This is a genomic window from Dysgonomonas sp. PF1-14, assembly GCF_029892965.1.
Classification (GTDB): Bacteria; Bacteroidota; Bacteroidia; order Bacteroidales; family Dysgonomonadaceae; genus Dysgonomonas.
In genome coordinates this window covers 1-115,343 of the sequence record NZ_JARXWN010000006.1, presented here as the reverse complement: position 1 = coordinate 115,343, position 115,343 = coordinate 1, and the positions used below count along the sequence as shown (strand labels likewise).

83 protein-coding genes and 2 pseudogenes (1 of these 85 running past the window's edge) are annotated in these 115,343 nt (G+C 40.9%); 18 read left to right on the top strand and 67 right to left on the bottom strand.

The window, feature by feature from the left end; translation table 11 throughout:
- A protein-coding gene (locus tag M2448_RS09210; RefSeq protein WP_280645867.1) for an FAD-binding and (Fe-S)-binding domain-containing protein crosses the window boundary here: on the bottom strand, positions 1 to 1,589 show its 5' portion. It extends 1,237 nt beyond the left edge of the window; only the first 1,589 of its 2,826 coding nucleotides appear in the window; it begins with the start codon at positions 1,587 to 1,589; its stop codon lies off the left edge, out of view.
- A 719-nt stretch (positions 1,590 to 2,308) separates the two neighbouring features.
- Between M2448_RS09210 and eno the strand changes: the two genes are divergently transcribed.
- The 3 genes from eno to pepE all read left to right on the top strand — a co-directional run bounded on the left by eno (position 2,309) and on the right by pepE (position 5,838).
- Positions 2,309 to 3,604, top strand: coding sequence for a phosphopyruvate hydratase (gene eno / locus M2448_RS09205; protein WP_280645866.1), 1,296 nt, complete (start codon positions 2,309 to 2,311; stop codon positions 3,602 to 3,604).
- Positions 3,605 to 3,746: 142 nt separating this feature from the next.
- Complete coding sequence (locus M2448_RS09200; protein WP_280645865.1) at positions 3,747 to 4,796, top strand: N-acetylmuramoyl-L-alanine amidase; 1,050 nt, start codon at positions 3,747 to 3,749, stop codon at positions 4,794 to 4,796.
- 331 nt (positions 4,797 to 5,127) lie between these two features.
- Positions 5,128 to 5,838 carry a dipeptidase PepE gene (pepE, locus tag M2448_RS09195; protein ID WP_280645864.1) on the top strand — a complete coding sequence of 237 codons (711 nt, stop codon included), beginning with the start codon at positions 5,128 to 5,130 and terminating at the stop codon, positions 5,836 to 5,838.
- 20 nt (positions 5,839 to 5,858) lie between these two features.
- Here pepE and M2448_RS09190 read toward each other — a convergent pair whose 3' ends face one another.
- The 12 genes from M2448_RS09190 to M2448_RS09135 form a co-directional block, all read right to left on the bottom strand.
- Complete coding sequence (locus M2448_RS09190; protein WP_280645863.1) at positions 5,859 to 6,485, bottom strand: 4'-phosphopantetheinyl transferase superfamily protein; 627 nt, start codon at positions 6,483 to 6,485, stop codon at positions 5,859 to 5,861.
- The gene (locus tag M2448_RS09185) at positions 6,485 to 7,255 is read right to left on the bottom strand and encodes a DUF5040 domain-containing protein (protein ID WP_280645862.1); all 771 of its coding nucleotides are present in this window, start codon (positions 7,253 to 7,255) and stop codon (positions 6,485 to 6,487) included. The genes M2448_RS09190 and M2448_RS09185 overlap by 1 nt, the downstream gene beginning before the upstream one ends.
- A gap of 92 nt (positions 7,256 to 7,347) precedes the next feature.
- A complete protein-coding gene (locus tag M2448_RS09180; RefSeq protein ID WP_280645861.1) occupies positions 7,348 to 9,129 on the bottom strand; it encodes a biotin/lipoyl-containing protein in 1,782 nt (593 codons plus the stop codon).
- 340 nt (positions 9,130 to 9,469) lie between these two features.
- Positions 9,470 to 10,972 carry a histidine ammonia-lyase gene (hutH, locus tag M2448_RS09175; RefSeq protein ID WP_280645860.1) on the bottom strand — a complete coding sequence of 501 codons (1,503 nt, stop codon included), beginning with the start codon at positions 10,970 to 10,972 and terminating at the stop codon, positions 9,470 to 9,472.
- 4 nt (positions 10,973 to 10,976) lie between these two features.
- On the bottom strand, positions 10,977 to 11,600 hold the full coding sequence (locus tag M2448_RS09170) for a cyclodeaminase/cyclohydrolase family protein (protein ID WP_280645859.1): 624 nt from the start codon (positions 11,598 to 11,600) through the stop codon (positions 10,977 to 10,979).
- Between the two features lie 78 nt (positions 11,601 to 11,678).
- The gene (locus M2448_RS09165) at positions 11,679 to 12,068 is read right to left on the bottom strand and encodes a four helix bundle protein (protein ID WP_280645858.1); all 390 of its coding nucleotides are present in this window, start codon (positions 12,066 to 12,068) and stop codon (positions 11,679 to 11,681) included.
- A 33-nt stretch (positions 12,069 to 12,101) separates the two neighbouring features.
- Positions 12,102 to 13,358, bottom strand: coding sequence for an imidazolonepropionase (gene hutI / locus M2448_RS09160; protein WP_280645976.1), 1,257 nt, complete (start codon positions 13,356 to 13,358; stop codon positions 12,102 to 12,104).
- Between the two features lie 81 nt (positions 13,359 to 13,439).
- Complete coding sequence (gene ftcD / locus M2448_RS09155) at positions 13,440 to 14,342, bottom strand: glutamate formimidoyltransferase (protein WP_280645857.1); 903 nt, start codon at positions 14,340 to 14,342, stop codon at positions 13,440 to 13,442.
- Positions 14,343 to 14,365: 23 nt separating this feature from the next.
- Positions 14,366 to 14,626, bottom strand: a complete 261-nt coding sequence (locus tag M2448_RS09150) for a hypothetical protein (protein WP_280645856.1) — start codon at positions 14,624 to 14,626, stop codon at positions 14,366 to 14,368.
- 3 nt (positions 14,627 to 14,629) lie between these two features.
- Positions 14,630 to 15,466 carry a hypothetical protein gene (locus M2448_RS09145; protein ID WP_280645855.1) on the bottom strand — a complete coding sequence of 279 codons (837 nt, stop codon included), beginning with the start codon at positions 15,464 to 15,466 and terminating at the stop codon, positions 14,630 to 14,632.
- 2 nt (positions 15,467 to 15,468) lie between these two features.
- Positions 15,469 to 17,454 (bottom strand): urocanate hydratase, encoded by a 1,986-nt coding sequence (locus M2448_RS09140; RefSeq protein ID WP_280645854.1) that lies wholly within the window; start codon positions 17,452 to 17,454, stop codon positions 15,469 to 15,471.
- A gap of 192 nt (positions 17,455 to 17,646) precedes the next feature.
- Positions 17,647 to 20,490 carry a triple tyrosine motif-containing protein gene (locus M2448_RS09135; RefSeq protein ID WP_280645853.1) on the bottom strand — a complete coding sequence of 948 codons (2,844 nt, stop codon included), beginning with the start codon at positions 20,488 to 20,490 and terminating at the stop codon, positions 17,647 to 17,649.
- Between the two features lie 313 nt (positions 20,491 to 20,803).
- Here M2448_RS09135 and M2448_RS09130 point away from each other — a divergent pair, with 313 nt between their 5' ends.
- The 5 genes from M2448_RS09130 to M2448_RS09110 all read left to right on the top strand — a co-directional run bounded on the left by M2448_RS09130 (position 20,804) and on the right by M2448_RS09110 (position 30,261).
- The gene (locus M2448_RS09130) at positions 20,804 to 23,983 is read left to right on the top strand and encodes a TonB-dependent receptor (protein WP_280645852.1); all 3,180 of its coding nucleotides are present in this window, start codon (positions 20,804 to 20,806) and stop codon (positions 23,981 to 23,983) included.
- A 22-nt stretch (positions 23,984 to 24,005) separates the two neighbouring features.
- Positions 24,006 to 25,553 carry a RagB/SusD family nutrient uptake outer membrane protein gene (locus tag M2448_RS09125; RefSeq protein ID WP_280645851.1) on the top strand — a complete coding sequence of 516 codons (1,548 nt, stop codon included), beginning with the start codon at positions 24,006 to 24,008 and terminating at the stop codon, positions 25,551 to 25,553.
- A 91-nt stretch (positions 25,554 to 25,644) separates the two neighbouring features.
- Positions 25,645 to 26,490 carry a glycoside hydrolase family 16 protein gene (locus M2448_RS09120; RefSeq protein WP_280645850.1) on the top strand — a complete coding sequence of 282 codons (846 nt, stop codon included), beginning with the start codon at positions 25,645 to 25,647 and terminating at the stop codon, positions 26,488 to 26,490.
- A 12-nt stretch (positions 26,491 to 26,502) separates the two neighbouring features.
- Positions 26,503 to 28,893 carry a beta-glucosidase BglX gene (gene bglX, locus M2448_RS09115; RefSeq protein WP_280645849.1) on the top strand — a complete coding sequence of 797 codons (2,391 nt, stop codon included), beginning with the start codon at positions 26,503 to 26,505 and terminating at the stop codon, positions 28,891 to 28,893.
- Positions 28,894 to 29,013: 120 nt separating this feature from the next.
- Positions 29,014 to 30,261, top strand: coding sequence for a glycoside hydrolase family 5 protein (locus tag M2448_RS09110; RefSeq protein WP_280645848.1), 1,248 nt, complete (start codon positions 29,014 to 29,016; stop codon positions 30,259 to 30,261).
- A 120-nt stretch (positions 30,262 to 30,381) separates the two neighbouring features.
- On the opposite strand, the gene M2448_RS09105 is transcribed toward M2448_RS09110, so the two are convergent.
- From M2448_RS09105 to M2448_RS09085, 5 genes are all read right to left on the bottom strand, one after another.
- Positions 30,382 to 30,774 (bottom strand): DUF4377 domain-containing protein, encoded by a 393-nt coding sequence (locus tag M2448_RS09105; RefSeq protein WP_280645847.1) that lies wholly within the window; start codon positions 30,772 to 30,774, stop codon positions 30,382 to 30,384.
- Positions 30,775 to 30,869: 95 nt separating this feature from the next.
- On the bottom strand, positions 30,870 to 31,466 hold the full coding sequence (locus M2448_RS09100) for a hypothetical protein (protein ID WP_280645846.1): 597 nt from the start codon (positions 31,464 to 31,466) through the stop codon (positions 30,870 to 30,872).
- A 4-nt stretch (positions 31,467 to 31,470) separates the two neighbouring features.
- The gene (locus M2448_RS09095) at positions 31,471 to 32,583 is read right to left on the bottom strand and encodes an AAA family ATPase (protein ID WP_280645845.1); all 1,113 of its coding nucleotides are present in this window, start codon (positions 32,581 to 32,583) and stop codon (positions 31,471 to 31,473) included.
- Entirely contained in the window at positions 32,558 to 33,367 is an 810-nt protein-coding gene (locus M2448_RS09090; protein ID WP_280645844.1) for a hypothetical protein, read from the bottom strand. The genes M2448_RS09095 and M2448_RS09090 overlap by 26 nt, the downstream gene beginning before the upstream one ends.
- 2 nt (positions 33,368 to 33,369) lie before the next feature.
- On the bottom strand, positions 33,370 to 34,065 hold the full coding sequence (locus M2448_RS09085; RefSeq protein ID WP_280645843.1) for an RNA ligase family protein: 696 nt from the start codon (positions 34,063 to 34,065) through the stop codon (positions 33,370 to 33,372).
- Between the two features lie 325 nt (positions 34,066 to 34,390).
- On the opposite strand from M2448_RS09085, the gene M2448_RS09080 reads away from it, so the two are divergent.
- Entirely contained in the window at positions 34,391 to 34,654 is a 264-nt protein-coding gene (locus M2448_RS09080) for a hypothetical protein (RefSeq protein ID WP_280645842.1), read from the top strand.
- 3 nt (positions 34,655 to 34,657) lie between these two features.
- On the top strand, positions 34,658 to 35,683 hold the full coding sequence (locus M2448_RS09075; protein WP_280645841.1) for a WYL domain-containing protein: 1,026 nt from the start codon (positions 34,658 to 34,660) through the stop codon (positions 35,681 to 35,683).
- A 4-nt stretch (positions 35,684 to 35,687) separates the two neighbouring features.
- On the opposite strand, the gene tatC is transcribed toward M2448_RS09075, so the two are convergent.
- The 9 genes from tatC to M2448_RS09030 all read right to left on the bottom strand — a co-directional run bounded on the left by tatC (position 35,688) and on the right by M2448_RS09030 (position 44,844).
- Entirely contained in the window at positions 35,688 to 36,530 is an 843-nt protein-coding gene (tatC, locus tag M2448_RS09070; protein ID WP_280645840.1) for a twin-arginine translocase subunit TatC, read from the bottom strand.
- 14 nt (positions 36,531 to 36,544) lie between these two features.
- Positions 36,545 to 36,745, bottom strand: a complete 201-nt coding sequence (tatA, locus tag M2448_RS09065) for a twin-arginine translocase TatA/TatE family subunit (RefSeq protein WP_280645839.1) — start codon at positions 36,743 to 36,745, stop codon at positions 36,545 to 36,547.
- Between the two features lie 152 nt (positions 36,746 to 36,897).
- Positions 36,898 to 37,860: an FAD:protein FMN transferase gene (locus M2448_RS09060; RefSeq protein WP_280645838.1), complete on the bottom strand. Its 963-nt coding sequence runs from the start codon at positions 37,858 to 37,860 to the stop codon at positions 36,898 to 36,900.
- A 64-nt stretch (positions 37,861 to 37,924) separates the two neighbouring features.
- On the bottom strand, positions 37,925 to 38,812 hold the full coding sequence (locus M2448_RS09055) for a sugar phosphate isomerase/epimerase (RefSeq protein WP_280645837.1): 888 nt from the start codon (positions 38,810 to 38,812) through the stop codon (positions 37,925 to 37,927).
- A 99-nt stretch (positions 38,813 to 38,911) separates the two neighbouring features.
- A complete protein-coding gene (locus tag M2448_RS09050; protein WP_280645836.1) occupies positions 38,912 to 39,784 on the bottom strand; it encodes a DUF1080 domain-containing protein in 873 nt (290 codons plus the stop codon).
- Between the two features lie 33 nt (positions 39,785 to 39,817).
- Positions 39,818 to 41,290, bottom strand: coding sequence for a Gfo/Idh/MocA family oxidoreductase (locus M2448_RS09045; RefSeq protein WP_280645835.1), 1,473 nt, complete (start codon positions 41,288 to 41,290; stop codon positions 39,818 to 39,820).
- Positions 41,291 to 41,342: 52 nt separating this feature from the next.
- Positions 41,343 to 43,049: a Gfo/Idh/MocA family oxidoreductase gene (locus M2448_RS09040; protein WP_280645834.1), complete on the bottom strand. Its 1,707-nt coding sequence runs from the start codon at positions 43,047 to 43,049 to the stop codon at positions 41,343 to 41,345.
- 14 nt (positions 43,050 to 43,063) lie between these two features.
- Positions 43,064 to 43,552, bottom strand: a complete 489-nt coding sequence (locus M2448_RS09035) for a DoxX family protein (RefSeq protein ID WP_280645833.1) — start codon at positions 43,550 to 43,552, stop codon at positions 43,064 to 43,066.
- 269 nt (positions 43,553 to 43,821) lie between these two features.
- Positions 43,822 to 44,844: a Gfo/Idh/MocA family oxidoreductase gene (locus M2448_RS09030; protein ID WP_280645832.1), complete on the bottom strand. Its 1,023-nt coding sequence runs from the start codon at positions 44,842 to 44,844 to the stop codon at positions 43,822 to 43,824.
- 445 nt (positions 44,845 to 45,289) lie between these two features.
- On the opposite strand from M2448_RS09030, the gene M2448_RS09025 reads away from it, so the two are divergent.
- The gene (locus tag M2448_RS09025) at positions 45,290 to 45,679 is read left to right on the top strand and encodes a hypothetical protein (protein WP_280645831.1); all 390 of its coding nucleotides are present in this window, start codon (positions 45,290 to 45,292) and stop codon (positions 45,677 to 45,679) included.
- A 15-nt stretch (positions 45,680 to 45,694) separates the two neighbouring features.
- On the opposite strand, the gene M2448_RS09020 is transcribed toward M2448_RS09025, so the two are convergent.
- The 3 genes from M2448_RS09020 to M2448_RS09010 form a co-directional block, all read right to left on the bottom strand.
- Positions 45,695 to 46,216, bottom strand: coding sequence for a GNAT family N-acetyltransferase (locus tag M2448_RS09020; RefSeq protein WP_280645830.1), 522 nt, complete (start codon positions 46,214 to 46,216; stop codon positions 45,695 to 45,697).
- Positions 46,217 to 46,231: 15 nt separating this feature from the next.
- Entirely contained in the window at positions 46,232 to 46,558 is a 327-nt protein-coding gene (locus M2448_RS09015) for a multidrug efflux SMR transporter (RefSeq protein WP_280645829.1), read from the bottom strand.
- A 65-nt stretch (positions 46,559 to 46,623) separates the two neighbouring features.
- A complete protein-coding gene (locus tag M2448_RS09010) occupies positions 46,624 to 47,187 on the bottom strand; it encodes a Crp/Fnr family transcriptional regulator (protein WP_280645828.1) in 564 nt (187 codons plus the stop codon).
- A 189-nt stretch (positions 47,188 to 47,376) separates the two neighbouring features.
- Between M2448_RS09010 and M2448_RS09005 the strand changes: the two genes are divergently transcribed.
- The 4 genes from M2448_RS09005 to M2448_RS08990 all read left to right on the top strand — a co-directional run bounded on the left by M2448_RS09005 (position 47,377) and on the right by M2448_RS08990 (position 52,609).
- Entirely contained in the window at positions 47,377 to 47,934 is a 558-nt protein-coding gene (locus tag M2448_RS09005) for a hypothetical protein (protein WP_280645827.1), read from the top strand.
- 202 nt (positions 47,935 to 48,136) lie between these two features.
- Positions 48,137 to 49,159, top strand: a complete 1,023-nt coding sequence (locus M2448_RS09000; protein ID WP_280645826.1) for an SPFH domain-containing protein — start codon at positions 48,137 to 48,139, stop codon at positions 49,157 to 49,159.
- On the top strand, positions 49,156 to 50,076 hold the full coding sequence (locus M2448_RS08995; RefSeq protein WP_280645825.1) for a hypothetical protein: 921 nt from the start codon (positions 49,156 to 49,158) through the stop codon (positions 50,074 to 50,076). Before M2448_RS09000 ends, M2448_RS08995 begins: the two co-directional genes overlap by 4 nt.
- Positions 50,077 to 50,119: 43 nt before the next feature.
- Complete coding sequence (locus tag M2448_RS08990) at positions 50,120 to 52,609, top strand: methyltransferase domain-containing protein (RefSeq protein WP_280645824.1); 2,490 nt, start codon at positions 50,120 to 50,122, stop codon at positions 52,607 to 52,609.
- Between the two features lie 6 nt (positions 52,610 to 52,615).
- Here M2448_RS08990 and M2448_RS08985 read toward each other — a convergent pair whose 3' ends face one another.
- The 33 genes from M2448_RS08985 to M2448_RS08825 all read right to left on the bottom strand — a co-directional run bounded on the left by M2448_RS08985 (position 52,616) and on the right by M2448_RS08825 (position 105,082).
- The gene (locus M2448_RS08985; RefSeq protein WP_280645823.1) at positions 52,616 to 53,023 is read right to left on the bottom strand and encodes a hypothetical protein; all 408 of its coding nucleotides are present in this window, start codon (positions 53,021 to 53,023) and stop codon (positions 52,616 to 52,618) included.
- 6 nt (positions 53,024 to 53,029) lie between these two features.
- On the bottom strand, positions 53,030 to 53,509 hold the full coding sequence (locus tag M2448_RS08980; RefSeq protein ID WP_280645822.1) for a macro domain-containing protein: 480 nt from the start codon (positions 53,507 to 53,509) through the stop codon (positions 53,030 to 53,032).
- A 116-nt stretch (positions 53,510 to 53,625) separates the two neighbouring features.
- Positions 53,626 to 54,576 carry an ADP-ribosylglycohydrolase family protein gene (locus M2448_RS08975; protein WP_280645821.1) on the bottom strand — a complete coding sequence of 317 codons (951 nt, stop codon included), beginning with the start codon at positions 54,574 to 54,576 and terminating at the stop codon, positions 53,626 to 53,628.
- A gap of 39 nt (positions 54,577 to 54,615) precedes the next feature.
- Complete coding sequence (locus M2448_RS08970; RefSeq protein ID WP_280645820.1) at positions 54,616 to 55,365, bottom strand: N-acetyltransferase; 750 nt, start codon at positions 55,363 to 55,365, stop codon at positions 54,616 to 54,618.
- A gap of 3 nt (positions 55,366 to 55,368) precedes the next feature.
- Positions 55,369 to 55,923, bottom strand: coding sequence for an NADAR family protein (locus tag M2448_RS08965; RefSeq protein WP_280645819.1), 555 nt, complete (start codon positions 55,921 to 55,923; stop codon positions 55,369 to 55,371).
- Positions 55,924 to 55,936: 13 nt separating this feature from the next.
- Positions 55,937 to 56,761, bottom strand: coding sequence for a Sir2 family NAD-dependent protein deacetylase (locus tag M2448_RS08960; RefSeq protein WP_280645818.1), 825 nt, complete (start codon positions 56,759 to 56,761; stop codon positions 55,937 to 55,939).
- On the bottom strand, positions 56,761 to 57,462 hold the full coding sequence (locus M2448_RS08955; RefSeq protein ID WP_280645817.1) for an NUDIX domain-containing protein: 702 nt from the start codon (positions 57,460 to 57,462) through the stop codon (positions 56,761 to 56,763). Before M2448_RS08955 ends, M2448_RS08960 begins: the two co-directional genes overlap by 1 nt.
- 256 nt (positions 57,463 to 57,718) lie before the next feature.
- Positions 57,719 to 58,960 (bottom strand): anaerobic sulfatase-maturation protein, encoded by a 1,242-nt coding sequence (locus tag M2448_RS08950; RefSeq protein WP_280645816.1) that lies wholly within the window; start codon positions 58,958 to 58,960, stop codon positions 57,719 to 57,721.
- A gap of 126 nt (positions 58,961 to 59,086) precedes the next feature.
- Positions 59,087 to 61,684, bottom strand: coding sequence for a DUF4962 domain-containing protein (locus tag M2448_RS08945; protein ID WP_280645815.1), 2,598 nt, complete (start codon positions 61,682 to 61,684; stop codon positions 59,087 to 59,089).
- A gap of 138 nt (positions 61,685 to 61,822) precedes the next feature.
- Positions 61,823 to 62,758 (bottom strand): ROK family protein, encoded by a 936-nt coding sequence (locus tag M2448_RS08940; RefSeq protein ID WP_280645814.1) that lies wholly within the window; start codon positions 62,756 to 62,758, stop codon positions 61,823 to 61,825.
- 13 nt (positions 62,759 to 62,771) lie between these two features.
- Positions 62,772 to 64,406, bottom strand: coding sequence for a Tat pathway signal sequence (locus M2448_RS08935; protein ID WP_280645813.1), 1,635 nt, complete (start codon positions 64,404 to 64,406; stop codon positions 62,772 to 62,774).
- Between the two features lie 98 nt (positions 64,407 to 64,504).
- The gene (locus M2448_RS08930; protein WP_280645812.1) at positions 64,505 to 66,082 is read right to left on the bottom strand and encodes a sulfatase; all 1,578 of its coding nucleotides are present in this window, start codon (positions 66,080 to 66,082) and stop codon (positions 64,505 to 64,507) included.
- Positions 66,083 to 66,121: 39 nt separating this feature from the next.
- Positions 66,122 to 67,516 carry a sulfatase-like hydrolase/transferase gene (locus M2448_RS08925; protein WP_280645811.1) on the bottom strand — a complete coding sequence of 465 codons (1,395 nt, stop codon included), beginning with the start codon at positions 67,514 to 67,516 and terminating at the stop codon, positions 66,122 to 66,124.
- Positions 67,513 to 69,495: a heparin-sulfate lyase HepC gene (hepC, locus tag M2448_RS08920; protein WP_280645810.1), complete on the bottom strand. Its 1,983-nt coding sequence runs from the start codon at positions 69,493 to 69,495 to the stop codon at positions 67,513 to 67,515. The genes M2448_RS08925 and hepC (M2448_RS08920) overlap by 4 nt, the downstream gene beginning before the upstream one ends.
- A 180-nt stretch (positions 69,496 to 69,675) precedes the next feature.
- Entirely contained in the window at positions 69,676 to 73,728 is a 4,053-nt protein-coding gene (locus M2448_RS08915) for a hybrid sensor histidine kinase/response regulator transcription factor (RefSeq protein ID WP_280645809.1), read from the bottom strand.
- Positions 73,729 to 73,792: 64 nt separating this feature from the next.
- The gene (locus M2448_RS08910; protein WP_280645808.1) at positions 73,793 to 74,944 is read right to left on the bottom strand and encodes a heparin lyase I family protein; all 1,152 of its coding nucleotides are present in this window, start codon (positions 74,942 to 74,944) and stop codon (positions 73,793 to 73,795) included.
- Between the two features lie 347 nt (positions 74,945 to 75,291).
- Entirely contained in the window at positions 75,292 to 76,551 is a 1,260-nt protein-coding gene (locus M2448_RS08905; RefSeq protein WP_280645975.1) for a DUF4995 domain-containing protein, read from the bottom strand.
- 54 nt (positions 76,552 to 76,605) lie between these two features.
- Positions 76,606 to 78,300: a RagB/SusD family nutrient uptake outer membrane protein gene (locus M2448_RS08900; RefSeq protein WP_280645807.1), complete on the bottom strand. Its 1,695-nt coding sequence runs from the start codon at positions 78,298 to 78,300 to the stop codon at positions 76,606 to 76,608.
- A 16-nt stretch (positions 78,301 to 78,316) separates the two neighbouring features.
- Complete coding sequence (locus M2448_RS08895; protein ID WP_280697106.1) at positions 78,317 to 81,463, bottom strand: TonB-dependent receptor; 3,147 nt, start codon at positions 81,461 to 81,463, stop codon at positions 78,317 to 78,319.
- Between the two features lie 12 nt (positions 81,464 to 81,475).
- Complete coding sequence (locus M2448_RS08890) at positions 81,476 to 83,602, bottom strand: surface glycan-binding family protein (protein WP_280645805.1); 2,127 nt, start codon at positions 83,600 to 83,602, stop codon at positions 81,476 to 81,478.
- Between the two features lie 24 nt (positions 83,603 to 83,626).
- Positions 83,627 to 85,717, bottom strand: a complete 2,091-nt coding sequence (hepC, locus tag M2448_RS08885; protein ID WP_280645804.1) for a heparin-sulfate lyase HepC — start codon at positions 85,715 to 85,717, stop codon at positions 83,627 to 83,629.
- A gap of 463 nt (positions 85,718 to 86,180) precedes the next feature.
- Complete coding sequence (locus tag M2448_RS08880) at positions 86,181 to 87,368, bottom strand: DUF5009 domain-containing protein (RefSeq protein WP_280645803.1); 1,188 nt, start codon at positions 87,366 to 87,368, stop codon at positions 86,181 to 86,183.
- 206 nt (positions 87,369 to 87,574) lie between these two features.
- On the bottom strand, positions 87,575 to 88,189 hold the full coding sequence (locus M2448_RS08875) for a polysaccharide deacetylase family protein (protein WP_280645974.1): 615 nt from the start codon (positions 88,187 to 88,189) through the stop codon (positions 87,575 to 87,577).
- A 65-nt stretch (positions 88,190 to 88,254) separates the two neighbouring features.
- On the bottom strand, positions 88,255 to 90,060 hold the full coding sequence (locus M2448_RS08870) for a glycoside hydrolase family 9 protein (protein ID WP_280645802.1): 1,806 nt from the start codon (positions 90,058 to 90,060) through the stop codon (positions 88,255 to 88,257).
- A 60-nt stretch (positions 90,061 to 90,120) separates the two neighbouring features.
- Positions 90,121 to 92,403: a glycoside hydrolase family 20 protein gene (locus tag M2448_RS08865; RefSeq protein ID WP_280645801.1), complete on the bottom strand. Its 2,283-nt coding sequence runs from the start codon at positions 92,401 to 92,403 to the stop codon at positions 90,121 to 90,123.
- Between the two features lie 26 nt (positions 92,404 to 92,429).
- The gene (locus M2448_RS08860; protein ID WP_280645800.1) at positions 92,430 to 93,203 is read right to left on the bottom strand and encodes a creatininase family protein; all 774 of its coding nucleotides are present in this window, start codon (positions 93,201 to 93,203) and stop codon (positions 92,430 to 92,432) included.
- Between the two features lie 9 nt (positions 93,204 to 93,212).
- Positions 93,213 to 93,974, bottom strand: a complete 762-nt coding sequence (locus M2448_RS08855) for a sugar isomerase domain-containing protein (RefSeq protein ID WP_280645799.1) — start codon at positions 93,972 to 93,974, stop codon at positions 93,213 to 93,215.
- Between the two features lie 111 nt (positions 93,975 to 94,085).
- Positions 94,086 to 95,237, bottom strand: a complete 1,152-nt coding sequence (locus M2448_RS08850; protein WP_280645798.1) for an MFS transporter — start codon at positions 95,235 to 95,237, stop codon at positions 94,086 to 94,088.
- A complete protein-coding gene (locus tag M2448_RS08845; RefSeq protein ID WP_280645797.1) occupies positions 95,234 to 96,205 on the bottom strand; it encodes an ROK family protein in 972 nt (323 codons plus the stop codon). The genes M2448_RS08850 and M2448_RS08845 overlap by 4 nt, the downstream gene beginning before the upstream one ends.
- A 259-nt stretch (positions 96,206 to 96,464) precedes the next feature.
- Positions 96,465 to 98,336 carry a RagB/SusD family nutrient uptake outer membrane protein gene (locus tag M2448_RS08840; RefSeq protein WP_280645796.1) on the bottom strand — a complete coding sequence of 624 codons (1,872 nt, stop codon included), beginning with the start codon at positions 98,334 to 98,336 and terminating at the stop codon, positions 96,465 to 96,467.
- A 19-nt stretch (positions 98,337 to 98,355) separates the two neighbouring features.
- Entirely contained in the window at positions 98,356 to 101,856 is a 3,501-nt protein-coding gene (locus tag M2448_RS08835; RefSeq protein WP_280645795.1) for a TonB-dependent receptor, read from the bottom strand.
- A gap of 68 nt (positions 101,857 to 101,924) precedes the next feature.
- Positions 101,925 to 103,388: a family 10 glycosylhydrolase gene (locus M2448_RS08830; protein WP_280645794.1), complete on the bottom strand. Its 1,464-nt coding sequence runs from the start codon at positions 103,386 to 103,388 to the stop codon at positions 101,925 to 101,927.
- A 23-nt stretch (positions 103,389 to 103,411) separates the two neighbouring features.
- Complete coding sequence (locus M2448_RS08825) at positions 103,412 to 105,082, bottom strand: DUF4623 domain-containing protein (RefSeq protein ID WP_280645793.1); 1,671 nt, start codon at positions 105,080 to 105,082, stop codon at positions 103,412 to 103,414.
- A gap of 691 nt (positions 105,083 to 105,773) precedes the next feature.
- Here M2448_RS08825 and M2448_RS08820 point away from each other — a divergent pair.
- Positions 105,774 to 106,679, top strand: coding sequence for an outer membrane beta-barrel protein (locus M2448_RS08820; protein WP_280645792.1), 906 nt, complete (start codon positions 105,774 to 105,776; stop codon positions 106,677 to 106,679).
- A 72-nt stretch (positions 106,680 to 106,751) separates the two neighbouring features.
- Here M2448_RS08820 and M2448_RS08815 read toward each other — a convergent pair whose 3' ends face one another.
- The 3 genes and pseudogenes from M2448_RS08815 to M2448_RS08805 form a co-directional block, all read right to left on the bottom strand.
- Entirely contained in the window at positions 106,752 to 109,799 is a 3,048-nt protein-coding gene (locus M2448_RS08815; protein ID WP_280645791.1) for a xanthan lyase, read from the bottom strand.
- A gap of 238 nt (positions 109,800 to 110,037) precedes the next feature.
- Positions 110,038 to 110,883, bottom strand: a complete 846-nt coding sequence (locus M2448_RS08810) for a hypothetical protein (protein ID WP_280645790.1) — start codon at positions 110,881 to 110,883, stop codon at positions 110,038 to 110,040.
- A gap of 644 nt (positions 110,884 to 111,527) precedes the next feature.
- Positions 111,528 to 112,163: pseudogene (locus M2448_RS08805) on the bottom strand (DUF5110 domain-containing protein); the annotation flags it as partial.
- Here M2448_RS08805 and M2448_RS08800 point away from each other — a divergent pair.
- Together M2448_RS08800 and M2448_RS08795 are read left to right on the top strand one after the other, a co-directional pair.
- Positions 112,164 to 112,256 (top strand): annotated as a pseudogene (locus M2448_RS08800) (alpha/beta hydrolase); the annotation flags it as partial. It abuts the pseudogene before it with no gap.
- A 21-nt stretch (positions 112,257 to 112,277) separates the two neighbouring features.
- On the top strand, positions 112,278 to 113,675 hold the full coding sequence (locus M2448_RS08795; protein ID WP_280645789.1) for a sialate O-acetylesterase: 1,398 nt from the start codon (positions 112,278 to 112,280) through the stop codon (positions 113,673 to 113,675).
- A 180-nt stretch (positions 113,676 to 113,855) separates the two neighbouring features.
- Here the strand turns inward: M2448_RS08795 and M2448_RS08790 are convergent, their stop codons facing one another.
- Entirely contained in the window at positions 113,856 to 115,343 is a 1,488-nt protein-coding gene (locus M2448_RS08790; RefSeq protein ID WP_280645788.1) for an altronate dehydratase family protein, read from the bottom strand.

Below are 115,343 nucleotides of genomic sequence, written 5' to 3'. Positions count from 1 at the left end.
AGATTTTCGAGGTGTATCTTCGGATTCTCATTTATTACTACTCCCGGATTTATCAGATGGTTCGGATCGAAAGCCTTCTTTATCCGCAGCATAATCTTATAAGCTGCCTCTCCCCACTCTTTTTCTACAAACGGAGCCATATTGCGTCCTGTGCCATGTTCAGCCTTTAGCGATCCGTCAAACTTGTTAACGACAATATCAGCCAGTTCGTCCATCATGTCAGCATAACGCTGTACTTCACTTGGCGTATTGAAATCCTGAGAGAATACGATATGAAAATTACCATCGAGAGCATGTCCGTATAGTACAGCATCGGAATAACCCGCCCTTTTAAACAGTTCTTTCAAGGCTACACATGCCTCCCCCAGACGGGCAACAGGAAATGCCACATCTTCTATCAGGCAGGTAGTACCCGTTTTACGCAGACCGCCGATAGAAGATAATAAGCCTTTACGCGCTTTCCAATTGAAATTGTATTCCTTCGGATCGGAGGTAAATCTATATGGCTGTATGGTCGGTATGGATACAATTGCCTCTCGTATCGCCTTCTCCTTTTGTTCCATTATTTCCGTATTATCCCCTTGTATTTCTACCAGCAGCAAACAGGCTGTTTCGGGTAGAGCACGGAAATAGGCAGGCGCTTCAGGATCATCCTCGATAGACCGTATCGAATCCCTGTCGAGAAGCTCTACCGCCGAAACAGGCGTTTGCTTGAGTAGAGGAACTACATCGCATGCGGTTTCTATCGTTTCATATATCATCAGCGTACAGGCCTTGTACTTCTCGTCTACTACAGTATTGTATGTAATATCGGAGATGAATGCCAGTGTACCCTCCGAACCTATCATCAGGTGCTTTATAATGTCTATCGGATCCTCATAGTCTACCAATGCGTTTATGCTGTATCCGGTTGTATTTTTAATCTTAAACTTGCGTTTTATACGTTCGTTCAATACATTATCCGCTTTTATTTCATCCCGCAATTGTTCTATCTCTTTTATGATTTCGGAGTGCTTTTCCCTGAACGCTTTTTTACTATTTTCGTCTGCCGTATCCAGTATAGTACCATCGTAGAGAACAATGCGAATATCAGCAATCGTTTTGTACGAATTCTGATCAGTACCGCAACACATACCACTGGCGTTGTTGGAAGCAATACCACCGATCATTGCTGCATTGATAGATGCCGGATCGGGACCGATCTTTCTCCCGAACGGTTTCAGATATACATTCGCCCGCGCACCTGTAATACCCGGTTGCAATTTTATAGCCAATGCCTCATCATCCAGAATAGTGTATTTGCGCCATTCGTGTGTTGCTACCATCAGTACCGAATCGCTGATAGCCTGCCCCGAAAGACTTGTTCCCGCAGCACGGTATGTCACAGGAATATTCAGCCGGGCTGTTTGTCTGATTACTTCCACAGCCTCTTCCTCGCTGTGCACCTGCACCACTATTTTAGGTATCAGGCGGTAAAAACTGGCATCAGTTCCGTAAGCAAGCAGTTGCAGCGGATTGGTAATTATACGTTTGGCAGGAATTGTCCTCGACAATTCATCTTTCAGTTGCTGATAATTGGCAGGTAACATAGTCGATCTTTAATGATTTTAGGACATGATTTTATCACTGGGATAAAAAACAGATGCAAGTTATAAAACATAATCGAAATCCGGATAAGCTTTTATTATAAAGGAAGTAAAAAAACAGAAAGTGATCGCAAAACAAGGCAAATATTAGAGAAGAATAATTTTAACTAAAAAGTAACGAATGTAACGGATTTGCATTGTTTTCAATTCTTATTACTTTCTACCCTAGTAGGGGTATCCCTTATGGGTGCCCGCCTATGCAATAAACAGGCAGGAACAAGCCACTGCCCCTCCATATTTGCAATTTTAACTAAAATGTAACGAAAGTAATGGATTTATACTGTTTTGATTCTTTGTTACTTTCTATATTACCTATTAATTAACTGATTTCAAAGATCGCTTTCCCCAATCAGGTGACCACAAGGGTACGCTCCTACATTGACTCCGTTGATTCTGCGAATTCATAATTCATAACTCATAATTTATAATTGTTCCTGACATATAGATAAACTTTTTCATTCTTCATTTTCACTTTTCATATATTTGTCCAAATAGCAAAGCCAAAAGTCCTATTACGTTTTCCGGATTTGTTAGAAATACAAAAAACCGATAATTTCCACCTATATAATTGGCTAAATACAAGAAAAAGAAGTAATTTTGTTGGTCAAATTTAACAAACGAGAAAACAATATACATTATTCATTTCTAAATTGATAAAAACAATGAGAATCGAAAAAATTTTCGCACGTGAGATCTTGGATTCAAGAGGAAATCCTACAATCGAAGTTGATGTAACACTAGAATGCGGTATTATGGGTCGCGCTGCTGTTCCATCGGGTGCTTCAACAGGTGAAAACGAAGCTCTTGAACTTCGCGACGGAGACAAAAAAAGATATCTTGGTAAAGGTGTAACTAAAGCCGTAGATAACGTAAACAAAATTATTGCTCCTGCACTGTTAGGTGAGTCTTCTCTCGATCAGAGAGGTATCGACCATCAAATGATCAAACTTGACGGTACAAAAACAAAATCGAAACTTGGTGCTAACGCTATATTAGGAGTTTCTCTTGCTGTTGCTAAAGCTGCTGCAAACTATCTTGAACTTCCATTGTATCGCTACATTGGTGGTACTAATACATATACACTGCCTGTGCCGATGATGAACATCATCAATGGTGGTTCTCACTCTGATGCTCCTATCGCATTCCAGGAATTTATGATCCGCCCTGTAGGTGCTAAATCTTTCAAAGAAGCTCTGAGAATGGGTGCTGAAATTTTCCACGCACTGAAAAAAGTTCTTCACGATCGTGGTCTTAGTACAGCAGTAGGTGACGAAGGAGGTTTTGCTCCTGCTCTTAACGGAACAGAAGACGCTCTTGAGTCTATCCTGAAAGCAATCAAAGATGCAGGTTACAAAGCAGGAAAAGAAGTGACTATCGCTCTTGACTGTGCTGCTTCTGAGTTCTATGACAAGACTGCTAAAGTTTACGACTATAGTAAATTTGAAGGTAAAAAAGCTGCTAAACGCAAAGCTGCCGATCAGGTTAAATTCCTTAAAGAACTTACTGAAAAATATCCTATCGACTCTATCGAAGACGGTATGGACGAAAACGACTGGGACGGATGGAAAAAACTTACCGATGCTATCGGTGACAAAGTTCAGCTTGTAGGTGACGACTTGTTCGTAACTAACGTTGACTTCCTTCAAAAAGGTATCGAAGGCGGATGTGCTAACTCTATCCTGATCAAAGTAAACCAAATCGGTACGCTTTCAGAAACACTGGATGCTATCGAAATGGCTCACCGCGCAGGTTACACCAGCGTTACTTCTCACCGTTCGGGTGAAACTGAAGATGCTACAATCGCTGACATCGCAGTTGCTACAAATTCTGGACAAATCAAAACAGGTTCGCTTAGCCGCACAGACCGTATGGCTAAATACAACCAGCTTCTTCGCATCGAAGAAGAGCTTGGTGCAAAAGCTGTTTACGGATGGAAACGCGTTCAACGCAAAAAATAAGAATAATAGCTTATTAACATATAAAACCGGTGTCCGACAGGGCATCGGTTTTGTTTTTTATATGATTCTGACTATTTTTGCAAAGAGCCGCAAACATAATAGCCCGGCTATCTGTTTTAACGGATAGTTGATTGAAGAGCCTATGAAGCGTATATTATATATTATTACTTTCTTTTTATTTACTACATGCACTGGTATTTTTGCGCAGACCGACAAAGGAACGCCCCGAAATGGTGAGGGGATTGATAACTTCCTGATACGGCATAAACGTACAGAAGTCGGCCACCGCAAACAATTTATAGAACTCAATAAAGGTAAATTCGGACGAAACAACAGCCTGCTCAAAGGTGTCACCTATGTGCTGCCTCCTCTATCGGGGAAAAAGGAAACTATCAAGACTTCCACATCCGCAAGCAATACTGCCAATACTGCAAGTACACAGAAAGGCACGAAGCGGCAAAATAAACTGTTCGGGACAAAATATCAGGATTATACTGTCAAATCGAGTAAACTGAAAGGTGCTACATTTTTCCTTTCCAGCGGACATGGAGGCCCCGATCCGGGCGCAATAGGAAAGGTAGACGGGCGCGAACTTCACGAAGACGAATATGCCTATGATATAACCCTGCGTCTTGCGCGCAACCTGCTCGAAGAGGGAGCAACCGTATATATGATCATACAGGATGCCAAAGACGGAATTCGTGATGACAGATATCTGGCAAACAGCAACAGGGAGACTTGTATGGGGAAAGCAATACCATTGAACCAACTGAAAAGGCTGAAACAACGGAGCGACAAGATAAACAGTCTGGCTGCTAAGTCAAAGGATAAATATAAAAGGGCAGTATTTGTGCATGTAGACAGCCGCAGTAAGAAACAGCAGCTAGATGTATTCTTCTACCACTCAAAAAATAGCAATAACGGCAAAAAGCTTGCAAACACTATGCGCAATACTTTTTCGAGCCACTACGACAAACATCAACCCAGACGTGGATTTACAGGGACGGTGAGTACACGCAGCCTGTATGTGCTGGACAATACTACTCCGGTAGGCATATACGCCGAACTGGGAAATATACAAAACAGCTTCGATCAACGCAGGTTCCTCGATCCTAACAACAGGCAGGCTCTTGCCAACTGGATGTGCAGGGGATTTATCACCGACTACGAAAACTCGAAGAAAGGAAAGTAAGGATTATCAGTTTTTATCCGTTATCTATTTTCGTTTATTTGGTGGCAGCTAACTGACGAAAATTGACAATTGCCTCCTGCTTTAGCTGGAGGAATATATAGTGAGATATGGAATGGCTTTAGCCAAAATATTTTGACTAAAGTCATTTTCAGTGAGACTTATAACCCACGACTTAAAAGTCGTGGCAAGTAAAAGACAGCTACGAACGTGTCATTTTTACATACATTTCGTTCCTGCGACCGCTGGTTGTCACCTCTATTGATAATCGTCTCGGAGCGCCAACTGAAAATAGTTTCGTATATTTGTAAAAACACATAAATAAGTTGAAACCATGAGATTATTACTTATCAGCAATTCAACCAATCCCGGAGAGCCTTATCTGGACTATCCGAAGTATAACATCAAAGAGTTTTTGGGTGACAAGCCTGTAAAAGCCCTGTTTATCCCTTATGCTGCAGTAACCTTTTCGTACGATGAATACGAAGCTAAAGTGAACAACCGCTTTAAAGAAATAGGACACAGCGTAGTGAGCATTCATCACTTCGATGATCCTAAAAAAGCAGTGGAAGAAGCCGAGGCCATTGTTGTAGGTGGAGGCAATACATGGAAACTGGTACGTACGATGCGCGACAACGGCATCATAAAACTAATAAATAAGCGAGTGAAAAAAGGTGTGCCATACATCGGATGGAGTGCAGGATCGAATGCAGCCTGCCCTACCCTGCGTACAACAAACGATATGCCGATTATCGACCCAAAAGGTTTTGACGTAACCGATCTGATACCTTTCCAGATCAATCCGCATTATCTAGATGCACATCCGAAAGGGCATGGAGGCGAAACGCGCGAAGACCGCATCAGGGAATTTATCACCGAAAATCCTGATATGTATGTAGTAGGGTTACGCGAAGGCACAATGCTGAATCTGGAAGGAAAGAACCTGAAACTAATAGGCAAAAAATCGGCTCGTATATTCAAGTTCGGAGAAGAACCAAAAGAACTGAAAACAAAGGACGATTTCAACTTCCTGTTAAAAAAGTAAAGATATAAAATGTTTGGAGGCTATTCTTCGGCCTCCAGACATACCATAACAAACTCCTTACCCACCTTATAATACGCACGAAATCTGTGCTTTGTTTCGGTACGCGTTTCGTTTGCTGTAAATGTTCCTGTAACCTCTGGGGTAAATGTATCCACAAACAGATGATACAGAAAGTCTACTCCGCTGGTATCTATAAATTTAAACATGGCTTCCTTTGCCGACCAGTGCAACAGGAGATGCACCAGTTCGTTATTTTTGTCTATATATTCACCCTCAGCTATCAGACGGCTCTGCACACGCCTTATCTTTTCCGATATCTGCTCTATGTCGAGTCCAATATGTTTTATCTTATTTATAGCTACCGCTACATAGCCCTTGGTATGTGACACGCTGATATGATATGACTTGTCGACAAGGAAAGGTTTACCGGACAGATTGTATCGTACTTCCTTTTCTTCGCCCAACAGCTCCTTTATCAGTATGCGGGCAGAAAGGATTTCGAGGACACGCGATTCGGATCTGACGGTATAGATATTCTGCACCCACTCGTGATGGGACAAAAGAGACAACAGATCACCTCTGGATTCTTCTATCTTCCAGATACCGATCATGGTCGATTCCGTTATATGTCCTTTATAATAAAGCATTATTGCTCCAAAGGTAAAACTTTTTTCATCAGGTCGGCAAATATTGCTCCCATTCGTTGCTGAATATATTGACTCTTACCCTCATACGGATGCCAACCAAATTCGACACCGCCAATTTTTTCATTATTGTGAGCATACACAATACTATATTGCTTTCCTGTAACCGGATGCAGGTGATCTTTAGAGAAGCCGATATATTTATCAAATTCTACTACAGGAAAACCCCACTTCGCACCTAGCTTGCGAATTGCAGGATTAAACACAGTACGGGCATCGTGCCAATGCGTACACAGAACGATGACAGCAGGCTTCCCGCCGGGAGTATTGTAATATTTCGATTTCTTATCAAACTTAAGATTATAACATTCTGTTATATACTGCTTTATTACATAATCATAAGCTGCGGCGTAATTAGAACGATCGAAAGGGACTGTATAATCTTCATAGTTTTCTTTTAATCCTGTTTCATCAGCTACATCTTTGTCGTGTACATGCATAATAACAAATACATCTATGTTCTCAAGCTCTTTGCGGGAATATAATTCCCCTTTAGACATTTTGTTTGCAGCATCGGCTATAGCTTCAGCCGGAACAGCCCGATTAATAGGTTTTGCACCCAGTTCTTTACACCCGAGTTCAAACCATCCGTTGTTAGATGAGGCAAATGAGGCTCCGGTAAGTAAGATAGTATATTTTTTGTCCTTTGTCGTCTGGGCATTAATTGTAGATAGACAGCAAGCTAACAATAGAAAATATAGAAGTGATCTCATCTTAAGTATTTATATTAATATTGGGCATAAGTATAGAAGAAAAAAGAGAGTTCCTTTTCAAAAACTCTCTTTCATATCTTATTGTAACTCCATTAGTTTATATAAGCAAGTACCTGATTCTTCTGAACCTTAGCTCCCTGCTTAGTTTCTATCTGTACGATCTTACCTGAAGCCAATGCTTTCACTTCTTCTATTCCGTAATAGGTTTGAATGAAGCATACAGTTTGTCCTTCTTTGACTTCTGTTCCGATAACAGGAGCGGTAGAAACGTCATCTACATCAATCTGCCAGATTACCTGTCCGCTTACAGTTGCCTGCAATGGTTTAGCATCAGGATATTTAGCGGCAATAGCCTCTGCATCGAATGCAGGAACCTCGATCACCTGACGGGTAACCACAATAGGAGCACCGGCCTTTTCCTTCATTTTTTCAAGGTCTTCATTGAAGCGTTGCTTAGCAAGACCAGATTTATAATCACGATACTGACGGTCGTGCATAGCAAGTTCGAATAACTCTTCATCATCCTCACCGTATTCCCAACCGTTTGCATCCATTTCCTTACGATATTCGTCAAGGGCATCAGGATATTCATCCTGCGGATTACCTGTATAGAATTCAAGACCTTTAGCTTTAGCAAGTTCAATGATTTCATCATCCAGTTTGCCCGGAAGAGTTCCTGTCTTACCAAGAATCATATTCCAGCTGTCCTTATCAATGTTAGAGAAGCGTGCTTGACCCTGTGCCATAGCGAAGATATTCATCAATGCGATGTTCTTCACATACTGGCTAAATGGTGTCACCAATGGTGGATAACCAAGTTTAGGCCAGATATATTCTACTTCTTCGAACAACTGTACAACAAGGTCGTTCAATGAAACCTCAGCTTTGCCATTGTTGCGAAGTGCCATATTGATAGCAGGATGCATATTACGCAGGTCGGCCATCATCGATCCCATCATACCGCCCGGAAGTCCGCAACCAACAAGTAATGAATTCAGGAACTTGTTAGAAGGGTCAATCCAGTATCCTAAGAAATCATCGATGAAAGACTGAGTCAATGCACGAGCCTCCATATAAGCGCTCATATTGATATCAGGAACCAGGAAGCCCGCATCTTTCAGCATAGCCTGTATAGTGATCACATCTGGATGCACCATACCCCAAGCCAATGGCTCGATAGCTGTATCGAGATAGTCGGCTCCGGCGCGTGCAACTTCCAGCATAGAAGCTACAGAGAATCCGGGACCTGTATGTCCATGATATTCGATCGGAATATTCGGGTGTCTGTCTTTCAATGCTTTCACCAGCCTACCCAAGAAAGCAGGACGCCCAACTCCGGCCATATCTTTCAGACAGATTTCATCTGCTCCGAAGTCGATCAGTTTATCAGCAAAGTTTACATAATACTCTACTGTATGTATTGGGGAATGGGTGATACAAAGTGCAGTCTGGGAAATCATTCCTGCCTCTTTCGCGTACTTCACCGACAGTTCAAGGTTGCGCGGATCGTTCAACCCATCGAACGAACGGGAGATATTTGTTCCCTGTGCACATTTCACCTTAAACATCAGCTGGCGCACATCTTTTGGAACAGGATACATACGCAGTGCATTCAATCCACGTTCGAGCATGTGAGTCTGGATACCTACTTTGTTGAAGGGTGCTGTCCATGCGCGTACCGATTTGTTCGGATTTTCTCCGTAAAGCAGATTAACTTGCTCAAAAGCTCCACCGTTTGTTTCTACACGGGCAAAACAACCCATATCGATAATCACCGGTGCAATTTGTGTTAACTGGTCGACACGCGGCTGATATTTGCCGGACGATTGCCACATGTCACGATAAACGAGGCTAAATTTAATTTCTTTTCCCATAACTGTTTTTAGGTCTTATATTGAAAAAGAGCAACACAAATGGGATGTGTACTCTAAAATCTATTAATTCTCTGTTTGTATATAAGTTTTATTGATCGCCTCACAAATTTAAGGCTTTATATCGGAATAAAAGAATAAAACAAAAGCTAAAATTATCAATTTGTCATAAAAAAACTATACCTCTCTAAAAGCTGCACAGCCAAAGGAAAAATGAGCAATTCAGCCAATAAAAAAACGAGTCATTTTGCTACATAAAGTTATCAATTTCAGCTCCTGTTTTCCACAAAGAAAAACAGATACGAAAAGCATCGAAACCAAAGATCCCGATGCTTTTATTTTGTCAATCAATAAAATCGAGAGAAGCCCTGTTGAGAAAGGCTACTGTTTTGTGTATCTCTTTATACATCACAATATCTTCTTTCACAAAAGCCACTTCTTTACGATATTCTTTCATAAACTCTTCGAGTACAGGAGAGGTCTTGGCAGGACGACGGAAGTCGATTCCCTGTGCGGCGTTCATCAACTCAATAGCCAGTATATGATTCAGATTGTCCATTATCTTGAACAGCTTGACTGCTGCATTTGCTCCCATACTTACATGATCCTCCTGTCCATTAGACGAAACGATGGAATCACTGGACGCTGCATAGCAATACATCTTATTCTGGCTCACCATCGAAGCCGAAGTATATTGCGGAATCATAAAGCCGGAATTTACACCCGGATTGGCAACGAGAAACTCAGGCAATCCGCGTAGACCCATTATCAACTGAGCCACACGACGCTCCGATATATTTCCAAGCTCAGCCAATGCAATAGCCAGAAAATCATAAGTGATAGCCAAAGGCTGCCCATGGAAGTTCCCTCCCGAAACAATCTTATCTTCATCGGGGAAAATTGTAGGATTATCCGTTACGGAATTTATCTCGGTCAGAAGCACAGAAGCCACATAGTTGATAGCATCTTTGGTTGCGCCATGCACTTGCGGGATGCAACGGAACGAATAAGGGTCTTGTACATGAGCCTTTTTACGCGAAATAAGTTCACTGCCATCGAGTAGCTTTCTGAAATTGGCGGCAGTGACCTGTTGACCTCTATGCGGACGCATAATGTGTAATCCTTCGTAAAACGGATCGATTAGCCCATCAAAGGCTTCGAGTGAAAGAGCCGCAATAACATCTGCTTTCTTCGACAACTTGAATGCTCTCAGCATAGCGAACACACCATTGGCACTCATAAACTGCGTACCATTAAGTAATGCCAGTCCTTCCTTACTCATCAGGCGAATAGGTTTCCATCCAAATTCATCGAGTACGCTCATTGCCTCACGCTTCTTGCCCTGATAATATACATCGCCGACACCTATCAATGGCAGGAACAGGTTTGCCAGTGGAGCCAGATCGCCCGATGCTCCCAGCGAACCACGATCGCAAACGATAGGAATAATATCGTTGTTGAAAAAGTCAATAATCCGCTGCACAGTAATCACCTGCACGCCGCTATATCCGAGCGACAAAGCATGTGCCTTCAACAGCATCATCAGCTTAACTACAACGGTAGGAATCTCTTCGCCAACACTACAAGCATGCGATTTCACCAAATTTTCCTGCAAACGGGTCAGTTCGTCAGGTGATATATTTATATTACACAACGACCCAAAACCGGTAGTGATCCCATACATCGGCTCTTTAGACGATTCTATCTTTTCATCGAGATAATCCCTGCATTTTTGTATGCGTTCTTTAGCTTCCGGCGCAAGTTCGAGCTTGAGGTTCTTGTTGATAATCCTTTCTATTATTTCAAAGTCGAGTTCCCCCGAACCTACATAGTAGACATTCTTCATATATTTACAGCATTTTGTTTACTTTGCTCAACAATTCCTGTTCTTTAGCGATAGCATCTTTTTCCAACTGGTCGCATTCGGCCTTCATCTTTGCCACGTATGCCTCATCCTTGAGGGAAGACAGATTGATCTTCACATTCAGAATTGCGCCCAATACAGCCGTACGGGCAGACATCATGCTTACACAGGCGTCTGTTATAGCATTCTGGTTTCCATTCTCGGCAACCTCTGCAATCAGCCCCATGATAGTATAAGCGCGACGGGCAACTTCCATAGGCACTTCGGCGGCTATCTTTGTCGCAGCCTGTATTTGCTTGCTGCGCTCAGCCTTTTCTTCATCAGTCTCCTTCGGCAGTTTGAAAGCAGCGAACACTTTATTGTACGCATCCGAATCGGCATCTATGTCTTTGAGGAAAAACACCTGATGGTTGTTCATAGAAGCAGCAAGTTGCTTCATCTGTTCTTCCCGGTCTTCGTATTTTTTCTTTCCGATAGTCAGATTAGCAACCATCTCAGCTAAACCTGAAGCAATTGCTCCATTCAAAGCTGCAATACTTCCTCCTCCGGGAACCGGATCACTTCCTGCTGTTTTAGCAAGGAATTCTTTTATTGTTAAGTCGATTAACATGGTATTAAGTTTAATTTCAAGATTTCAGGTTTCAAATTTCAATATTGACAGCCTGAAATCTTAGTTATTAGTTATTAATTATTTATTCTTTAGTCCGTTAATTTCGGTTTGCCTTAGGTACTTAATAAAGTTAGATAACGATTGGGATATTATCATTGCTTTTTGATAATAAATTTCAAAATCATTTTTGGAAATATAACCAACATCGCAGGATCGGTATAATTGGCTTCTAGCTTCCCCACAAGAGCCTTTTGCGATGTATAAGAATTGTATAAACTCTTTCCGTCCATCTCGTTCGAAGCCTTCCGCTATATTATCCATTATGGAACCTGAAGAAGCTCTTATCTGATCTCTTAGCCGGAAATCTTTAGAAAATTCTCCTTTGTTTGTTATTTCATAAATTTCTTTGGAGAATTCTCTTGCCAGTTTCCAAATATCTAAATCTTCAAATCTTTTTATTGTAGCCATTAATTTTGAAACTTGAAACCTGAAATCTTGAAATTAATAAAGAATCCCGTTCTTCACTACGCTTTCCACAATATTCATCCCGATATGATACGGCAGGAATTTATATGATGGAAATTCGAGAATCACCAGATCACCCTGTTTGCCGACATCTATACTACCGACTGTTCCTGCTCTGCCGACTGCCGCTGCACCATTGATAGTGAGAGCAGTTACAGCTTCTTCCGGCGACAACTGCATATAAATACAAGCCAAAGCAAACAACAATGGAATGGAATTGGTGAAACTACTTCCGGGATTAAGGTCGGTAGCCAAAGCCACAGCACAGCCAGAATCTACCATATAGCGCCCTCGTGCATAATGCTCTTTCAATGAAAAGGCTGTGCAAGGCAACAAGGTAGCAACTACGCCACTTTCGGCAAGGTCGGCAATACCCTTATCAGAAGCCTGCAACAAATGATCGGCCGAAAGGGCTTTCAGCTCGGCAGCAAGTTCTGCGCCACCAAGTGTTACTATTTCATCGGCATGTATTTTCAGTTTGAACCCAAGATCACGAGCTGCACTCAGGTATCTTCTCGATTGCTCTATATCGAATACATTCTTCTCGCAAAAGATGTCGCAGCATTCAGCTAAATTTCCGGCTTTTACTTCCGGCATTACCTCCTTGATCATATAATCGAGGAAAGCGTCTTCCCTTCCCTTGTATTCGGCAGGTGTAGCATGTGCACCCATAAATGTACTGACAATATCTACAGGATGCTCCTCGTTCAGGGCTTTCATCACTTCGAGTTGCTTCAGTTCGGTTTCCTTATTCATACCGTAACCGCTCTTCCCTTCAACGGTAGTAACTCCAAGTCTGAGCATGGAATCGAGCCGTTTTCGCCCTGCTTCTTTCAACTCATTGAATGATGCATTACGCGTAGCAGTCATTGTATTATGGATTCCGCCACCACGTTCCATAATCGACATATAACTGTCGCCACGCATACGCCACGAGAACTCTTCTTCCCTGTAGCCTCCGAAGACAAAATGTGTATGCGAATCTACAAAGCCCGGCAAAACCGCCTTACCTATAACATCTACAACCTTATGATCGGGATAATCGGATAGTGGCGGACAATCGGCATCTTTACCGACATAAGCGATTATCCCATCGGTTATAATCACTGTACCGTTTTCGATAATATGCAGATCGGACATTTCTCCACCTTTCTTGGCAGAGAATCCACTGCATGTTACCAGTTGGGAGGCGTTTTTTATGATGATATTACCAGCCCCTCCAAACCTCCCCATAGGGGAGGCTTCTGTATATAAAGGAGATTTTTCTTTCATATTTTTCTTTGTTTATCATTCCCCCTCCGGGGGCTAGGGGGCTCACTCCATCAAATGAGTTTCAAGAACCTGCTTTGTAGAGAAATCTTCCAGTCCCAGATAGTATGCAGCCGTATCTATCAGCGCATCCATAGGGACAAGGCCAATTATCTCTGCACCTACCACAGTCACCCCATAACGGTTAGCTTCCATACGCACCATTTCGTGAGCGCGGTAAATTGCCGTTTTGGTAAAATCGGTGAGATTCATCGACACCTGTACGATTCCCCTGTCGGTAAGTTCTACTCCCATTGCTTTACAGAAACGAAGACCACCGCCTAAGAAACGCACCTTTTTGGCAATAGCATCAGCTATTTCAAGTTTATCGGTATTCAGATTTACATTGTAAGCGACTAACGGCATACGTGCACCTATGACTACACCTCCGGCAGTAGGATGTGGCTGCTCTGGTCCAAAATCGGGTTTCCATTCAGCTTGTGTCATTTTTTCTTTCAGTCCTTCAAACTCCCCTTTGCGGATGGCTGCCAGATTTTCACGATAAGGCGCAGACGCTGCTTTTTCATACAGAAACACAGGTAATCCGTAACGGTCGGCAACAGCTTTCGCTACATCTTTCGACATGGCAACGGCTTCTTCCATCGACACATTGCGGATAGGGATAAACGGCACAACATCTACTGCACCCATACGCGGATGCTGTCCTGTGTGTTTGGTAAGATCAATAATATCCACAGCGATTCCGATAGCTTCAACCACAGCTTTTTTCAAGGCTTCGGGCTCACCTACTACTGTAACTACCATACGGTTATGATCTTTATCGGTACTATAATCCAATAGTTTCACTCCTTCTTTTGCACGAAAAGCTCCTGCTATTTTTTCTACCTTTTCCAAATCGCGACCTTCGCTGAAGTTAGGCACGCACTCCACAATTTTGTTTGAACTCATGATATTATATTTAGTTTCTTTGTTTATACGTTGTATATCTTGCGGGCAACGGCTTTGCAATGTTCAAGGTCGCTCTGCATCCCCATATTTTCCAGAACCAGCCCATGCAAGTGCTCCGCGATCTTTACGGCATCAGCTCCCGTCATTTTCAGCCGGAATACATAAGGTGTGTAAGACCTGTATTCGTCCCGTATATTTTCATTGTCGTTGATACCTATCGGATCCCAATCTTTCCACAGGATTTCATCGATAGCATCATATATTCTCTTTTCAGTGAAAGTCATTTTTCATCTACCCTCCTCTCCAAAATATTCATGTTCTACTTTCTGAAAATCTTCTTTGGTCATTATCCTTAGCATCTCATTCTCGCAATCCCATACACTGGCATAATCTCGGGAAACCACTACATGGTATTTCCATTTGGCGAATTTGGCATACAGCATCAATGTACAAACATCTGTAGGGGTTATAAAATCTCCGGTTTCGGGAGCATGGAAATGCACAGAAGTATCGACTTTCTCCTCGTCGTCGAATCGTATAGGGATCAGATTGCGGTGTATCTGCTGTTTATCTATCAGGTTATCCTGTTTGTCGAATGTCAGAAGATAATCGTTTCCGAAGAGTATCACTCCTGCATTTTTAGGCCCTGTCAGTACATATACTTTTCCCCCTGCGTTATCGAGAAGCGGAATCAGGTTCAGGTTGGAATTGCTATAAGTCTTAAATAAAGAGTCCTCTCTTATCTCAGTCAAAGCTTTTGTACGTATAAGGTAAAGGTCTTTTTCGCTGTCCTTAAAATCTCTTTCCTTGAAATCTATGGTTGCCGTTTCCACCAGACTTATATCCCCGAATGAAACGACTCCAAGTACTTTGGGACTTTCATCTTTAGAAAAGAAGAGACATTTGGAGGTGTTTTTATCTATATATGAGAAGTAACCACCTATCCGATCTTTCTCCTTAAAGTTATCCATGAAAATATCCGAACCATACCACGCCGCCATCTCCAGCCGGTGAAGGAGTTTCCCTTCTGCTGTGATATCTATTGCCTTCCGTTCTAAATCTATTGTCTGGGAGAAAGCTGTCAAAGAAACAGCAGCAAGTATAAGTACTATTAATTTTCTCATTTCTATTTACAAAGGTCTTTTATAAGGTCTTCATCTGCTACATAAGGCATAGTTATATGATAACCTTCATTCTGGTGTGATTGGTTAAATGTCTCGCAGGTTTCCATTGCATGGTCGTTTCGTGCCCATGATCGGCGTGCCACGCCTCCCATTACATCCCACAACATAGATGAACGTATAATCTCATCGATTCGTTCGCTGCCATCGCAAACTAATCCGAAACCTCCATTTATGGATTTACCTATACCGACACCCCCTCCATTGTGAAGTGCAATCAGGCTCATGCCTCGTGCCGCATTACCGGCAAAACACTGTACAGCCATATCGGCCATTACATTACTGCCGTCTTTTATATTAGCCGTTTCGCGGAAAGGAGAATCTGTACCGCTTACATCGTGATGATCGCGCCCCAACATTATAGGCCCTACTTCTCCATCGCGCACAAGCTTATTGAAGCGCAGGGCAATATTCATCCGTCCCAGTGCGTCCTGATACAGGATTCGCGCTTGTGTACCGACAACCAACTGATTCTTCTCCGCATCGCGAATCCAATCATAATTGTCTTTATCTTGTCCCCTTCGCAAAGGATCGATGCACTCCATTGCTGCACGGTCAGTTCTTATAAGGTCTTCGTGCTTTCCGCTCAAGCAAACCCAGCGGAAAGGCCCGTAGCCATAGTCGAATAGTTCGGGACCCATGATATCTTCTACATACGAAGGCCAGATAAAACCGTCCTTTTCATCTATTCCGTTCTTGGATATTTCTTTTACTCCTGAGTCATATATGGCTTTCATAAATGAGTTCCCATAGTCGAAAAAATATGTACCCGAAGCCACAAGTTTCCTGATAACTTCAAAATGACGCCATAAAGATTTATCTACCAGCATGCGGAATCTATCCCTGTCCTCTTTCAACAGCCTTGTGCGCTCATCGAAAGATATACCCATCGGGCAATACCCTCCTTCATATACCGCATGACATGATGATTGGTCGGAAAGAAGATCTATGTGTATTCTGTTGATCTCCGCATGTTCGAGCAAATCTACTATATTACCGTGAAAGGCAATAGAACATGCGCGTTTTTCCCTTTGAGCTTTTTGGGCAAGCCTAAAAGCCTCTCTTTCGTCTGATACAATATGATGCACCCACCCCTGATTGTACCGTGTTTCGATACGGGAATAGTCAACTTCGGCTACAATAGATACTGCTCCTGCTATGTCGGCGGCTTTAGGCTGTGCACCGCTCATTCCTCCTAAGCCGGAAGAAACGAACAGGTAACCTGCCAGATTCTTATCCTGAGGTATGCCTAGCTTTAAGCGTCCGGCATTTAACAAAGTATTGAATGTACCATGCACAATTCCCTGCGGGCCTATATACATCCAGCCTCCGGCAGTCATTTGCCCGTAATTAGCAACTCCCATCTGCGCTGCAATCTCCCAATCGGCCTGATTATCGAACATCCCTACCATCATAGAATTAGTAATTATGACGCGTGGGGCATCGGGTTTTGACTTAAACAACCCGAGCGGATGTCCCGATTCTATCACAAGTGTCTGATCACTGGTGAGTATCTCCAAATATTGCATTATTAACCGATATTGCATCCAGTTCTGACAAACCTGACCTGTTTCACCGTAAGTTACCAACTCGTAAGGATACAAGGCTATATCGAAGCACAGATTGTTGTCTATCATTACCTGAAAAGCCTTACCTTCTATACAGTTGCCTTTATATTGGTCTATCGGCTTAGGATAGATATCTCCCTGCGGGCGATAACGATAACCGTAGATACGCCCGCGCGTTTTCAGTTCTTCGAGGAACTCCGGTGCCAGAGTCTTATGTAATTCGTTAGGAATGTACCGTAAAGCATTTTTCAGTGCGGTTTCGGTCTGACTAGGGGTGAGTTTATAACCCCGATCGGGTGCGCGGCGTATTCCTTCTTCAAATGAGGGATAGTCCGGTAATATATCGCTGAGTCTTATTTCCATGATCTTCCGATTATTAAAAACAACTTCCCGAAGATAAGATTTATATTGCTTACATAAAAAATATTTATACTATTTAGCAACATATTTTTTAGACAAAAACATTTTTATTATCCTCAAAAATGAGTTTTTATAAATAGCGGATAGCGAATAACCGAAGGTATCCGCTATGTACTATATCAAAATGTCAGAAGATTATTTCAAATTATGGAGGAATTCCGATAGGTTAACGTCCCTGTCCAGATTCATTTTTTTGCGCAGCCTGTACCTGTTTACTTCCACCCCACGTACCGAAATATTTAAGAGTGGTGCAATTTCTTTCGAAGACAGGTTCATGTTCAGGTATGCACATAGAATTTTCTCGTTACGGCTCAAATCGGGAAATCTTTCATCAAGAAGCTTGAAGAAATCCTGATGAATCAGGTCGAAGTTAGACTGAAACACCTGAAAGTCAACATCATGTTCTATATTACTATTGATTTGAGTGATAAGCCTCATTACCTTCTGACGGATGATACTCAGTTGCTTTTCTTCATCAATAGCTTTCGATATACCAAGCGCATCTTTTTTCACTTCTTCCAGCATTTCGTTCTTCCTTATAATATTCAGAACATAGCCGTTCATTTCCTGCGTCTTATAGTGCAGTTCATTTTTAAGATTTTCATTTTGAAGCGCATATATCTCCTGATCTTTCTGTTTGGTTTCTTCTTCGTGCCGCTTTGTCTGGGCTATCAATTCTTCCCCTTTCTGAAGAATAATTTTCTTTTGTTTGCTTATTGTCTTTTTGTATAACAGAAACAAAAGCAGTACTATCAACATAAAATAAAGGCTGTATGCCAAAGGAGACCTGTACCAAGGCGGGCTGACCGTAAAAGTAATGGTTGCCGTATTTGTAAATTCAGTGTTACCGTTAACAAATGCTTTTACCTCGAAAGTGTATCTTCCTTCAGGTAGATTTGTGTACTCTTTGGACGCCTCCGGTGAAGGAATACTCCATTCTTCTTCCAGGCCTTTCAGCCTGTACACATACAGAATATCTGACGTCTGCGTAAAATCTGTAGCAGCATAATATATCTTTATAGAGTTGAGGGAATATGGAATCGATATGTCTTTTATTGCCTGCCCGTTACAAAGGATGCTATCGTTACGGCTACTGGTAAGACTTTTTATATATGTCTTTATATTTTTCAAGTTATGGGCAGACTTAGCCAGATCGATCCTTATAAAGGCATTGTCTACCGAAACTATCGCAGATGCGGAATCAGATAAATACACATTCTCATGATTGGTTATCAGTTCATTTGACAATCCCCAATTGTATATAGGAGCACTATATCCGCCGACAGAGTGTTTCAATATCTTAAGCTTCTTATCTGATACGAACCAGATATTCTTCATTTCATCAATCGACAAATATTCATAATATATAGCCCCTTCCAGCATTGACTCCAATTGTTCGTAATGAATAAAGCTGTCCGTAATACGGCTATACTGATAAATACCGTCCAGTCCGCAGACGATCATATTATTGTCGATCCGCCTGAAGAATAGATTCTCACTTGTGCCCCGGACACCAAGCGTATATAGCTTTTTGTTTATAATCTTTCCGAATCTCTTATCGAAGGTTATTTTTTCTACTTTCTGCTGATTGTTGACAAACCAAAAGCTATATGCATCCTCGTCATCCTGCATAAACCCTCTGCTGGAATTATTGAAATCCTCTACTCTGTGTGAAGGTTCCCACCTGCCGTTTCTCTTCTCTATAACATACAAGCCGAAATAGGTTCCTGCTATCATCTTATCCTTATCTATACCCAAAGGATGTAGTTCCCATATACTGGGAACATCAATCTTATAAACATTATTACCGGAAATAACCATGATACCGTTATCTCCCGAACAAAAAAGAGAATTATCGTATGATACCATAGACCATATCTGTCCCTCTGAGTTAGCTATCAATTTATAGCTTCCGTCCGGATTCAATTTGTAGAGCCCTTGATTGGTACCCAGATAAAGTTCATTATTGTAGGTAGCAGAGCAGTAGCCTGTCCCTATAGGAGACACTGTGGCAAAGAGATAGAGCATCGGAGTATTCAGATCGATAAGGCTCAGCCCCTTATCCAGCCCGAGCCACAGATTCTGTTCCTTGTCGAAAAACGAACTGAGCACTGTATTGTTACTCAGCCCCTTATCCAAATTATACGACTCTCTGTATGATGGATTCTGAAGATCGAACATAAAAACTCCGTTTTGTACCGAACCCAAAGCAACTACCGAGCCAAGTATGGATGTACTGAATAACTGATTTTTCGCAATGAACTCATTGGCTGCCGAACTTACTTTCTGAATATTCTCGTCATCTAATATATATAAGCCGAATTGCGCTGTTGTTATGAGCAATTTACCATCATAAGGCAAAATACTCACTATCTTTCGCGACACCAACGAAGATGACGATGCCAGAAATTGAATCTTTTTCCCTTTCGTCAAATAGAAGATTCCATCGGGAGTACCTACATACAATCTACCATCGATAATATTGGAGCAGTCTATTTTTTTATCCACAGTCACTGTCTGTATATCCTCAGTGCCATTATATATATGAATATGCTTATCGCTTACAAAATATATATTCTGTTCCCCAATCAGTATTTTCCAGACTTCTCCTACCCAATTTTTCACTTTGCCCGACAAGGATTTATAGACCAGAAAGCCCATATTGTCCGGAGCGAAATAACCGAACTCGGAACTCCCTCCTACAAAAATCTTATTATCATATATTTTCAGTGAACGTAGAATACGGTTCCTGATCGGATAAAGTGACCAGTTGACCCCATCAAACTCAAGCAGTCCGTTATTATTTGCACAATAAATCCATCCGTTTTCTGCCTGATCTATCATCCAGTTCTGAGGCCCTGCCTCATACTGGTTTCGCTCATAGTTGACTACCTTCCGTTGCCAAATAGGGGAAGAATATCCCGATACGGATAAGAACAATAGTACGATAAGAATAGATAAATGTCTTGTTTTTTGCATAAACCTATGTTAGTGTAGTATAAGATGTTTTTGTATTATACACCTTTTACTTTTTTTGTCTACCACAATTCAAATATACAATATTTCACTGAAAAAAATACAAAGAGAATTATATTGTTAAGTAAAATACTCATTATAAACATATTAAAAATTAGATGTAGTAGTGATGTAGTATTCGAAATGCAAATAATTTGAGTTTTTGATGTATTAAATTTCTTTAAAAAACAAAAATAACTCTGTAGTTTTGCATCAGAATCTTCACAAAGATCTAACTATAAATTAAAAAGTTTAATCAACCTTAAATTTAACAATCATGAAGAGAGAACCCTTCTTTTGGAAAGTGTTATTTATCATTCTTCCTCTATTTCTTTTTTCTTCTCTGACTGTATTCGGACAAACGACCGATGTAAAAGGTGTTGTCACTGATGCAGCAACAGGAGAAACATTAATTGGAGTGTCAGTCGCCCAAAAAGGGACTACTAACGGAACAATGACCGATGTAGACGGTCAGTATTCCATTAAAGTACCCGAGGGAGCAACACTTGTTTTCACCTATGTAGGATACGACGCTCAGGAGCATATTGCAAGCGGAGCTACACTGAACGTAGGCTTGAAAACATCACAACAAATGCTGGACGAAGTAGTTGTGGTAGGTTATGGTGTGCAAAAGAAAAGTGTAGTAACGGCCTCTATCAGTAAGATTACAGCTGATGATCTGGCTAGCTCTCCTGCACCACGAGTAGACAATGCCCTGCAAGGTCTTGTTTCGGGTGTACAGGTAACTACTTCTTCCGGACAGCCGGGGGCATCGGCTAAAATCCGCGTGCGTGGTACAGGTACAATTAATGATTCAGATCCCCTTTACATTATCGACGGTATGCCTGTCGATGGTGGTATCGATTACCTGAATCCGGCCGATATTGCATCCATCGAAATACTGAAAGATGCGGCATCGGGTGCTGTTTACGGTACGCGTGCAGCCAATGGGGTTGTATTGGTAACAACTAAAAGTGGAAAACAGGGAAAAGTAAAAGTTACTTATGATTTCTCTTACGGATGGCAACGTCCTTGGAAAGAACGTAAAGTGCTGAATGGAACCCAATATGCTACCTTGATGAATGAAGCCAGTAGTTATACCGAAAATGCGAAGGTAATTTATCAAAACCCCGAGCAATACGGAAAAGGAACCGATTGGCAAAAAGAAACATTCAACTACGATGCACCGGTGCAAAATCACCAGATAAGTGTAAGTGGAGCTACAGACAGGATAAACTACTATTTATCACTGGGCTACTACAATCAGGAAGGTATTGTAGGTGGAGACTACGGACGCTCGAACTACAAACGTATGACCATGCGCTCCAATACCAATTATACTTTGTTTGACGAAAGCAAAGACCGTAACTGGTTGAAGAAAATGGTGATCGGTGTAAATGCATCCTATTCCCGCATAAACAATACAACTATAGAAACAAACAGCCTTACCGGATCAGCATTAGGTAATGCAATTTTTCTTTCCCCATTAATGAGTGTATATGCTGACAATGAAGCAGATTTGATAAAAGAACATGGTATTGATACAAGTATATATGGCAGCCCTATAAGAGATGCTAAAACCGGCAAATTATTGAATATTCCGGACAGAGGCTTCAACGAACTATCTAACCCGCTGGCATACCTATCTCTACCGGGAGAAAAATACAATACAGACAAATTTGTTGCTAGCTTCTTTGCCGAATTATCTGTCTGGGATAACCTGAAGTTTAAAACATCATATGGTACCGACCTTGCTTTTTACGGTACTGATGGATGGAGTCGACCTAATTATTTAGCATATGATGCTAAAAATGATAAATCGAAAGTATGGTCGGAGATGAACCGTCAAGCAACATGGCAAATTGAAAATGTATTGACTTATGACAAAACGTTTAATGGCCATTCATTTGCAGTAGTTTTGGGGCAGTCGGCAAAAGAAACGACTGGACGTCGCCTTAAAGGAGAGAGATTAGACATGATAGAACTGGACGGAGATAAAGCAAATCTTGACTTTACTACAGGATTAGCTTCAGACGGAAAACAAATGGCAGAAGGCGGAAAATTTGATCCTGAAACATTGGCCTCATATTTTGGACGTTTGAGCTACAACTATGACGAACGTTATATGTTACAGTTCACTATACGCCGTGACGGCTCTTCAAAATTCGGTCCAAATAACAAATGGGCTACATTCCCCTCTGTTTCTGTAGGATGGAATATCACAAACGAAAAATTCATGGAAGACCGTCCAAACTGGCTTACAAGCACTAAACTGCGCCTGTCATGGGGTAAAAATGGTAATGAAAAGATTGACCCATTCCTCTACACTGCTTACGCTCAGATGGGATCCAACTACGTGTTTGGAGGAGGGGCTAACCAAGCCATCACTGGAGGTAGTAGACCCACAGGAACACCAAACCCTGACCTGAAATGGGAAGAGTCTGAACAGTATGATGCAGGTCTTGACTTTGGCTTCTTAAGAAATTCATTAACATTCTCTATTGATTACTTCAAAAAGAAAACCAATGGTATGCTGAAACAAATGAGCGTTCCTAACTATCTGGGAGCACCACTACCATGGGGTAATGTCGGAGATATGGAAAACTCAGGTATAGAAATGGATCTGGGCTATAAATTTGGAGCAGGGGACTGGAATTTCAGAACAGGATTAAACCTCAGCTACCTGAAGAACAAACTAATCAAACTGGGTAATGCAGATGGATATGAAATGTATGACCACGTACACATAATAGGAAATGTAAGCCGTGCCGAAAATGGCCAGACATACCCGTACTTCTATGGATACAAAACAAACGGTATTTTCCAAAACCAAGCCCAGATCGATGCTTATGTAAATGATAAGGGTGAAAAACTACAGCCGAATGCGCAACCGGGGGATGTAATATTTGTAGATTATGACAATAATGGAGCAATTGGCGATGAAGATAAGACCAAAATAGGAAAAGGAACTCCGGATTGGACATACGGTTTCAACTTCCAAGCTGCATGGAAAGATATCGACTTCAGCATGCTGATTTCGGGAACGATAGGGAACGATATTTTTGATGCAACCCGCCGAGTAGATTTAAGCTACTCAAATCTTCCTGAAGAAATGATGGGTCGCTGGCATGGAGAAGGTACTTCAAATAAAATACCTCGTTTCTCATGGACAAATAATAATGATAATAACCGTGTATCAGACCTTTATATTAAGAATGGTTCTTACATGCGCCTGAAAAACATCCAATTAGGTTACACCTTACCAAAAGCATTAACAAGTAAAGCATTTATTTCCAGCCTGAGAGTGTACGTAGCAGCCGAAAATCTATTGACATTTACCAGCTACAAAGGGTTTGATCCGGAAATTGCTTATAACGATTCAAGATCAAGTGGTATCGACAAGGGTATATATCCACAGGCTCGCACCTTTACTGTTGGCTTCAATCTTAATTTTTAATACATAGAAAAAGATAAACGATATGAAAAAAATAATAATAACTTGTGGTATTGCTCTGGCCATGTTCGGAGTCACTTCATGCGGAGACGATTTCTTATCTGTCGAACCATCAAGTAAGCTGCCAGTAGATGGATATTACAATTCAGATAGCCGTATTATGGAATCGGTAACTGCAGCATACCAACCTATGCAATGGTATGATTATTACAGAGGATGGGCACCATTATGTTTTGTTTTTGATTCCATGAGCGATGACGTATATGTAGGAGGAGAGAATACCAGTGACCAAGGGCAGATACACCTGATCTCACAGTACAAATCTGACCCTAACAATTCGATTGACGGAGCATGGAGTGCCAGCTATACAGGTATCAACCGTTCGAATCTCATCATACAATATGCAAACGAGATGGAAATGTCTGATTCCGACAGAGCGAAGTATATAGCGGAAGCACGTGTATTACGTGCATGGTATTATTCCGTATTGTGGAAATTATGGGGAAATGTTCCTTATTATGATACAAACCTTACTTTTCCTTATATAGCAGAACAGAAATCGGCTGACGAAATTTATAATCTGATAGAAGCTGATCTGGCAGATGTACTTGATAGTAACGTACTGCCAATGAAACAATCGGATGCAAAATGGGCAGGACGGGCAACTCAGGCTATGGGGGCAATGATATATGCCGAATTTGTAATGAATCAGAAAGACGAATCGAAATACAGCAAGGCGCTAGGTTATATGAAGAGCATTATTACTTCGGGGCAGTATTCTTTGCAGCCATTTGCAAACCTATGGGAATCAGCATATGAGTGGAATAATGAGACTATTTTCGACATCAACTATATATCTCAAGGAGGTAAAAGGACTTGGGGTGATGCTGAAGCTACCGGAGGAACAGTACTTCCGTCCATGATCGGTATTAATGAGCTAAGCAATAGCCCTGAATTTGAAGGTGGCTGGGGATTTGAACCTGTTGCTAAAGAAGCTTACGATGCCTACGAAGAAGGAGACAAACGCCGTGACGCAGGCATCCTCAATATACAGAAATACATCGCAGAAAATGCAACTAAAGGTATAGACGTTAAATATAAAGGACGTTATCAGGATACCGGCTTTTTCCTGAGAAAATATTTAGGCCGTACCGGTGGAAGTGCCGGTGCAACAGGAGACAGCAACCTCAACTGGGACAACAATCTTCGCATCTACCGTTATGCCGAAACATTGTTGAATGCTGCAGAACTAGCATTACGTACAGGTGATGGCTCGGCACAAGGTTATCTTGATCAGATTCGTACCCGTGCCGGAGTGTCTTCTATCGCTGCTAACCTTGACAATATTCTGCTTGAACGCCGTCGGGAGTTCGTAGGTGAAGGAAAACGCTATTTCGACTTAGTTCGCTTCGATAAAGCTGCCGAAGTACTGAAACCAAAAGGAGGAAAACTTCCAAGTGGCGCAGATGCTATACCGGAGCGTATTCAGTGGACACAGAACAAAAAACACCTTCCGATCCCTCAAGGAGAGATCGAAGCATCTAAAGGCTCTCTTGCTCAAAATCCGTATTAAGAAGATCACACTTCACTAACTATTATATTCAGGCTGCCTGCGCAAGGCTTTTCTTACCGGGCAGCCTGTATTATCTCTAATAACCAAGACCATGAAAATCATATATTCCCTTCTTATATCTCTGTTTCTATGCACAGCCTGTGCGCAAAGCAGTAAGGAAAACCCTTCTAATCCGGAAGAGAACTATATCCCAAAAGGTTATAAACTCGTATGGCAAGATGAGTTCAACGACTCACCTAAAAATGGAATATTACCTCTGCCTAATAATGAATGGTCATTCGAAACAGGAAATCATGGATGGGGAAATCATGAGCTTCAAAACTATGTCGACCGTGTATATGAGAACGATACTGTCGCCAAAATAGAAAACGGTTCTCTTATCATTACAGCACACAAATTAACAGTGCCATATCAGGGTTCGGATATCATATCCGCCCGCATGAACACAAAAAAATCATGGAAATACGGATATTTCGAGATGCGCGCCAAAGTTCCCGGAGGAAAGGGTACATGGGCTGCATTCTGGATGCTTCCCGAAAATTTCCAACACTGGCCGCTCGACGGTGAAATAGACATCATGGAATATGTAGGCTACAGACCCGATGTTACACAGTCATCTGTACACACAAAAACATATAACCATGCCATTAAAACAGAAAAAACAGCAACTCTGGACATAACGAATGCCGAAACCGAATTTCATGTTTACGGACTGGAATGGACAGAGGACTATATAAAAGGCTATGTAGATGGCAATAACTACTTCACATTCGAAAACGATAAGAAGAATGATAAAACCACATGGCCGTTCAACGCACCTTTCTACCTCAAGCTAAACCTTGCCATAGGAGGAGACTGGGGCGGCCTCGAAGGAGTAGATCCCGCCATATTCCCGGCGCGTTACGAAATAGATTATGTAAGAGTATATCAAAAATAAGCTATAGAGATCATGAAAATCAAAAAGTTAGGATTATTAGGCATACTTGCCCTATCCGGATTATTCTCGGCGGGCTATGCACAAAATGACGTAGAGAAGCGAGTCGAAGACCTGTTATCGAGAATGACACTGGAAGAGAAAATCGGACAGATGAATCAGTTAAGCTTCTTTGCCGTAGACGATAAAGCCATTGCACAATACAGCGATGACGACATGGATAGTTTCCTTGTCAGAATGGGTATTGCCGGAGGTCAGGGACAGAAGAAGCCTGCTGAAATGACCAAAGATGAGAAAATAAAACTCATCAGACAAGAGGCGGAGAAAATGTTGGACAAGAATTTTACCCAACCTATCAAAGAAGGTAAAATCGGTTCGTTACTGAATATTTCCGATCCCGAAATGGTAAACAAAATGCAGAAGGCCGCCTTAGAAAACAGCCGTCTTGGAATTCCGCTGATTATAGGACGTGATGTTATTCATGGATTTAAAACCATATTCCCTATTCCGCTAGGACAAGCGGCATCATTCAGTCCGCAACTTGTAGAAGATGGTGCTCGTATTGCGGCAGTAGAAGCCCGTTCGACAGGTATCACATGGACTTTTGCCCCGATGCTCGATATTTCGCGTGATGCACGCTGGGGACGTATTGCCGAAAGTCTGGGTGAAGACTCATATCTGGGCGGACAACTCGGCGCAGCTATGGTTCGCGGATTTCAGGGTAACGGAAATCTTGCCGATCCGGGATCAATAGCAGCCTGTGTAAAGCATTTCATTGGCTATGGAGCCGCAGAGGGCGGACGTGACTACAACAGCACAAATATACCTCCGATACAAATGCGCAATGTTTATCTTCCACCTTTCCACGAAGCAATCAAAGCAGGCGCTGCTACTCTGATGACCTCATTTAACGATAATGACGGTATCCCTGCATCAGGAAACAGCTATATACTGAGAAATATTTTGCGTGACGAATGGAAATTTGACGGATTCGTTGTATCAGACTGGAACTCGATAGGCGAAATGATACCACACGGATTTGTAAAAGATGACAAACATGCTGCCGAAGTATCAGCTAATGCCGGACTGGACATGGAGATGGTAACAGGCTCTTATGTAAAATATCTGCCTGAACTGATCAAAGAGGGAAAAGTGTCAATGAAGACTGTAGATGATGCTGTTCGTAACATCCTTCGTATAAAATTCAGAATGGGATTGTTCGAAAACCCATACGTAGACACTAAGAAAGCATCTGTATTGTATGCTGCCGACCATCTGAAAGCAGCAAGACAAGCCGTTATCGAATCTGCCATCCTGCTGAAAAACGACAACAAGACATTACCGTTGAGTGAAAGCACAAAAATAGCAGTTATCGGACCTATGGCCGACGCACCGCACGACCAGATGGGAACATGGGTATTCGACGGAGACAAGAAATATACAGTAACACCAGTAGGTGCACTGAAAAATGATTACAAGCATATCAATTATGTGTACGAGCCTGCTCTCAAGTATTCACGCGATAAAAATACAGGAGACTTTGAGAAAGCTAAACAAGCCGCTGCTTCAGCAGATGTTGCAGTAGTATTCTTAGGTGAAGAGGCTATCCTATCTGGAGAAGCGCATTCGCTATCCAATATCAATCTGATAGGAGTGCAGTCTGATCTACTGAAAGCGGTAAAAAGTGCTGGTAAACCGGTTGTTTTGGTTATTATGGCAGGTCGCCCTTTAACTATCGAACGCGATCTGCCATATGCCGATGCCGTACTGTTCAATTTCCATCCGGGAACAATGGGAGGCCCTGCCATCCTTGATCTGCTTTTCGGAAAGGCAAACCCTAGCGGGAAACTACCTACAACCTTCGTTCGCGAAGTAGGGCAGATACCGATGTACTACAACTACAACAATACCGGACGCCCTGCTCCCGAAAAGGTAATGACACTGGATCAAATAGAGCTGGAAGCCGGACAGACATCACTGGGAAATACATCTTTCTATCTCGATTCCGGCAATAAGCCATTATTCCCATTCGGATATGGTCTGTCGTACAGCACATTTGAATATTCTAACCTCAGCCTGTCCTCATCATCAATACCGATGAACGGAACACTGACAGTAAAGGTTACACTAAAAAATACAAGTGATATAGATGGTACGGAGGTTGCCCAGCTTTACATCCAGGACAAAGTAGGCTCTGTTGTGCGTCCTGTAAAAGAACTAAAAGGATTCCAACGGGTAGCGCTGAAAGCCGGAGAAACTAAAACAGTTGAATTTAAACTAACAACAGAAGACTTAGCTTTTTATGGTCGTGATTTGATTAAAAAGGCTGAAACAGGTGATTTTAATGTTTGGGTTGGCGGCAATAGTAACGCCACTTTAAAAAGTGCTTTTTCTGTGACAGAATAAAGGACAGAACGAAGAGGCACAGGGTAATAAACACATATCAGATTTTCATAGTTCCCTGTGCCTTTTATTATTACAATGTAGACTCAATTCACAGCTGGTATCAGCAAATATGTAAATGCCATGAAGAAATTTATTTACTTCCTTATACTTCCCCTTATATTATTCGGTTGCAAATCTGAAAATCAGCAACAACCGGCTACAGACCGTTTTTTAAAAGTCGAAGGTCCTGATCTGATAAAACCTGATGGAGAAAAATTCCTTATACAGGGAATCAATCTGGGCAACTGGCTCAATCCTGAAGGATATATGTTCTTCTTCGGAGCCGAAGCCAGTTCGTTCAGACTTATCGACGAAGCTTTTTGCGAAATGGTAGGACCGGACTTCACCAGAGAGTTCTGGAAAGAGTTCAAAAAGAACTATATTACCGAAGACGATATTAAATATATCAAACAAACAGGGATGAACTCTATAAGGATACCGTTCCACTACAAAATGTTCACGAACGAAGATTACATGGGGCTCGATGCTGCACACGACGGTTTCGAACTCATAGATCAGGTAGTAGAGTGGTGTCGTCAACAGAACCTGTATGTTATACTGGATATGCACGATGCGCCCGGCGGACAAACCGGCGACAATATAGACGACAGCTACGGATATCCATGGCTGATGAATAGCGAAGCCAGCAAAAAGCAATTCTGCGAGATATGGAAAGACGTAGCTACACATTATGCAAACGATACCATCATTTTAGGTTACGACTTGCTGAATGAACCTATCGCTCACTATTTCCTCGAAAAGGATGCACACCTCAACGATTCGCTGGAACCGCTATACAAAAGGTGTGTAGATTCTATCCGCACCATTGACAAAAACCATATTGTACTACTAGGAGGAGCACAATGGAACGGAAACTTCAATGTATTTAAAGATTCAAAATTCGATGATAAGCTGATGTACACCTGCCACCGTTACTGGTGCGACACATTGCAAAACAATATACAGGATTTTGTAAATTTCAGAGACAGTGTAAACCTGCCTATCTATATGGGTGAAACAGGAGAAAATACAAATGAATGGATTGCGGCATGGACTCGCCTGATGGAACGTAACAACATCGGATGGCATTACTGGCCGTATAAGAAAATGGTACCAAACAGCTGTATGGTAACCATTCCTAAACCCGAAAATTGGGATATAATTGTAGAATATACAAAAAAGGACAGAGGTACTCTCGAAAAAGTACGCAATGCGAGACCAGATCAGGCAATGGTAAAAAAAGCAATGACAGACTTACTGGAGAATATGAAATTCAGTAATTGTGTGAAGAATGACGGATACATCAAGGCTATGGGCATGAAACCTTAGCAACAAATACAATGAGAAATCTCTTCGCCTTAGAGATAAGGCTTTTTGTTAAATAGAGGTTGAAGGAAGGGCTGTCTACATGGGAAACAGCCCTTTTGTCATCTGTTCATCAGATTCTTCTTATTCGATAGAATCGCCTAAAAGGGTAATATCTTCTATCAGTTCTTCTACCTGCATCTTAGGCAAATTATCCGAAGCCTTTTGTTCTTTCGATACTTCTTTTACTAAAGTATATTTCAGAGCAGACTGATCGGCTGCCGGATATTCTATTTTCTCTACTTTCACATCAAGTACATATTCATATCCGGGTTCATAATTGAATCCTTCTATGTTGTTGTAGAAAAACTCCCAATTTGTCTGACCTTCTTTTTTTACCAGAAGGCATTTCATAGGTGCAACACCTACACAGTCTCCCTGCTGTGAGGCTATAACCAGTTTCTCCATTGTACCTTTATTGCTACACGCTCCGAAAAGTAACGTAATTGAAAACAGCAATAATATTGTTTTGTGCATAATTCGTTTAATTTGTTAAATATTTATAACTTACTTTATCTACTAAGTGAACAAGAAAGTCTTTAAAAAGTTTAAAAAATTTAACTATAGGCTTTCTACTCCTGATCAAAGCATTCAAAATATCTGTTCCATATTATCTTCTCATACTTTATAGCATAACTTTCCGCATACTCCTCGCCTCTGGCAATATATTTTTTCGACTTAGTTGTTATACGGTCGTGATGATGTCCCATTTCATGCAACAAGATATGCAGAAGCAGATATGCACGTATCTGGTATTCTTCCCAGTGACATATAACATAGTCCTTCTTCATTTCATACCTTAGCTCAAGACGATCAAATAAATCTTTATGATCATAAAAGAAATTTAGATTCAGATACTGTGTAGTGTCTTTTTCCCTTGCACATATACCAATTACTCCTTTTGAATAATACCACCCAGCCGTATTATATTCACCTCTAGCCAGAACGATAGCATTCAGATCAATATCTATCTCCTCCCAGTTAGGTAGTATCTCCAGAAATTTGATAATATCCCGCTTTTTCAAAAAATGTTTATACCCTTTTCCGGCAGGTTCCACATCTATCTGAAGAACATCCTGTCTGGTATTCCAATAGTTGGGCGTTAACTTATGATTGTTCTTCTTTTGTACACGCCCATTCTTTACTTTCGTTGCGGTTCTTCTATTCATTGCTTTACTCTTCTATAATATACTCCACCTCATGCGCCTCCGTCAACTGCGGTATTTCAAGCTTAGTGAGCATCTTATCCAACACATCTTCAGGCAGCATATATTCGCGGCTACGGTTTTGCTTTCGCCATACATCATACGGCTTTTCCACATACACGATCTTCACTTTCGCATCGTACAGAGTGAACAGGTCTACCAGCTGCTGACGCATCAGGCGCGTAATATTCGTTGCATTCCACACAAAGTTCTGCCCCTTGCGTAAATACCTGCGTGCCTGCTCTTTCGCCTCCTGCACTACCCTACCGTTAGCCGATCTGTCTGTCGGACTCACTTTATGTTTACGACGAAGAGCGTCGAGACTAATAACAGGGATATCAGTACCGAGCGACTGTATATAGTGATCTTTTCCCATACCCGGAAGTCCCGAGAGCATGGTTACCTCACTCTTAAAATTATCGAATGGGACATAACCGATGTAACCGTCTATCGTATCAAAATATTGGAACCGCGCATTCGGCGTTTCAAACTCCAGAGATTTACCCCAGCAACCCTCATCTTTGCAGAATATTTCAAACAGGTCTAATGACTCCAGCAGGTGAGGCAGGTCTTCGCACACACGTCCACGAGCATCTGCTTCTGCCAGCATTTTCAGGTGTTGTGTATTTACTCTCAGCGATACGGCATGTATTTTTTTAGCAGGTTCTAACTTTTCCATCAACCATAACGGTAATCCGTGAAAGCGTACCAAAGATGCTACTTGTTCGCGAATATGAAACGGAGTGGGAATATCCCTATACAATATCGTGCGGGCTGTGTATTCACCTCTGCGTGCATGCCCACTGGCCGAAATATTACCATCGCCTTCATCCTGCGAAGTCGAGCGTTTTTCTACATCGTGCAACAAGGCTGCTGCCCATAGTATTTCCTGCTCCTGCTCAGACAAGGCCTTATATGCGGGCATATTTTCCAATTCCTTTAATACCATTTGTGTATGCACTGCAACATTGCCCTCGGCATGGTGTGTCGTATGCTGTGCCACATCTTTCATATCGGCTACCCACGAAAACTGTTTTTCGAGGGCATCCCAGTCTTTATTTTGTGTTATTTTCCAAATCATAATTTATTTTTCCTTTCTTTTCAAGAGGTATAATACCTTCATTTTCTAATTTTTTTCTCAACTTGTCTGCATATGAATGTGCAAACTTCTCTTTCTCGGAAGAAAGAATACTGTCGTGATAATAGTCACGTCTTTTTTCCCATTCTTCAAATTCTTCATCCTCATGTCCAGGATCTTCAACAACACTCAGATATTGCCTGTAATGCCCGAATTCATGAAGCAAAGTTCTGTATAAAAGAGTACTTCTTACATTTTCAGGAAATACCTGAGCCTGATAGAATTTTCGGTCTTCAACAAATTGATATCCATCTTTTTTCAATCGCTCGATCTCCTTTACATTCCCTACAGAAAGCTTCCTTGAAAATTCCAATAAGAAACCTTCTTCCGCAGCCTCCAAAATAATGGCCGGAAAATAATTTCCTTCAAATTCATACGAATAAATCAGCCGTCCCCAAACAGGAGACAGGAGAGCTTCCTTTCTCTTAGGTTGGCGAAGGATAATATATTTCATTTCTCCGTAATCTTCGACAGGGATATGACCAATCATCTCTGCAATATCATCTACACTACAAGCATGGTAATATCCTTTTATAGTATCTTCTACAACAAATATAAATTCATGGTCGTTTATTACCCGCGTCTCTTTTCTGTATTTTTCGAGGCGTTCGGGAAACCATCTGCAATCTGAGGCAAACAAAGGCTCAGCTATTTTCATTTTATTATTTTGCCCATAGCCTTGTTTTGCTGTACCTATATTTCTATTTCGTCTTGTATTGTCTCGCATAATTATCCTCTCCTTTCCCAAATTAATTTTGCACGTTGCCAGTTGCGTGTCCAGTGCTCATCGGTCTTTACATGACCTTTGCGTACATATTTGAATACATTATGAGCAAAATCAGCTACTGCATATTCATCCATATTACGGCTTACGATTCCTTCGCGTGTACAGCCTGTATGTGTCTGCATATCTACCGAACCAAATACACTCGGCTCTTGTGCCCAATCTAATATCCGATCTTGTAATCCTTGCTGAGTTAACCCTGCTGTCGGTTCTATCAGTAGTTCGGGAACCGTAGGAAAATCGAATAATGCAGCATAAAACTTCACCTCTTCCCACGATAGCCATTTGTCGAGACAGCGTACTGCAAAGATGTAATAATACGACTCTATCGCTTTATATTCGATGGAATGAACTGCATAGAGATTTTCTCCGAAAAGTTCTATATCACCGAGATCCCGCTTTATCAGTTCCCAGCGTTCACGTATCTGGTTTGTCCATGTCGAAGTAGTAGGTGCAGCATGTGAGCGTGCGAATACCCCGAATTGGTTGAGACAATTGTTTTCGCCATCCAGCTTTTCGGTATGGACAAGTGTTTCTATCTGCCGGATATCGTCCCAATATGTATGATTGATGCGGTCGTCGCTAGTGGTTCCGGGCGAAAACGGAAAATGATAAGTACGACCATATTTTTGTGATAACATAATGTAATTGTTTTTAGTTTATAGAATACAATAGCTGACAGGGGCTGCAACAAAGAAGTTACAGTCTTGACAAAGGCGGTATGAAACCCGCTATGTAAACTAAACAATTACATGACATTCTGTATAAAGCGGTTGTAAATAATTTGCACAAAGGTATGAACATTTTTTAACAAGGCAAAATTTACCTTCAATTCTTAAAAACAAGGATTATGGCGCAAAGCTCTTGCGTAGTATTATTATTTTCCTTTACTTTGAAGGACGACTTGTACAGATAAGATTGGGTTTTAACACAGACTAGAACATTCACCTTAACAAATTTTGTAGAATGAAAGCAGGAATTGTGCAAAAGAAAAAGTATAAAACGGACTACGAAACAGAAAATGGTTCGCTATGTATTCCTATTCTGGGAGACTTGTTCCCGAACCTTTGGGGACAAAAATTAAATCCTGTAGATAAATGGATTTTAGTTATCGACAATACAGAATATTGCGTCGATAAGGAGTCTTATGATAATATCTCGGAAGGGGATATGGTAGAAATCGGTTACAACGGAAATCTGCCGGAAATCAAATTAAACGGAAAAATATAAGAAATGCCGGTAAACAGGAACGCTTTAATACGCTATAAGACGATAGACACTTGTCTGCGTAACCGTTATCGCCAGTGGACGCTCGAAGACCTGATTGACGCCTGCTCGGATGCTCTGTATGAGTATGAGGGGATAGACAAGGGAATAAGCAAGCGTACAGTGCAGATGGATATACAGATGATGCGTAGCGAAAAGCTGGGGTATAATGCGCCTATTATTGTTTACGACAATAAATATTATACATACGAAGACGAGGATTACAGTATAACTAATACTCCGCTGTCGGAACAAGACCTGAAAGTAATGTCGGAAGCTGTGGAAGTGCTGCGACAATTCAGAAGTTTCTCCTATTTTTCGGGGATGGAAGATATTGTGAGCCGTCTTGAAGACCATGTGACCTCAGCCAAGCAAAAGACAACTCCTGTAATCGACTTTGAGAAAAACGAAAGTTTGCAAGGACTGGGTTATCTGGATACCATCTACAATGCCATTGTAAACAAACAGGTATTGGAAATGAAATACCGGTCATTCAAAGCACGTTCGGCATCAAATTTTCTCTTTTACCCGTATCTGCTCAAAGAATACAGGAATCGTTGGTTCGTTTTCGGTATAAAAAAGGGAACACCAATGCTGCTCAATCTTGCCCTCGACCGCATACACAGCCTGCAAATATCGGAAAACGAACCATACAGGGAAAATACAATATTCGATCCTGCTACGTTTTTCGACGATGTAGTCGGTGTTACTAAAACATTGAATCAGAAGACCGAAACCGTCCGATTTTGGGCAAATGCGCAGAATGCTCCTTATATCCAGACAAAACCGCTTCATAGAAGCCAGCAGGTAATTGAAGAACAGGCAGACGGCTCTGTAATATTTGAGCTGAATGTTATTATCAATCAGGAACTACAACGCGAGATATTCGGGTTTGCCGACAACATTAAAGTACTGGCTCCACAATCTCTCGTCGATTTTTTCAGATGGAAATTCCGGCTTGCAAAAGAATTGTATAACAAAGAAGTAGAATAATATCTTACTCTTCTATCTTGGCTATATCTGTTTCTTCCTCATCTTCATCTGTCTCTTCGGGAGCAGGCTTCACAAAGAAAGCGCTCAGCTCGTACAATAAATAGAGTGGGACAAAGACTACCGACAAGGTGAACGGATCGCCCGAAGGTGTTATGATAGCCGATAATACAAGCAAACCGACAATGGCATGTCTTCTGAATTTCTTAAAGAACGACCTGTTTAATAATCCCAACTGAGACAGCAACCACGAAAGGAGCGGCAACTCGAATACAATACCCATGATGAATACCAGCATCAGAAAATTGTCCATATACGAATCGAGGGATATCTGATTCACAATAGTATCGCTGAGCTGATATGTGGCAAGGAAACGAAAGGTAATAGGGAAAACCAGTGAATAACCGACTGTGCATCCGATGAAAAACATTATTGTACCAAACAGGAACACCCAGCGTATGCTTTTCTTCTCGCTTTCGTAAAGGGCAGGGCTTACGAAGCGCCATATTTCAAATACCAAGTAAGGGAATGTCAGAATCAGGGCTAACCAGAATGAGGTGGTCATGTGCCTGAAAAACTGCGATGTAAGGTTAATATTGATGATATTTACATGAAATGTGTCATCACAAAAATCGGGAAGAAAGGGTATGGCAGAGGTTACCTTACACAGGTATTCGTAAAGAAAAAAGTTTGCATTGGTAGGCCCCATTATTATACTGTCGTAAATATAGGGCATTGCTGCAAAACCTGCAATAGCAAATATAAGCAGAGCTATGATAGACCTGATGAGTGTCCACCGCAATTCCTCTAAATGATCCCAAAAGGTCATTCCGTCATTCGTCTCTTCCATAGAAAAGTATTACCTCAGTCTTTTTTAGTAGTGTTATCGTCTCCTTCTATATCGTCTTCTATACCCTTCACCCCTTCTTTGAAGTTCTTGATACCCTTACCAAGCCCTTTCATCAGTTCAGGAATTTTGCGACCTCCGAAAAGCAGCAACACAACTATAGCGATAATAATTATTTCTGCGGTACCGAGATTTCCTAAAAACAAAAGTGTATTCATAAATTCCATAATTTTTTCTTTAATGAGAGATTACTATGTTACAAATCGTTTTTCATACTTCAAAATAACATAAATAATATCAAAGTCCGTAATTAATCTACTATTTATTTCTTTTTTTGCCCTAATAACGCGCGATTCTGAAAGATATTGGGTCATACAGGCAATATATTGTCCTCTATACCAGGCGTACAATATACTTTATATTCTCCGTCTTCGTCACAGATAAATATAGCATCCAATGCGGGAAAACCATCAATCCATTCCTGAGCCTTTTCCATTCCTCCTACAAGAAAGGCTGTTGCAAAAGCATCTGCTGTGAGACAATCATCAGCCACAACCGTTACCGACAACAGATTATGCCTTACCGGATAACCACTCGACGGATCTATAGTGTGCGTTATCTTCTGTCCGTCTTCAACATAAAACTGCCGATAGTTGCCCGATGTAGCAATTCCTCTGTCGGTCAGTTGCAGGATAAGCTGTAAATCCTGTCCGGGTATCGCATTATCCTCTGCCGGACGGTCGATGCCTATTCTCCACATTTCACCTTCGGTATTCAAGCCTTTGAGACGTATCTCCCCTCCTATTTCTACCAGAAAGTTGAGACATCCTCTGTCTTCGAGAAAGGCAGCAACAATATCGGCAGAATATCCTTTAGCTATAGCATTTGCATTCAGTACTAAATCGGGGTGTGACTTAACGATACGATTACCTTCGAGCCTTACCTTATCCATCCCGATGTATTTTTTCAGAGCAGCTATCCGTTCTACATCAGGAATATCTTTCTCCTGCGAGCTGAAACCCCATGCCCTGAATAACGGTTCGGCTGAGATATCGAAAGCTCCGCCAGTGTATTCGCTTATCTCTTTTGCCTTGTTGAAAACAGTGCGAAAATAATGATCTGTCTCTATATCCTCATTTCTGTTGATACGCGAAATAATGGAATCATTATCATATACCGACAGTGATTTTTCAAAATCAGCCAACATTGCATTTATCTCAGACTGAAAGTCTCGCCCAAGATCATCCTGATAGACGATACTATAGCTAGTCCCCTCTGCACCACCTTGTATGTGATAGTAGAAAGTCCCGTTTTCGGCCATTATTGTGTTCATTTCTTACAGGATAGGAGTGAAAAGTAAAACAGGTCTTTCTGCAAAGACCTGCTTATCATATTCTTTATTTACTATAACTTGTTTTTACCAGCGGGCAATTTTGCAGATATTCCAAGCTTTTCTTTACACTTTCGGCAGGAGTAAAGTTATAATGCTCCACTTCTACTACCAGATGTTTCACTCCGGCAGCATCGGTATTGTTGAAGATGGCATCGAAACCTACCATACCGCTCTGACCGAGCTCCTTATTATCTTTGATATGAAGCAAGGTGAAACGGTTTTTGTACTTGTTGAAGTAGTCTACCGGACTTTTTCCGCCTCTTACTACCCAATACACATCCATTTCGAAGAAGACATATTCAGGATTGGTATTCTCCAGCATATAGTCGAGCATTACTTTGTCCTCTATCTTATTGGTAAGTTCAAAGTCATGGTTGTGATAGCCAAACAGCATACCATTTTCCTTACATCTTTTACCTATCTCATTGTAATATTCGCAATAGGTTTGCAAGTCTGCCAGTGTTTTCGGCACAGGCATCCAAGGGGTAACGATGTATTGCATTCCTGCGGCTTTATGGGCTTTGATAGCTTCATCCCACCACAACATATTCTCAGTAAAATCTTTCTTGGCAAGAGCCTCAGCCGACAGTTCTTTTCCTGTATGCGAAGAAAGTACCTTCATCCCAGCGGCTTCTACGTCAGCTTTAAATTCTTCCGGTGTTCTTCCGTAAAATTTTCCGGCATCATAGCTAGCAGCTTCAACTGCTGTATAACCCATTTCTCCGGCTTTCTTTATCACACCGGTATAGTCTGTTTTTATATCATCCCTGAGGGAGTATAGCTGCAAAGCAATGTCTTTAGGACCATCGGGTGCATATTTAATGTTTACGTTTGCATTATTGCTCGATGCCAGCAGAAGAAATACTGTAGCTAAAATAAATGTTATCCTCATTATAGTTTTATATTAGATTCTCTGAATACCGAATCCATGAAGAGGAGATTGTACCCTCTCCGATGGATTCGATATAGTTATCCATTATGGAAAAGAGAATTAGTCCATTACTTTCACTCTGATATTACGGAACCACACATCGTCACCATGATCTTGCAGTCCGATAAATCCTTCTCTGTTAGTTCCACCACAGTTATTCAACAACTCGAAAGCCAAAGGCCATGCTTTTTCACTAAACTTGCTAACTTGCAGCATATCTGTCCATTGCTGAGTCCACAGATGATATTCCAATACGTTAGCATCGTTTTGTCCATGCACAACAGTTCCTTTGTAAACCATGATCTTAGCTTTGTTCCACTCTCCGAACGGTTTAGCATTCTGAGGATCGGCAGCAATCATATCATACAATGAAGCCGATTTACGATTCCCGTCTTTACCCAGTTTTGCATCCGGATGGTTCTCATTATCCAATACCTGATATTCAGGTGCTGAAATATAGATCGGCTCGAGTTTTTCTTTTCCGTCCTTGTCAGTAGATGTTACTTCCTGAGCCAGATAGAATATACCTGAGTTACCACCTTTCGATACTTTCCATTCCAGTTCGAGTTCAAAGTTTTTGAACTTATGGGCAAAGATAAGGTCGCCGCCATCGCCGTCCTGAGCTTCACCGCCACCCGATCCGTTAAATTTGATAGCACCTTCGTCGATCGTCCACTTTCCCGGAACTTTGTCTTTTCCGTATCCGCGCCATCCGGTAAAGTCTTTGCCGTTGAAGATAGTTATATAACCATCTTTATCAACCTGAAACTTGGCACTGTCAGCGTCTGCACCTTTAAGGGCTGCTGAGTAAGCTAATGTTATTTCACTGGTCTCAGCCGGAGCCTGTCCATCAGCCTTCTTTGCTCCGCCACCACAAGCCATAAATGCTCCTGCCATCATACAAAAACTTAATCCATAAATTAACTTCTTCATTTCTTTATTCTATTTTGATTAATAATATATTCTTTAAGGCATAGCCGGTAATTTCCAGCCATCGCGATATGTATGCCTGATCAGTTCGTTTGCAAACTCAACGGCATTCACTGGGTCTGTCATTGTCTTATCAAATGTAGGATGTCCGTCTTTTATCTGGAAACCGTCTTTTATTACTGTACGGATAGTAGCAGTAGGACTAATGTTTGTAAACTTCATATTCACACCATCCCAATGCAGTTCCTGATTTAATGCCTGCAATCTGATAGCGAGCACTCCCATAACCACCATTTCGTTGAAAGGTCCTGCTTCACTGAATGGAGAGGCTGTTTCTACGCGGTTCTCAGGTGATTCCTTGCACGCACGCACCCAGTCCATATAATGGTCGTCGTTAGGTACTTCCCTCAATACTTTCGGTGCATCAGGCACACGACCCGACATCAGCCAAGGGTCTTTTCCGTAGCAACCACAGATCAATGTATCTTTTGTTCCATGGAAAATAACGCCTCCTCCGGCATCATTCATATCTTTACCTGCAGGGAAACCTTCGGGACGCATTGGTTTCAGACCACCATCGTACCAGATAACTTCTACTTCAGGCAAAGCTACCTTCGGCATGTTATCACGAGCAGGGAATGTAAGCTTCACTGTCTGAGCATTTGGGGCACAATCTGTAAGTAATAGCGTAGAGCTTCCCTGTACTTTAGACGGATAGCCCAGTTTCAAACCTTTAAACACCGGATGCAGAATATGGCAAGCCATATCACCAAGTGCTCCTGTACCGAAATCCCACCATCCACGCCAGTTCCAAGGAGTATAAATAGGGTTATAATCACGTTTCTTAGCAGGTCCTAAAAACAGATCCCAATTCAATGTAGACGGTACATTTTCCACCTCTTCGGGACGAGGCAAGCCCTGAGGCCAGATAGGACGGTCGGTAAAGGCTTCTACCTTAGTTACCTCTCCTATTTCGCCGTTCCATATCCATTCGCATACTTTACGCACTCCTATTCCCGACGATCCCTGATTCCCCATCTGGGTAGCCAGTTTGTGCTTATCGGCAAGCCTTGTCAGCAAGCGCGATTCGTACACTGTATGAGTCAGCGGTTTTTCAACATACACATGTTTTCCCATTGTCATGGCATCTGCCGCTATAATAGCATGCGTATGATCGGCTGTAGCCACCATTACGGCATCGGCTTGTTTACCCAACTGCTCGTACATTTTCCTGTAATCGTAAAATGTCTTTGCTTTAGGATATGCTTTAAATACATGGGCACTGTATTTAAAATCTACATCGCAAAGCCCGATAATGTTCTGACTGGCCATGCCTTTTAGCACTCCGGCTCCACGTCCGCCTACTCCGACTCCCAGAATATTGAGTTTATCGCTCGGCGCCACATGTCCGAAGTTCTGGCCTAATACTGTACTTGGAATAATGGTCAACCCAATCGCAGCCTTAGCTCCGGTTGAAAGAAATTTCCTTCTCGAAATGTCTGATGCCATAATTTTCTTGTTTTTTAGGTTAATAATATTTTAGATTTAATGGTACTATTTATCAGCTCAGGTCGCCTCTCACTATCTCTTCTTTGTCTTTGTCCCAATACATTGTACGTCCCTCGAGATAAGCGCGTGTACCCATATGTGCCGTAATGGCTTCCTCAAATGCCGCATCGATGCCACATGACGGTTTTTTATTTGTATCGCGTATGCACTCGAGCCATTCCCTTATATGCAGGAATGTAGTGTCGTAACGTTTTCCGCCCAGATAAGAGTATAACAGCCCGCGCTGAGCAAAATACAACTCGGTAGCCGAAGTAACGGCATCGACCTTACTCTTTCCGGGAACGTATGTATAGAAAGGCACATCGGGTTTTATGATTCCTTTTTCTATCTTTTCTTTGTAACGGGTAGATGCGCTGTCTACTTTTACAGTTAATGTATCGCCTACCTCCATAGATGCGTCGTGCCCCATAATGACTTTACCCCTGTTGCGGTTACTCGCTAATGTTGCACTATACAGCATTGTCATATTCTTGTCGGGGAACTCAAAGGTTGTCTGTAACACATCGGGTACAGTTCTGCCATCTTTGAAGAAGTAAACGCCACCCGACGATGTAGCCGAATGAGGGATACCTACACCCATAAGCTGATTGATAGCATCATACTCATGTGTTAACAAGTCGCCGCTAAGTCCGGTACTGTAATCCCACCAGCAACGCCAGCGGAAAAAGCGTTCGAGGCTGAATTTGTCGCGGGTATCGGGGCCTACATATTTCTCGAGCTTATATTTGGTCATATAGTCCATGTATTCCTTTACCCGTTCTTCGTTTCCTTCAAATTGCTTCCAGTCTATAGTCTTAGGATTGGCTGTAGGGTCTATGTCGTACACCCATGCCCCATTCGGATCGTTTCTGTTTGTACATACTTCTATAAGGCTTACCGGGCCAAGCAGTCCTTTATCGAGTATTTCTTTTGCCTTGTGGTAGCTGTCTACCTGACGCCCCTGATGCCCCAACTGGAACACCACACCCGTCTCTCTGATCACCTCGCGCACCATATAGGTTTCGGGGACTGTCCACGAAAGGGGTTTTTCTACATATACGTGTTTTCCGGCCTTTGCCGCATCCATTGCCATCGTACTGTGCCAATGGTCGGGCGTGGCAATGATAACAGCATCAATATCTTCAGCGGCAAGCATCTCCTGATAGTGACGGTAACGTTTAGGTAAGCTCTTGGGATCAATAGTTCCTTTATCTCGGATCCCTTCGCGGTTTACATTGGCTCCGGCAGCTATTCCCTGTTCGGCAAACGTATCGAAAATGTCACATACGCCTGTAAGCACCACATTGAGGTCTTCCTGCGCCTTAAAGTCTTCGTAACGGGTGTCTCTTTTGTCTTTTTTTGCAGCATCTATAAGATCCTGCAACGACTGGGGGGTTGCAAATCCGGCTGCTCTGAGCAGTTGTTTGCCTCTGATACCACAGCCTATTATTCCCAGACGGATTTGTTTGCCATTGGGTTGCAGATCGGCTATACCGGGCCTTTCGCTACTGAGCTTGAATACATCGCTCACATCCTGCATAGTCTTATTATGCTTCTGCTTAGAGTACACTCCGTATGCCAACGCACCCAGTACGGGCACTGTAGCAAGGGCTTTTATTGTATTGCGCCTACCTTGAGATTCGGGAAGCGGGTTATTTGTCGTTTTCTTGTCTTTGTTATTATTTTTATCCTCCGGAACGAGTTTATCTTCGGGTATCATAATAGTATATAGTCTTATTTACGGTTAAATACTTTGGAAATGTAGCGATCGAGCCCTATAATACGGGAAGTAGGAAAATAGAACAGCACCATGAGTGCACCTATTTCGATCAGATTCTTATCTACCCACAGATAAGAGCCTTCGGTGGGCATCATATATTCGGCTCCGATAAAAGGTGGGTGAGACAGATAGTACAATGCCAGAAAAACAATGCCTCCGACAGTGGCAATACGGGAAAAACAGCCCAAAATGAGCCCTAATCCGACAAGCGTCAGTCCGTAGATATTTATAAAATTGGATACTGCCAGTAAAGACGGATTTCCGGCAATACTATAAAAATACTCGGCAAAGAAGCCCTGTGAATCCATCAGATAAGGAAATGCTGTCCAGCTGGGATTCAGAATTTTTATTAGGCCTTCATATAAGAAGTGCCAGCCGATTAAAAGTCTCAGAATTACTAACCATAAGGTTTGGGCATGTGTGTACGTAAATTGTCCCTTCATGAATAATGTTGATAAAAGATTTATTTAGTTATACTTAATACAAGCTGATCATAATAAACTTTTTATATCTAAAAAGCATATAACATCTACTGTCAACGATTTTAAATCGCTAATAAGAAACCTTCTCATCAGTTTTATATCTAAACTGATGAATTTACAAATTCATGGGATTGTAGCTGAACAAATACGGGAATAAAGCTAGGAATATTTTAAATAAAGAACTATTTATTATTGTTAAAAAAAGTTGTCTTGTGCTTTTACAGAGCTGGTTATTCTGCTGCCGGACTATCTGCCGGATAAATTATATTTAATTGTTTTCTGATTTCATCTACTATTTCTATCGTGATCAGAGAGTTCTCATGACTGTTGATCTGCGACTTAATCTTTCGTTGCTGCACAAGATTTATAAATTCGGCTATTTCATAATAATATTCATGCAACTTATTTGGCTCACTTATCAGCGTTTCTCCTCCGCTGCGATATTTCAGCTTCACTTCGCTTATGATATTTATCCTGTCCGAAACGATTGTGCCCTCTTCTCCCTGTATTTCTGTCGGCAGAGCAGAATCGGCTATCTTGGAATACAATACTGTTGCATTCATCCCTTCATATTCAAAATTTACCGCTCCCTGTCCGTCTGCTCCGGTAGAAAGTTTAAGCCCTGTGGCACTGACTGACTTCGGTCTGCCGAATAATACAACCATCGGGTATATGGTATATACTCCTAAGTCCATAGCTGCGCCATTGGAAAGCGCAGGATCGAAGGCATTGAGTACAATCCCTTCTTTCAGCTTGTCGTAGCGTGACGAATACTGGCAGTAACACGAAAAATATCTGCGGATAGCACCTATATTCTTAATGTTCTCTTTCAATGCAAGGAAGTTAGGAGTGAGTGTCGGTTTCATCGCCTCCATCAGCGTTACATTGTATTTCTGCGAAGCAGCTATCATTTCTTTTACTTCGCGTGCATTGGAAGCAAAAGGCTTTTCGCACAGTACATGCTTGCCATGCTGCATAAACAGTATGCTTTGGGTTGCATGCAGAAAATTAGGGGAAGCTATGTAAACGGCATCAATAAGATCGCTGACAGCCATCTGTTCGAGCGAAGTAAAGGTATGCGGTATATTATGCTTTGTTGCAAACATATCGGCTTGCTCCTGCGTACGTGAATAAACGGCAGACAAGACAAAACGCGGCTCCTGTTTGGCTGCTTCCAGTATTTTTTCCGTAATGTTGTTAGTACCTATAATTCCGAAACGAACCTGACCTGAAGGATTATTTGATGTTGGCATAATACGAATTTTTCTGTTTATACAAAAATAGAGATTAAACTACCAATTCCATATAAGAATGATTTTTAAAAATGAAAGAATAGATGTAAATAGAGGAGATTTTACATTTGTTAGTATAATAGTGTGTTTTTCTCTATCAATTTATCTATAGATATATGCCAATAGTAGATAATGGTCTTTGAAGATACTTGATTTATAGTTTAATTTTGAGTCGGCTTTGTGAGGTTTTAATTAAAATCCATCTGCTCTGTCATACTGAGGGCGAAGCATCTTCTGTAGATGAAAGAGACTCTTCCCTGTGGTCAGAGTGACAGATATAAAAACTGAGCAAAAGTGTCAAGCTTTTATCACTGTTGACTGACAAAAGTGTTACCTTTGTTACCATTGGAAAAGCCAAGAATATACAACACATTTATTATAAGACAATTACAAAAAACAGGATAAAATGAAAACAATAAGCTTTGACGGCAACAATGTATATGACATTCCTTCTTTCTACGACGAAATAAACCGGGTGTTTATGGCAAATGTGGATTGGAGACTGGGGCAGAGCCTGGACGCCCTCAACGATATGTTTTACGGAGGCTATGGCGAGATAGACGGAGACGAAGAGATAACGCTGATTTGGAAGGGCTTTGAGAAGAACAGGGAAGATCTGGGCTTGGAGCTTACAAAAACGTATTACCTCAATAAACTGCAATCTCCCTCAATATTTAATATTGAGCTTATAAAAGAGAATCTCGCTGAACTGGAAAACGGTACGGGTAAGACTTACTTTGAGATCATACTGGAAATTATCGGCGAACATCCGAATATAAAATTGGTTCCCCAATAAGTATTGCACTTAAAACTAAACAATGGTAAGCTTCATCATTATATCGGTCTGTTTATCGTCTCCCAGCATGAAAAAATGCTTATCGAATTCGACAAAGCCATTTTTCTTATAAAAGCTTATGGCTCTTGCATTCTCTTCCCAGACACCTAGCCATACATAACGGGCTTTGTGATTCTTTGCGATCTCTATCGCTTTTTCGTAGAACAGTTGCCCGACTCTTTTCCCCCAATAATCAGTCAGTACATAGATCCGTTCGATTTCGAGCGCATCTTTGTCTTTCAGGTCTGTCTGCGATTGTCCGAAGTTTAGTTTCAGATAACCAACTATATTGTCACCGGATATAGCAAAATAGAATTGCGAATCTTTATTACCAAGCTCAGAAGCCAGTTTCTCCGGAGAAAAGCTGTCTTCTATATATTTTTTCATATTCTCTTCGGTATTATCTGCCGAAAAAGCCTCTACAAAAGTCTGCCTGCTAATAGCGACAAGGCTTTCTATATCGGACTTTTCTGCCTTTCTTATCAAAATCTCTTTCATCAAATTATGTTTGTTTTAGTGAGATACAACCTTAAGTCCAACAATAGAGAAAATTAGTGTGGAGATAAAGAACAGCCTCCAGAAATTAACCGGTTCGTGGAAGAAGAAGATTCCTATCAGCACCGTACCCACAGCACCGACACCTGTCCACACCGCATATGCTGTGCCCAAAGGTAGTGTTTGTGTAGCTTTCAGTAGCATAGCCATACTACATGTTAAGAAAACAATAAAACCCGCAGTCCACCAATATTTTTCATTCCCGGTTGTTTCTCTGATTTTACCCAGACATGAAGTAAATCCGACTTCCAGTAATCCCGCAACAATTAAAATCACCCAATTCATAACGTATTATTTTGCTGCAAAGATCATAAATAGTCAGCAAATAGGATTTTACAAATGATAAAAAATTACCTTAATTTTGCCCTGATACGACTCAATGAAACCTGAGTTATCCCAAGATATGAAGCAATATAAGATAGCTGAACCCGCTGGAGTAGTTCAGGGTTACTTTTTATCAGCTCGATATATCTTTCCGAAGCTGTTTTAAATTGCCTTTCGATAAGCCTCTCCTCGGTTTTAAGTAATTCCTGCTCTGCAAATTTTCGTCCCCAGTTTGCAATATAGACATCGTTTATAAACAGATCATTCAAGGCACTTGCATTCAGTTTGTATAATACACAGTCTTCGAGCAATTCAATATTCTCATATCCTTTCTGATTGTTAACATAGCTTTTCATCGATACTATTGTATCTCCTTCTTTACCAAACCAGAAAGTGACTTCTCCATCAGGGGAATTGGTATAGGCACGAACAATACCTTTCTTAATAAAATAGATATTTCGTTCTACTTTGTCAGCATTAAGCAGGCGATAGCCCTTAGTATATTCCAGTTCAGTAACAGCATCTATTATACTCCTTCGGGAAGTCGTTGGGAGTTCATATATCTTATCTAAGATTATTTCAATTTCCATATTATTTCAGAACTAATTTATCTATAGAGTAAAAGTAATAATTAAATGACAGGAATATAATCTTTATATTATATGAATTTTACCCATTCAATTAAGTCATCAAAAATGCACAAAATAAGAGCATACTACAGGATTGCTACAGAGTCATTGCTTTATTTTGCCATTATTAACGATAAAATAATGAATGTTATGAAAAAGAAAATTTTAGTATTATTTCTTAGTATGCTGATTCTTGGAGGCGTTAGCTCTTCTATTAATGCTCAAAATATCGATACTGATTTTTACACCTACTATAACAGCATCGAGAGCAGGTCTTCCACGTTGAGTGCTGAACAGATGAAAGAACTGAAAGAGCTAAAATGGGGAATCGGGCAAAAATTCGAATCGATAAATAAAAATAAAGGTCTGTCAGGTTATGAAAAAAGAGAGAAGAAACGCGAGCTCAAACAGCAATTAAATGCAGAGATTGATCGGATCATTGCTAAAAACGAAAAGTCTGTTAATGATGAATACAGAGGTGGTCTTTACGGGAATAGAAATCATCATTCGCCTAATGATGGCTATGCCGAACTAGCCAGAATAGATGCCAAGATAGAGGCAATAGAAGCGAAACTGGACGCGAACAATGATAATGATCATATCAGCAAAAATGAAAGAAAATCCAGAAAAGCAGCTCTGAAGGCCAAGAAAAAGAAATTGAAATCTGAAAGGGATGCTATAAAACGTAAGTATGGAATATATTTATAGCAAATATTATATTACCACGCATAGTATATCTCTTATAATCAGAAATATATAAGCATTTATTATTTAGAATAAATACAAATTAAATATATTAACGTATTTTTTACGAAAACTATTTTGGTGATAAGAAAATTCACTCTAGCTTTGTTTACGTAATAAATACGTTAATATGTTTTTATAGTAATAATCTCTAAATTTTACAGCTATGTTTGGAATCAATCACATCAAATTCGACTCTATGACCCATGTGTTTTATTATAAAAAAGGGGCTTTACAAAAAGAAGGCAGGGGATTATCTTTCTTCTATTTTGCACCGAACAGTTCTATAGTAGCCATACCTATGGGTAGTAACGATCTGCCTTTCATTTTTCAGGAATCAACTAATGATTATCAGTCGGTTATGATACAAGGACAGATAAGCTACAAAATCGGCAACCCTAAAATGTTAGCTGATATATTGGATTTTACGGTAACTGACTCGGGCTCTTACAAAAAGAATGATATTGAAAAACTAAACCAGCGGATAATCAATGAAGCCCAGACCTCAACCTCTTCTTTTATACATAATATAGGATTGAAAGAAGCGATACGTTCAGGAAAAGAGATCGAAAACCGCATTCTTGAAGGGTTGAAATCTTCGGAAGCAATCAGTATGCTCGGAATAGAAATACTTGGAGCAAGTGTCTTGGCTGTGCAAGCTAGTCCTGAGATGACGAAAGCTCTGGAAACAGAAACCCGCGAACGCCTGCAACAGGAAGCTGATCAGGCAATATACGAAAGACGAAACTTCGCGGTAGAGCAGGAACGCAAGATCAAGGAATCTGAACTTAATACTGAAATTGCAGTGGAAGAGAAGCAAAAACAGATTGACGAAAAGCGTATGGAATCGGAAGTGCAACGAATGGAAAATAACCGGAAACTGCGTGAAATGAATATCGAGGCTGATATTGTTGTTGAAAACCAACGTAAAATATTCATTGAACAAAAGACTGAAAATGACAAGAAAGAAGCCGAAGTGCAGGGATTCCAGATCGAGGCAATGCTGAAACCATATAAAGAAATGGATTGGAGATCGTTGACAGCGTTAGCCGGACACTCTGACGCTCGTAACAATATTGCTCTGGCATTCCGTGAATTGGCACAAAATGCTGAAAAAATAGGAAATCTGAATATCAGCCCCGATTTGTTGGAATCTATCCTAAATAACAAAAGACCTGAGAAAAAATGAGTATAGAATATGCTATAATAGTAAAAAATAAAACAAGGCTTGAGGCTTTAGTAGAACGCTTCAATACAAAGTCTCAGGCTAAGTTTTATATCGAACGGCTGGGAGGGAATTTTCAGGACTATGAAATAGAAGATGAGATTTTCCATAATTCGCTGAATTCATTACAATCTCAACTATCAAAGGTAGTCAAACATAAGATTGTAGACCGCACCTATCTCCCATCCTACCTGTTCTCTGACAAAAATGTGATTGTTGTTATCGGACAGGATGGGCTAGTTGCCAACACTGCAAAATATTCGCAGGCAAGACCTATTGTTGCCGTCAATCCTGATAAGCAGCGTTACGATGGTATTCTTCTCCCTTTCGACACCAGTAATTTTATCGGAGGAGTAGAAGATGTATTATCTAATAATTACCAATCGAAGAAAGTCAATTTTGCAGAAGCACGCCTAAATGACGGACAACGATTGTTAGCATTCAATGATCTCTTTATTGGTGCTTCGTCACATATTTCGGCCAGATACAAGCTATCTTTCAATAATAGCGTAGAGGAGCAATCTTCGAGCGGAATAATCGTATCTACACAGGCCGGATCTACCGGATGGCTGAGCTCGGTGTTCAACATGGCTTATGGTGTTACCGGATTGTTTGAGAAAAATGTCAAACCCAAGCAGCCTAAACTGAAAGACAATCAACTGCTATTCGCTGTACGTGAACCTTTCAAGAGCATTCGCACACAGGCAGATATTGCAGTAGGAATGATAAACAACAAAAACAATCTTCGGATAGAATCTTTGATGCCGACAGGTGGAATAATCTTTAGTGACGGAGTAGAATCAGACTTCCTCCAATTCAACAGTGGTGCAATTGCAACAATAGGTATTGCCAACGAAATAGCCAATCTCGTAAAGATTTAATACAAAATTCAGTACATTCGCATAAATAATAACCGTAAAGCGAATGAGTACCAATTATACAGGACAGGATAGAGGAGATAAGAAAAATTACCAGCAATATCTGGAAGCAATGGATGCTATATCTGTTGAAAAAGTAGCATCAGCCAGCGTATTTTTTGAATCCCGAAAAGGAAATACAATTGTCGATGTCGGCATGGCATCAGGTACAAGTACAGCTATTCTGGCAAGGCTTTTTCCTGAGATGAAAATAATCGGGGTGGATATAAACCCTAAGATGGTACAAATAGCACAGGATACATATAATTATCCAAACCTATCTTTCAGGGAGGATGATGGCGAAAAACTGCAAACCTTTTCGGAAGATTCTGTCAGTGGCTTCTTTAACTGCTCTGCTATACACCACATTACTTCATACAATGGCTACGATACCAACAGGGCATTGAATACCCTACGCAGACAGGTTGAATTATTAAAAGATAAAGGCGTACTAATTATCCGCGACTTCGTCAAGCCTGAGGAACAAGAGATTATTATTGAACTATCATCAATAGATAAGCCGAATCGCCCTGATGATGCTGAATTATTTATACAATTTGCACAGACCGCACGTTCACTGGTATCAGCTAACGAAAGAGGATTCCCCATACAGGAAATAAACGCTATAAAAAAGAATACTCGGCGATTTCAGGCATTTTACACTGATGCTGTTGAGTTCATCCGCCGCAAAGACTATTATGCCAATTGGGACATTGAGCTACAGGAAGAATATGGCTATTTTACACAGGAAGAATTTGAAGAGATTTTCCGTGAGTTAGGCTTACGCATTATCCTGTCTTCGCCTATCTACAATCAATGGATTATAAATAACAGATACAGGAATCAATTTGGCATATACAACTTATCCGGAAAAAAGATAGGCTTCCCTCCTACCAATTACCTGATTGCCGGAGAGAAAACATCGGGAGGGAAACAAGTGCAGTTAATAAGGCATCTTCCTGTTCAGAAAGATTCTTTCTTGCATTTCTCTTTTTATCAGAATCTCAAGACAAAGAAAGTGTATGATGTGGTAGAACGTCCTAATAATGTACTCGATATTATTCCTTTCTATAAACATGAGAATGGTTTTACAATATTGGCAAAGCATGGCTATCCCCGCCCATTGGCCAATGTAAAAACAGATAGTGCAATTTTGGATGATAAACATTATAGTGGCTACATCCCCGAAGGAATAACCATTGCAGAAACCGAAAATATAGAAGACATTCTAAATAAACGCTTTGGCATAAGCAAAGATCACTATACCAATATTTCTCAATCATTAAACTACTATACCTCACCCGGAGGTATCAATGAGAAAGTAGCGTCAAAACTGATAGAACTAATTAAACCCGCAACTGTAAACAAAACTCTATCAGAAGGGTTCTCCGGCTTTAAAGAGTCGGGATATATTCACGAATATGAGGCTGCCCAATTGCTGAATACAGCACAGACAGGAGCTTTGGTAGAAGCACGTCTAGAGCTGAATGTCTATAATCTCTTTTTCAAAAAAGAGATACCGCTTCCCCAATGGCTGGGAGAGAAGATGAAAATAAGGTTCGACAGGTTTATCGAACCCACCCCTTTTTCAGAACTATTATCTCTGCATACACAAGATTATGAAAAGAGCGAAAAACAGGCTGGTTTTCTAACTACCAGAAGAGCATATTTCTCTGAAATGGGAATAGAAAACAGCAATGCAATTTTTGAATATGTATATCCTTCGGCTGTAAGTTCAAATACACTGGTTACATTACCTGTACTCAAAAAGGGAGGGCAGATATATGTAGGGTTGGAAGTGCGAAACCTGCCTGTTCCACAGATTCATTCGGGAAACAGCACAATTATAACTGCACCGGCTAAACGCTTACCAAAGGAAGTATGTACTATCCATGATTTAGAGGAATACATTTCAGATATGAGAATAGGTAGAAGGAAGATTGAGCGTTATTCTAAATTGGGTGAAAAATATTTTCCTAGCGTCGGCATTTCTACCGAACAGGTGTATCCTTATCTTGTATGTCTTGACGAAGCTGATAAAAGCCTCAGATGGGTCAGTTTAAAAGAACTATATAACAATATTGATAAAATTGAAGATGCTCATTTACTAATATGCTTATGCCGGCTGATACATACCACAAACTTCCTGCCTCAGCAAGATGTAAGAGACTTAAGTTTTGAGAACTTTGTTGAGTTTATAAATGACAATTTTATCTTTTCAGATAAAGTCTCTATCACAAAAGATACACTTGTAGAAAAAGACTTGGGAATAACCGGAGACGATGGAGAAGAATTCCTTTTGGCAATACATGATGAGTTTGGAATAGACTTCCGTGATGAAACAGGCTCGATAAGAAAAGCCTTCAACCTGAAAGAAAATGAATACCTCTTTCAAGGCGAAGGCCTTAGATTATTTGATTGGAAGAATGATCGGATTGTACCCTTTACCGTCGCACAGTTTTATGATGTAATAGTAAAAGTTAGTAATGATACTTAAAAGCAACTATAAGTATTTTGATACACATTGGGTTGCAGCATCATTAGCTGACACTATAAAACTCTCACCAGTAAACACTTGTACGATTTCTATCTGTTCGATAATATGACTATTAAATTCAGCCAGATCTTCAGCCGGAACCCATAGCTCGTTATGTATGAATCCGCCAACATTATGAACTTCATACTTTTGCAGATAGTCCGTCGGCAGATCAAACTTAGTCACAATACCACAGTAGCCGGAAAATTCATCCTTTGTATTCCATTTCTCAGCTATCTGTGCTGCATATTCCTGATTGAGTACAGGATAAAATATCGGCTGCCATTCCAGTCGCGGAGGAAAAGCCTTAAAATTTAAGTCAATTATTAATTGTAGTTCTTTCAGACCTATTGGCCTGTATAATGTCGTTTTCATAAATATTCACTCAAAATCATAGACATATACATCTATGTCATTCATCAATAACGTCTTCTCAATAAGAGGCTCCACCCTATCCCATTTTCCTCCGGCCAGTCCGCAACCTATACGAGGCATATGGACACTTGCACTTAAAGTCTTGGCTTCCTCTACGAGTTTTTCCAGACAAGTTTCAATCGCTTCATAGCGTACAGGTACGCCGGTGCTTCTGCCTGTCTTAGTTCCTCTTTGCCCAATCATATTGGCGACGTATATATAAGGCTCAACCTTAATAATTTGGATATTACCTAACGCAAAATCATTCTTTGCACGTTCTCTGTGCCACAACCGATATGCTTTCTCCGGTTCCGGCCAACGTTTGGATATTGCTAATACAAAGCCTTTACCCCAGCCGCCAATATCATTAGATATGTGGGCAATTATCTTTGTGCCGCTTGCCTGTGGCGATGTAGCATCACCTTTCAGATATGTCATTGCTTTCATTATCAAGCCCTTTAATCTATCTCTAATCGTTTTATCATCTCATCCGAAACAGGGCTTTCCTATTTCGTCCCGGTATGTCTGATAGACAACTATTGTGTCGCGGTCGTAATCGGCTCTTACTTCATATTGTTGCATTTTTTCCCCAGTCTGTCACATAATTCCATAATATCGCCTTTACGCGCAAGTTGATCAATCCATTTTTGTGGTATCGCATCGAATCCATAAAGTAGCCCTGCCAATCCTCCGGCAATGGCTGCTGTAGTATCGGTATCACCTCCTAAGTTAACCGCCTTAAGAACAGTTTTATGATATGAGTCCTCATTCATCAAACACCAGAAGGCTGCTTCCAGAGAGTGTAAGACATAACCGGATGATGCTATTTCATCTTCCTTATATTTTTCTATATCATTATTCAATAACCGCTCAAATAAAGACACTTCTTTTTCATTAAAACCCTTACCGTCAATGTAACTCAATACTTTATTCTGCATGTTTTTATATGCGGCTCTTTTCTCAACATTTTTCAATATCTCCAACACGAAAATGATATATATAAAACAAGCAAATACAGATCGGAAGTGGGCATGGGTTATGCTCGATATTTCCTTTACTGTTTTGTATATTTTATCTAAATCTGACTCTTCAGCTAAATAAAATGCTATAGGAAGTATTCTCATTAGAGAACCATTTCCATTATCGGATTCCATCATGTTACCCGAATAACGAGGAGACTCTCCTTTGATTAATCTTTGAATTGAATATCTGGTAGAACCTCCAATATCAAATACTTTATAATGAGCCCCCCAATAACCTGTTTGATACCATTTTACAAAATTGGTTGCAATGTCATCCAGATCATATCCTTTACAAAGGCTTTCTGCTAGACAAAACGTAAGTGAACTGTCATCAGACCATGTGCCGGGAGGTTGGTTCCAACACATATATCCAAGATAATCAACTACCGGATTCTTCTTCAAATAACTCCTATCTTTAAATTCTACAGGGACACCCAATGCATCACCGACTGCAACTCCGAACAAGGCACTATGTATTACATTATCTTTCATCTCTTTTTAACCAAAGGCTAGAAGCCCCAATCTTATCTTTCATTTTTTAAGTATTCTCTTCAAGTAGGCAATATCTAACAAATTCACTGTCTCAAATCCGCCTTTATAAAACACAGCCCAGTTATTGAAAACACAAGGTAACTCCTTTGCTTTTTGTAACGTATTCACCTGAATTAAAGATACAGGTACATCGTTCATTTCACAATACTGTTTTACCGTCTCAATGCCTTGATAAACGTAAGGACATTGCATATCATAATAAATTGTCAGCTCTTTGCTTTCGATTCTCTCGTTCTTAGCATTTTGTGCAAACTTTGGCTTTGTTCCATCAAAAGAAAGAGCAAGTAATTCATATCCATTATCGGTAGTATCAACAGTCTCAAACCCGAACTGCTTTGCAAATGATTGATCGGAAAGCCAAGTCTTTTGTTTCTTCGCCCCGAGCATACAAATTCCGGATTTACCTTTTTCTTTAGCATCAGCCAAACAATACTCCATCAGCGATTTTCCATACCCTTTTCCTTTATATTCACCCAAAACCCACAAGCAATGTATATAATAATAGTTGTCACCAATTATGGGAACCCAAGCCGTTTCAAGGGGAGCATATTCAATAAAAACAGTAGCCTTTGCATTTAACTTTCTGAAAACATGACCTTCATTTAGTCGGTCTGAAAGCCATTGCCGTTTTGCCTCGATACCCGGATGAGATTTTCTACTGCGGATAATGCAGCATAAATGCTCATTGGCAAGATTTTCTGTTGTTATATTTACAAAATCAGTATTCATATGTTATCTTATCCTATCTCTTACTTCCATCAAAGCAAAGCCCAACAGATTTTTACCTCGCCATAACTGTGGGCGTTCTGCATTCTCATTGCTCTTTCCCATACCAATCCCCCAGATTCTGTCTCTCGGACTGGCCTCTACTATTATCCTGTTCTTTGTACTCTGCAAGAACTCTTTCAGATTCTCATGTTGAGAAAACTTATGATAATTACCTTCACAAACAATATCAAAACAGTTCTCTCCCCAAACTACCGGATCGAAATTCCTTACCTGCCTACCTAATTGTTTGGCTTCCGCTGGAGATTTAGCAATTAGTATCTTTTCCAGCATTTCTGTATCGCTAAAAAGCTCGGCTTTCTTTGCCATCATCCAATGTTCGGCAGTTTTATAGTATATGTCATCAACGGTGAAACCGTCGTGCCACCACTGACTAAAGCATGATGCTGTAACAGAACCGTCTTTCGATGGTACATGCCCCCAGAAGAAAAGATATTTGACATTCTCTTTTTTCTCAACCTTATTCAGCAGCCATTGTAGATTGTATGTAGTATATTTCATTATTGTTAGTTACTTATATTATCTGCTTTATTATATCTTTCAATTCTATAAGGAAAGATGTGCTGTCTTGCTGTATTATTAGCGCATTTTTCATCTTTTCCAAGAATCCTTCATATTCATCAATATTGACATACACTACCATTCCGTTCTTACTTAAAACATTCCTTACTATCTTTTCGGGAAGGTTTGTTGCCAAAGTTGTCCCCAATACAAATAGAATCCCGCTGTGCTTTGATATTTTAAGTACCGTATCCAGTTTAAAATATCGTTCATTATACCGTTCGTCAAACCAAAGTACATGAGGGCGTAGATCTTCATTACACTTAGGACATCTCAATGCCTTCCACTCTTCTTCGGTTATTACGTTTTTGTCTCTATTTTCAAGATTAATTTCCGGCGGAAAAGGGTAAATATCTGACGAACAATTATCACCACACCTGACATAGTCGAAATCGCCATGTATGAGATAAGTCCTCTGCAGACTATTTCCTGCCTTTTTATGCAGACTATCCACATTCTGAGAGATCAAGGCAAAATTATCCCCAATCATCTGCTCGATATCATAGAGAGCAAAATGTCCTGCATTAGGAGCAGCTTTGGTTGTTATTGACTTTCTGTACAGAAACCATTTCCACACTTCCATAGACGCTTTGGAGAACATTTCGAAAGTTCCTATTTCCTGTGCTTTATAGTTGACCGAACCCACAGTCCAATAGCCATCCTTTCCCCTAAATGTAGGTATACCACTATCTGCTGAGACTCCTGCCCCTACAAGGAATGATATTCTGCTGTTTTTTGAAAGACACAGCTTCAACTGCTTTATTATCTTATCATCCATCACAATTCAAAATAGAATCCTGTTTTCGTCAATTCTTCATATCTGTCTTTATCGAAACTGTATAACTTTGGTGCTCTGTTACGTGCTCCACGTTGCATTTCTCCCGTATCGATCAGCAAGCCGTAGCTTAATATCTTTTTCCGGAAGTTCCGGTCATCCAGATCTGTTTGTAATACAGTTTTATACAGATGAAATAGATCAGGCAAGGTAAATTTCTCGGGAAGCAGCTCAAATCCTATCGGCTGGTATTTGATTTTTCCTTTCAGTCTCTCTTTAGCTATCTCCAGTATATTTGCATGGTCAAAGGCCAATTCCGGAACATCTGAGATTGAGAACCATTTGATATTTGTTGTATCCATTCCGGCCTGTGCATTATAATCCGAGAGTTTTACCAATGCGTAATACCCTATGCTGATAACGCGGAAGCGCGGGTCACGCTTTATCTCAGAGAATGTATAGAGCTGTTCCATATAAATATCTTCTAGGCAGGTCTCTTTCAGCAAAATACGTTTGGCACACTCTTCTGCAGTTTCTTCTTCGCCAACAAAACCTCCGGGCAAAGCCCATTGTCCGATGAATGGTTCAATAGATCTCTCTATCAGCAATACCTTTAATTCTCCCTCATCGAAACCAAATATAACACAGTCGGTAGTAACCGCCGGACGAGGATATTCGTATGTATATTTTCCCTGTTGTTCCATCTTTATTTTATATTTATGTATTTTTTACGGAAACAAAGAAAAGGATATTTCTTGAAACAACAAAATAGTTTGCGTATTTTTTACGCATATGTCATAAATTTAAAAAATAAAACAGACGGATTCCTGTATGAAAAATCAATGGTGAGAGTGTGTGACTAAATTTTCAGAATGAAAAGCATACGAAAGTATTTGCACTCCTCGCGCCCCAACCGAGAAAATTTTTATAGTTTTCTCGGTTATTTTTTAGGACACAGGATTATCTTTTATGTTTGCCTTCTGCGTTATCTTTTGTTTTTGCTGAATTATACTCTCTGAATTTACCTGACCGCACAGCTTCCATAATATTAGCCGGAGGACGCTTATTCTCTAGTTCGTTCTTCATAAAGTCCATATAAGGAGCTACATGCCTGAAAAACTTGTAGTAACCTTTGCATAGGTAATTCAGCCCTTTTTCTCCGGTCTTGGTCTCTATTATCCTGTTTTTGGGACATTCTCCGTAACAGGCAAATAAGAAGTCGCATTCTTTGCACTGTGTAGGAAGTGCATTGTATTTGTCATTACCAAAATTGATCTGTTTGTCGGAATACATCATTTCGGTCAATGTATGTGTGTAGATATTCCCGATCTTATATTCGGGGAAAACGAAATGATCGCAGGCATATACATCCCCGTTAAACTCCATAACTCCCGCATGGCCGCAAGTCCTTGCCATGGTACAAACACCTGGCTGTTCGCCCACCCAATTGGCTAGTGTAGAATCGAAATACTGAATATAATAACTGCCGACACCCTCTTTTACCCATTCATCGAAGATAGCTATAAGGAAATCACCCCACTTTTCAGACGGGACTGACCAAGGAGCCAGCTTCCCGTCTATTTGCTCTACAATAGGTGCAAATTGTATATAATGACAATCGATACTTTTAAAGAAATTGTAGAATTCCAGCGGATAATCAACATTATAATCATTAACTACCCCCATGACGTTGAACTCCACATTATGCTTCTTCAATAGCGAAATACCTTTCATCACATTGAAGAACGAAGGGCGATTATCCCTTGTTTTTCTATATACATCATGGCAATGTTGCGGTCCATCGACAGATACGCCAACTAGGAAATTATTGTCTTTAAAGAACTTACACCAGTCATCAGTTAATAACGTGCCATTTGTTTGAATAGCATTATCTATCTGGCGTCCTCTTCCATATCTTTTTTGCAGTTCAAGCGCCTTTATATAGAAACTCTTATTACGCATCAGTGTTTCGCCGCCATGCCAAGTAAAAAGTACCTGATGCATGGTTTGAGAGTTGAGGTATTGCTCTATAAACCTTTCGAGAAGTTCTTCGCTCATCACATAATTTTTCGCATCAGGATAAAGGTCTTTCTTTTCCAGATAGTAACAATATTTGCATCTCAGATTGCATACAGCCCCGATGGGTTTCAGCATAATATACAATGGACGCGAAAAAGGTGATATATAGTTTGAAGTTGACATATCTTATTTAATTGAAATGAAATGAACTGCACTCCGAAGTTTATATTTTCCTGATACTTTATTCATTCTAACAAAAGTAACCTCAAATTCTTTAAATTGTGTTATTCCTTTGAATTGAGACCTTTCTTATATCTCCAATTCCGATAATATATCTTTTAATACAGTGGTCTTACCCTGTTCATTAATAGTTGTAACATCATCGTAAACTAGACTTACATTCTCTTTCTTATTCTCTACCGAAAACAGGGCTTCTCCTTTAGAAGTCAGGTTCAGCGTTACTATCCACTCCCCTACTTGAATTTTATTCGCAGAAATGTAGCGAGGAACAAGTCCTGTATCTTTCTGATTATGTGTACTTATTACTGTTGCAAAGCGACAAATATTTTTCTTTGGTGTTGTTGCTGTAAAGTGCCAATGATCATTATACGGTGCAAAATGGCCTTTATCGTCAGCTCTCAGCCAATTTATTGCAGGATAAAAGAATTTGCTCGATTCTTCTACTTTCAGCCTATCGTTCGAGAACAAATATGCATCCGATACCCCGTCGGCATTAGTTGCTTTTATATGTACAAAGTCTTTTTGCTCATCCACTATCATCGGATTTTCAACAGTATGTAGCAGGTAGTTCCAATTGACATCTGTATAGGCTTCCAGTTCATCGTAAATGAAGATTAAATCAGCCCCACCCAATTGCACAATATGCCGGCGGAAGGTTTTCAGATGATTTTTATCCCATCCGTTTTCGGGCGTATATTCAAGTTCTGATAGTCGCCCACGCTCAAGCCAAAGCGGTGAGGTCACTTCTCCATATGCATTAGATGCATCACCTACTACATAGCCTATCTTACTGCCCGAATAATAACGCGGAATCCAGCCATAACCTTCTGTCCCTATCTTTTGCCCCATGCCATTCACCAAAATTGTATTATGGGCTCTTGTACTTCGGTGCGAATAGATACTATGCTGGTCGGTAAAGCTGATATGATGCCCACTACTGTAAAACAAAGGCTTCCCTCCATAGAATGTATTAAACGCATTCTGATTGGCCAATGCATGAGAGGTAGAGCCATAAGGACTGGAACGAAAACTCAGCATCGCATTTTTCTTAAGGCTGCGCCAGTCAGACATAAATGACGCCAAGCCCGATTGAGGGAAAATATATGCCAATGGAAGGCTTTCCAACCCTTTGCCAATTGGTAGCGGCTTGTGGCATTGCAGCCTGAACCACGAAAGATCGCCTGCCTTTCCCATAAATCCCCGCTGCATAAGTTTGGGGTCGCCCTCATTAATGATGCGTACATAATCGGCAAGATAAGTATTGCCTCTTAATTTGGCTAACGCATCGGCATAAGCTAAACGGGGGCCATTTGGTTTCAGTATATTCTGATGCGAACTGCCATTTCCTCCCGATTTGGAAAATGGCGGTTGCTGATAGATTACATACATAGCAGAGCCCTTGTACCAAGGATCGGAGAAAAAATCATATCCGCTTATCCGGCTATAAAAATAAGGGACTTCTATCAGGGTACGGATATTTACATGGAAGTACGAGTCGCCATTGTGCCAGCCACCATCGGCATTAAGCCCTGGAAAGCGTGCCAGCCATACATTGTAGCAATATTCAGTCCATTTCGATGCTTCGGGCAATTCTCCATAGACGGAAAAAGCTGCCATAGTGAAGATGCGCAGATTCATTTGCCAGTTATGGTTATCGGCAATATGATTTTCCAGATGATTGACAAAACCTTTGAATATTTTAGTCCCGTTTTCCTTTATTTCGCCTAGCAGGAATTGTTTCTGACTATCGGTGAGGAAGTTATAAAAAGAATCGTAGGCCAATGAAGATATTGATAATAATGTTGCATGATTGAAATCGCCAACAAGATACGGTGTTTCCCTCCAGCTTACCATTTCCTCAATGCGTTTCATGGCGGCATCATAATAAGTATTATCCTTTGTCAGCACATAGGCTCTTATCAATACCTCTATATTAGACTCTTCCCTGTCTATAATCCGGCGGCTCTCACGAGTTAGTAAAGCGTTCTTTTTCACAGCATTGTCTAGTCCGCTAACTTTACTTGTATCTATGGCATTAGCCAGACTGACAAGTTTTGTATGCAATACCTTGTTGGCTCTTTCGAGATACCATTCGCGTTCCTGTGCATTTTTATTTCCGGCTATGAAATCATCCCACTCACTTTCGGAAATCAATATGCGGGGATGGCTTGCCGGCAGCTTTCTGATAACTTCGCTGTAAGGTGGCGGGCAGAATTTATCAGGATTTTCTTTTACAGTGAATTGTAATTTTTCAGACCATTCTGTTTTATCTCCATCTACATAGGCATATTGCCAATACCACTGTCCCGGCGATAAAACTTGTTCGGGATTATAGAAAGGCCATGATGTTTCGGCTGTTATGACATCTTTCTTTAAGGCAACATCTTTTGAGAATCGAATCTTATAGTTAACTGCATTTTCATCGGGTTTCTTCTTATGTTTTTCCGGCTCCACTCCGTCAAGAGCGCTACCACGCGCTCCCGCATTATCTTGGAGAGGCCACATAAACGACACATTGCGATCAAAAACCTGAGCATTGTCCAGTGGTGACGAGGTTTCTCTCATTTCGTGCATCAAGGTATTCTCAATTAATTTAATAGTTGACTGAGCTTGTACGCTGCATGTTATAAGAGAGAATATAAGAATAATATATAATCTGTTTTTCATAATGTGCCTTCTTGAAATTTTAACTAAAAAGTAACGAAAGTTACACTTTTCCATTGTTTTTCCATCTATTACTTTTTTGCATATAAACATATGGTTATTAACTATGTATAGATAATTATCTTAGAAAAACATTGAGTATTAATTAACAAAACATAATCCCGCAGCCCCCATAAATCCCGCCTTGTTACCAAGTACAGCACGTTCTATCGTCGTATTGACTGCACAATCGGACATTACATAAAGCTTTGTCTCTTCTCTGATTTTATCGATATAAAACTCACCGGCATCGGTCAATCCTCCACCAACAATCACTTTCTGCGGACTGAAAATATTAATAAAGCCGGCAATAGCATGCCCTAAAAAGCTGCAATTCTCATTGATAGCAGCAATTGCCGTATCGTCTCCCGACTTGTAGAGGTTTATAATATGTTCTCCGTCCACATCCGGCGATGATGACTTGTGTTTTTCTTCATACATCTTCCGGTAACGTTTAACCATAGCTGCGGCAGAAGCATATGTTTCGAGGCATCCGACCGAACCGCAAGCACATGGCTCGCCATTGGCAACGAAAGGAAAGTGTCCAAGTTCTGTACCGCGGTTTTGGTATCCGCCATAGAGTTTTCCGTTAATAATTACAGCTCCGCCTATGCCCGTACCTACTGTAAGGAATACGACATCTGTACATCCTTTGGCTGCACCAAAGCGGGCTTCGGCAAGCCCCATTACATTGGCATCGTTGTTCACATACGTATCGAGTCCTGAATGTTCTTTTACAATCTTTGCCAAAGGAATATTTTCCCACTCCGCAAGATTCTCCGCACCGCCCAATACAATACCGTTCTTTTCATCTACAATACCGGGAGTACCTATGCCTATGCCACAAATTTCCATATTGTTTTCTTTGGCATATTGTATCGCCGTATCTACAGCCAATAGCAACTGACTGATAATTTCCTCAGCCGATTTGTCAGCATAAGAGGGGATCTTGCCTTCTTTTACGATAGTCCCCTCATTGCTGACTAGTCCATATTTTATGGACGAACCGCCTAAGTCTAAACCTATTGCATATTTCATTGCCCAAATACTATTAAGTTCTTTCTACCCATATAGGAGAACTCCATGCCCACTGATTGTCGCGCTGGCGTACACGCACATAATAATAGTCGGTGCTTTTCTCCGGCTTATCATCGGTCATAAAGTGCTCAAATGTAAATGCTGATGCCGGAATAGCACGGTGGAACTGTATAGCTTCGCTAAGCCATCCGTTCATAAACTGGGTTTTAGTGCCCTGCAACAATTCAGCCAAGGTATAGTCGAATTTCTTTCCGTTAAATTCAACTGTAAATACACCCGATTTTGACATTGTTACATCCAGAATAACTGCCTGCGTAGAGGCTGTTACTGTGTTTGGATTCTTGGTTGTGTACATCTCCAGTTGTACGCTCTTACTATCTTTACCCAGCACCCTGTTCACCATTGTCGGTTTTTCTTTCACCCCTTTTTGAGGCGATGTGTAAGGTGCTCCGCGGAAACAGGAAGTAACCTCGTTGATAGTACCGTTATTTATCTTGATAGAGCCATCCCATTTCACTGGTTCTTCGAAGCGGTTCCATCCGAATTCGAACTTAACTTTAGCCCTTATTACATCTTCTGACGGAATATGAGGTGTTAATGGCCCACTGATGCGCCCTACGGTTTGTCCGTTTTTCACAATGTCGATGTAGTCGATAGCACTTTCACCTATCACATTCACATATATGCGCCTGTTATTGCCTTTTATTATGTCTCCTATCAGGGCATCGTTGATGCGGAAATCAATTAATATCTTGTCGCCTGTTGCACAACAAACTCTACGGTTTTGCAATGCATCCCAGATAGCCTCACGCGTGAGAGACGGAGCAAAAACACCGATACGCCCATCGCCATAGCTTCCCGGATAGCCAGCGTGCTGGTCGGTAGAACCCATAATTCCAAATTTATGACCCTGGTTCAATCCGTACATGATAGTGCCTTCCCAGTGGCGAGGCCCCATATCGTGCAGATAAGGATAATCTCCCAAGTCGCTTTCGGCCAGTCCATGACGCGAATACATTTCAACAAAAGGAGTCTGCTTACCTTCCGAGAAGCATTTCCAGTTATAGCCTCTGTATCCTTCCTGATAACCCATGTGGTGAGGAGTAATAAAGGTTTTCGTTCCCAGAAGTTTCTTCTTTAAGTCTTCAACCGAAGTACATTCAACTAATGGTGCGTTCAGGTCGTAATTCAAAACCACATGGTCGCCATGTTCCATACTGTGGCATTCGTAAGACAGGAATGTAAGGAATTCGTTTTCCTTATTGTATTCATTCGTCATTTTCACATACTGCTCCCAACCTCCTGCACGCAGACGGCGAAAAGCACTTTCATGATATTCGATAACCCATTCTAAGCGGGGATCATTCTTACCCGGAATATCGGGCCACATAGCATGCGGAGTTACTGATACGAAGTCGAGTTGTCCTTTGGCAGCCTCGAACGCCTCTTTCATCCCTCCATGACCGTATGTAAGGTTACAGTGATTGTGAATATCGCCCCAATACACCTTCAGATTGTTGTCGGCACCCAAAGGAATTTCCTTATTCCCTTTAGCCATAGCACTTGCTGTATTTTGTAGTAAGCTTCCTCCGGCTGCTATACCAGCAAGGGTTACTCCGGCACTTCTTATAAATTTACGTCTGTTCATCATGGTTACATTTAGCCCCCTAGATCCCCCGAGGGGGCTTACAGAGAGGGTATTAGTTAATAATACAATTTGTTATTCTTGCTTTAATTTGTCGCGGTTTACTCTTGAGCCTCCCTTAGGGGAGGTTGGAGGGCCTGATCTTTATATAATTCCCTGTTTTGAGCCAGTATACTTCCCAGCTCTTTCTGTATATCTGCATATTCCGGTTGTGCATAGAGATTGTTCATTTCTTTAGGGTCGGTTTGCAGGTCGTACATTTCCCATTCATCGATATCGTTGTAGAAGTGTATCAGTTTATAGCGGTTTGTTCTTATGCCATAGTGCCGCTTCACGCTATGTTCGGCAGGATATTCGAAGTAATGGTAATAGACTGCTTTCCTCCAGTTTTCAGGAGTATGGCCTTCATTATATAATACAGGTAATAAAGATTGCCCTTGCATATCGGCTGGGACTTCAACGCCTGCAATATCGAGGAATGTAGGGGCAAAATCTACATTCATGCTCAAAGCAGATGTGATGCTGCCTGCTGTTATTGCTTTAGGATAGCGTACCACTAAAGGCATGCGCTGGCACTCTTCGTACATGAAACGTTTGTCGAAAAAGCCATGCTCGCCTAAAAAGAATCCCTGATCGGAGGTATAAACGATGATTGTATTATCCAGCTCGCCCATATCTTCAAGGCATTGAAGTATCTTGCCTATACCCTCATCCACAGCTAAAGTAGTAGCCAGATAGTCGCGCATATATTGCTGATATTTCCAGCTTATAAGCTCTTTATCTGTCATCTTATTGGTGCGGAACTCTTTGATGCGCCGGGCATAAACATCGTTCCATTTATCTTTGGTAGATTGTGGCATACGGTCATACACAGCTTTGAAACGTTTATCAGGAAAATCATCCTTGGCCAGTTCCTCGGCCGTTGCAAGCTTCAAGTCCCAATAATTGGTCAACGTTTTAGCTATTGACATATCTTGCTCTTTAGCAGCGTGGCTGCGGGTAGCATAGTCGTCGAACAAATTTTCAGGCTCGGGGAAAACAACATCATTGAATGCTCCTAAATGCCTTTCGGCAGGCATCCAATTGCGATGAGGAGCTTTTTGATGCACCATCATGGCAAAGGGTTTAGATGTGTCCCTGTTTTTTATATAACCGATAGCCTTATCGGTAATTATATCTGTTGCATAGCCTTGTTCCTGAATAGCTTTGCCATTTTCCATGAAGTCGGGGTTGTAGTAATCACCCTGCTCGTGCTGCCCTGTCAATATACTCCAGAAATCAAACCCCTGCGGTTCTGAAATCAAGTGCCATTTGCCTACAATAGCAGTCTGATATCCACTACGTTGCAGTATTTTAGGAAAAGTTTCCTGATTGCCGTCGAATGTTTTGGCATTATCGGTGAAACCATTAATGTGCCCGAACTTACCTGTAAGAATACAAGCGCGTGACGGGCCCGACAATGCATTGGTGGCATAGCAATTATCGAAACGGATGCCTTCGTTTGCTATGCGGTCTATATTGGGTGTTTCTACTAGTTTGCTGCCATAAGCACTGATAGCCTGTGTGGTGTGGTCGTCCGTCATAATGAAAAGTATATTAGGACGCTTTTGTTCCTGAGGCTTTTCTTTGCAACTAACAAGTGTTAGGGGCAAAAGTAGAAGTGGAGTGTATTGTTTCATAGTATATTGTTTTCATGATTGCCAGATGGCAAGAAAGAATTATCTGCCAGCCAGTTCGTCTTTCAATAGCCTTACAAGCATCTTGTCGTTCGTTTTTAAACCCCAATCATACAATTTCCGGCGCATATCGAGCAATGTGCTCTCATATTGCTTATCTACAGCCAGATTTTGCATCTCATACGGGTCATCTTTCAGATTTACCAGTTGCTCTTTATTTTTAAAATAGCGGTAAAGAGTATATTTAAAATCTTTGCCGACAACAGACCAGCCCCTGGTATCAATGCCATCGAGTAATGTTTCTACAAAAACTTGCGGATGATGTGTATTTGTCTTGCCATCCAACAACATACGCAGGCTTTTGCCATTCAGTCCATTATTTTCTCCAAGCCCTGCATAGTCGCATATTGTTTGGTATATATCCAGATTGATGCTTACCAGTGCTTCGTCGTTAACTACTCCTTTCGTCTTGCTGTCAGGTGCTTTTACAATAAAAGGAACACGTATTATTTCTTCCTGCAACACTCTTTTCTGATTTGCGCGGTGCGCCCCTACCCCATCTCCATGGTCGCTGACAAAGAGTATCAGGCTATTATCGTACAAATTATTTTTTTTCAGTTCATCAATCATCCTTACAATTTGCTTATCTACCCTTTCCACCAGCCGATAGTATGCATACAGGTAGCGACGCCAGTCGTCATCAGAGTACAAAGCGGTAGGATACGATTTTGGCACCCATTGGCGATGTAACGTTATTGCTTCGGGATAATATGCGGGAATAGTTGCATTGTAAGGTAGAGGAGGACACTCCGAAACATCAGGGACAAATAGCTTGCCATAATGCAATGCTTCGTCGCGGGCGAATTCGCATATCTCGTGAGGATTGAGGAAAGAGGCAACCAGAAAAAGCGGTTTTTCACGTTTCTTTTTCAAGTGAGGAATACAGCTATCTACTAATATGAGATCATTCATGTCGCATACTTTTTCAAAACCTGTCCCTTCTTCCGGAATATTTACTTTTTCGGGTGCATGCCATTTTCCGGCATACAGGCAATCGTATCCTGCACCCGAAACGGCATAACCTATACTATTCTGTATATGCCTGTCGGACAATTCGCCTCCATTGTCTTTCACCCCTATTTCTACCGGCATACGCCCTGTAATCAGGCTCGAACGCGATGGTCCGCTGAGAGGATAAGTAACGTATGAACGGGAAAAACGGATTCCATCCTGCGCCAGCCTATCCATGCCGGGAGTTTTTACATAAGGATTGCCGGCACAGCTCATAGCCGAAGCGGTTTGCTGGTCGGTTATAATCAGTATAATGTCAGGCTTATCCGGTTGCTTGTGAGATTGTGCCGGTACTTGTTGCGCCGGCACTATACCCAAACCTCCTATCAACAGGGAGGATGCAACGGTCAGGTTGCTTTTTTTCATAACGAATAGTTAAGATTATACTTCTTCTTACCTACTTCAACCTTTATTTTCAATCCTTTTTTGTTGAATTGTTTATTCTCGAATGTTGCCTGTATCTTTGGAGCCGATTGTTCGTCCTCAACAGGCATGATAACTGTAATGAAGCGGACAGGTGTATTGTCTTGCTTGTCGGTAGTGAAAGCAAATGCCTCACGTTTGGCTTTTTTGCGATAAGCGTAGGATACCCAGCCTTCTTCTTCAACCATATTTGTAGCCTGTGCAGGGAAGCATTGCAATAACACATTATTTTTGTCGTCGAACTGTGTAGCTGCCGACAGTTTGTCTTTCGTTACATTTACTTTTCCTTCACACATTTGATAATGAATGGCTACATTTCCTTTTGCATCGCCTATGGCTTCATCCACTATTACAAAGAATTTCTGATCGACAAAGAATACCGAGCGGCGGTGATCCAGTCCTTTATAGCTAGGATTTTCAAGAACCAGCTTATCCAGTTTCGGAGAGGTTTCCCACAATAGGCATTTAGTATCGGTGCTGTCGAGGTTTGCATTATCCAGCGTCAGTGTTTTGTGTACCATTGTCTGACGGAACCAGTTGCGCTCTGCCAATACATCTTTGTCGCCACCATATACATAGCTTCCGGCATCGGGGAAGAAATTACGCCCGTTGATATATAATTCGAATGTTCCATTGTCAGGCTGATTGTGCCAGAATGCAGGAGGCCCCGCTTTCAGTGTCATCTGGGTAGCATCGGTTTCCCATCCGTTACGGAATACAAAGAAGCCCGATGGTTTGAATGCAATTGACAGATTATCGGGAGGTGTTCCTTTCTTGTGTTCGTTCCTCATATATCTTATAGCCTCATTGCGCGGAAATAGTTTTGCCCATGACCTGTAATTGCCAAGCATCGACCTTTTGTTGTCCAGTTTTGCATCGCTGAACATCGGGTTTGTATAATCGGGGAAGAATGTATTAACAACAATCATTATCATTTTCTCCACCGTATCGAAATAAGAGGCCGGTAATTCATCTCTGAATCCGTTAGCATCGGCTATACTGATAGCTTTAGCGAAAATATTGATAGCCGCCAGGTGATAATGCGGGTCTAGTTCATATTGCATGCCATCTTCATAAACCTGCACCTTTATTTCGCGGTTGAGAATGCTTATACCGCTTTTTCTCCATGCAGAAGCATTCTTAAATTCAGGAAAAAGTACACCTGCATACAGTTCGCGCTGTGCTTCGAACAGCAAGTGGTTTCCCTGCTTCGAATAGTTTTTGAGAATATGCTCGGCATGTTTGCTGTAATTGACAAGGAACTGAGATAAAAATTCGGGTGTGAAGTTAGGCGAATTGAGGAACAGTAAGAACTGAATTGTCTGATCCTGCAAACGGTGGCTTACTTCGAGCGGACGCCATGCGAAACGCACATTATCTATAAGATCTACGTTTGCATCGGGGTCTTCATTATTGTATTTTTTTAGTATCAACGGATTTTTCTTTATCCAGTCCATATACTGATGCATCCATTCTTTGGCATATTTTTCGTCTTTGGTCAGGAAATAAGCTTTCCCCATTGGTTGCCACCATTTGGTGCGGTGCAATTGCCAACGCAGTTCGTTGTCTTTTACGGGCCAGTATTGCCAATCAATATCGTTTCCATAATGGAAAGACGGCTGATAGCCTTTGTGTACAAAAAAGACATGCTTGAGCCCATCATCAGCCCATTTCTGTTCTTCCTTCGATATTTTCACATTATTCAGGTCTATATCCGGATGATTGATCCCTTCGCGTTTGCGATAATATTCGAGAAGAGCCGTAACTGCTTCTTTATCTTTTCCCGCAGCATGCAATTCTTTTACTTTGCTTAAGCCTTCGTAGTTAAGATTTATAACATTGAATACTTCTGTGTTCAACTCCTGCCCTTTTACCATGAAAGTAACCAAAAGTAAGGAGATTGTGAAAATGAGTTTTTTCATATAGTATGTTATTAGATATTGATTGTTCTGAAATGGATATGATCCGCCCAGAAATGGTATTAGTTTATACTGCAATATTATGCAATATATACAAGAAAGGCTTTCAGTTATGTCCTACAATATTGAAATATAGCGTCAGCGAATATCAATTTTATTTCGAAAAAGATTAAAATTGTCTACTCATCCATTCTTTTTTACATATTCGGTAGGTAATATCCCGAAATATTTTTTGAAACTGGTAGTAAAATATGAAGGTGTGTTGAAGCCTACCATCGTGCTGATTTCGGCTATCGAATACCGTCCGTCTTTGAGTAGGTTAGAAGCATGGCTGAACCTTATCTTCTTTATAAACTCGATGGTCGACTCGCCTGTTATCGCTTTCATCTTAAGATGGAGGTTGGAGCGGCTCATCGCCATCTCGCTGCAAAAATCGTCGATGGAAAAATCAATATTATCGAGATTCTGCTCTACGATGGATTTGGCTTTTTCCAGAAATTCTTTGTCCATCTCATTGAAAGTAACTTTTTGCGGATCAACATCAAGCGTGTTAGAATAATGTTCGAGCGTGCGCATACGGGCCTTGAGCATATTATGTACTTTCATTTTCAATATAGAAACATTGAATGGCTTATACACATAGTCGTCGGCACCTACCGACAGGCCTTCCATCTGGTCTTGCTGATTGGTTTTAGCTGTAAGCATAATAACCGGGATATGGCTGGTGCGTATATTCTGTTTAATAGTTTTACATACTTTCAATCCATCTATGCCCGGCAACATGATATCGGTGATAACTAAATCTATCTTTTTTTCTTTCACTAGGCTTAATCCTTCCTCTCCATCCGGCGCTGTCAGTACGTTTGCCGATTGGCGAAGATTGTCTGCGAGATAGCTCCTTACATCCATGTCATCTTCTATAATCAGTAGGAAAGGCTTATTTTCGCCTATATCCTCTACCGGATCATCACTATGCCCATTCTCTTTCAGCAGACGAACAACATCGACTTCGTCATGAGCTGTGATCCTATGTGAGATTCCTTCATTATTGATGTCAGCAAGTTCCTGTTCGGTATATACTTCTTTTCGTTGAGGCAGGAAAACAGTAAACTCTGAACTTTTTTTCGGTTCACTCTGAACCGTAATCTGTCCGTGATGCAGGTCTACAAGGCGTTTTACCAATGAAAGCCCTATACCTGTGCCAATGTTATCGGAATTTATCTGATAGAATCTTTCGAATATGCGTTCCTTATATTCTGACGATATTCCTATACCTGAATCTTTGACTGATATAACAAAATTACCTTCAACAAATTTCAGACTGATAATGATAGACCCATGTTCGGGAGTGAACTTAAATGCATTGGATAAAAGATTAGACAAAATTAAGTCGAGATAGTGAGGGTCGTAAATCACCATTTTATTATTCAGTTCATCCTCCAGAATAAAGTCTATATCTTTTTGCTTCGACAAGCGTTCAAACAAGCTCATTGTATTTTCTATCTGCGGCAATGGGTTTTGCTCTACAACTTTCAGTTCGAATACCCCTAATTCGGCACGCCGGTAATCCATCAGTTGATTTATAAGATACAGTAGCTTATTAGAATTACGCTCTATTATTTTAGCTTGGTTGAGTATTCGCTTATCATTGGTCATGCTCTGTATTTCCTGTAAAGGGGATACTATCAGAGTAAGAGGAGTGCGAAATTCGTGTGAGATATTGATAAAGAAGCGCAACTTCATCTGGTTTACTTCGTCCATTTTCTCCTTCTCCAGACGCTCAAGTGCAAGTTGATTTTTAAGCCGCTGACGATTGTATAAGAATTTGAATAACAGAAACAGCAGTGTAAATGTTATTGCGATGAATAATATCCGGGCCCATACTGTTTCCCACCAATAAGGCAGGATCTTTATCGAGAGAACAGTAGGTTCTTCGTTCCATTTCCCATCACTGTTGGCCGCTTTTACATAAAAAGTGTATTTACCATGTTTGAGGTTGGAATAGGATATGGTTCGCTTGTCTTCAGTGTAATTCCAATCGTTCTCAAAGCCTTCGAGTTTGTATGCAAACGTATTATGCTGTGCTGATAAAAAATTGGGCACAGTAAATAATAGCCCGATTGATGTTTGCCCCGGTTTCAATGTTATACTTTTAGTTTCACTTATGTCTTCCGATAATATTCCTGTATTATCGCCGGGAATGACAGCTCTGTTGAACAATAATAATTGGGTAATCATGGCGGAAGGAGTAAACGGGTTGTCGGTCAGTTGCTCAGGGAAGAAAGATGTGATACCATTGATTCCCCCAAAAAACATTTGACCTGAAGACGTTTTACAATATGCATAGCTGTTAAATTGTTCGCCCTGAAGTCCATCCAAAAGTGAATACGTTCTTATCTCCTCATTTTTGGGGTTGTAGCAAGCCAGTCCGCGGTTGGTACTAATCCAGAGGCGATCGAAACTGTCTTGCAGAATACCATATATATTGTTGTTGGGCAATCCATCTGCCGTAGTTATGGTTTTGAAGGTTTTCTGGGTTTCGTTGAATGAGCACAGCCCAACATTTGTCCCTATCCATATTTTATTCTGCCTGTCTTCAAATATACAATAGATCCGGCTTTTAGCCAACATATGATCTTCTGCCCCTAGCACGTATTCTTCTATTTCTTTGGTAAGAAAAGAATAAGTATAGACTCCACTTTCGGTTCCAATCCACATTTGCTGCCGGCTATCAAGGAAAAGCACGTATATATGCTTCTTTTTTATCTTGCTTAGGTACTGATTCGCTTTTGAGCCTTCCGACACGAAGGATGAAAATGGAGTGAACGAATCTTTCTCAGGATTATAGATAACAGGACCATTTAATGTTCCCACCCAGATATTGCCATGCGAATCTTTGGAAAAAGAATATATATTGTCGTTACCTAAGTCGCTATTCCGATCTGTATAGTTTTTTATACTGTTTGTCTTTTTATTTAACCTGCCCAAACCTCCTCCATGAGAACCTATATATACATAATTTCCGTCCACTAAAACGGCTTTTATATTATTGGACAATATGGCATTCCCACCGTTGGGATTAGCCGTATAATATGTAAATCGCTTCGTATTCTGGTTGTACAGATTCAATCCGTTATCGTTAGTCCCAATCCACAGTTCTGAAAGATTATCTTCTACAATGCAACTGACAACATTGTCGCTCAATGAGTTGATATAGGGAATATGATTAATCCTGTCAAATTGGTTCTGCAACGGGTGATAATAATTTAAGCCTCCATAGAAAGTACCCAGCCACATAGCACCCTGATTGTCGAGATACAATGAACGAACAGAATTCTGGTTGATTGATTTTCTCTCTACTTCGTTGCTATAATAACGGCTGAAAGAGTCGTCTGCTTCATCGTAAATATTAAGTCCCGTAAATGTTCCTATCCACATCCGTTGCTGATCGTCCAAGCAAAGGCTTCTGACAAAATCGGATGAAATACTCTTATCATCATTCTTATTGTGCCTGTAATCTTTGATTTTACCATCTTCGGTTATGTAATAGAGCCCATGACCTTCGGTGGCAACCCAGATTCCTTTTCGTGCTATACAGATATCCATTATATTTTTACCAGACAGTTCATCTTTGAAAGGGACTATGCTTTCATCTTTCAGGCTCATCATATACATACCGTTATTGGTACCGATGAGCAGCAAATCATTGTATTTCGTCAATGTTTGAAAATTATCGCACAATTCTCCTTTGGCAGACAAAGTACGGTAGGTATTTTGTTCGGTATTGAAAGACAAAAACCCTTCAGAAGTAGCCAGATACAAACAGGAATCGGATACTTGTATTATACTGTTTACCTGAGCGTTATAGGGATAGCTGTGAAACAAGTCTTTTTTGTTGTCATATAAGGCAATTCCTGCATTTGTACCTACCCACAGTTGTCTTTTATTGTCGAGGAACAGGCTTCGGATAAGGTCGGATTGAATTGAGCTTTTATTATTACCTTCGTGCCTGTATACAGTAAATGTATAACCATCGTACTTATTTAGCCCGTCGGCAGTTGCTACCCACAAGAAACCCTTATTATCCTGAATGATATCGAAAACTGTACTTTGCGATAAGCCATTCTCTATAGACAATGAAGAGAATTTTATAGATGGAATCCTTTTATTGGCAAATATAGGAGTTAATAGATAAACCCATAATACAAGAAAAATATACAGGTACTTTTTTATCATAGTGGTCACATATTTACTTTCAATATAAAAATAAGCAATAGCAACGAAAAAGCAGTACTTTATACTATTTTAATTCTTCTTCGCTATATCCTGCCAGATTGTAGCATACAGGGGTGGTACTGTTGCCCACGCGGTATATCCCGAACTTGAAGTAATAACCATCGTCATCGTTCCGCCCTATCAGTATTGTTTCATTCTTTACTATATGTTTAGATATCGGCTTGTTGCCTTTGCCATACGACATTTTTACATCCAGTTTACCTGGTTTCATTATTTCTTCCGATTCTCCTCCATATTCTGTCCATTTCACATCGATAGTAAAAGTAATCCAGCAGTCTTTCGGAAACTCATCGAAAGAAGATTTGTACGCTATTGTAGATGCTTTGTAATCGGATGTAACGGACTGCATTATACCTACTTTTTCCACATCGGCATTACAACGGTCTGCTTTGTCGGTTAACCATTTCCTGTCAGAATTGGCTTTGATGTAAAAATAACCTTTTGCAAAGCCAAAAGCCAAAGGGGGATAGCCGCCCTGCTCTACTAGCCAGCCATTCGCTTTTCCTGCCTTGTAGGTTATATTTCCTTTTTTGTCAGTTACTTTTATCTTATCATGTGCAATGTTCTTCTTGAATATCATGCGGTCATACAAATCGGCAAATTCTGCATCGGTAAGTTTCTTTACAATTCCCTCGGGAGTGGAAACAAGTGTCCGGTCGGGCATGCCATGCCACTGAGCAAAAATGGTTGTAACATCGCTACGCAGTGTTGAGGGAATATAGACAGAGAATGTATATTTCCGGGAACTTCCTTGTTTGCTGATTCCTTTTCCATAATGATATACGGTTTTCATCTTCTGCGCATTCAGGTATGTTTCGGATGGCAAGCCTGCAAAATCTTTCGATGTGGCATAGCAGTAAGACAGTTCGGCTCTTCCTTTCGTTTCGCCGGCACTATACCCCGATAAGGTATTATCATCTTCTTTCAGTTCAAAGCGAAAGGATGGTTTACCATCGAATAGCAGAGAATGATCGTAGCAAATGGCGTGTTTCTTCTTTGTTCCCACAGCTACCCACTCGTCATCGATGATCTGACTAATGCGGGCTGTATCAACCTGTACGTTTACCCTTTCGGTAATTGGTTTTAAGTTGCTGTCCTGAGCTTGCACCTGTTGGAATAAGAAAGCTAAAGCAATGAATGTTAATATTTTGTGCATAGTAATATTCCGGTATTTAATTTAAGAATAAAGATACTGATAATCTTCTTTTTTATAATAGCAAAATCGTATATACCGAAATTGTATTAGAGTCTGTTTAAATTTTACCAAAATATTTACTACAGATTCTTTTTCATTCATTTTTAGGCTCTTTTGGTTTAATTTATCCCTTTTATCGGCTTAAATAGCCCGCTATTATCACCTCAAAAAAGAATAAATTATTCCCAAAATGGCTCTAAAAATCTGAATGAATAAAATTTAAACAGACTCTTAAAGATTCCTGACATATACGATTTGTAATTTAAATTTTTCGGGGTGAACCACATAAATCCACCCCTACATATTACTTACAAGTCTTTATACTTGACATTCTTAATATCCATATACCTGCTAAGCCCTTCGAGGAAGTAATAGTCCGCATAATTGAGAGGGACGTCTATTTCCGAACCGTTAGGAAGCGAGCCTGTAGAGTGTTTCAAGATAAACCCTTGATTGGTGCCAACAGCAGACAGATATGTTTCGCCAGACAGATTTCGGAGTATTTTCTCTGCATAGTCGAAATATTTGCTGCCATCTTCTACCATTGTGCTCAGCTCGATGAATGCTGCCGCGGTAATAGATGCTGCCGAAGCATCGCGAGGCGTTTCTTCTGCATCGGGAGCATCATAGTCCCACAACGGGATGAGGTCGGCAGTCTTAACGCTTTTCATAATGTAATCAGCAATGTTAACAGCCTGCTTGAGATATGTAGTATCTTTGGTTTCCCTGTAGCAAGAGACATAACCATAGACTGCCCAAGCTTGTCCGCGAGACCATCGTGATTCATCATTCTTACCCTGATGTGTTTGCTTACGCTCGACAGTGCCGTCGCCATTATAGCTAATCACATGGTAAGACGAATAATCGGGACGGAAATGGTGGGCGATAGTCTTATTTGCATGAGCGATTGCCACTTCTTTGTATTTGTTATCACCGGTTAGTTTAGATGCATTGAAAAGGAGGTCGAGATTCATCATATTATCAATGATGACAGGGAAATTCCATGTGCCGAAATCCCATGAACGGATTGCACCTATTGTCGGGTCAAACCGCGAAACCAGATTGTCGGCAGTTCTTACAATGACCGCCTCGATTGTATCATTTGGCGAGAATAGCTCGGCATTTCCATAGCTGCAATTAATCATGAACCCAAGATCGTGTGTATCTGTATAAAAGCTGACCGGATAGAGCAGATTGGTAAATTTAGAAGCCTGTCCTTTCATATGGTCGTTACCTGTTATATGGTATGCATACCACAAGCTCCCGGGAAAGAATCCGCTTGTCCAATCATAAACAGAGGTAAGCCTGCGTTTTCCCAACTTGTCATTACTCGGGTTGACACGTAACGAGTCTTTAAATATGGTAAAGTCTTTCTCCATTTGCCTGCAAAGGAAAGCCGAGTCGTACCCCATCCATATTGAACGAGGCATTTTTGCCGAATCTGCTATTTCTACGGATGTCATTTCCAGCTGTGCAATGGATATGTCTATGCTGTTTTTCAACCAACTACAATCATCTTTTGGCTTATTACTGCATGAAATCATCACAGCCAGCAGGCAGATACACATAGTCAGGTTTAATTTCGAATAAATCATCTTTCTATATTTTTATCATTAATAATACTACCAGAGAGGATTCTGTTTGAATTGGCTCATTATATCCATATCACGCTGAGGAATAGGGAACAGCTCGTGCTTACCCTTTGTAGTATATCCCGGTGTTGCTACAACATAGTTAGGAGCAGTGCCTCCTGTCCACCACTCGCCCAGACGTAGAGCCGTAGCTTTCACTGTTTCGTAATAGATGCCCCAGCGTATCAGGTCGAGTCTTCTATGTCCTTCAAATGCCAGTTCGAATGCACGTTCCTTACGTACAGCTTCGCAGAATCCGCTTTCATCCAGTCCATCCGGCAAATCGGAAACACTGCTGGCAACATCTACAGGCAACCCATATCCGCGACGGCGAACCATGTTTATAGCATCATATGCTTCGGCAGTAGGTCCTTTCTTCCATTCGTTCACAGCTTCTGCGTATAGTAACAGCACATCCGAATAGCGGAGAACATACCAGTTTACATTCGACTTATCATTATTAATCAGTTTATTGCTTTGAGAGCCATATTTCTCAATATCCCACTTAGCCGGAGTATAGTTTTGCTTCTCTTTTTGCTTTTTTGTAGGATCGGCATCACTTATCTCTGCTTGTTCAGGCGTATCGCTTGCCCCTTGTGCATAGAGCTTCTTATCGTCGTTGTACTGGTAATTAGCAATAGAAATATCGCGCCGTAAGTCTTCCTGATATTCTCTCCAGTCGAGAACGAAAGTATGTACTACCTTTACGTTTCCGGCGCAGCTTCCCCTGACTCCTTCAACCATAGTTGTTTTCACTCCGTTCCATTTACCTATACGCCCTATCGGATCTGACGACCCTGCTGCTGCTGTTGGCGAATAAAATGATACCTCTATCAGACTTTCATCTGCATCCCATTCTCCCGATCCTGCATTTTTCCACAATTGTTCATAATCATTAAGTAGTTTGTGCTTACCGGATGTGATCAATATTTCTGCTGTTTTGGCGGCTTTTTCCCATTTAGATTCATCTTTGATAGGATATCCCGCCCAAGTAGCATATACTTTGGCTAATAATCCAAGGGCTGAGCCTTTGGAAAAACGATAACTGTTATTATTTCTTATAGATTTGTCTACAGCATACGGGAGGTTTTCGCTGGCAAATAATAAATCCTGTTCAATGAATTCGTACACCTTCACCGGGTCTTCTTGTACAAATGTAGACGGATGCTGGAATGACATTGCCGTATTGGTCATCAGGGCTATGTTCCCAAACCTGCGTACAAGTTCGAAATAATACAATGCGCGTAAGGCTCTGGCTTCAGCAATGTATATCTGAGCTAATGCCTGATCGTCTTCATCGTAACCCCCTTTTTTCGCCTCTACTCCTTCCAAGAAGTCGTTAGCGTTGTATATACCATTGTAAAGAGCAGACCATGTGCTTTGTACCTCTGCCTGATTGGCCGAAAACGAATTTGTAGGGATAATGCGGAAACGTTCATTACTGCTTCCTTCTACCTGTGCTATGTCGGTACCCAGATTGAACAAGATAGACAGGTAATATCCATACACACCATCAGGCACCATGCCTCGGTAAACACCTAATAATACTATTTCGGCTTCGGAGGCGTTGTTCATGTACTTATTTTTGTCTATTTCAGTCTTCGATTCCTCATCCAGAAAATCTGAGCATGCAGCACTAAGCATCAACATTGCCGGAATCAATATATAATATATTATCTTTTTCATTTTACTCTTCATTTTATTAAAATTGAACCTCTAAACCGAAAGTAAATACTCTGCTGGTAGGATACGCTCCCCAGTCGAGTCCGGGAGTCATAGGATTATTTCCTGCTGTGCTGACTTCAGGGTCGTATCCGCTATATCCTGATATGCAGAACAGGTTTTGTCCTGATACATAAGCACGTAGACGGGATATGAATGCTTTTTTTGTCCATTGGGTAGGGAAAGTATATCCTAGCGTAACATTTTTGAGGCGTAAGAACGAACCATCTTCTACATAGCGGGAATACACATCATTTTGTACATAACCCTTAGTAGACGGCACTTTATTGGATGCATTCGTCGGAGTCCATCTGTCGGCTACTTCTGCCAGCATATTAGTACGTCCGCTTTGTGTTTGGGTAGCATATAATCTGGTTGCATTATATACATCGTTGCCATAGTTGAATTGCAGCATAACACTCAGATCGATACCTTTATATTCGAAAGTATTTGTGATACCTCCATACCATTTAGGCATAGCATTACCGATAGCTGTACGGTCCTTAGTGGTAATAACTCCATCACCGTCCTGATCTTTATATTTGACTACACCCGGAGCTACATTCGTGTGACGAAGATTGTTGGTAATGCCATCTTTCAACACGAGTTGTCCGTCAGGTGTTGTATTGAAATCGGAGTATTGATATACACCGTCGAATTCGTAACCATATATCAGCCCCAAAGACGAACCAACAATAGCCATGTAATCATATTCGGTGAAGTTGCTGTCGAACCCGGAACGTGTGTACATAGCACCGACTCCCGACTGTAAGGCTCTCAGTTCATTGCGCATAAATGAAATATTGAAAGCTGTCGACCAAACGAAATTCTTATTGTCAATATTCCTGCTATTGATGCTTAGTTCAATACCCTTATTTCTTATCTTACCTATATTCTGGTATTGAGACGTAAAGCCTGTAACGTGAGCAAGCGACTGTGCCAGCAAAAGGTCTTTTGTGTCTTTGATAAAGAAATCGGATGTAATATTCAAGCGATTGTTAAATAGGCTCAGGTCGATACCTGCATTGATTGTAGAAGAACCCTCCCATTTCAAATCTTCGTTTTTCAACTGTTTAGGAGTGAGTACAGTCTGAGTGGTAGTCCCAACCCCATATTTATTAATCTGATACAGGTCTAGCGACAGATAGTTGGAAATACGGTCGTTGCCTACAACACCCCAGCCGACTCTTAATTTAAGGTTCGATATAGCCTTGATATCTTTCATGAACGCCTCTTCCGATACTCTCCATGCCGCAGAGAACGATGGAAAATATCCCCATTTGTGATTTTTAGAGAAAACGGTAGAACCATCGGCACGTATAGTTCCTGTAAACAGGTACCGATTGTCGTAAGAATAATTAGCACGGGCAAAGAAAGATAATAGTTTCTTATCGTATAAGTCGGTAGTAACACGGCTAGGAATAGCACCTATGCCAAGATTATCGTTACCGAGATTGTCAAATGGGAAGTCCATAGCTTGTCCTAACAGATATTCGTTGCTGTTGTATGAAAGCTCCTGCCCTAACATGACATCGTATTTGTGTTTTTTATTTATGGTTTGCTTCCATGTCAGATTATTGTAATTAGTCCATCTTACATTACGTCCCATCTGGGTTTGTCCATAAGGTTTTTTCCCATTACGAAATGCTTCCTTTGTGTTCAGTTTATAGAATACATCATTACGAGTATTTGTTGTATTATATGTTCCGGCAGTCCTGAAAGACAATCCTTTCACTATATCCCATGTAACGGACAGATTGGCCGACCATAGTTCGGCACGCCTGTCGTTTGTTGTATTCTGTGCCTGTAGAATAGGATTTACCTGTGCAAGGCTGGTACCATCCTCGAGCATTACGGGGTCGATAGCTGATGTGAGCAAAGTATAATCATCTATTTTAAGCCCTCCGGTAGGACGTGCGCTAAGTATTTGTGCAAGCATATTGAAGCGGCCGTTATCGGCTGTTGTACCGGTTCCTTTCCTATTGGTAAGAGCATAATTGATTGTCGCATCAAATCTTAAATTCTTCGTCAGCGTCTGGTTTATTTTAAACTTGGCTGAAGTTTTATCAAATCCACTGTTTGTGAAGATACCATTTTCGGTATATCTGTTGAAAGAAAAATTATATTTAGTGGTTTCAATACCTCCGTTTATTGTCACGTTATGATCTTGCGACCAGGTAGAGCGGAATGTTTCGTCCTGCCAGTTTATACCCTGCACTCCGACATAATCGTCCAGTGACTGATATATATGAGGATTGCCGTCATCATCTACACCTTCCTTATAATAAGTGTCGATATACTTGGTGTTGATATCGCCCTGTAACTTAACAAATTCGTAAGTGGAAAGCATATCTAGTTTCTTGTATATGTTGCGATAGCTGGCTGAACCATTGTAAGTAACTACCGGACGGCCTATCTTGCCCGATTTAGTGGTGACCAACACAACCCCATTGGCTGCACGCGCTCCATAGATGGCCGATGCAGAAGCGTCTTTCAGTATCTCTACCGATTCAATATCTGAATTGGCGAGATAGTCTAAACTGCTGACTTCGAATCCATCGACAATATAAAGAGGAGAAGCATCGCCGGTCAATGTGCCGACTCCACGTATATTGACATTAAAACCCGAGCCCGGAGTTCCGTCAAACTGAGAGATTTGCACCCCTGCTACCTGTCCGCCCAGTGCTCCCAACACCGAACTAGTCTTGTAGCCCTCGATGTTTTCGGAGCCAACCGATGCCACCGAACCGGTAAGGTCGCTACGTCTCATCGTTCCATAACCAACCACCACAACCTCGTCGAGCGAAGAGGTTTTAGGCTCCATCCTTATTACCAGTGAATTCTGGTTGGTTATTTTCAGACTTTGACTCACATAGCCCAAATAGCTGAACTGTAATGTTTCGCCTCTGGCAGCTTTGATGGAGAATTCTCCATTAGTATCGGCTGATACCCCTACTGTTTTGCCCACTACCGAAACCGTAGCCCCTATTAAAGGGCTATCGGTTTCGTCTACTATTTTTCCTTTTATTGTAAGTTGTTGTGCATACAGACCTACCGACATGATAAATGCTAGAATGGTCATTGTCCACTTACGAAGATTTGTTATTTTCATTGTATTATTTGTCATTTTTGTAGCTTATTAGAAGTTCTTGTCAAACCATAAAATAATCGGGAATACCTGACTTCCGCTTTGAGGATCTTTTCCATCTGTACCAAATGTGATTTGTCCGGTCATAGCGCCATTAGCAGGTTCTCCGTCTTGCACCCATTTGTTAGGGTTAACTACTATCTCACGGGTATTAGGGTCAACATAAGCTGCTGTTGTTTCCAGATTGGTAGAGTTGGCATAGTATGACATCGGGTTTCTTGAACCATAATTCAAATTGGTTTTTGTTATTTCGAAATATGTTTCCCAAACGCTTCCTGCAAAACTGCCGGCTGCCGGCACACCACTAACATGGGATCCGAAGAAATTGAAATAATTGAATGTTCTGCGATAATCCATTGTAAAATTAGCCATGTTGCTAACTCCTGTGACAGACGGGGCAACTGAACGTCCTCCCTTGGTTGGGTTTACCTGGAATACAAATGGGTTATATTCTATTCTTACATCTTTAACTAATATCGAGTAATCGACAAATACCGGCGTCTGAACAGAGAACTCTTCAGGTGTACCCTTTCCGGCTGTTGCTGTAACCATAATAATTCCACACTGCCTGTTTTTATTGGTAGCAAAAGTTATGATACCCGTACCCGAATTTATTGAAGAACCACTGGTCTGATGAAGATTGGTGAGTTCGTAGGACAAGCTTACTTTTGCATCTGACACAGGTTGGTCACTCGTTATCGATACGTTGTCTGTTATACGATATTGATTTGCAAAGTTTTTGGTAGGAGTCAAACCCAGATTGTTACCATAATGTACATAGGTGAAATAGTTAGGATTTTCTTTTACTACTAGTGTAAATGTAGCAATATCAGGTTGTTCGGGATCACTCTTCGGATTTGTAGCTTTCACCTTAATGGTATAGCTCCCTAATGGAATACTGTTTCCTTTGAGTGCACTAACTTTACCTTCATGGTCGAGGGATACTTTTCCTTGCAATGCAGTAGGGAGGTCAACAAATTCGAATCGTACTTCATCGCCTTTAAAGTCAGAAGACAAGCTTTGTTCGAATGCTACCGCCTGTACCGCTTCGATATTATCATACTTAAAGTTCTGGATAGGTTCGATGAATTCTACGACTTCGAGCTCAAAGGCTGTTTCGAAATCAATACCTTCTGTCGAATATATATTCTTCACATTGATGTCGATAATATATTTCGTACCGGCTTTAAGTCCGTGGCTTTCATTCACCGACAACACTCCGTTTTCGGCATTTATTAATATTTTATTTGTAGAAGGTGTTATATTCTTTATTGCGTAAGTTAAACCTTCTAATGACCCTTTGAATGTAGGAATATTACTAGTGAAAGTGGTTTTGCCACTTAGCGCTGTTTCTTCTTCTATCTTTCCGATAGCAGGAGTATAGATTAATTCCAAAGGACGGGAAGTGACATTGACTTCGATGGCATTTTCGAATATACCTTCGTCTTCACCATTTGCCCCTGTCGTAAGTTTCAGGGACAGGATATATATTCCCGGTACCAGAGTAGCATCTCCCCTCACTATGGATATTTCACCACTGGAAGATATAGCAAAATACTTGGAGAAATCACTCTTCGCGATCTCATATTTTTTGATAGAAACATGATTGCCGTCAGTAGTTACCTGTGCTGTAGGTAGTTCTACTGTACTGTTTACATCTATGACATCGGCATAGTCTACAGTCAGCTTATTTGGCTCTACGGTGATGCCATCAGGTACGGGTTTCATCATGTTGATTTCGATAATATCTGTAAATTCATACATTTTACCATTCGAATAACATCTTATCGAAAGCTTATAAAGCCCGACAGGCATTCCTCCTGTCTCGCTGATAGTTATAGCACCTTCGTCTTCATTTATTACAAAGCTGCTGCTTGAATATGATTCACCGTCGAGAGTAACTTTGAATATTTCAAAGCCAGAAGGTTTACCTCCAATATATGAAGGGGTACTGATTACTCCAGTCATGGAAGGACCTATATCCGTCATGCCTGTGTAGTAAAGTGCAAAATCTGTTTCGTCGGTAGTCTCAGTATCATCGCATGCCACAAAAAAGGCAAAAGATAATGCTATCGACAAAATGTGCAATAGTTTAGATTTAGAAATAATTAGGTTCATAGTATATATATTTAATATAACATGTTATAAATCACATTTAATATCGTATTTTTTACCATTGATTATAATTTCAGCAGCCACGCCATTTTCCTGATAAGTGCTGTTTTTGAAAATTGCGTCTATTTGTGTTGTAGCTGCATCGCTTACAGGATAAAGCACTGTAATATACCTGGCTGCTTGTCCGGCTTCTTTCGACATATTCACACAAAACGATTTCCGACCGGCTTCTATTCCCGGACTGTAAGATACTTTCCCGTCGAAAGGAGATGTAGATATCTGGTTGTTTGCAAATGTGCGGATAACCATATTATTACCATCGGAAAATGCTGTATGTGCGCCATTGAGATTGCTATCGATAACTACTTCATTGTCGTTGCCTTCGCACAAGTGATAATTGAGGTCTACCGAACCTGACGCTGTACCTATCCCTTCATCTATCAGCACAAAGAATTTTTTATCTACAAAAAACACATAACGTCTGTGTTTCAGATCGGTGTAGCCTTGATTTTCTACAGCAACAACTTCCGTTGTAGCATCGGCTGCAACTTTAAGGGTCTTGCCTGTTCCTTTGGTAATGTTAGCATTGTTGAGGGTCATCGTATTATGCACCTTTGTCTGGCGGTACCATTTCCGGTCATTATTGCTTCCTCCTTCGGTATAATAAGAGTAAACGCCGGTATCGGGGAAGAAATTCCTGCCGTTATGATATAGCTCGAAGGTTCCATTGTCGGGCTGGTTGTGGCTCCATATCTGTATTGCACCTTCCGCATAATTATTGCTGAGAACAAGCATTGTAGAGGCTTTATTCCATCCGTTTCTCAATACATGGTATCCCGATGTAGGGAACGATTTTGGTTTTGTATCGGGTTGTTCTCCCTGCTTGCCCACGCTCCCCATATACAGCAACTCCTGATTGTCAGGAAACATTTCATTATATCTGGCATAGTTTTTTCGCAGTACAGATCTTGTCCACGATTTCTGCCTTGTGTCATTAAATCCGGGCACACAATAGTCGCTTAACTTCGTGTCGAAATAATTAGGATATGTGAGGTGCATTACCACTTGGGCGGCTTTATGCAACGATTCGCTAATATTTATTATAGGCAGGTTATTTGTTATTGAACGATTTGCATCGGCAAGTTTCATTATTTCATAATAATCGGTTATTGCACTTATATGGTAACTGAGATCGAGTTCAAAGTGCATTCCATCGTCAAGAAACTGTGTGTCTACTTCGTCTGTCAGTATCTGAAATCCTTTGGTTGCCCATGTGGAGGCATTTTTGAATTCGGGGAAAAGAACCCCCGCAAAGGCTAAAGCATTGGCCTGCGATATAAGTATATTGCCTCCCGAATATGGATACTTCACTAAAAAATCGGCATGCTCTGCAAAATGAACCATAAATTCGGAAAACCATTCAGGTGTAAAATTTACAGAATTCTTATAATACTCAAACAATTGAGTTTGCCCTGTAAGCCGCTCAGCCACTTGCAACTGCCACCATGAGGTAGTATTTGTACCCGACTCGGGCATAGGATTGCTTTCCAACCAATCTTTATATATGCTAATCCACGAAAGAATGTATTTCTCGTCATTCGTCACCCTATATACTTTGGCCTGTGGTACAAGCCACTGATGTCTGTGCAATTGTTTCTGATACTCGTCGCTTGCTCCATCCGGTTTGAATTCCCAATTGATTTTGCCTTCATTGCTTAAAGAGTATGGTTTCTTTTCTCCGGCATTTTCATAGAAGTTGTTTACAAAGAAGCGGTTATCCTCCATTGCATAGTTAGCTTTCAGCTTATCATCTTCTGTAGCTGTAACATTGATGAGTGATATACTAGGGTTGGTAACATTGATCCGCAGCCTATAATAATCGAGTATCGCTTGTGCGGCATCATAGTATAATCCCGATTCATAAAATGCCTTAGCTTTGCCAAGCCCAGGGTAGTTGAGATCTATAACATCGAAGAGCTTGGTATCGATCGCATCATGTTGCTTCGACGAGGCTGAGCTCCCCTGATTCGTCTTGTTGAGGGTGTCATCAGGATCATCATTGCAACTTCCTAAAACAAATAAGAAAATAACGGATAAAATGTAAATAGAGTACTTCATAGCTTTCTGTAGTTAGATTTTAGGTATTGTAATGTCAAAGATACATTTCGGATTCGCAAGTGTGAGTTAAAATTATCCAGACTTATATTGATTTTACTTATTGAATGTCACTTTTATTGAATGTAATATCATTTTTATCTAAAATACCGGTTGAGGTGATTGAAAAGCACCGTATTAAGTGGTTTGGAAAGGATCTGATTATCCTATAAAAAGAAGGGTATCGAAAGAAATTTCCAGTCTCTTTATGTCATCCTCACCGGAAGGAAATACCTCTTTTGACAGAAGAGATGCTTCGCTAATGCTCAACATGATAGCAGAGATTAAGATTTATATAAGTGGGCGGCATATTGTAATTGACATACAATTCATAAGAGAAGGATTTTCAACAGTTATCTGCATATGAAGCAAAAAAAGCGTTAAATCAATGTTTTTAACGCTTTTGTTATACCTCTATTTTACTACTCTATATCTTCAACTTAACCCCCATCCTGCCAATCAAGGCAGTTATACCTACTGTTATAAGGGAGATAAACAAACACTTAAACAGGCCTAGAGGGCTTACCGATAAGAAATTGGGGAATCTAAACCCTGTCATATAAATAATTGTATATAAAAGATATGGAATGAGATAGCAGGTAAGCGTTGCTGTCCCGGCAGGCCCGATAATACTGAACCATGAAGACTTACCTTTTATATCGGTCAACCAATAAATAAATACATAAAACAAAAGTGTCAGCCCCGAACTATATAGCAACCATGGCGGTGTAGCCTGTATTTTCGATATAATCCAAATGTTATTCGACAACCAACCAAGTCCAACCATTACAAGCCCTGCTGCTGCAAGAATCATTAAACGTTGACTAAGGTGAAGGCCTAACTTATTGTGCAACAATAACAATGTAGTCAAAACACCCGTCATAGCAAAAGCATGGTGACAACCATTATCAGGTATCAGCCTATTGAACGGCCCCAGATAGTCGCTCGAACCAAGAGCAGTAAGGACAAGGAAGAAAAGATAAGCTACAATCAATGCCTTCACCGACTTCCTGTAATATAGGTAAATAACAGCACAGATGCCATATGCCCAGCCTATCAGCCCGAGAATACCCCACCATCCCTGTTGGAACGTATTTCCTTTGGGATCTCTATAAATATATATCAAAGTAAAGATCAGTATATAACCAACGACTTTCAATATCCTTTGCATTTGTCCGGCACCCGGTGTTTTAGCCTTGGGGTATAAGTTCCATACCAAAAAGAATCCCACAAGCGAGAGTATCATAAAGGCATGCCTGTTTATTATCAGATCTTCTGCCACACCCCTTCCGGCATTCAACAACACCAGTCCCATAACAATCAGGGCAAATGTACGCGAAGCAATACTCTCTAAAATATCCGCTTTCGATTCTCCTTTTTGTATCTTACTCTCTATAGCCAGAGGAATGGACATTCCCATAACGACAAGAAATGCAGGAAATACAAGGTCGGAAAACCCCAGAAAATCTTCTGTCATAGCTGCATGTTCCAACCAATGAGGTACGCCGGCTACCGAACCCAGATCGTTGACAAAGATCATTATCACCATCGTCAATGCTCTAAAGACATCTATCGATTGCACCCTCTTGGGTGTAAATGGTATATAATTCTGCATGGTATTAAAATATTTAAAGTTACTCGGTACAAATTCACATTAAGTGTATTAATCTAAAAAGGTAACAATTAACAATCACAGGAGCGAAGCGTATGTAAAAGTAACAGTTTTTACATATTTTCATCTTGTTACTTTATTCTTATCGTGGCTTTGCCTATTTCCCTACCCCAAAGGGGAAAAGGGGGCGTATATAGATAAATCATTTCTTAAAAGCTACAGAACTTATATCCCTTGTTTTTCAGATATACGATTATTTCATCCAACCTGTTATATAATTTATCCGTTCGTTCATTTACTGTTCCGGGATGAATCAGAATAATAGCCCCATTCAATCCTTTTTCGCTTTCGAACTGATAAAGCTGGTCTATCAACTCCTGAGAACTCTTATAATTCTTCATATCAGGAGTAGTATAATCGGCAGGAGTCCTTATTCCCGGCGTATAATTGATTACTTCTACCCCACCCCGCTGCATATTTTTTACATTTTCAGCATTATAATATTCGTAGGGAGGTAAATAGTATATGGCTTTATTGTCGGAGATTCCCCATTTATTCAACTCATCCAAGTTTTTTCTTAAATCGACCAACAAACTATCTGCCGATACCAACGACATACGGTTTTCCCACGATGCATATTGCAGGTGATTATCGGAGTGCCCGCCAAGGTAATGCCCTTGTTGAATGATTTCGCCGACAATTTTCTTGAACCGTTCATTCCTAAGCGTATTTCCTGTAACAAAGAAAGAGCCTTTTATTTTATGCTTATCCAACACTTGTAAGATATGAGGTGCTCCTTCAAATGCTTTATCGGCAGAAAATATCAGGCGAATCTCTTTCTTACCCTTATTTTTTCTTATGGTTGCCCCATAAACATCCAGCTCATCATCTACTTTTTTTTTTGAAGCTTCCCCAGCTTCTCCATTGTCGACAAATAAAATGTCAGGCTTGCCGTCCCATCCATCGTAGGTTCGTTTGACGAATAGTCGCCTGAATCGTCGTGATACACAGCTGCACCATTGTTAAACAGGGCATAAGGATCGTTTTCGCCAATACCAACACCCCTCAGATTGCTGAAAATAGATTTATAGATAGGCCCATCAACCAATCCGCCCGGAGTATTTTCGCCCCTCAGTGTATAATAAGACGAATGTACGTGCATTGGCGAATCGCCGTCGGCAGGCAATCCCGATATCATAGAAGTTCCCCACGGATTGCACCCAAACAGCCAATCGCGAAGTGCCGCTTCCATTTCCAAATATGTCTCGTCTCCACTTGCCTGATAATATAATTGTGCATGTGTTGCTGCGGCAGTCACCAGATTGTTCGAACACCAGATAAAAGGAACACCATTCAGGAACGGGTCGTCATTTTGTTTCGCCCTGTTAAATAAGCAATCTAAGCCCATTTTCATAAAGCCCTGATATTTTTTGCTCATTGCCTCGTCCTTTCCGTTTGCCAGGTAAAAGTGTCCAAGATTTACAAAAGGATAAAACTGATAGTGACGTGCGCGCCCCAGTTCCATCCACGGGGTCACCTCTTCCAACTGTCCCCAGTAATCGGCATCTTTCAGCCAGTCTTTACTTTGCGAGAGGTTGTAGTTGACAGCAGCAGCCAGTTCCATATCATCGACCCAGTTGTCTTCTTCGTAGAAATAAGGAGATACCGTACAGGCTGTCTGATTATTTCCCGGATATTTTTTTCCATAGTCATAAGCCTCCAATCCTTTCTGTACCATCACTTTGCAGAAATCAGGATCTATATCTTTAAAAATCTCTGCACCGAGAGCAAATGCCGAAGCATATTTAGCAGCACTGGAAGAAACGCCTGTCGAACGGTTCATATTATCCTTTTTCAATCCTTGCGGTTTACCCGTTACCGGAAATACAGGGCGTCCCTGTCCTGCTCCCCATCCATAATCAACATAATCACGACTTGGCAGTCGGTATCCTGCATGGTCGCGGTCGTCAGCTATCTGGTTGAACATCAATTCGGCTTCGGGATTCATCCTTACCATCCATTCAAGCCCCCATTTCACCTCGTCCAAAATATCAGGAATCCCATTTGCCCCTTTTTTTCCATCAGCTCCGTATTCATCTTTGAATACCGACTTATCAGGGGTTTGCTGCCATGCAAACAGCATCTGAAAAGTAGTATTAGCCGAAGTTGTCAGGTATTGCAAATAGTCAGAAGCATCATGCCAGCCTCCTCTCACATCTATTTTCGTTCCTTCCAAAGTAGGATGGTCTACGATGAATCCATCGTGCTGATGGCATACTGTATCAAGATAAGGGTTGAATCCGCAACGTTGCTGACGCATATAGTTCAACACATAATCGGCAGCTCCGTCATACACATTACTATTCACCCTGAAGTCAGGGGATTTAACCCCATTACATTCTATATAGTAAACACCCTCTTTGCTGAGACCGGAAAAATTAAGTCTGTGAGCCTGCTTCATACCCCACCTTTCAGCATTGGCAGTTATACCCTTGCCGGAAAACACAATCTTCCCCGTCTTGCTGTCTTTTACATCAAAGTTCAGACCGGATTTGTCATCTAATGAGATAAAAACAGCAACCTTTTTGCTGTCGGGAATATACCCTAACTGATTTACTCTAACCCACGATGATTGTCCGAAAACCGCCACCGTAGAAATTACTGCACACAAAAGTGTAATAATTTTTTGCTTCATAGTAATTTGGTTTTTTATTTATTGTCCTATTAAAAAAGCCTTAGAAATTTAGACAGACTCTTATTCAATTATAATTTCATCTACAAGAACATGAGCATAATTATCTGCCTCAATTTCTACTTTTACATATCTGGCTCTTGTATTCTTCACATCAGCGTTCAAGTCATCCAAAGCATTGAACAATTTATGCTCCGAAAATACTTCGGTATATTCTTTACCGTCCTTCGACACCGAGATTGTATATTTTGCACCTTTCGAGTTCGGCACTAACAGTGTTCCGGCAACAACGGAACTAATCTCCTGCTCCTCATCCAGATCTACTACAGCAACCATCTTTCCGCTAAAACCAAGCCATGCAGTAGTATAGCTGAATACATGACAGTCATTGCCGCGCCTTCCGTCAGTCAACACAGCTTTTCCTCCTGGAGGCTGAAAATAACGGCTCACATCGGTCAGCAATTCAACATTTCTGAGGGTCGTTTTATTCACTGTATAATCCTGCACATACAGGTTATTATCTATCAGTTCATTGCTCCGGTATGCTCTGGCTTTTATTGCTCCTTTTCCTGCCAACAGAACAGGCTCTGTATATCGTTTACTTTTCTGGGTAGGCAATGATCCGTCCAAAGTATAAAAGATATCTGCATTGTCTGGTGTCGACAGTTCTATTTTCAATGTTTTCTTTTCCGTATCTTCTATAAAACTGGCACTTGGCTCAAATGCAGCGGCAGAAAAATTATATCCAAGCTTATTATATAATGAGATAAACCGTTCTGTCCTTTTCAGAAAATCGGGATAATCTTTATTTACATCGTTTTTCCATTGTATTTCGGCCAATGCAGCCAGTCGCGGCAATAGCATATATTCCACATGGCTTTCTTCTTTTATTTGTTCCACCCACAGATTTGCCTGAACCCCGATAATATGTTTGGCTTCTTCCTCTGTCAAACCGCCTGGTATAGGATTGAAATTATATACCTCCTCCATCGTATTAGTTTCGGGAAATGCAGGGGGTTCTGTCTTTGTATTTTCGGTTTGATAGTAATCGAAATACAAATGCGAATTAGGAGCCATAATAATATCGCGCCCCATCCGGGCAGCGATCTGCGCACCCTTCTCGCCACGCCACGACATAACCGTAGCATTCGGCGCCAGTCCGCCTTCTATGATTTCATCCCAACCAACCAACTTACGTCCACGACTACTAATAAACTTTTCAAGCCGGTGTGTCATATGGCTTTGCAATTTGCTCTCTTTGGTATAATCCTTGTCGTCCACCAAGCCCAGCAGCTTAATCTTAGCCTGACATTTCGGACATTCTTTCCATCTGGTTTTAGGACACTCATCACCTCCTATATGGATATATTGAGACGGAAATATTTCGAATATCTCAGTAAATACTTTTTCCAGAAACTCGTATGTTTTTTCGTTTCCGCCACAAAGCACATCCGAATGTATTCCCCATTTAGTTGCCACCTCATACGGGCCGCCTGTGCAACCCAATTCCGGATACGAAGCCAATGCGGCCAACATATGCCCCGGAAGGTCTACTTCTGGAATTACTTCTATATAACGCTGCGCAGCGTATTGCACAATATCTTTTAGTTCTTCCTGTGTGTAGAAACCGCCATGCGGTGTATTATCGTATTCGCCGGTTATAAAACCTTTGATTGTTTCTTTTCGCTTCGAGCCTACTTGCGTAAGCTTCGGATAACTTTTAATTTCTATTCTCCATCCCTGATCTTCGGTCAGGTGCATATGGAATTTGTTAATGTTGTGTAGCGCTAATATATCGATGTACCGCTTAATAAAGTCGACTGTCCAAAAATGACGGCTCACATCGAGCATCATGCCCCTGTATGCGAAACGTGGATAGTCTTCTATCTTTACAGCACTGAATACCACAATTGCTGTTTTATTTACAACGGGGATAGATTTCCTCAGTGTTTGCACTCCATAGAAAAGCCCGGCTTCGTCAGCCCCTTCAATGGTTATATTTATGCTATCTACCTCAAGCCTATACCCTTCAGGATGTTGTATATCATCATTTATTTTCAGGCAAATCGTTTTCTTTAAGCTATTTTCCTGCACCGACGTGTGCGAAAGCCTGTGACCAACCGCCTGTTCGATATATCCGGTTAAAAAACCGGCAACATTCGCAATACCCTTATTACCTGTATCGTAAGTAACTGTTACCAGAGAATCTAATATAAAAGGCTCGCCCTCAACCATCTCTATCGTCTGAGGCAGGGGTATAATATTGTAATTGGCTTCGACAACAACCTTATTGCAAGCCGACAACGAAGTCACAAGTATCATAAACAAAAATAAAAGTCTTCTCATAGTCGGTTTTTTTTAGTGCTATATTACTAGTAAATAGATTTGGTCACAAAGTCAGAATAAAAATCGGCTAATATATCCGTAACATCAGCTGCGTATTTTTCTCCTTTTTCATCAGTAGCCCTTCTCGGGTCTCCTGCTCCGGTATCGGGCGCTATTTTTTCCCAATGTCTTGGTATCCAAACCTGACCTTTGTTGAAGGCTTCGATATTGAACTGGTTAACTCTGCCATCTCCTGCCGTTTCCAAATGTACTAATTGCGGATAATAATACATCATTACCGATGTTTCCATTTCTCCTGCATGGTCGTCAGGTAATTCGAAATACTCTTTTTGGGGAACAACTTTGAACCATTCACAACAGGCAATAACCATATCAGGATAATCCAGATCGAAATCACGAATCATATTCTTAAAGTTGTTACCACCATGCCCATTCATAATGATCAATTTTTTCAGCCCCTGCCTCATCAACGACTCTATGACATCGCGCATTATCAGCCGTTGAGTTTCATACCTGCCATGCAGGCAAAACGGTTGATTGGTTTGTCCGGGGTTCTGGCTGCCAAGAGGAATAGGGGGCAATACCATGCCCCTTATCCCGTGTTTATCAAGAGTTTTATTTACAGAGTCTACCGCTATTGCATAGGCTAAATAACAATCAGTAAGGTATGGCAGATGATTGTTATGTGGTTCGGTTGCACCCCAGGGAAGAATTGCAAAATCGTAGGCGTTGTTTTTTACTACACCATAATTTTCCTGCAACAAATCTATCCCTCTATTTCTCTTAATTCTTGAACTCATAATGTTTAATTACAATTTTGAAACTCTTCTTTTATATTCAAGCAAACAAGTATCCAGACGCTCATGGGCAGTAGTATCTCCCGGCACATTGTGAGATGGATGTATATACAGTTTTACACCCCTATCGGCAAGTATTTCGGCTACTGTAGTGATTGTCATCCAAACCAATGTAACAAATGCCAAAGTAGATACAGGCCCTATCTTATCCTGATGGTTTTTAAGGACAACTGAAGCATCTATCACAGGCACACATGAATCGACAACAACGTCGGCCAGTTCAAACAATGTTTTGCCCGATGGATGGCGGGTTGTTTTGCCCTTAGCTTCGGCAGCAGAACCGTAAACAATTACTTTCATTCCGCGTTCTTTCGCTTCCAGTGCTACATCAATGTTTACATTGTTTATCCCTGTATGAGAGAACAGCCATATACAATCGTTTTTGTCGAAGTCGTATTGTTTCATTATCGCGTTACCATAGCCCTGGCATCTTTCCAAAAACAGGAACTGATTGATACCCATTTGTCCTGTAATACCTGTAAAGAATGTCATAGGAAGCTCTACTATGGGATGAAAACCTACGAATCCACCAATACGAGGATACATTTCTTCGATGGGAATAGTGGCATGGCCGCAACCAAATGTATGTACCCAGTTTTCTTTTTCTATACAATCAGCCATTATTTTAGCTGCTGCTTTGATATTATCCATCTGAGTTTCCTCAATTTTATCCATAATGCCTCTGGCATTCTTTAACCACTCTAATGCTAACATAATTTTTTTCGATTAATTTAGTTTGACTTATTTTTAATGTTAATATATTTTCAAGTCTGCATGGGCAGTGAGTTCGAACAAGGGTAAACCACTCATAAATCTAATGACTATTCAATTTATATGTTTTTTACTCACTACAATCAATACAGCCTGTATTACAACACAGACAATCAGGAATACAGGGAAAATTACTATCTGATACTCTTTAGCCACTACACCCATCAGCAGATTTAAAAGAGAATTGCCACTCAGCGCAATAAACAAAGCAAATCCGATAGCCGTTCCCGACATTTCCTTATACAATGTCCCTATCCGTCCAATTACAATAGGGAACACACCTGCAAGCCCAACTCCGACAGTAAACAGGGCTATTGCACCACCCCAAAATGAACCGGCATAGTTTAGTACTGCTATTCCGGCAGCCAATATCAGCAGCCCTGCATATAGTATATATTGTGTGTTGATTCTTATCAGTAAGTAACTGAGTAACAACCGGGCAACAGTTATTCCGGCAACTAAAGCCGTTAATGACAGAAGCGCCTCATCGTGACCGATATTTGCATTTATCAGATAGGTAGTACTCCAGTTATTAAACAGCCCCTCCAGTCCGCTCTGGAAAAAGAGGATAAAACCCATCAACAGCAATACCGGCTCTTTTATCAGCTTCAGTGCCGATTTAATAGGAAAGCCCTGCTTATACTTAGATTCGGGGAATTTGGTGAACAAAAAATACACAACACTTAATAATATCACCAAAGTAGTCCACCGGAGAATTACTTCATATGAATACTTAGCCGAGAAGAAACTCAATATCAGGGGAACTCCCAAAGCTCCTATTCCATAACACATTCCCAGAAGACTGAGTTTCGAAGCACTCTTATCGCCACTGTATATTTCGGCTACAATAGCATTCGTTTCGCCATTGAGAATACCCCCGCCCAAACCGATTATAAATATAAACAGCCGGAGCACGTTGAAGTTGTCGAAATAGGAAAGCCCCAGCAGCCCCAATCCTACCAAGACAGTACTTGTTATCAGCAGGCTTTTGTATCCGAACCGATCTACCACCGGACCAAACAACAGCGAACCCACCAAAACCCCAATAGGCAGAAATGTAACCAGCGACGACGATTGCATTTCGTTCAGCCCATACTTAAGCGTCATAGCAGGAAGCACAGAACCCATCACAATAAACGCAACACCAAAAAACATCATCCCTATGCAGGCAGCAATGTAAACTCTGGTTTTATCAAAAGTGATCATAGTTTCTCATTTATCGATTTCAAGGCCAGATAGCCTGCTCCATATAATCCCGCATCACCCGAAAGAAGGGAGTATTCAAACTTCGCTTGTTTGATACTGATAGGCTGAGCCCATCGGCATGCCTCATCATATATTTTGTCGATAAACTGCTGAGCCGGCCCAAATACACCGCCACCCCAAATGACTTTTTCGGGATTGAAAAGACTAACTACATTAGCAGCAGCCATGCCCCACAGTTCTATTGCCTTATTCAGCACATGCACAGCCAGAGGATCTTTTTGCATATAAGCAAAGAATACATCATGCGACGTTACATCTTCCGGGTTTTTACGCCTCAGCGAACTTTCTTTATATAAAGGCGCGTTAGATTTCAGCATTGCCCGGGCTTGTTTTGCTATCCCTTCGCCCGAAGCATAAGTTTCGAAACAGCCACACTCTTCATATTCCTCTCTATAAGGTGTTTGCAATGCCATCCAGCCTATTGCCCCAACCACATCTGCATGTCCGTGAACAATATTTCCATCAAGCAGGATACCCAAGCCGATACCTGTCCCTACTGCAAAAAAGACTGCATTATCGCACCCTTTGGCCTGCCCTATCCACCGCTCACCTAATATATAACATGTGCGGTCGCTTGCTACATACACCTTGATATCATATTGTTCTACATGCTTTTCAAGTTCTTCCTGTAGCCGATAGTTAGTCCATTCAGGGATATTGGGTGCCCATACTTCCCCCGTTTTAGCGTCAGCTATGCCGGGGACACATATTCCTATTGCAGTTACTATTCCGGCTTCTTTTCCAAGATAGCCCATTAAATTATCTATCAAAGAACGGATTAGCTCACCCACCTCCTTTCCCTTTCTTTTTTCCAGAAAGAAAAATTCTTTTTTAATGACAGTTCCTTTATCATCAAATATGGCACCAGTGACTTTGGTTCCTCCAAGATCTATTCCTATTACATTCATTATGTTTATGGTATTATTACCCCTCCGAGGTTTTACATTAAGGTTCTCTTATTCAATATTATACTTTAAAGATAGGATACTTACTTCAGATAAAAAAGTTAATATATACACATCATGGTTAATAAATAATTATTTATATGTATAAATATTAATAAATAACTATTTTAGTTAAACAGGTTAAAAAAGAGAAGTGAGAGCAATTCAATTCCAATTACTCTCACTTTTTCGAAAAGGAACATTACTATAATCTAACAATTTGCTATTGTGAACTCCATCCTTTCGACTGTGTCAATTTATACCCTCTACGAGCATATTCATTTATATCATTTTCCCCAATCGGAGCATTATATGCCCTATCGTGTGACGGATCGAATCCATCGCGCGGGTTAGCATCGGCTCCATATATGACATAAAAACCTGTCATGTCGTTTTCATTTGTACCATCATACACAGTCTTAGCATTTATATTGGCCAAATCCTTTACCACACTAAGTTTTCCGATATAAGACTGACTCAACTTAGACGCCAGCTCGGTTTTTGTAACCCACAATCCAAGCCTGTATGTTTTATGCTTATCATTGTAGTTATCCATATATTCGAGTTTACGCCACCTCCTCAGGTCTATGATGCGGGAATGCTCATAAACAAATTCCATACGGCGTTCGCGGCGTATCTCCCACAAGATTGACGGTACATCTGCATCCCTGTCCGGATCGGTAGGAAGGGAAGCCAACACCAACGGGCTTGTCTTCTGCACTCCGGCATCAATCGCTTCTTTAGCCAAATCTCTGTTTCTTATAGCATTTACAGAGATGTCCAAGTCGCTTTGTGTAAGAGGCAATATGCCCATATCAGCTAATTCTGCTTTTGCCTCAACCCAGTTGAGAAGGACTTCTGAGTAACGCATAACCGGAGCAGCCGAAGGGTTGAGACTACCTGACCAGTCGCCGGATGTTTGCCCCATCCTGTCTCTTGGACAAAATTTTGTACCATATAGATAAGATACCGATTTATCGGTGGCCTTATTTTGGAAAGTCGCTTCGAAGCGGGAGTCACGTGTCTTAATCAAACTGGTTATATCGAATTTCTTCGCATCTGTCATAGCTGAGTTTTGCCAAGGCTTCCCATCGGTACAGATATACGACTTTATCAAACTCAGATTTGCCCCGTAAGCCTGCCCTTCCAGTGTATTGCTGGCCGACGCCACAGAGTGCGTAATACTCAAGGTAGAGCTATAGGTACGCGAATAGATAACCTCTCTATGGCTCTTAAGGTCTGTCGATGTAAACAGACTTCTATAATCTCCGCTTATTTGATATTTGTCACTAGACATAACATAATCGGCAGCCTCCATCGCAAATTTGAAATATTTTTCAGCTCTTGCGGGGGCTTCAGTACCTAAACCTGAATGATATTTCTGGAACGAACCTTCTATCAACATAGCACGCGAAATGAAAGAAGCGACAACATATCTGCTCACGTTATTATCATCCATATCTTCATACGATGAACTTGTTCGTACATTTCCCATCGCATATTTAAAGTCTTCATAAACCTTGTCCATCACCTCTCCTCTCGGCTTCCTGTCCTGATATACTATAGCCGGATCGGTAGTATAAGGGTCTATCAACTGATCTACATAAATCATATCTCCAAAAACACAAACCATCTTGCTCGTTTGCAATCCCCTGTAGAAGCGTCCTATTCCTACCCAGTGTCTGTAAGCTTCTTCTGTAAGTAATCTTTCCTCATACATCTCTTCCAGCCGGCTGAGCATCAGATTGATCTCCCTTACTGTTTCGAAATTCCATTGCGGGCCAGTATAACTAGGCATCCATGCTGTTCCGCTACGGGACGAAGGTATTTTATCTTCGAAGTTTGCCTGCTTGCCATCTACTGTTACATCATCATTGAAATAGTATCCTTTGAGCGGAGCGTATTCAGTACCATAACCTGTACTATAACCCGGGAAAAACTTAGGCAGGAATTTATTTGCATAATATCTCACATGGGCTTCTTCTCTCCAGTAGTCTTTTTCATGCACTTCGTTACGCGGATCTCTATCCAGGTCATCATGGCATCCCGGTAGAACCAAGACCAGTAGCAACGCTATATATATAATCTTTTTCATATTCATTTCTTTTATTGGGTTAGAAAGTTATTTGTACTCCACACGAGATTGTCTTAAACGCCGGAGCAGATTGCCCTGTCCTACCGCTATTATATTCCTGCCCTGCAGCTTCGTTCACAAACATAGAGTTTCCTCTGTTACCGGTCACCACCTCAGGATCCATAGGCAATCCGTGCAGGTTGTCGAATGTAAACAAATTTTCGATAGACAGATAAATACGTGCTTTATTCATAAACGCTTTTCTTGTCCACTGAGAATTAAATGTATAACCCAATGTTATATTCTTGATTCTCAGGTACGACATATCGAGCAAATACCTTGTTTGTGTTTGCAGATTGTATCCGGTATTGTTTCCGTACATATTCCATGCACGTGGATAAAAAGCATTTTGCCTGTCGGGCGTCCAGTAATTCGATGCTATAGCCAGCGGCATACCACCATCTCCAATCATAAAGCCTGGTATTGCCATCTGTCCGGAGCCCCACATCTGGCGCTTGCCTATACCTTGTGCATAAACCGAGAGATCGAATCCCTTGTAGTCAAATCCAAGATTGAAACTATATTCATATCTAGGAGTTGTATTTCCGATGATGCTCATATCACCATGATCGTCAATAGATGCTGTACCTGAATTTATTGCACCGCTCCCGTCACGGTCGACGTACTTCACATCACCAGGTCCAAAAATAAACCCTGAGCCTTCAAGATATGTCTGATCGGCTGTATTCGGGTCTTTAAATACATATTTGGTCTTTCCGTCAACGTTTACAGTTACCAAAGTAGCTAAAGAATAATCTTTAGGGTCTGTACCTTCTTTGTGAACAAAATCATTGAAAGTAAACAAACGGTCGGTAGTATATCCCCATATCTCTCCATAGGTTTTTCCCTTATAGTAACCAAATATACCCTTCTGCTGATCGTCGTAAAAATCTGTATATACAGTCTTGGCATCCCATATTGCTGCTCCTCCACGTATAGTCATGCCATTGGCAAAGCGATGTGTGAAGTCCAATGCCAGCTCCCATCCCTTTGTTGTCAACTCCGCATAATTGCCTCTAGGGCTTGCAGCACCTACTACCGCCGGCAATGTTGCACCGCTGGTAATCATATCTTTAGTCTTCTTCTGATACCAGTCGAAAGTGACTCCTATACGATCGTTCCAGAAACGGGTATCGAAGCCCACATCTAGTATTTCTATTCTTTGCCAGGTAAGGCTAGGCTGAACGAATGCCGGAGCTCCATAAGTCGTTACTTTTTGCCCCGAAGAGTTCAGCCACGAAAGGGTAGATTTAGGCATCAGTTCCATATACAAGCCCGAAGGCACACTTTGGTCTCCATTCGATCCCCATGAAGCCCTAGCTTTAAGGAAACTTAGTACGGGATCCAGTGGTTTCATAAATTTCTCCTGTGTGGCAATCCATCCTACCGAGAAAGAAGGGAATGCCTTCCATTTCTTTCCTTTCGGAAACTTCGATGAACCATCGTAACGTATATTTGCTTCAAAAAGATATTTATTATCAAACATATAATTGATACGTCCAAAATATCCTATCTGTGCTTCCCATCCGGCAGTCCCTTCACTGGATGTAGCTGTTACAGTCTGATTTATTTCCGGTTTCTCCGGGATTAATATACCTGTTTTATCTACCTGGCTCCATGTATAATCTTTCGTCACACGATTTGTTCCGGCCATAAATTTGAAAGCATGAATTCCCTCGTCACCCAATTTCAGGTTATATGTCGAATAAACGTTCCAAACAGATTGCTTATCCTGCGAAAATTCTCTTGTATATCTATCTGAACTACCTCCTGCGTTATACTGCAAATAAGGAAAATCGTAAGCCTGAGATACATATTTACCTGAACCGCTCGGCACTACCTCTCCATGTTCGTTCACATATACCGGATTACCAAACCCATCCATTCTCGGTGTAGGGCTTCCCCATATATTCGATGCAAGAAATCGTGTACCAGGCATTGTTACTGTATAATCGTTGCGGGAATAGGTAAAATCGGCAATAATATCCCAATTGGAAGTAAGATTGATAGTTGCTCCCAGATTTGTGCTCGAATAAGCATTCTCGCGCTCGGCAGTATGTGCTGCTCCCATCTCAAAGGCTGCACTTCTCATCGGATCGCCATATTCGTCAATCCCATAAGGCATCACAGGCGTCCACCTGTACATATAATACCAAGGGTCGGCTGTATATGCGCTTGTCGCAAAAGGACTCCTCTTGTTTCTATTCGAGTACATTGCTCCAACCCTGATTGTAAGATATTTATTCAACTCGCTACTAAGCTTCACATTGGCGGTATAACGCTTAAAATCATCTACTTTTGCAGGTTTAAGCATACTGTTTTGATCCAGAAATCCTAAAGACAAGGTATATGCAGTCTTTCCTGCACTGCCGTTAATCGATAAGTTGTGGTTCTGAGAGAACGACCAGTCTTTGACCATATAGTCTGCCGGGTTGTAAAGGCGGACGCCAAAGTTATATGCACCATCTCTGTACCAGTCGCGTCCGTACACCATCGGATCGTTCATCCCGATAGTTCCTCCATAGTTTTGCATCCATCCTTTTGTGCGCTCCAATGATTCACGACTGACTTTAAAAAACGCTCCGATAAATGCAGACGAACCTGTCCTGTCCAAAGCGTCCAACGCATATTCCAACCCTTCGACTCCGGCAAGTTTTATTGTCTTATCCACTGTTTGCCACGACAAGTTGTTACTGTACTGAATGGTGAACTTGTCGCCCACACTACCTTTCTTCGTAGTAATCAGAACTACTCCAAAAGCAGCTTTCGACCCATAGATAGAAGTAGAAGCAGCATCTTTCAATACGCTTATGGTTGCAATATCGTCAGGATTTACCAACTGTATACTAGGTATTTCCACATTATCTAATAATATAAGAGGCTGGGAACTACCTTCAATAGACCCAATGTTTCCACGAATTTTCAGATTAGGCTCCGAACCGATTTCGGTACTAGGCAACGTCACCTGTAACCCGGGAGCAACACCTTGTAGTCCGCGCCCGATATCAGCAATAGGCCTGTTACCTATGGCTTTATCTAAGTCGACAGATACGACAGATCCTGTCAGATTCTCTTTTTTCATAGTACCGTAACCCACGACTACCACTGCCGACAACTCACGTGAGTCTTCGTACATTACCACATCCAGTCTTGGTGTGGCTTGCTGTGTAATAGTTTTGAACCCGATATAAGAAAAAGTTATCTTCGAATTAGCCTTAGGTACAACAGTAGTGAAATTGCCATCGATATCGGTAACAGTAGTGCGATTTGTTCCTTCCACAATAACACTCACCCCAATCAGAGCTTCACCATCTGAATCTGTAACCCGTCCCTCTATCTTTATGCCATCCTGCTGAATACCATCACTTTCTAACATGGAGGCTCTGACCTCACTGAAAGGGATCAATATACCGACAGATAAGATCAATGCGACTATCAGCCTCGCACAAAGTGTACGACCTCGTGTTTTTAATAGTTTCATATTGAAATATTATTTAAGATTATTTTTTTAAAGTCTCTCTCTACCTCTGATAAAGAGAGACTATTATTTTATTCTTCGAAGTTAATATAGTCAGAGACTTCTCCTTCTGCGTTATCTTTATTTACCGCACTCACAAAGTACGTTCCACTTCCCGGAAGCATATATTCGGTAGCATCTGTAATTTTTACAATCTGGGCAGTTTTAGCCACTTTTTTGTAAATAACATATTTCAAATCACTTCCTACCGATGACCAGCTTAGTTTCCCTCCTGCAATTGTAACTGTAACTTTACCGGGTGTAGGTAAGGTAGCACGCCCCATAAACGGCCTGAGTGCAGGATCTTTATAATATTCCTTGACTACACTTTGCAGGTCTCCAAGATTTTCCACAAAATTTTTAGCCCTGTAGAAGAATCCTCCAAAGTTGCCCTTGCTATCATAAGCATATGCCAATTGCTTTGAGAAGTCTGCATTGTTCATCTTTCCACTCAATTCTGAAGGGTTATTTACCCGGTAAAGAGGGAATCCTGAAACAACAGGCGTTGAGGTATTCTGTATCCACCATCTCAACTGGGTTTCGAAAGGATAGTAAGTCGCAATTGACGAAGACCCGTTGTAAAGCTGAGGTACAATAAAATCTACCCAACCGTTTTGGCTCCATTTAGTCAGATCGGCATAAAGACTACTATAATTATAAGGACCATCTGTAAAAGGACTTATACTGAATAAGATATCCGGATGGTTTGCCTTTAGCATAGTAGATACTTTCTCTATAGCCTTGTCTACACAGCCACGCCTGAAGTCGTCAATATTTGTATAGCCGGCTCCATAATCGATAAAGTCCTGAGCATCATCGAGAGCTGCACCCTCTTCCGGATATGGATAGAAATAGTCGTCGAAATGTACTCCATCGATATCGTATTTATCAGCTACCTCTTTTATTACTTTCACCAGATAATCAGGCACTTCAGGATGCGAAGGACGAAACATTACCCTCGTATATTGTCCGTTAGGGTATTCCATCGTCCATTCGGGATGAAGAGCAGGAGCACTACCGGGTGCCGGAACAAAGTTCTTTTTGTCTGTGGTAATATCATAAGGATTGAACCATGCATGCAATTCCATTCCACGCTTATGAGCTTCTTCTATCCAAAATGCCAACGGATCATATCCCGGATCGACACCCAGTCCGGAGAGCCATGTACTCCATGGCTCTATATCGGATTTCCAGAATGCATCTGCCTTAGGGCGCACTTGTGCTACTACTGTATTTATATTCAGCTTCACCAATTCGTCCAACAAGTCAGTATATTCTTTTTTATGATTTGCAACATTTGTACACTTAGATATATCCAGATTCCAGACAGTGGTAAACCACACAGCTCTAAACTCTTTCTTAGGCATTTCCTCCACAGTTCCCGGATTGGGAGACGGACGAGAGTTCGCTTCATCAAAAGCATCATCCCTTTCGGTACAGGAAAATATGAATCCTGCCAGAAATGCGGTCACTATCAGATATTTAATATTTCTCATTATATTCTTTATTAGTTTTAAGGTTAATCATCTACTTTTTTAGGAAGTTCAATTATTATTATACCTGAATTACCTGCAATAGCCATAATGTAGAGTTTATCTCCTGTCCTATTGGTTGTTGTTGCCAATGTTGCTCCATATGTAGCTACTCCGTCGTGAGAATAAACACCCATATTATGAGAGAAAATCGGTCCTGACGGATTTGCTTTGAATATCTCTAATGCCTGCTGTGTAGAATCTCCATTTGTTATATCATAAATATCGACAGATATACCAATTGGAGGATTAGCACTTCTCGATCCTGACACTATTCCAAGATATCTGGCATTGTTGTAGTAGAATACACAGGCATACAAGCTTGCTGCAGGAATTGCTCCACCAAGAGGCATAAAGAACAATTCGTTCATATCCCTATTGCGCATACTCAATTTTCCGGCCTGTACAACAGTGTATTCATTCAGATTACCAACACCGCCATATACAGAGTGATCTCTTACTGCATTAAGATACATATGGCCTAACTGCCCATCTATTGGAGAAATATTGGAGATAGGTACAAGCGTATGATTCCCAATCGTTGTATAGTTAGTAACTTCACCCCTAAGAAGATAAGTAAAATCATTTTTATAAGAGAATACATATCCATTACCATTTTCGTCAAGCTGCATTGTGGAACCATCACCATATCGGGAAGTGATATCGAATCTTCCTGTCACAACCGGATCTGCACTAAGATCTGTCCAGCATCTTACATGATATCCCGAACCCCATGCCAATAGTGGTGTAGAATAGTAATATCCATTGAATGCAAATGCATTGGTAATTTCATATGTACCTGAATATGTTTTCGATACAGCTTTTCCACTAAGGTTTCCTGCGAGCAAACTGGCAAGAGGCACATATTCTATCCTGTCTACAAGAGGTATTACAACTCTGTCTGCATCAATAGATCCTTGTCCTCTGGTTGTTGCCCCACCATAATTAGGGAATTTATTAGCTCCTGAAGTAAAGTCGTGTATTATTTTATTATCGAAATCTGCACCTACTGGTGGAATATAAATAAACTCGATAGCATATTCATCAGTCCTGCCCATGTGGTCAAGCTTAATTGTTCCGGGATTGTCCTGATATATTTTACTACCCTGTAGGGCTGTAAACTCATACAAGGCGTGCTTAGGCAGCATTTCTATTGACTTCAAGAAAACATATTCACCATTCTTGGCATCAAGATATAAGATCTTATTCTCTTTATCCACTTCCCCGATAACCTCGGTAACGCCATCCTCGAGCGTAACTACAACTCTGTTGATAGCTGGATCCATTGCCGGAGACAAGATGTTGAATTTCACCTTATATGTACCGGATACTTCGCGGTTGATAATTTTGATTTCCTGAGGGTTGGTCGCAAAGAAATCATAAGTTTCAAATTCTGGGGCTGCACCAAGAGCAATACTCCCTGTAAACCTGATATTCTGCAGATCTGTTTCTGCAGGCACATTGTCGAAAACAAACATGTTTTCTTCGGGAACATAGGTTCCCCTTATGGCAGTTTTGCCATCTATACCACCATTTGCTATAATCAGGTCACTGATAGTTGTAAGCCTTTCATATCTGGGCTCGAAATTATCGTTACAGGCAAACAGAATTGTAAACAGCAAAGCTAGTCCGACAATCTTAAAATTAAAATTTTTCATAATTAAGTATTAGGTTAATTATAACGAATCCGTTTGATTTGATTTTTCTATTTAAGGTGCTAAAAGGGTATTACTCTTTTAAGGTTCGACATCTTTTGGCTCTACTTCTATTATTATACAACTAATAATCAAGAAGATAATCGTGTTCTCTTTTCTTTGTTTCGTATGCGGATTACTTCTAGTGTGAATTTTATAGTTACACTTAGCACTCACAAATGTATTATAATTAATATAAGAAAAAAACACTTCGGCAGTTAAAATATATGAAATTATACATATAAATACTAAATTCATACAATTTTAGTTAAATAACAATATATAGTCTTGCTATTTCAAAACACCTTGACTACATTGCAGTCTCTTTTCTTTTTAAAATTATGCGTTATTTTAATATTCAACTGATTATTATACATTTAAAACTAGAGCTAACTGGTTGATTAAATATTATTATGTTTTATTAGTGTATTTTAATATTACCACTTACTTTCTATTAATGAAGTATATAACTGAATCTAGAAGCATATAAAATGACACCAATTACCCCTATTATGTAGAATAAAATGTCAGACATGAAAAATAAAATTTGAAATTACATCTAAATAATAGTTAATTATAAATCATTTTGGCAATTTTCAGAAATATAAATAAATTTGAAATATTAATCAATAATTCTAATTATCCGGAATATATCATGAAAACACATTTTAAATCAATGCTAGTGCTTATATTATTGGTTGCATGCACAAGTATAAGCGCACAAGAGCTTACTTTTGGAGCAAAAGGAGGGCTAAATGCTTCTATGATGATAGGCGACACTAAAGGATCGAAAATACAGCCAGGTTTTCATCTGGGGATGACTGTCGACTACGAATTTTCTAAAAATATATATTTAATGTCAGGCTTAGAATTAACAACAAAAGGAGGAACCGAGAAGAATGGTTCAGGGGCACGCTTGACAGCATGGCCACTATACATCCAGATGCCAATCCATGTCGGAACCAAATTTGAGATAAACAATAATATTAAACTAGCTGTACATGCCGGCCCATATGTGGCATACGGCATATCGGGACGATACAAGATAAAAGGATCGTCGGGACTAAATGGAAGCTGGAACATCTTTAGTGACGGTGTAGAATATAATACAAGCATTTTGACGGATGACATAGGCAGGCCAATCCTTTCCAAAGATTTGCTGGATAACCCTTCACTGTATCCGAACGTAGCCAACAGAATAGTAAGCACCGAAAGTCCGTTTGCTCTTGGAATGGAATCTAACTGGGTAAATACCCAAAGCGTTATAGCAAACTCAGGACAACAACTAATGAAAAAATTTGACTTCGGTGTCGGCATCGGAATAAGAGTAGAATTTGACAAATTCGATATTAATATAGGCTATGAAATCAGTGCTCTAAATACAGCTAAGCGCACAATATTCAAGCACAACTTCACCGACGATGAATTGAACCAGATCGGGGATGACTACAAAAATGAAATTGAAGCAGCCAAAGCAATGGGTTCCGCAACTGTATATAAAACACCTGATTATAAAATTAGAAATGGAAATTTATATGCAGGTATAGGCGTAAGATTCTAATACCCAATGTATATAAAGAAATAGAGGCTGTCTGGTAAAACCAGACAGCCTCCTTTTATGCTTTCAGCTTACTTACTTTTCAAAAGTAAACTCCAGAATGCTCCCCATAAAAGCGTTTCTTTCCTCCCTACTCTTTATCGTCTCAAACGGAAAGCCCACTACCACAGTTTTATATTCCCCCGATGATGCAACGCCTGCACTCAGGCCATTCTCACTATATCTCAAGAATGTAAATGAATCATCATTTGCCGGCTCCAGAGCATCAGGAGATTCTACAACATACATTTTTTCATTCAGTTCATTATAAAATGAACAGTCACCCTTCAGCATTTCAAATGGCGATGCCACAGTTTTTACTGTCCCTTTCCGGGCAGCCTGCCCGACCATCCATTTATATTTCAATACCTGCTGCGCAAAATCCTTATCGGCTTTCTCCACACAATCGTTATCCCATAGATCGGACGCAACAAATGCACCGCTCACAAAGATATTTCCTTTATTATTACAATAATCTTTTATCTTAGCCTGAAAATTAGGGGTAAATGTCTTAAAATTATAACCAAATACCCCGCGTCCTACTCTGGTTTGCTTCTGTTTGCCAAGAATAATATCTACAAGTCTGTATTTATTCATTGATACCTGATTTTTCACTACAGCATCGCGGCTTGCGGAAATAAAAGAATAACCATTATCAATTATAGCTTCGCCGTGAACGAACGGATAATCGAACGTATTCCCTGCTACAACAGTAGTCTCATAATCTGAATAGCTATCTCCAAACCCCGAAGAATCATCATTCAGCCAAGGCAAACGACGGCGAAATTCTTTTTGGCTACCAATATAATTATACTGGCTGATATATGGGACACCATGATCTATGGCATCTACAAAACCGGCTATACTATCAGACGTCTGAAAATTATGTGGAGCAGATACACGATCAAACCCATTAACAACAAGCACACAACCCTTCTCTTCACTCTTTCTGCAAACGGAGAGTATTTCCGATGGGAAACTTTGTCCTCCAGCGTTCACCGCTGTCACTTTATAGCTATATATCTTATCTTTTTCGATATCAAGTTCTATGAAATTTTCTTTTACAAGCCTCCCGTTGTCGAATGCGGAATCTCCGATCTTAGTATATACTATATAGCTGTCCGGAATAGCCGAATTTTCTAACAAATCGATGGTCGGTTGCCATTCCAACTTTACTTGCATCTGCCCTGCAAAATCGAGGCTAAAAGTATTGACAGGCAGCGGTTGTACCACATATTCCTGCCTGTACTGTTCGGCAACAAATTTCAACATTCCTTTATATACTGCCCTGCTAACTTCGAACTGGAAACGGGGATCAAGCCCATATTTCATATCCGCAAAGTTCTGGTGCGACAATAATTCCAACAGCATAGTGGGCACCTCAGGAATACGGGCTTCGGCATACGAGCGGTTCCAAATATGGCGTGTAGTCCATTCCGGTTCGTAATGCGTACGGATTCCCCTTTCTATTTCTTCCATGATGTATTGCGTCAAATCTCGCGAAAGAATGCGGGGTTTCTTATTCTCAAATAATTCATCGTTGTAATGAGTCATACAAATACCCAATGTACCGATTATAGAATCATTATATGTTACTCCGGCATCGGTATGAAAAGCAAATGCAAGATCGACAGGGATCCCCAATCCTTCTTTTTCAGGCAGAACAGACGACCCTCCGGCGATATAGTTCACCCAATAGGCTCTACTCTGATAATCATCGGTATAATCGTTCGTTCCCTTACTTTTCGAATATATACTATCGGGAGCACCTGCCCATTGAAGCCAATATCTCGATGCCTCAGTGTATCGGGGATACAAACTTATTTCAGGTTTTACATCTATTTTTGGAGAATCTTTTACCGGAGAATCAGTTTTGATAGCCTCCGAGCTTTTCACATTTTCAGTCATCACACCTTCCAGGTTTGGCTGGCGAGCTATGTTCCCCATTCCGCCTCCTATTTTTACGGCATCGGCAGTCACAACACTTCCTTTTCGAGCAGACTTATTCGACAACTCTATACGAAATTTGCTATTGAAACCTTTATCGAAAGTGAATTTTCCAAGATATATCCATGTTCCTCCTCCTATCTGCTGATTTACAAGAAACTCAGTTTCTCCCCCAGAATGAAAGACAGTATATCTGGCATCGGGCGCACTGTTTTTCAGCGATTTATAAGAAATATAAACAGCATATTCCCCCTTTTCGGGCATATCAGGTATCCAACTACAAAAGCTTTTTTCTGCCTCTTTGGTAACTGTCTTAATCTCTCGATGAGTCCCTGCCTCAAATGGATTTTCTCCATCCAGATAAAAAGGTTTCAAATGAGCAAATCCATAACCTTGAGACCTGTCCCACTTTTCTTTTCCATTTTTTTCCTCATATACAGAACCAGCCGTACTGGCATCCGCATCTATTATTACCTCATGTTTCTGCGTGTCTCTCTCGCGAGGAATCAAAACATTTGCTCCGGCATTTTCCAGCATCGGAACTATATATGGCAATATATAGCTTTGTGTGTACAAATCTTCAACTGTCTGAAAAACCCTTGCCCTTTGCCATTTCCAGCGCTTTTCTTTCTGGTTATAATATCTCCCGTGACTTTGCCAGACAACGAGGTGATGCCCGCCTAAGCCTCTAGATATTGTATTGGGTTGCGATATCCTTGTTACCAAAGGATTGGATATTTTATTTCTGAACCTTTCTTTCCTACCTCCAGCCAGATAATCGCTTATCGGATATCCATCGGAAAATATAGAAACTTTATATTTTTTATATTTTTCAGGCAACAGGGCTTTCACTCCGGCATTTATAGTTTCCACATCCTTATCCTTAATTATCATATAGGATAAAGGTACACCCGCGAATAACCTTATTTCATTTTTCACAAGCGAAACCGAATCAATCGTTATCGGAGGAATCCGCGTTTTCTGCATAACATGCGAGGTCAGAAATTTTCCGATACTTAATTTCTCAGCTTCAGACAAAGTGCCCTGAGAGAAGGTATTTTGAATAAAAAAGAACAGCACGAATAAAACAGCTATTCTTCTACATACCGACATATTAGATTTAAGAATACTTCTCATGTATTTTTGATAAATTTAAGAGCCTGTTTGAAATAGCTAACATAGACTATCTAATACCCATTAGATAATACTTGCAGTAAAAGCAACCTATAAAGCAAATCTATTATTGCACAGGCTATGGTATTTTTGAGGACAAAATCTTTCTGTGGTCAAATATAGGAAGTAATTATTTTTAAACCTTATTCCCAAATAAGCAAAACCAATACATTAACAACTTTTAGGTGTTATGTTTATTTTTTTACATTATGTTTTTATGGTATTCCATCAACCCTTTCATTGATTTCCCCACAATCTGATCAACCTTCAATCCATATTCTGCGGCTACATCTCTCAATATACTAGAATACATAACAGCAACAGCCCCAACAAACCGGATAGGATAGTCAGCTGCATCATATTGTAACACATTTCTTTCGAAAAAAGACTTCATACTATTTTTTACAAGATTATAAATATACTCATGTTCGAGATGCTCCGACAAGAAATAGGAAAACGTATGAAGTAATTTTTGCGGGCTTTGCTGATTATATATGAAATTGAGTATTTCATTTTCATCTATCTTATACAAATCGTAAAACGGTTCGATAAGTTCTTTCGGCGCTATGCCTTTAAGGCAATCGGAGAGGAAAAATTTACCCATAGAAGCACTACTCCCCTCATCACCTAATATAAAGCCAAGAGGCTTCACATTCTTCACAACTTTCTCCCCATCGTAAAAACAGGAATTGGAACCGGTGCCAAGAATACATGCAATGCCTGCCTCATTTCCAAACAATGCCCTTGCAGCTCCGACCAGGTCACTTTCTATTACCGAAGGAGTGCGGAACTGCGACTCGAGGGAGGCCTTTACAATATCTTTCTTTTCATCATTAGCACATCCTGCGCTGTAAAAATAAATAGTAGAGCATTTTATTTTGAAAAACTCAGGTGGCAGCTGCAAACGAATCACATGGCTTATCTGCTTCCTGGTTTGCAAATAAGGGTTTATCCCATCTGTAATACAATGTTCTATTATTTCATTTTCGAACCGCGATGTTATACACCATTCAGTTTTCGATGAGCTACTCTCTCCTATTAGTATCATTTTGCAATTATATATAATTATTTAATGCCTAGTTGACAAATACCGCTTAAAAGTTCATCAGAATATAAGCACAGAGCAAAATTAACGATTATTATCAGTCAACTTTTCATTTTTGTTTTAAATAATATATTTTAATGACTTTTTCATCAAAGAAATATGCTTTTCATGGTCCATGATCCTGTAAAAACATTATCTATCACAGGCTATATTCAATTACCTGCGATCTGTATCCTTTCGTTTTCTCTGAAATAAAGGTTAATATTTAGAGTCTGTTTAAATTTTACCAAAATATTTTATTACAGATTCTTTTTCATTCATTTTTAGGCTCTTTTGGTTTAATTTATCCCTTTTATCGGCTTAAATAGCCCGCTATTATCACCTCAAAAAAGAATAAATTATTCCCAAAATGGCTCTAAAAATCTGAATGAATAAAATTTAAACAGACTCTTACTCTTTATTCGATTACATCAACAAATCATACTCATGATTTATACAACCTATGCAAAAACAGTAATTTAATGTGAAATACACCTTCACATTAAAAATAAAATTCGGTCAGCAAATACTGACCGAATTTTATTTATGGAAATCCACACAGAAATATAAGGAGAGGAATAATTTCCGGACTCCTTATGTGTTTTAAATCACAGTTTCACTACCTCTTTTTTTCCGCTATATGAAACATTTATACCCTTTGCATTCACATCGAAAGCTTTTGGTTTGTTTTTATCGACAAATACAACATTGAACGTCCGATTTTTAAGCATGCCCGGATATTCGCCCTGACGGTCACCGATAACCAGCGTACGTAATGACTCGTCATACGTCAGAGGGATCATACTGTATTGTCCCTTTTCGTAATTGTAATTCACACCTTCATCTTCATACAGCGTAAATGTTCCATTCTGACCGGCATATACATATAGCGTAATGGATTCAGGTAATTTTTCATCCACATATTCTATTTCCGGTCCGTAAGGCATAATAGTCCCTTCACAGAAGTATAACGGCATTTGCTCGTAAGGAGCTGCGACAGTTTGACGCTGACCTCCCTGAACATATTTTCCGGTATAAAAATCGTACCATCCGGTAGTAGCAGGGAAATATACCTCACGACTGCGGGCACCATATTCATAGACAGGACATACCATAAGCGATGGACCAAACATATACTGATCGCCAATATTTTCTACTTGCTTATCTTTGCCAAAATCCATAACCAAAGCACGCATAATGGTATAATCATCGAAATAAGATTTTCCTGCCAATGAATAAATATAGGTGGTCATGGCTGGGGCTATGGAGATGGATTTATTTACAAACGCCAATGGACCGAAGAACTTGAGAAATGGCTTAGAGAAGAGATTAACTAATACTTAAATAGAAAAGGACTTATGAAAAGAAACTCTATATTCTGCTTCCTACTCATTCAACTATTTTGTTTGTCGGCCCTACGAGCCGAAATCCGCCTGCCTGCCGTCTTCACAGACCACATGGTATTGCAGCGAAACTCGGAGGTAACTATCTGGGGATGGGGTAGCGCAAGCGAACACATTACTATCATACCCGAATGGCTGAATGGCGATACGATAAAGACCCAAGTCACCAACATGGGCAAATGGTCTGCACGTATCCGTACGGTAGAAGCAGGCGGCCCTTACAAAATCCATATCAACGGCTCTTCACAAGTCACGCTATCGGATGTGATGCTGGGCGAAGTTTGGCTGTGCAGCGGTCAGTCTAATATGGACTGGTGTGTGAACTACGGCATAACGAACGGTGATGAAGAAGCGCAGAAAGCGGACTTCTCCAATCTACGTATCTTCCACCTTCCGCAGATGGGAGCATCAACGCCTCAGGAGAATTGCTTCTCGCAATGGGCACGCTGTACCCCCGAAACCATGCGAAAGACTAGTTCTATCGGCTACTTCTTCGGGCGTAATATCAGCGAGGAGTTGGATGTTCCCGTTGGCATCATCGTCGCTGCCTGGGGAGGCACTCCCGCCGAAGTATGGACGCCAAAGGAAAGCCTGATGTCGGATCCTGTACTGGCCGATTATTTCTATGGTTCTACTCAGTGGTGGCCGATAGAAGCAGGTGCGCTGTTTAATAGCATGATTCGTCCGGTTATACCTTACGAAATAGCAGGATGTATCTGGTATCAGGGCGAAGCTAACCATACCCGCGCCAATTCCTATGCCCGCCTGATGCAGCGTATGATATCCTCGTGGCGCACCGGATTCAACAAGGAGTTTCCTTTCTATCTGGTTCAGATAGCTCCTTTCACCTATAATTCGACTGACAACGGTCCTGCCCTGCTCCGCGAACAGCAGGCAATGCTTCCGAAAATGATGCATAAGGTGAAGATGATAACGGTATCAGATTTGGTAAATGATGTGAAAGATATACACCCGCGGGATAAAAAGAGCGCAGGGCTGCGACTCTCTTATCTGGCTCTGGATGATACATATGGCAAGTTTGTCGGCGATTACGAAAGTCCTGTATTTAAGGAGGCTTACCGCAAAGGAAATCAGGTATTTATTACATTCGACGGCGTAAAGAAAGGCTTAGTCATTAAAGGTAGTAAAATTGAAGGATTGAAAATATCGGGAGATGACGGAATATGGAAAGAAGCTACGGGCAAAATAGAAGGGAATAAATTGGTTGTTTCAACAAATGGATTACAATCCTCTACCAAAGTAAATATTAGTTATTGCTTTGATGATGATAGTATCGGGAATTTGTTTTCTACCGAAGGAATTCCTGTGATAGCTTTCCGTATGGAAAAATAAAAACGACTAAACACTAATATTTAAATAAAATAATTTTTCTTTAAGGTAATCGTTTTTTGAGTGAATCAAAGGGGCTGTCGTAATGGACAGTCCCTTACTGTTTCTTCCAACATTTTAGCCATACACATTCTACTAATTCTCCTAAAATATGAACTAACCTCATGTTTATTCTATCACTATTTACAGTGTTACCCCTGTTTTGAATATCGCAATTTCTTTAAAGCCTGTTTCCTCGTGTTTCAGGTGTTTGCCGTCACATACATCGACTGTGAAATTGATAAAGTCGTTGAGGACAGTCTCCATACTATTGCCTTCCAGTAATGCACCTGCATTGAAGTCTATCCAGTTTTTCTTGAAGTTGTACAACTTCGAGTTGGTCGATATCTTCATCGTAGGAACAAAAGCGCCGAAAGGAGTACCGCGTCCTGTTGTAAACAATACAATCTGGCAACCCGACATCGCCAGAGCCGAAGCGGCAACAAGGTCGTTACCAGGTGCATTCAACAGATTCAGTCCATGTTTGTTTACAGGTTGACCGTAGTCGAGTACATCTACCACTTCCGAATTTCCACCCTTTTGTGTACATCCCAGCGATTTGTCTTCAAGGGTTGTGATACCACCCGCTTTGTTTCCCGGAGACGGGTTTTCATATATCGGCTGGTCGAAACGGCGGAAGTAATGCTTGAAGTTGTTGATCAGCAATACTGTGTCGTCAAATACTTTCTTTGTTTCAGCGCGGTTCATCAGTATAGTCTCGGCACCGAACATTTCAGGAACTTCGGTCAATATACTTGTGCCGCCTTGTGCTATCAGCCAGTCGGAAAATTGTCCTACAAGCGGATTAGCTGTGATACCTGAGAATCCGTCGCTACCACCGCACTTCAATCCTACTTTCAGTTTCGATAACGGAAGCGGCTCGCGTTTGTCGTTACGCATATTTTTCACAAGTTCCTTCATCATCTGGAAGCCTGTTTCTATCTCGTCCTGTACTTCCTGCGAGATTAAGAAACGTACACGCTTCTCATCCCATTCGCCCATCACCGCCTTAAAGTCTTTCTGCTGATTGTTTTCACAGCCCAGACTCAGTACAAGCACACCTCCTGCATTTGGATGCTTTGCAAGGGCTGCCAGTGCCTTTTGGGTGTTCACATGGTCGTCACCGAGCTGTGAGCAGCCATAGTTGTGTGTATAGACGCGTATGTCATCGATATGCGATACATCCAGTTCATTCTTCACGCGGTTGATGATCGCCTGAGCCTGTCCGTTTACACAGCCTACGGTAGGTACTATCCAGAGCTCGTTGCGGATACCCATTTCACCATTGTAGCGCAGGTAACCGTTTATTTTCAGATCGCTCTTTTTTATGTCCAGTTTAGGATGTACAGGTACATAGCTATATTGCAGGTCATCGTGCAGATTGGTTTTTACATTCTGCGTGTGTACATGCTCACCTGTATGTATATTTGCAGTCGCATGCCCTATCGGATAGCCATATTTGATGACATCTTCATTCTCTTTTATCTCCTTGATGGCGAATTTATGACCTGTAGGAATGTCGTTTTTTATCACGATGTCCATTCCTTCCACATTCAGTTTATCACCTTCTTTCAGATCTTCTATAGCCACACATACGTTGTCTGACGGGGCTATTTTTAAATATTTGTTCAT

What these genes read in the sequence shown, in the direction of transcription:
- M2448_RS09145 (WP_280645855.1), bottom strand. Translation starts at nt 15,466, where the DNA reads ATGAGAAAATTAATAGTACTTATACTTGCTGCTGTTTCTTTGACAGCT.
- M2448_RS09130 (WP_280645852.1), top strand. Translation starts at nt 20,804, where the DNA reads ATGAAGAGAGAACCCTTCTTTTGGAAAGTGTTATTTATCATTCTTCCT.
- M2448_RS09040 (WP_280645834.1), bottom strand. Translation starts at nt 43,049, where the DNA reads ATGATACCCGAAGATAAACTCGTTCCGGAGGATAAAAATAATAACAAA.
- M2448_RS08985 (WP_280645823.1), bottom strand. Translation starts at nt 53,023, where the DNA reads ATGAAAACGACATTATACAGGCCAATAGGTCTGAAAGAACTACAATTA.
- M2448_RS08840 (WP_280645796.1), bottom strand. Translation starts at nt 98,336, where the DNA reads ATGAAAAAGATTATATATATAGCGTTGCTACTGGTCTTGGTTCTACCG.
- M2448_RS08850 (WP_280645798.1), bottom strand. Translation starts at nt 95,237, where the DNA reads ATGATCACTTTTGATAAAACCAGAGTTTACATTGCTGCCTGCATAGGG.
- M2448_RS08895 (WP_280697106.1), bottom strand. Translation starts at nt 81,463, where the DNA reads ATGACAAATAATACAATGAAAATAACAAATCTTCGTAAGTGGACAATG.
- M2448_RS08995 (WP_280645825.1), top strand. Translation starts at nt 49,156, where the DNA reads ATGAGTATAGAATATGCTATAATAGTAAAAAATAAAACAAGGCTTGAG.
- M2448_RS09180 (WP_280645861.1), bottom strand. Translation starts at nt 9,129, where the DNA reads ATGGGAAAAGAAATTAAATTTAGCCTCGTTTATCGTGACATGTGGCAA.
- M2448_RS09125 (WP_280645851.1), top strand. Translation starts at nt 24,006, where the DNA reads ATGAAAAAAATAATAATAACTTGTGGTATTGCTCTGGCCATGTTCGGA.
- M2448_RS08830 (WP_280645794.1), bottom strand. Translation starts at nt 103,388, where the DNA reads ATGAGAAATATTAAATATCTGATAGTGACCGCATTTCTGGCAGGATTC.
- M2448_RS08855 (WP_280645799.1), bottom strand. Translation starts at nt 93,974, where the DNA reads ATGTTAGCATTAGAGTGGTTAAAGAATGCCAGAGGCATTATGGATAAA.
- hepC (WP_280645810.1), bottom strand. Translation starts at nt 69,495, where the DNA reads ATGAAAAAACTCATTTTCACAATCTCCTTACTTTTGGTTACTTTCATG.
- pepE (WP_280645864.1), top strand. Translation starts at nt 5,128, where the DNA reads ATGAGATTATTACTTATCAGCAATTCAACCAATCCCGGAGAGCCTTAT.
- M2448_RS09200 (WP_280645865.1), top strand. Translation starts at nt 3,747, where the DNA reads ATGAAGCGTATATTATATATTATTACTTTCTTTTTATTTACTACATGC.
- hutH (WP_280645860.1), bottom strand. Translation starts at nt 10,972, where the DNA reads ATGAAGAATGTCTACTATGTAGGTTCGGGGGAACTCGACTTTGAAATA.
- M2448_RS08960 (WP_280645818.1), bottom strand. Translation starts at nt 56,761, where the DNA reads ATGGATGATAAGATAATAAAGCAGTTGAAGCTGTGTCTTTCAAAAAAC.
- eno (WP_280645866.1), top strand. Translation starts at nt 2,309, where the DNA reads ATGAGAATCGAAAAAATTTTCGCACGTGAGATCTTGGATTCAAGAGGA.
- M2448_RS08870 (WP_280645802.1), bottom strand. Translation starts at nt 90,060, where the DNA reads ATGAAGCAAAAAATTATTACACTTTTGTGTGCAGTAATTTCTACGGTG.
- M2448_RS08955 (WP_280645817.1), bottom strand. Translation starts at nt 57,462, where the DNA reads ATGGAACAACAGGGAAAATATACATACGAATATCCTCGTCCGGCGGTT.
- M2448_RS08810 (WP_280645790.1), bottom strand. Translation starts at nt 110,883, where the DNA reads ATGATACTAATAGGAGAGAGTAGCTCATCGAAAACTGAATGGTGTATA.
- M2448_RS09135 (WP_280645853.1), bottom strand. Translation starts at nt 20,490, where the DNA reads ATGCAAAAAACAAGACATTTATCTATTCTTATCGTACTATTGTTCTTA.
- M2448_RS09025 (WP_280645831.1), top strand. Translation starts at nt 45,290, where the DNA reads ATGAAAACAATAAGCTTTGACGGCAACAATGTATATGACATTCCTTCT.
- M2448_RS09185 (WP_280645862.1), bottom strand. Translation starts at nt 7,255, where the DNA reads ATGAGATCACTTCTATATTTTCTATTGTTAGCTTGCTGTCTATCTACA.
- M2448_RS09015 (WP_280645829.1), bottom strand. Translation starts at nt 46,558, where the DNA reads ATGAATTGGGTGATTTTAATTGTTGCGGGATTACTGGAAGTCGGATTT.
- M2448_RS09140 (WP_280645854.1), bottom strand. Translation starts at nt 17,454, where the DNA reads ATGGAAATAAGACTCAGCGATATATTACCGGACTATCCCTCATTTGAA.
- M2448_RS09020 (WP_280645830.1), bottom strand. Translation starts at nt 46,216, where the DNA reads ATGAAAGAGATTTTGATAAGAAAGGCAGAAAAGTCCGATATAGAAAGC.
- M2448_RS08825 (WP_280645793.1), bottom strand. Translation starts at nt 105,082, where the DNA reads ATGAAAAATTTTAATTTTAAGATTGTCGGACTAGCTTTGCTGTTTACA.
- M2448_RS08975 (WP_280645821.1), bottom strand. Translation starts at nt 54,576, where the DNA reads ATGAAAGATAATGTAATACATAGTGCCTTGTTCGGAGTTGCAGTCGGT.
- M2448_RS08930 (WP_280645812.1), bottom strand. Translation starts at nt 66,082, where the DNA reads ATGAAACAATACACTCCACTTCTACTTTTGCCCCTAACACTTGTTAGT.
- M2448_RS08945 (WP_280645815.1), bottom strand. Translation starts at nt 61,684, where the DNA reads ATGAAAAACAGATTATATATTATTCTTATATTCTCTCTTATAACATGC.
- M2448_RS08965 (WP_280645819.1), bottom strand. Translation starts at nt 55,923, where the DNA reads ATGAAATATACTACATACAATCTACAATGGCTGCTGAATAAGGTTGAG.
- M2448_RS08880 (WP_280645803.1), bottom strand. Translation starts at nt 87,368, where the DNA reads ATGCAGAATTATATACCATTTACACCCAAGAGGGTGCAATCGATAGAT.
- M2448_RS08915 (WP_280645809.1), bottom strand. Translation starts at nt 73,728, where the DNA reads ATGATAAAAAAGTACCTGTATATTTTTCTTGTATTATGGGTTTATCTA.
- M2448_RS08860 (WP_280645800.1), bottom strand. Translation starts at nt 93,203, where the DNA reads ATGAGTTCAAGAATTAAGAGAAATAGAGGGATAGATTTGTTGCAGGAA.
- hepC (WP_280645804.1), bottom strand. Translation starts at nt 85,717, where the DNA reads ATGAAGTACTCTATTTACATTTTATCCGTTATTTTCTTATTTGTTTTA.
- M2448_RS09030 (WP_280645832.1), bottom strand. Translation starts at nt 44,844, where the DNA reads ATGCCAACATCAAATAATCCTTCAGGTCAGGTTCGTTTCGGAATTATA.
- M2448_RS09120 (WP_280645850.1), top strand. Translation starts at nt 25,645, where the DNA reads ATGAAAATCATATATTCCCTTCTTATATCTCTGTTTCTATGCACAGCC.
- M2448_RS08890 (WP_280645805.1), bottom strand. Translation starts at nt 83,602, where the DNA reads ATGAACCTAATTATTTCTAAATCTAAACTATTGCACATTTTGTCGATA.
- M2448_RS09050 (WP_280645836.1), bottom strand. Translation starts at nt 39,784, where the DNA reads ATGAAGAAGTTAATTTATGGATTAAGTTTTTGTATGATGGCAGGAGCA.
- M2448_RS09060 (WP_280645838.1), bottom strand. Translation starts at nt 37,860, where the DNA reads ATGAACACAATAATGGCCGAAAACGGGACTTTCTACTATCACATACAA.
- hutI (WP_280645976.1), bottom strand. Translation starts at nt 13,358, where the DNA reads ATGGGGAGGTTTGGAGGGGCTGGTAATATCATCATAAAAAACGCCTCC.
- M2448_RS08940 (WP_280645814.1), bottom strand. Translation starts at nt 62,758, where the DNA reads ATGAAATATGCAATAGGTTTAGACTTAGGCGGTTCGTCCATAAAATAT.
- M2448_RS08950 (WP_280645816.1), bottom strand. Translation starts at nt 58,960, where the DNA reads ATGTCAACTTCAAACTATATATCACCTTTTTCGCGTCCATTGTATATT.
- M2448_RS09080 (WP_280645842.1), top strand. Translation starts at nt 34,391, where the DNA reads ATGAAAGCAGGAATTGTGCAAAAGAAAAAGTATAAAACGGACTACGAA.
- M2448_RS08820 (WP_280645792.1), top strand. Translation starts at nt 105,774, where the DNA reads ATGAAAACACATTTTAAATCAATGCTAGTGCTTATATTATTGGTTGCA.
- M2448_RS09075 (WP_280645841.1), top strand. Translation starts at nt 34,658, where the DNA reads ATGCCGGTAAACAGGAACGCTTTAATACGCTATAAGACGATAGACACT.
- M2448_RS09105 (WP_280645847.1), bottom strand. Translation starts at nt 30,774, where the DNA reads ATGCACAAAACAATATTATTGCTGTTTTCAATTACGTTACTTTTCGGA.
- M2448_RS09055 (WP_280645837.1), bottom strand. Translation starts at nt 38,812, where the DNA reads ATGAGGATAACATTTATTTTAGCTACAGTATTTCTTCTGCTGGCATCG.
- M2448_RS08910 (WP_280645808.1), bottom strand. Translation starts at nt 74,944, where the DNA reads ATGCACAAAATATTAACATTCATTGCTTTAGCTTTCTTATTCCAACAG.
- M2448_RS09035 (WP_280645833.1), bottom strand. Translation starts at nt 43,552, where the DNA reads ATGAAGGGACAATTTACGTACACACATGCCCAAACCTTATGGTTAGTA.
- M2448_RS08900 (WP_280645807.1), bottom strand. Translation starts at nt 78,300, where the DNA reads ATGAAAAAGATAATATATTATATATTGATTCCGGCAATGTTGATGCTT.
- M2448_RS09000 (WP_280645826.1), top strand. Translation starts at nt 48,137, where the DNA reads ATGTTTGGAATCAATCACATCAAATTCGACTCTATGACCCATGTGTTT.
- M2448_RS09085 (WP_280645843.1), bottom strand. Translation starts at nt 34,065, where the DNA reads ATGTTATCACAAAAATATGGTCGTACTTATCATTTTCCGTTTTCGCCC.
- M2448_RS08980 (WP_280645822.1), bottom strand. Translation starts at nt 53,509, where the DNA reads ATGAAAGCAATGACATATCTGAAAGGTGATGCTACATCGCCACAGGCA.
- M2448_RS08925 (WP_280645811.1), bottom strand. Translation starts at nt 67,516, where the DNA reads ATGAAAAAAAGCAACCTGACCGTTGCATCCTCCCTGTTGATAGGAGGT.
- tatC (WP_280645840.1), bottom strand. Translation starts at nt 36,530, where the DNA reads ATGGAAGAGACGAATGACGGAATGACCTTTTGGGATCATTTAGAGGAA.
- tatA (WP_280645839.1), bottom strand. Translation starts at nt 36,745, where the DNA reads ATGAATACACTTTTGTTTTTAGGAAATCTCGGTACCGCAGAAATAATT.
- M2448_RS09045 (WP_280645835.1), bottom strand. Translation starts at nt 41,290, where the DNA reads ATGGCATCAGACATTTCGAGAAGGAAATTTCTTTCAACCGGAGCTAAG.
- M2448_RS09150 (WP_280645856.1), bottom strand. Translation starts at nt 14,626, where the DNA reads ATGACTTTCACTGAAAAGAGAATATATGATGCTATCGATGAAATCCTG.
- M2448_RS08935 (WP_280645813.1), bottom strand. Translation starts at nt 64,406, where the DNA reads ATGAACAGACGTAAATTTATAAGAAGTGCCGGAGTAACCCTTGCTGGT.
- M2448_RS08845 (WP_280645797.1), bottom strand. Translation starts at nt 96,205, where the DNA reads ATGAATGTAATAGGAATAGATCTTGGAGGAACCAAAGTCACTGGTGCC.
- M2448_RS09165 (WP_280645858.1), bottom strand. Translation starts at nt 12,068, where the DNA reads ATGGCTACAATAAAAAGATTTGAAGATTTAGATATTTGGAAACTGGCA.
- ftcD (WP_280645857.1), bottom strand. Translation starts at nt 14,342, where the DNA reads ATGAGTTCAAACAAAATTGTGGAGTGCGTGCCTAACTTCAGCGAAGGT.
- M2448_RS08970 (WP_280645820.1), bottom strand. Translation starts at nt 55,365, where the DNA reads ATGAATACTGATTTTGTAAATATAACAACAGAAAATCTTGCCAATGAG.
- M2448_RS08990 (WP_280645824.1), top strand. Translation starts at nt 50,120, where the DNA reads ATGAGTACCAATTATACAGGACAGGATAGAGGAGATAAGAAAAATTAC.
- M2448_RS09010 (WP_280645828.1), bottom strand. Translation starts at nt 47,187, where the DNA reads ATGGAAATTGAAATAATCTTAGATAAGATATATGAACTCCCAACGACT.
- M2448_RS09100 (WP_280645846.1), bottom strand. Translation starts at nt 31,466, where the DNA reads ATGAATAGAAGAACCGCAACGAAAGTAAAGAATGGGCGTGTACAAAAG.
- M2448_RS08790 (WP_280645788.1), bottom strand. Translation starts at nt 115,343, where the DNA reads ATGAACAAATATTTAAAAATAGCCCCGTCAGACAACGTATGTGTGGCT.
- M2448_RS09090 (WP_280645844.1), bottom strand. Translation starts at nt 33,367, where the DNA reads ATGCGAGACAATACAAGACGAAATAGAAATATAGGTACAGCAAAACAA.
- M2448_RS08835 (WP_280645795.1), bottom strand. Translation starts at nt 101,856, where the DNA reads ATGAAACTATTAAAAACACGAGGTCGTACACTTTGTGCGAGGCTGATA.
- bglX (WP_280645849.1), top strand. Translation starts at nt 26,503, where the DNA reads ATGAAAATCAAAAAGTTAGGATTATTAGGCATACTTGCCCTATCCGGA.
- M2448_RS09005 (WP_280645827.1), top strand. Translation starts at nt 47,377, where the DNA reads ATGAAAAAGAAAATTTTAGTATTATTTCTTAGTATGCTGATTCTTGGA.
- M2448_RS08905 (WP_280645975.1), bottom strand. Translation starts at nt 76,551, where the DNA reads ATGTGTATCTGCCTGCTGGCTGTGATGATTTCATGCAGTAATAAGCCA.
- M2448_RS09110 (WP_280645848.1), top strand. Translation starts at nt 29,014, where the DNA reads ATGAAGAAATTTATTTACTTCCTTATACTTCCCCTTATATTATTCGGT.
- M2448_RS09190 (WP_280645863.1), bottom strand. Translation starts at nt 6,485, where the DNA reads ATGCTTTATTATAAAGGACATATAACGGAATCGACCATGATCGGTATC.
- M2448_RS08815 (WP_280645791.1), bottom strand. Translation starts at nt 109,799, where the DNA reads ATGAGAAGTATTCTTAAATCTAATATGTCGGTATGTAGAAGAATAGCT.
- M2448_RS08865 (WP_280645801.1), bottom strand. Translation starts at nt 92,403, where the DNA reads ATGAGAAGACTTTTATTTTTGTTTATGATACTTGTGACTTCGTTGTCG.
- M2448_RS09170 (WP_280645859.1), bottom strand. Translation starts at nt 11,600, where the DNA reads ATGTTAATCGACTTAACAATAAAAGAATTCCTTGCTAAAACAGCAGGA.
- M2448_RS08795 (WP_280645789.1), top strand. Translation starts at nt 112,278, where the DNA reads ATGAAAAGAAACTCTATATTCTGCTTCCTACTCATTCAACTATTTTGT.
- M2448_RS09095 (WP_280645845.1), bottom strand. Translation starts at nt 32,583, where the DNA reads ATGATTTGGAAAATAACACAAAATAAAGACTGGGATGCCCTCGAAAAA.